This is a genomic window from Gordonia metallireducens (genome assembly GCF_021245825.1).
GTDB lineage: Bacteria > Actinomycetota > Actinomycetes > Mycobacteriales > Mycobacteriaceae > Gordonia > Gordonia namibiensis.
The window spans coordinates 57672-173014 of the sequence record NZ_JAJQJP010000030.1 but is presented as its reverse complement, the minus strand read 5'-3'; the positions used below and the strand labels follow the sequence as shown (position 1 = coordinate 173014).

Genomic DNA, 115343 nt, shown 5'->3' with positions numbered 1-115343 from the left:
CGGTGTCGAAGGTGTACCGGGCCGGACCGGCTCTGACCTGGGTGGCCTTCGCGATCTTCGGCCGACTCGACATCCAGGGCGTGGCCAACCCGGTTCTGCGCGATCTCAGCGAGCGGTTGCGCGAGACGGTCCATGTCGGCATCCTCGACGGCGCGAGTGTCAGGTTTGTCGCCGCGGTGGAGAGCCCGACTGCGGTGCGGGTGGCGTCCCGCCTGGGACGCACGATGCCGGCGCACTGCACCTCGACGGGTAAGGCGTTGCTGGCCCGGATGTCGACCGACGAACTCCATCAGCTCTACCCGGTGGAAGAGCTCGAGACGATCACACCGCATTCCATCAGCAGCCGTTCGGAACTCGAGGCGGAGTTGGCGACCATCCGGGAACAGGGATTCGCGACCAACCGGGAGGAGAGCGAGGACGACGTCGCGTCGGTCGCCGTGCCCATCGTCACTCGCGCTCCCGGCTTGCGGTTGGCCTTGAATGCCTCCGCTCCGCAACATCGACTTCGCCAGTCGCATTACCGATTGCTTGCCTCGATGCTCGTCGAAGCTGCTGCCGAGATCGGTGAGCAGCTGGGCTGAGCTCCCGAAAGGACCCCATGACCGAACTGGCAAAATTTCCGGTGACGGTCGCCGTCCGGCGCCGCGCCAAACCCGATTCCGTTGACGCGCTGATGAAGTGGGGGCGGGATCTGTGCGCGACCGCGCGCGATCATCCCGGTTTCATCGGTTCGGACCTCAGTGTTCGCGGTCAGGGCGCCACCTCTGAACTCGTGATCGGACTGAGTTTCGACACCTCGGCGAGCCTCGCTTCCTGGGAACGCAGTCAGCGGCGTGTCGAACACCTCGCGAGCAGTCACATGCTGACGGAGGGGCCTGTCATCGGGATGACGGTGGCCGATTTCGACCGAGGTATGTTCGGTGGTCGGCCGGGGCAGGTCGCGGTCGCCCCGCGTCGCTGGCAGACCGCGGTTGCGGTGTGGCTGGCTCTGTTCCCTGCGGCCGTCCTGCTGAACTCGCTCGTCATGCCACGGTTGCCGAACCTACCCGTGGCTCTGAGCACCCTGGTCAGTACTGCCCTGCTGGTTCCGTTCGTGGTGTGGGCCGGGGTGCCGACAGTGCATCGGGTTTGGGAGCGAGTCGCGAGGATTGGCTCTGCACAGTAGAGAACCGCTGGCGTACTAGGGATTCAGCCTCGAGGTTTGCAAAACGCCCTGGCCTTAATGGTTCAAACAATGTAGGTTCAACCACGTGGGGCCGTCTTGCCCCTCCTGATCGAGCTTTCGCCTCCGCACAAACTCGATCCTCCACTGCCGGTGCCATCGCACTCGAAGCCGCGAAATCACGTCACCCGTACATCCACGAGGGAGCTTTCGAATGACCCAGCCCGTATCACTGTGGGAAGCCGCTGCCCACGAAATGGAGAACTATGCGTTCGTCTCCGACCCTGAGCTGCAACCGAAGTGGGATGTCCCGGCGAAGATCGCGATCAACGTCGCGGTCGCAGGCCGGGCGGGTGTGGGCGATTCGTCTGCCTACCCCGTCGACATCGAGGAGTACATCGATTCCGCGTCGGAGGTCATCGAAGCCGGCGCGGCAGGCGTCCACATCGACTTCACCTGGGTGACCGATTCCAAGGGTCGTCGCCTGGACAAGGACCTCCCCCCGACCGAGGCCTACGGCCTGGTGCTCGATCCGTTGCGTAAGCGATTCGGTGATGACTTCGTGTCGAATCTCAACGTGCTGAACGGAAAGACCTTCGAGGAGTGCATGAGCCCGGCGGTCTCAGGTCTCGCCGAGGTAGCGCCGTGTGCGGCCGGACATCCTGAAGAGTTCGTGATCCCGGCCGTCAAGACTCTGACCGCGAACGGCGTGAGTCCGGAGATCGTCGTGCACAGCTCCGGTGAGATCGAGTTCGCGAAGCGCCGGCTTTTCGACACGGGCATCGTCACCGGGCAGACCAACTGGATCGTGCTGTACGGGCTCCCGGTCGACGTCGGACGAACTCTGATCTCGGGTGCGTGGGTCACCGACACCCGTTCCATGGCCACCCACCTCTTGCTGATGGTCGACCAGATCCGGCAGATCGACCCGAATGCGGCGATCACGGTGTGCAATGCCGGGCGCGCGAATCTCTACATCACGACGCTGGCGACGATGATGGGACTGAACATCCGCGTCGGACTGGAGGACAGCGGGTGGAAACACCCCAACAGCGACGAGACGACCACGAGCAATCTCGAATTGTTCACGCGGGCAAAGACGATCGCTGCCGAACTCGGCCGCGTTCCGGCATCGGCCGACGACTACCGAACCCAGATCGGGCTCAGCGCCCGGCGCGCGTAGTCATCCCCGAGCCATCGAATCAACCACGAGAGAGGGTATCGGAGTATGACGACGAGTAGTGAGTTCGAAGGAAAGGTGGCACTCGTCACCGGTGCGGCATCCGGAATCGGAAGGGCGTCCGCCCTGGCGTTCGCGGCCGCCGGGGCCAAGGTCGTGGTCGTCGACCTCGACGAGGAACAGGGAAACAGGACAGTGGAGCTCGCCGGCGGCGAGGGCGCTGCCTGTTTCGTCCGCGCCGACGTCTCCGACCAGCAGGATGCCGAACGGATGGTGGAGACCGCGTTGTCGAAGTTCGGGCGGCTCGACGCGGCGCACAACAACGCGGGGATCGAGATCGCCGGTAAGGCGATCGCCGATCTGCCGCGGGAGGACTGGGACAAGGTCATCAGCGTGAACCTGAGTGGCGTCTTCGCCGGCATGCGCGCTCAGATCCCAGCGATGCTCGAGTCCGGCGGTGGCGCCATCGTGAACACCGCATCGGCGCTGGGCACCGTCGCCCTCCCGAACCAGGCCGCGTACGTGGCGTCCAAGCACGGTGTTGTCGGCCTGACGAAGGCTGCGGCCATGGAGTACTCCGCGCAGGGTATCCGCGTGAATGCGTTGTGTCCCGGAGTGATCCGTACTCCGATGGTCGAAGAGATGGCTGCCCATGACGCCGGGTTCATTCCACTGATGAACCAGATGCATCCGATCGGTCGTCTGGGAACCACCGAGGAGATGGGCGCGGTGACCCTGTGGCTGTGCTCCTCGGCAGCGTCATTCGTCACGGGTCAGGCCATTCACGCCGACGGCGGTTACACGACGCACTGAGCTGGACTCGGCGCAGGCCGACCGCCGACCAGACGCACCCCCGGGACTCTCCCGGGGGTGCGTTCGTCGTTCTGCCGGTGGGTGTTTCCGTTGAGGTAACACGAAACCCTCTCTGCAACACAGAGATACGTTGCATATCCGAGTCGACGCAGCTTAGTGTCGAGACGGGATGTGACCCAAGACACGATGGGCATCCCCGCGGCGCCGCGCGTCGCGATCTGGCCGGACCCGGCCGAAGTGCCTCTGCGGGAACCTGTCCCGGCACAACTGAAGGAGACGATCGTGAGTACAACTCTGGAGCCCGACGTGACGGCAGCATCGGTGAAGCAACCAGGCGGCCGCCTCGCCGGCAAGCGGGTGCTCATCACCGGAACCGGTGGTGGGCAGGGTGAGGCCGCTCAAGCGATGTTCGTCCGCGAAGGCGCGCGCGTCGCCGGCTGCGACGTCCAGGAAGGCCGTGCGGAGGCGACCGCCGGCGCGCTGGCCGCCGAGGGGCTCGATGTGTCGGGTTCCACCGTCGACCTCACCGACCCCGCAGCGGCGACCGCGTGGGTCGAAGAGAGCGCGGAGCGGCTCGGCGGAATCGACGTGTTGTACAACAACGCGGCGGGCTTCGGCTTCGCGCCGTTCCCGGACATCACCTACGAGATGTGGAAACACGTCATCGACGTCGAACTGAACCTGGTGTTCACCGTGACGAGCCCCGCGTGGAAGCATCTCGTGGCATCCGGCGCTGGATCGATCATCAACGTCGGGTCGATTTCGGGTATCCGCGGTGTGGCTCCGCTGGGTCAGGCTGCCCACTCCGCGGCCAAGGGGGCGATCATCGCGCTGACGAAGTCGCTGGCGGCCGAAGGCGCCGAGCACGGACTCCGTGTCAACGCCATCTCGCCGGGCTTCGTCGCATCGCCCGCCACCGACACCGCGGTGGACGCACAGGGACGCGACTACATGCTGGGACTGCACCTGATCCAGCGCGCTGGAACGGGCGCGGACACGGCGGCGCTCGCCACCTATCTCGCGTCGGACGAATCGTCCTGGGTGACTGGGCAGAACATCGTCATCGACGGCGGATGGTCGGCCGGTTTCCGCTGATCCACTCCTGAATCCCGATCGCCGATGGATGAACCCGCCACCCCGAGGTGCCGGGTCCGTCCATCGGGCCGGTCGCGTCGGTACTAGTTGCCGATCGCCCGCATCGGGCCCGGGGTCCAGAGGCCGTTGTGGGTCTCGGTCGAGAGGGTCAGTTCGGCGTCCTTCTGCGGCAGGATGGGGGTGAGGCCCTGGAGTGAGCCCCAGTCCTTGGCCCAGTCGTTGCGCAGATACGACGGGTAGACGCGACCGCGCAGTTCGTTCTCGATGATGCCGAGCGGACCACCGGCGTCGCCGGACATCCAGCGCTGCGAGTTCACCCGCTCACCCTCGCGGTCGGGGGAGATCCGCCAGACGGGGGTCTCGAGGACACCGTTCTTGACCTGAGCGGGCCGCTGACACGGGAACGCCAGTCCGGCCTCCCAGTCGATGAGGACCGGCTCCTCGCTGCCCACGAGGGTGTTGAGCGACTCCATCGACGACACCCGCGGCGGGGTCACCGCGAGCCACTGATCGCGCAGCGGCGAGGCGTCCTCGGCGAGTACGCGGACCACGGAGGCGCCCGGAGGTGCCTGATCCAGCGGGAAACGCAGGTTGCGCCACTCGGGTGCGCCGCCGATGTCGAGCGGGATCATCTGACCGGCGGGGGCGACCGTGCCGTCCGGTGCGACGCGGCCGAACTGCAGCCGCACCTTCTGGCCCGGCCGGACCACGGCGAGGTCGTCGATGTACTCGACGTAGCCGGCGACCGACATCGTGATCAGCGGCTGGGCGTCGGAACGGCCCTCGGGCAGCTGGTACCAGTCGGAGGTGAGGCTTCCCGTCCCGGTCGGGGAGTTGTAGGTGCCCAGCACCGGGGTCTTCGACGGCGACAGTCCGAAGGGCAGCTTCACCGTCGAGCCGTTGACGCCGGCCTGTGCGGTGCGTCCGCCGCTGGTGTCGGTCGTCGACGACGTGGTGTCGTCGGAGCTGCTGCCATCCTCGGTCGGATCGGTCTGCGTGCGATCGACCTCGGCGGTCGACGTGCCCGCGGAGTCGTCGGACTCCTCGGTGTCCTCGGACAGATCCGACGCGACGCCGTTGGGATCGAAGCCCACCAGACCGGCGCCCGCGAGAGCTGCGCCCGGCGACGGATTGTTCTGTCCGGCAACACGTGCCGGGGCGAGGAGTCCTGCGGTCGGATCGTTCTCCACGAGCACGGCGTCGGCGAGCGCACACGGTTCGCCCTTGAGGGCGTTCACGTTCGAGCTGAGCCACGACCACGAATTGCGCTGTGTCCAGTCGGCTTTCGCGAACGAGACCAGGGTGAACACCAACATGATCGCCGAGACGATGATGATCGACGGGCTCCGCAGGCGGGAGAACAGCGTCTTCGACGACCCGGCACGGACTGCCTCGTCGACGTAATCGTCGCGGAAGTGCTGCCAGAGACCGAGCAGGGTCAGGGCGACGGCGACGGCGAGGATGCCGGTCCACAGCGGGATGCCCTTGACATCGGGAACGGCGTCGCGCCACGGGATTCCGTAGCTGCCGACATACCACCACTGGTTGCGTCCGGAGAACGCCAGCGCGAGCACGTAGGCACAGGCGGCCGCGAAGAGCGTGCGGTTCCGTCGGCGCCGCATGATGGTGCGGTCGGCACACGCGGTCGCCACCGCGGCGAGCGCACCGCCGATCCCCGCGTACACGCCCATCTGATGGGTCCACTTGGTCGGCAGGAAGGCCATCAGCACAACCGAACCCGCGACCATGGCGAGCAGACGCCAGGTGGGCGCGGTCGCGATCCCGGGCAGACGACGCCGGTTGAGCAGCATGATCACCACGAGGATGAAGCACGTGAACACGATCAGGACACCAAAGCGTCGGGCGATGCCGCCGTCCGCGGTCGGGTTCATCAGCATGTAGTAGCGCATCGGCTCTTCCCACCACTTGTTGGTGGGACCGACCTGACCGTTGACCGACACCGCTTCCAGGATCGGGGCGAGGGGCTGGTCGGCGAAGATCTCGAACATCACCGCCAGGCCGGCGGCCAGGATCGGCAGCAGCAGCGGAAGGGCGCCGTCGCGCTTGCGGCGCACCATGAAACGCTTGAGCAGCGGGCGGATACCGGCAACCAGGGCGATCGCCGCGATGACACCGGTCGGGTGGATCGTCAGTGTGAACGCCGCCGAGATGATGGCGACGGCCAGCGGGAAGAACCGGCCGGTGGCGATGGCGCGTTCGACGCAGACCCACGTGAACAGGGTGCCGAGTGCGATCAGCGGTTCGACGCGCAGCCCGTTGTTGTACGGCATCCACACGGCGAGGAAGACCAGGGCGGCGGCCCAGATCGCGGGTGTCGACTCGCGGACCGCGCGACCCAGACGCGGGATCGCGGCACGGGAGATCAACCACCAGGACGCCATCGCGAACATGAACGGCAGCAGGCGAAGCCACGGGGTGGCAGTGCTGATGTCCATCCACACCGACAGGTACTGGTAGTGCCAGCCGAACGGATCCTGCGGCACACCGAAGTAGCGGTAATAGTTGTCGAGATACCCGGCCTCGCGGGCGATCCGGCCCACCGTCACCTGGTATCCGTCGTCGGCGGTGTTGCCACCGACGAACAGCCAGATCCCCAGGATCAGCGCGACGAACCCGTCGACCGGGCGCACCCGCCACCAGCCGGCCGGGAAGATCTTGTGGTGACCGCGGGCGTCACGGGCGTCGAGAACCGCCAGGGCGGCCAGCGACAGGATGGTCGACGCCACGCCCAGGACCAGCAGCCAGAACTTGAGAGTCGTGGGGGTGGATACGAATCGGGTGTCGATGGTCGACCGGAAGGACAGTCCCTCGGTGGACACGTTCGACGGCAGTCCCGAGTAGACGCCGATGATCTGCGGACGCGCGTTCGGGTCCTCGAGATCGAACTCGTGGATCGCGCCGTCGGTCTCGGGAACCCCCTGGATCGAGCCGCGGCTGCCGTCGGTGTCGGCGTCGACGGCGATCCGGCAGTCGGGGGAGTTCTGTGCGGCCGCACGAGGAGTGTTGAGCAGCACCACATTCCGCTGGACGACCTGCAAATTGTCTGCGGTGGCCCGGATGAACAGGCCGACCTTACCGGCTTCCGCGCCGCCCTCGGGCACCGTCGACAGCAGGACGCCGCCGCTGCGCGGGAGCGAGGCACCCAGCGCACAGGGAACCGAGACCTCCATCGACACCGGCACGAACGACACGTTCGGTGCGGCGACGTTGGCGACCGAACCCTGTTGCGGCCAGACGAGTTCCGACTTCGTGTAGTCGACCGGCAGGAACGGGCTCAACAGAGCGAGCAGGATGCCGAGCGCGCCCGCCGCCATGGCGACGATGCGTGCCTTGCCCGCGTGGCGTTCGGAGAAACTCTGCTCCGGACGGGTCGGCGGTGGGTCGTCGTGCTCCGGGTCGATGGGAGCGTCAACGCGGTCAGTCATCTTCGGGCACCACCCTGATCGGGCCGGGTCGTGACCATCCCCATGTGGTCGCCGACCCGGTCATCACGTCCGCGGGCCGCGCCTGCGGCACCAGCGGGTTGAGTCGCTGCAGGTTGCCCCACTCGCGATACCAGTCGTTGTCGAGATATGTCGCCACCGTCGACGGCCGGGTCAGCGCCTCGACCGTCGTCAACAGGCCGCCGTCCTCGGTGGCCATCCAGGTCTTGGACTGCGAGTTGGCAATCCAGGACTCGGGCAGGATGCGCCAGTCCGGGACGTCGAACACGCCGTCGTGGGCGGTCATCGGCCGCTGGCACGGGAACCATGCGCCGGCGGCGAAGTCGATGAGAACCGGATCGGTCGAACCGACCACCTGCTGCAGGGTCTCCAGGACCGGGGCGCGCGGCGGCGTGATCGCGAGCCACTGGTCGGCGTCGAGGTTGTTGTCCTTGGCGACGAGGCGCATCACGGTCGCCTCGGCGGGCACACGGTCCATCGGGATGCGGAGGTTGCGCCACGGGCGGTTGGTGCGCTCGGCGTCGATCGGGACGGCAGGTGCGCCGACCTCGACGAATTGGCCGTCGACCTCGCGGCCGAACTCCACCTGCAGTTGCTGTCCGAAGATCGGGACACCGTCGCGGTCGTAGGTGAACACGGCGCCGGCGGCGGTGACGACGATCAGCGGCGAGGCTTTCCGATCCGGGAGGCGGTACCAGCCGGTGGTCAGCCGCGCCTGTCCGTCGCTGGTCTCGTGACTGCCCATGACCGGCGTGGTGGCCGGGTCGAGGCCGTACGGGAGCGCCGCGGTGCTGCCGTTGACCCCGCGCGGGCCCTCGCCGCCGGCGGTGCCGGGGTTCGAGCCGTAGACGATGAAGGTCTTGGACAGGTCCGCGGAGGTGTTCATCGCACCGGGCTTCTGGGCGCCGGCCTGCGGTGTCAGGTCGGGCTTCACGCCGTTCGGGCTGAAGCCGTGCGAGTCACCTTCCAGGGTCTTCGACGCCGATCCGCCGTCCGCCGGGGCGAGCGTGCCCTTGTTGGGGTCCGGCTCGACGAGGACCGCGTCGGCCATCGCGCACGTGTTGCCGCGCAGGGAGTCGAGGTTGGCCGAGAGCACGGTGAACGTGTCGGCCCGGCTGACGGCGGCCTTGGCGAAGACCGCGAGCTCACAGACGACGATGAGGACGGCGATGACCGCGATCGGTGCCGAGGCGACACCGATGCGCCACCCGGCCGGGGCGGCACCGCGCTCGTGGGCCAGACCGGTCTCGTCGACGTAGTCCATGCGCAGGTGCTGCCAGACGGCGAACACGAGCGCGACGACGGCCAGTGCGAGCAGCACCGTCGAGACCTGCATACCGGCGACGACCGGTGCCTTGTCGAACCAGGCGATGCCGAAGTTGTACGGCCACGGCCACGCGTTCTTGCCGGCCGCGGCGGCGGCGCACGCCACGAGCAGTCCGGCGATCAGGATCGACAGGTTGCGCAGCGTCCGGCGCGCGGCCTGGCCGATCGCGACACAGGCGACGGCGGCCAGCGCGGCGCCGAGGCCGGCGAAGATGCCGAACTGGATCGTCCACTTGGTCGGGGTGAACGACAGCAGCAGGATCGTCAGCAGGGATGCGCCCAGGACGCGCCACACCGCGCCGGGATCGACCCCGTCGATCCGCTTGCGGCGCAACATGATCGCGAGCACCAGGAACATGGACACGGCGAACAGCAGCACCGGGATACGACGTGCGAGTGCACCGTCGGTGTGGTTCACGACCAGGAAGTAGTAGCGCAGCAGCTCCTGGTACCAGGCCAGAGTGGGACCGACGGAGTAGCGGATGCGGATCGCCTCGAAGACCGTGGCGAGGGTCTGGTCGCGGAAGACGACGATGACGACGAGCGCACCGGCACCGAGGACGGGCGCGAGGAGCGGCAGCAGACCGTTCTCGCGGCGGCGGCGGACGAGGATGCGCAGCAACGGCCGGGCGCTCGCGATCAGCAGTGCCAGAGCCACGAGACCGTGCGGGGCCAGCGCCAGCGTGAGCAGCGCGGTGAGCGCGGCGAGGGCCGCGGGGAGCATCCGGCGCGTCGAGACCGTGACCTCGACCGCCCACCAGGTGAGGAGCGTGCCGAGCACGATGATGCCCTCACTGCGCAGGCCCGAACACATGGGCAGCCAGAAGGCCAGGAACACCGCTGCACCGGTCAGCATGGCCCACTGGGACCGGCGGACGGCGCCGCCCAGTCGGGGCAGCAGGACCCGGCTGAGGATGAACCAGGCCGCCAGCCCGGCGATCAGCGACGGCAGACGCATCCACAGGCCGGTGGTCGAGATCGTCGACCAGTAGGCGAGGAAGTTGTAGTACCAGTCGAACGGCGCCTCGGGGATGCCGTAGAAGCGGTAGTAGTCGGCCAGGTAGCCCGCGTCCGCAGCGTTGCGGCCCATGTTGAGGATGTAGCCGTCATCGGGCGACCCGGCACCCAGGAAGTGCCACACCACGAGCGTCAGGGTGACGCCGATGTCGGTGGGCGTGGGACGCAGCACCCTTCCCCAACGGAGCTTGCCGCCCACCCGGCGGTGGTAGCCGTGGATGCGGTCCAGGCGGCCCACTGCGATCAGCGCGACGATCGCCGCGATGACGCCGACGATCATGACCAGCCACTTGATGACCGACGGCGACGAGTCGAAGCGGTCGTCGATCTCGATCTTCACGTCGATGCCCGAATCGCGGACCTGCTCGGTGGCCAGACCGGTGAACACACCTGCGATCTGCGGGTTCGACGACGGTTCGGCCAGACCCACGTCGCCGCCGCCGGCGCTCGCGGCACCCGGCGGCAGACCGACGAACTGGGCGCCGGTCGTGGTGGTGTCGGAGAAGATACGCAGTTCGTCGCATCCAGACAGAGCCGAACGCGGAACCGAGGCCAGGGTCTTGTTGCGGACCGACACCGACACGTTCGAGCCGTCGGCGACCACGAAGAGACCGTTCTCACGTGCCTTCGTGGCGCCCGAGGGCATCGTGGACAGAACCGTCGTGGATGCATCGCCCGGCGTGGCCGCCAGCACCCGGCACGGGATGGTGATCTGCACATCGCGTGCGGTCTGCGCGACCAACGGTGCGGTGACCGACGCCGACTCCGCGCCCAGCTCCTGGCCCTGCGGCCAGGTGATCGTCGCCGTCGACGTGCTGACCGGCAGGAACGGGGTCAGCACACCGGCGGCGAGAGCGACCAGTCCGGCGACCGCGGCCACGATCGCCACGGTGCGCGAGGAACGGTCGGAGGACCGGTCTACGGGGGAATCGGCGCCGACGGTCGGCTCGTCTGATTCGGACACTCCAGGCGACTTCGGCACAGGCGCATCGTAGTCAGCGATGCTGTGACAAACCCAAATCCTGCTGCTCCCTGGAGAGGCCCGGAGCTTGCGGAGGGCTGTCGGACTCCTGCTCCCTGAGGAGGCCCGGAGCTTGCGGAGGGCCGTCGGACTCCTGCTCCCTGAGGAGGCCCGGAGCTTGCGGAGGGCCGTCTCGAAGGGTCAGGCGAACCGGGCCAGGATCGAGTGCACGGCCTGCGTGACGGTCATCCGGTCGTAGGTCTGGACGAACTCGAAGGTGCGCTCCAGGTCGGGGCCGGCGTCGTGCTGGTCGCGCGCGGAGAGCAGAGCGGCGAAGTGCGGGCCGAGCACCGCGACGTTCCACTCGTTGATCAGGTCGTCTTCGGGGGACAGCGGTGCGCGGTGCACGTTGCCGTCCCGAACATCGGGAAGCCCGACGCCGTAGACGCCGGCCAGGCCGGTCTTGGTCGACATCTCCCGCCACCGCTTGGCGGTGCGGGGGGTGAAGTGTTCGGCGAACTGGAACGTGCCCAGCACGATGGCGGCGCCCCCGATCGCGGCCTGATGCTCCAGGGCCTTGCTCATCTCGATGAGCAGACGCTTGTTGCCCATGCGCGGCTCGATGGAGGTCGACGCGATTCGATATGGGGTCGACTTCTCCGAGTCCGGGGTGGTCCACACCGGCATGTCGGGCAGCGGGACGATGGTCCGCGTCGCGAGGGTCGAGGGGTCGGACACCGGCGGGTACAGATCGCCGATACCGAAGGCCGCTCCCATGGTCTGCGCGGTGACACGCGCCGACTCGTCGTCGACGCCCTCGGCGATGACCACGGCATGGCTGCGCTCGGTGTGTGCGGCGAGAGCGTGGGCGAGCTGTGCGGCATCGGCGGTCGCCTGCTTGGCGAGGAGTTCGGCGCCGGTGACGATGATGTCCGGTTCGACGAGGGACAGCAGAGTGGCGGCGTGTTCGCTGCGGACCAGGCCGTCGACGCAGATGATCTTGCCCGCGGCGCGGGCCCGCGCAACCCTGGCGAGCGTGCGTTGGGGACTGCGTTCGACGGAGTCGGGCAGGATCACCATGACGTGGCGTTCGAGCGTCTGAGTGGTCTCGGCGTCGAGATTGTCGATCAGTTCCAGGTCGAGGTTGACCAGGAGCGGAAGGATCTTGGCCAGCGACTGTGCGCGCGGGCCGGTGGCCATCTTCCGCTTGCGCTCGTCCAGCACCGGGTGCTCTTCGACGAGCCGCGCGGCCCGTTTGAGGGCGGCGGCGGTGGCGAGGCGGGTCCCGGCCGGACCCCGGAGCTGCAGTTCGACGGCCGCCAACGCTCCGTCCGACAGCCGGCACACCGGCGCGAACTGCATGTGGAGCTCCAGATCGTTGAACAGCGTGAATGATCGTGTTTCGGCCACACGTACCTCCCCGTCAGAGCGAGGGCGCCCCGATCGATCCGGCGGACGCAATTGTCTTCACATCCTGTTCACGGCCTAAGCCTGTGCTCAGAGTAACAGTGCGTCGTCGCCCGGACGTGCGAGCGCACCCGCACCACATCGAGAGGGCAACTCTCGCAATGTGTCCGGGTGAAAGGGCGAAACCGCGGCCGCGAGTTGGTGGTGGGGGCGGTCGCGACCGCGGTTTCGGTATGGGGCCCGGGGGGATGGCCCCACACCAGGTCTGGCGGGTCAGCGTGCGGCGTCGGCAGCTTCCTTCTCGCCGCTGGCGCCGGAGTGCTTGAGTTCTCCCGTGTAGCTCTCGAGATGGGCGCGGACGAACCACTGGAACTTCTCGAGCTCGGCGGTCTGGCCGATCAGGACGTCCTCGGTGATCGGATCGAGTTCACCGATCTTCTCGATCGCGTTGCGGTGGGAGGTGATGAAGCCGTCGTAGACGAGGTCGAGGGCACCGAGGTGGGCCTGGGCGGTGTCGCGACCGATGGAGTAGTCACTCCACGAGCGGTCGGCCTCGATCGCCTTGGCTGTACCGTTCGGCGACGAGCCGAGGGTCGCGATGCGCTCGGCGAGGGTGTCGGCGTAACCGCGGACGAGTTCCACCTGCGGATCGATCATCTCGTGGACGCCGATGAAGTTTGCGCCGACCACATTCCAGTGGATGTGCTTGAGGGTGAGGTGCAGGTCGTTCAGCGCGCTGAGACGCTCCTGCAGGATCCCGGCCACCTCATCGGCCGATTCCGTGCTGAGTCCTGGTGCCGTGAATTTACTCATGACACGACGCTAGGCCTCCCGCCGCGGCGAGGGCGAGGGTTGCAACCGATGAGTGACGCAACCGAGATCGGACATCACGGTGGCGTAACGAACCAGGGTCGACGGGTTTCGACGGGAGTGTCACGGGTACCACCGCGACACTCCCATCAGCACAGGTCAGAGCCGGTCAGTAACCGCTCGATCGCATCGGCGCGGGGTCGTACAGTCCCGACCGTCGAGCCTCGCCGAGCTCGATCTCGGCGGGCGGCGCCGGGATGATCTCGGTGAACCGCTGCAGGCCACCCCAGTCACGTCCCCAGTTGTTGCGGAGGTACGTCGGGAGCAACGTGGGACGCAGCATCGCCTCGGTGATGCCCAATGGTCCGCCCGCAGTCCCCGACATCCAGGTCTGGCTGTTCTTCCGGGTGGCCTCCGCATCGGGCATGATCCGCCACTTCGGCACCTCGAGCACACCATGCCGCACCTTCATCGGCTGCTGGCAGGGGAAGACCAGACCGGGTAGCCAGTCGATGAACACTGGGTCGGTCCGGCCGACGACCTCGTCCAGTGTCGCCAGCGTGCTGACGCGCGGCGGGGTGATGGCCACCCACTCCGACGACGCCGCGGCGGTGTCCTCGACCAGGATGCGCACCACGGTCGACTGTGCCGGCGAATCGGCCAGCGGGAACCGCAGGTTGCGCCAGGTGGGGACCTCACCGATGTCGATGGGGAACATCTGGCCCGTCGGCACCACGCGGCCGTCGGCGCCGACGCGACCGAACTGTGCGACCACCTTCTGGCCGGCGTGGACGACACCGATACCGTCGACGGCCTCGACCGATCCGGCGACCGCCATGGTGAGCAGCGGGGCGTCGTCGGAGCGTTCCGGCAGCTGGTACCAGTCCGTGGTGAGTGAGGCGGTGCCCGACGGCGAGCCGTAGCTGCCCAGTACCGGTGTGGCGGCAGGGTTCAGGCCGAACGGCAGTCGGACCGTCGACCCGTTGATGCCGCGTGCGCCCTGGCCGCCCTCGGTGCCACCCTGGGCCGACGACGAGTCGGCGGACTCGTCCGCACCGGCGCCGGTCTGCGCGGTGTTCTGGGCGCTCGTCGTGGCCGAGTCGTTGCTCTCGGTCGCATCCACCGACAGCTTGTCGGGAACCCCGTTGGGCGTGAAACCGGTCGACTCCGAACCCGAGAGTGCCTGAACAACACCGGGTGCCGGCCGCCCGTTCACCGCCGCCGGCGGGAGCAGACCCGCCGTCGGATCGGCCTCGACGAGGACATCGTTGGCCAGACCGCACGAATTACCGGTCAGGGCACGGGCATTGGACTTCATCCAAGACCACGAATCCCGTTGCTCGTAGGCGCCCTTCAGGAACGAGGCGACCATGAACAGCACCATCAGGCCCGAGATCACCGGCAACGGTGGGAACTTGAGCTTCGAGTACCACCGGTCACCACCGCGGGTCCGCGTCTGCTCGTCGACGAAGTCGTCGCGGAAGTGGAACCACAGACCGGCCAGGGCCGTGACCACCGCCGCGAGGAGGATGAACCACGCGACGTTGATCCCGCCGATCGCCGGCGGGCGGTCCCACCACGGCACGCCGTAGCTGCCGACGAACCACCAGCCATTGGTCCCGGCGAAGGAGATCCCGGTGATCGCGAGCACGGCGGCCGCGAAGAAGGTGCGGTTGCGACGCGACCGCAGCACCGCGGGTGCCATCATCGCGCCCGCCGCGGCGGCGATACCGGCGGCGATGCCCGCGTAGACGCCGAAGTGGTGGGTCCACTTGGTCGGGGTGAACGCGATGAAGAACATGGTGCCGAGCGTGACCGCGATCAGTCGCCAGATCGGAGCCCGCGCAACGCCGTTCGGATGCTCGCGACGCAGCAGGCGCAACAGCACGACGAACAGGCAGAGGATCATCGCCAGCACGCCGAAACGACGCGCGAGGGTGCCGTCGGCGGTAGGCAGGATCAGGTAGTAGTAGCGGATCGGTTCCTGCCACCACTCCAGGGTCGGCCCCACATCGGAAGCGACCTTGTTGCCCGCGATCAGCGGGGCCAGGGGCTGATCGAAGAAGATCTGATAGAGCACCGCGGTGCCCGCAGCCAGGATCGGCGCGAGCATCGGCAGCAGCCCGTCGCGGCGCCGCCGGGACACGACGGTCTTCACGATCGGCCGGATGCCCGCGAGCAGCGCGGCGACCGCCATCAGGCCGCCGGGGGCGAGGGCGAGGGTGAACGCCGCGGTCACCACCGCGATCGCGTACGGCAGCAGGCGCCGCGTCGCGATCGCCCGTTCCACGCAGCACCACGTGAGCAGCGCGCCCACGGCTTCTGCCGGCTCCGGGCGCAGACCGTTGTTGAACGGCAACCAGATCGCGAGGAAGACGAACGCCGCCGACCACACCGCGGGCGTGCTGTTGCGGACGGCGCGCCCCAGACGGGGGATCACCTCGCGGCTGATGAGCCACCAGCCGAGAAGTCCGAGGAGGAAGGCGGGCAGGCGCATGAACGGCGCGGCCACGCTGATGTGCGACATCGCCGAGATGACCTGGAAATGCCAGCCGAACGGGTCCTGCGGGACGCCGAAATAGCGGAAGTAGTTGTCCGCGTAGCCGGCCTCGCTGGTGATGCGGCCGACGGTGAAGTTGTAGCCGTCGTCGGAGGTGTTGGCCCCGGCGAACCACCAGAAGGCCAGGATCGCGAACACCGCGACGTCGGGCGGGCGGATGGTCCACCAGCCGGTCGGCAGGAAACGCTTGTGGGCGCGCCCGTCCCGGCTGTCGAGGACACCGAGAGCGATGAGCGAGAGGATCGTCATCACGATGCCGATCACGATCGCCGCGAGCTTCACCGGCGTCGGCGAGGTGACGTAGCGGGTGTCGATGGTGGCGCGCAGCGACAGCCCGTCGCGGGACACGTCCGCGGGCAGGTCGCTGTAGATGCCGACGATCTGCGGCCGCATCTCGTGATCGGGGATGGCGAACTCGTTCAGACCACCGTCGGCGGCGTCGGGCGCGGGCAGCCCCTCGAAACGGCCGTCGACGCCCTCGCCGTCGGCGTGCATCACGATCCGGCAGTTCGGATTCGCCTGCGCGGCCGCACGATCGGTGTTGAGCAGCACCACGTTGCGGTCGATCATCGTCAGCGTGTCGGCAGTGGCGCGGACGAAGAGGCCGCGGGCAGAGTCGTCCTGGCCGCCCTCCGGTGTCGTCGAGAGGAGGACACCGCCCTGCGCGGGCAGGCGGGCGGCCAGCGAACACGGCACCGACATGTCCATGTCGATCGGGACGAAGGCCACCAGCGGTGCGGCCACATCCGAGACCGAATCGCCCTGCGGCCATTCGAGTTCGGCGGTGGTCTGGTTGACCGGCAGGATCGGCGTGACGATCGCGAGCAGGAAGCCCAGCAGACCCGTGACGACCGCGACGATCTTCGCGGTGCGGCGATCGCGCCCGGGGCGCTCATCGACCTTCGGGGTCGGGCTCGTGGAGTTGGGTTCACTCATCGGATTCGGGCTCCACCCTGATCGAGCCGGCGCGTGACCAGCCCCATTGCGTCGTCTGTGCGGTGTCGATCTGTGCGTTCGGTGCGTCGGGTACCAGCGGTGTCAGCTTCTCCAGGGCGCCCCATTCGCGGACCCAGTCGTCCTTGAGATAGGTCGACACGGCACGGGCCGAGGTCGTCGCCTCCGAGATGCCCAGCAGACCGCCGTCGACGCCGGCCTGCCAGGTCTTGGACTGCGAGTTGGTCAGCGGGTAGTCACCCAGGATCCGCCACTGCGGTACCTGGGCGACGCCGTTCGAGACACCCATCGGTTGCTGGCACGGGAAGTGCGAGGCCACCCCGAAGTCGATCAGGGTCGGCGCCGTCGTCCCGACGACCTCTTGCAGGGTCTGCAGCTGCGGCGCGCGCGGCGGTGTGATCCCGATGAACTGCTTGTCGCCGAGGTTGTTGTCCTGCAACGACAGTCGCATCACGGTCGCCGCCGGCGGGGCGTCCGCCATCGGCACCCGCATGTTGCGCCACGGACGGTTGAGGATCACCGGTCCGGGGTCGATGGGCAGGATGTCCGGGCCGATCTGTTCGAACTCACCGTCCGGTCCGGGCCGGCCGAACTGCACAACCATCTTCTGCCCGAAGTTGCGCACCCCGAAGGTGTCGATGGTCGAGACGGCGCCGGCGGTGCTGAACACGAGCAGCGGGGATGCGGCACGGTCGGCGGGCAGGTCGTACCAGCCCGTCGTCAGGCGGGCCTCGCCGTTGTACCCGTAGCTGCCGAGCACGGGCGTCGTGGCGGGGTCGAGTCCGAAGGGGAGCTTGGCGTTCGACCCGTTGACGGTTTCGGGACCGCGGCCCCCGGTGGTCCCGGAGCCGAGTCCGCCGGTGATGGCGAACGGGCGCGCCATGCTCGCCGAGACGTTCATCTGGCCCGGTCGCTGGCTTCCCGGTTCGGGCTGCAGGTCCCCAGGGATGCCGTTGGGGGAGAAGCCGACCGGGTTCTCGCCGCGCAGTGCCTCGGTCGCCGATGCACCGCCGGCGGGGGTGAGCATGCCCGCGTTCGGGTCGACCTCGACGAGCACCTCGTCGGCAAGTCCACAGGGGTTGCCGCGCAGGGTGTTCAGGTTCTCGGTGAGGACCGTCGGCGCCGGATACCGGGTGACGGCGGCCTTGACGAAAAGCAGCATCTCGACGACGACGAGGAGCCCGGCGATCACCGCGATCGGCGAGGACGCGAGGAACAGGCGACGACGGTCCGCGCGGGTCTCACCGGGACCGGTGTCGCTGTGTGCGAGACCGCGATTGGTGACGTAGTCGAGTCGCAGGTGCTGCCACACCGCCAGGGCGGCGGCCAGGACGGCGAGGACCAGGAACAGCGTCGACGCCCCGTAACCGGCGATGACGGGCGAGCGGTCGAACCAGGAGATGCCGTACTCATAGGCGAACGGCCACGAGTTGTAACCGGCCATCGCCGCGGCCATCGCGAACAACAGACCCGACACGAAGACGGTGAGGTTGCGGGCGGACCGTGCAGCCGACTGGGCGACGGCGAGGGTGGCGGCCGCGGAGATCGCCGCCGCGAGACCGGCGAGGACGCCGAACTGGATCGTCCACTTGGTCGGGGTGAACACGAACAACAGCAGGGTCACACCTACGGCGCCGACGAGACGCCACACCGGACCGGGGTCCACGCCGCGAATCCGGGTGCGCCGCAGCATCACCGCGACGACGACGAACAGACCGGCGAGAAGAAGGAGCAGGGGCACGCGGCGGGTCAGCGAACCGTCGTCGGTGACGACCGAGATGAAGTAGTAGCGCAGGAACTCCTGGTGCCAGGAGATCACCGGGCCGACGGTGTAGCGGAGCTTGATGGCCTCGAGGACCGTCGCGAGCGTCTGATCCCGGAAGACGATGACCAGCACGACCATCCCGGCGGCGGCGATCGGGGCGACGAGCGCCGCGGTCGAGGTCCATCTCGAACCGCCGAGCTCGTTGCGTCGTCGGAGCAGGATGTGCAGCAGCGAACGGGCGGCGACGAGCAGGATCGCGACGCCGACGACGCCGTGCGGAGCCAGCGCGAGGGTGAACCCGGCGAGTGCGGCGGCGAGCGCCGCCGGCAGGAGGCGTCGGGTGGAGATGGCGTATTCGGCTGCCCACCAGGTCAACAGGGAGCCGAGGACGATGATGCCCTCGCTGCGCAGGCCACTGCAGAACGGCAGCCAGAACGCCGTGAACGTCAGGGCGGCGGCCCAGTTGGCCCACGAACTGCGACGCACCGCCGGGCCCAGACGCGGCAGCAGCACCCGGCTGAGCACGAACCACGACACGAGGCCGGCGACGAGGGCCGGGATGTGCATCCACAGGATCGACGGCGAGATCGACGACCACGTCGAGAGGAAGCTGTAATACCAGTCGAACGGCGCCTCGGGGATGCCGTAGAAGCGGTAGTAGTTCGCCAGATAGCCGAACCCGTCGGCGGTGCGGCCCATGTTGAGGATGTAGCCGTCGTCGGGCGAACCGGCCCCGAGAAACAGCCAGACCAGCAGGATCGCCGTCACGACCAGGTCGGCGGCGCGCGGCTTCAGGGAGTGCCACCAGACGCGGGTCCGGGCCCCGATCCGGCGGTGATAGCCCTGGATACGGTCGAGGAGGGCCAGGGCGACCAGTGCCACGATCACCGAGATCACGGCGAGGACCATCACGATGATCTTCAGGACCGTCGGCGAGGACTCGTACCGGTTGTCGACGACGATCGAGACCGACATACCGGCGGCGGCCGCGGCGCGGGCCTGCTCGGGACTCAGCTCGCTGAAGATGCCGGCGACCTGCGGGCGCTTCTCGGGCGGCAAGACCGTCGAGTCGCCGAGGCCGACGAACTGGGCGCCGGGTCCGCTCGGGGCGGAGAAGATGTGCAGCTCGCGGCAACGGTCTAGATCGGCGCGGGGCGCGGTGGCCGCGACGCTGTTGCGGAAGGTGACCGTGACGGCCTGATCGGACTTCGTCACCCACAGCGACGAACCCTTCGACTTCGGCGCGCTCACCGGCATCGTCGACAGGACGACGCCGTTGCGAGCACTCGCCAGCGTGGAACACGGGATGCGGGCGTCGAGCGTCTGCGGGGTCTGCGCGATGAGTGGCGCCATCACCGACGACGTCTCGGCGGCGAGCTCCTGACCTGCGGGCCAGGTGATGTCGGCGTCGGTGGCCTTCACCGGCAGCAACGGCGTCAGAGCGCACAGCACGACGCCGAGAACACCCGCGACGATCGCGATCAGACGAGCGGTATGTGCGGAAACACGGGACGTCGGAGCTGTCACAGGCACGGTGCTTGATCGTATGCGACCGACACCCGGCCACCTAGCGCCCACCCTTCGTGGCTCGCTCCGCTCGCACCTCAGGGATCGAGGTGGGCTGCGCTCCTCAGTGCCGCAGCGGCGCCGGGCTCCACAGTCCGCTGCGGGTCTCCGTGCCGGTGTCGATGTCGGCGAGGGTGTCCACGCCGCCGTACGGTTCGTAGCGTTCCAGCGCGCCCCAGTCGCGTCCGATGTCGGCCATCAGGTACGTCGGCAGGGCGGTGGGCTGCTGCGACACGTCGATCCAGCCGAGTGGGCCGCCGCCGTAGTAGTTCTGCCATGCGGAGACCGCGGCCGCCAGATCCGACCCCGGCTTGATCCGCCACTGGGGGATCTCGGCGACACCCGCGTCGTGGGTGAACGGCCGCTGGCACGGGAAGGCCAGACCCGACGTCCAGTCCACGTGCACCGGGTCGGTGCTGCCGACGACGTCCTGCAGCGTCGTCATCTGCGGTACCCGCGGCGGGGTGAGGACGATGAAGCGGTCCTCGTTGAGGTTGTCGTCGGTGGCGACGATGCGGACCGCGGTGGTGTCCGCCGGCAGCTCGCTGGTGTTGTAGCGCAGGTTCCGCCAGGCCGGGCGTGGGCCGGGGTCGATGAGTTCGGTTTCGCCGGCGGCGGTGAGGTCGGCGTCCTTGGTGTCCGGCCCGATCGGGTCGGCGGTGTACTCGAGCATCACGTTCGGGTTGTCGTATTCGCCGGCCACCGACATGGTCAACAGTGGACGGTCGCGCCAGTCCTCCGGGAGGGCGTACCAGCCGGAGGTGAGCCGGGCCGGGACCTGGTCGAGCTTGGAGTAGCTGCCCATGACCGGGGTGGTCTTCGGGTCGAGGAAGAACGGCAGCGCGGCGCTGCTGCCGTTGACGCCGGGTTCGGCCAGTTCACCGCCGCCGGTGCCGCCGGGGTTGGAGTTCACGATCTTCGGGTCGGCCCACACGTTGCCGGACAACACACCCAACGAGCCCTCACTGGCCGTCGACGCCAGGTCCAGCGGTACACCGTCGGGGGAGAAGCCGACCGTCTTCGGCGAGGTGCCGGGTTCCGGGGCCGGTCCGCCCAGCGGGTTGCCCAGCGACCCGTCGACGGGCCGCAGCATGTCGCGGTTGGGGTCTCCCTCGACCCACACCTTGTCGGCCATGCCGCACGGCTTGCCGGCGAGCGCGGCCAGATTGGAGCGCGGCACCGAGTACGACGACGACTGGTGGATACCGGCGAACACCGCGGTGATGATCTCGAAGACGACGATGGCCATCGCGAGATAGGCGAGCGGTGCGGCGGCCATCGACGCGGTCACACGCCGGTACCAACGCCGGTCGGAGGTGTCGGCCCGCTTGGTGGGATCCCCGTCGGGGGAGTGCGGGTCGGTGCCGGTGAACGGTTCCCGGAAGTGGAACCACAGCGCGAGGAGGAGCAGTGCCAACGCGGCGTACAGGAACACGCTGCCGAGCATCACCCCGCCCACCTTGACCTGCTCGTAGGCCCAGGGCATGCCCCACGCGGAGTAGTAGTAATAGGAGTTCGGCGCGGTGAACGCCAACCCTCCGATGAACAGGACGAGCGCACAGAACAGGGTGCGGTTGCGTCGTGAGTGCATCGCCTGCTGGCTGGCGGCGACCGCGGCGATGGCGGCCAGCGCGGCGGCGATGCCGGCGAAGACGCCGAAGTGGTGCGTCCACTTGGTCGGCGTGAACATGAGGAACACCAGCGAGGCGAAGGTGATCGCGACGATGCGCCGGGTGGGTCCGATGGCGGTACCGGGGATGCGGTTCTTGCGGATCAGGACCGCCGCGGCCACCACCAGGCCGAGGATCATCGCGAGGACGGCGAAGCGTCGTGCGATGGAGCCGTCGGCGGAGAAGGCGAACAGCGCCGAGTAGCGCCCGAGCTCGTTGTACCAGTTCATCGAGGGTCCGAGCGCCGTCTTCATGCTCGATGCCTCGGAGAACGAGCGCAGGGTCAGGTTCGAGAACACCACGAAGGACACGAAACTGCCGGCGGCCAGGATCGGGGCGATCAGCGCGACGAAGGACCACCTCAGTGCGCGGCGCGACGTCGAGGCGCCGGTGATGACACGGGCTCGCTTGATCAGCGCCATGATCATCGGCCGGGCGCCGGCGATCAGTGCGGCGACGGCGAGCACACCGGTGGGGCCGGCGGCGATGCTGAACGCGCCCACCAGGCAGGCCACGGCTGCGGGCAACAGACGACCGGTGGCGATGGCGCGTTCCACCGAACACCAGGTGAGGAGGGCGCCGAGGCAGATGATCGGCTCGGGACGCAGGCCGTTGTTGAACGGGAACCAGCAGGCGAGGAAGGCGAAGGCGGCGGTCCAGGCCACCATCGGGCGGGTGACCGCGGCGCGGCCGAGCCGCGGGATAACCTCGTGACTCACGATGAGCCACACCAGGATTCCGCAGGCGAGCGCGGGGAGTCGCATCCACGGACTGGCCACCGAGACGTGGCTGAGCAGTCCGAAGACCTGGTAGTACCAACCGAACGGTGCCTCCGGTGCGCCGTACCAGCGGAAGTAGTTGGCGGTGTAGTCGGTGTCCTGCGCGACCCGCGACATCGTCAGCAGGTAGCCGTCGTCGGAGGTGTTGGGTCCGATGATGTGCCAGAGGATCAGCGCACCGATCACCACGTAGTCGCGTGCGTTGAGGCGCCACCAGCGGGCGGGGAAGATGCGGCGGTGCTTGCGGCCGTCGGATGCGTCGAGGGTTGCCAACGCCGCCAGTGACAGGAGCGTCGCGGCGACTCCGACGATGATGACGAGCCACTTGGAGATGGTCGGCGCGGTGTTGTAGCGGGAGTCGACGGTGACATGTGCGTCGAGACCGGCGATCTCCGACGCGGGCCCGGACAGGTCGGTGAAGAGGCCGGTGACCTGCGGCCGTTGGTCGGGCGAGTTCTTGAAGGCCTCTTTGTCCTCCGTGGTCCCCTCGAGTGGTTCCCCGGCATCGTCGGTCATGCCGACGAATTCGGCGGTCACCGCGTCGGAGTCGGCGCGGACGACGATCTCGCGGCAGTCCTGCGCGCGCATGTCCTGGAGGTTGGCGGAGATCAGCGGGACGTTGCGGATGACCACCTCGACGCCCTGGCGGTCGGCGGGGGCATCGGCGGCACCCGTCTTACGGATGAAGAGGCCGCGTTCGGCGGATTTCTCCGCCTGTTTCGGCGTGGTGGACAGCAGGACCGAACCGCCGGGTGGGAGGTCGTCGACGGCCGTGCACGGGATCGTGACGTCGAGGTCGACGGGCGTGTAGCCGATGAGCGGGGAGGCGACGGAACCGATCTGCCCGTTCTGGGGCCAGTTGATCTCCGCGGTCTTCTGCTCGACCGGCATCAGCGGGGTGGCGAGCGCGAGCAGGAACCCGAGCAGGCCGGTGACTATGGCGACGATCCTCGCTCGTCGAACGGTCTGCGCTGGCACAAAGAGAGATGGTAGCCGTTGCGGTGTCTCGCCCCGGTCGGCGAGGCGACACCCTGATCGATGCCGCAGGTGCGCCGGGGTCGGCGACTAAAGTGAACCCATGTCCGACTCCACATCCGATCCGGCCGGTCCCGAGCCGCTGCCGATCCTGCTGCTCAACGGGCCCAACCTGAACACCCTGGGTACCCGTGAGCCGGCGATCTACGGCTCCGAGACGCTCGACGACGTCGTCGACCTCGCCGAACGGACCGCGTCGGAACTCGGCTTCGGCCTGCGTGCGGCGCAGACCAATCACGAGGGCCAGATGATCGACTGGATTCACGAGTCGGTCGGGAAGATCAGCGGAATCGTCATCAACCCGGGCGGGTGGACCCACACGTCCGTCGCCCTCGCCGACGCCCTGGTGGTGCCCGGCGTGCCGATCTTCGAGGTGCACATCAGCAACGTGCACAAGCGTGAGGCGTTCCGCCACCACTCCTATGTCTCGCCCCTCGCTGCCGGTGTCATCGCGGGCTACGGCATCCGCGGCTACGAGTTCGCGATCCGGCGGCTCGCGGAGATCGTGGCCTGAGGATCTACTGCAACCCAGGGGTTGCAAGTCGCTCCGGATGATGCAACCATGGGGTTGCATCATCCGGAATGACCCAGGAGGCGTCATGAGTGCGACCGACCCCGAAACAACCAGTGCGGCAACAGATGAGGATCTCGACCGGATCGAGCGGGAGATCACCATCGAGGCGCCCGCCGAACGCGTGTGGCAACTCGTCAGCGAGCCTGGCTGGTACATCAACGACAACGCGATCACCGAGCACCGGATCGACCGCGACGGGGATCTGTCGACGGTTCACGATCCCGTCCACGGCGCCTTCGTCTTTCGCACGGTGGAACTCGACGAACCCCGCTACGCCGCCTTCCGATGGCTCGCCGACGCAACCGATCCCGACTCGGAGTCGACGCTGGTCGAGTTCTGGATCACCGATTCCGGTTCCGGGGTGAACCTCAAGGTCGTCGAGTCGGGATTCGCCTCGCTGTCCGGTTCGGATGCGGAACGACGCGCCAAGTTCGACGGCAACGTCGAAGGCTGGAAGATCGAGCTCGAACTCGCACGCACCCATCTGGCCGGAAGTTCCGATGCCTGAGATTGTTCCGGTCGAGGTCTTCGGTGCCCTCGCCGACGAGAGTCGCTGGCAGATCCTCGTCAGATTGGGGGCCGACCCCGCGTCGGCGTCGACCCTCGCCACCGAGTTGCCGATCAGCCGTCAGGCGATCGCCAAACATCTCAAGATCCTGACCGAGGCGGGCCTGGTCACGGCATCCCGGGCCGGACGCGAAATCCGGTACGAAGCGGTCGGTTCGGAGCTCTCACGCGTGGCCCGGCACCTGGACACCATCGCGCGTGGCTGGGATCGGCGACTGGCCGGCATCAAGAAGGCTGCCGAAGGTGGTTGACCGGCGAGCGCGTAGATGTCGCGAAACGTGGCGGTTGGCGACACGTTTCGCGACATCTGCGTTCAGGGCGTCCCGTCGCCGATGATCTCGTCGAGCGCCCGGGCCGTCTCCGCGGCGTGGGGTGCCCGGATCATCGAGATGTGGTCGCCGTTGATGTCGAGGAACTCGACCCTGCCCGAGGTGAAGTGGCCCCACAGCGCGGGATCGTCGGTGTTCGTGCGCGCCTTGACCACCGTGATCGGACCCGAGAAGGGACTGGGCCGGTGACGGCGGATCATTCTGGTGCCCAGGCGGAAGAAGACGACCCACTGCACCGGCGTCGACAACGGGACGAGTCCCGCGGTGAGCATGAGGGCGTTCAGGGCGATCTCCTGCACAACGCGCTGGACCGGTGAGCCGGTGGGCTTCTTCTCCTCGGTCCCGGTTCGATCGGGCAGGGTCTCGTCAGCCTTGGTCAATGAGAGCAACGAGTCCCGAATGCGCTCTGCGACGTTCGGCGCGTTCCCGGTGAGGCGTTGCGCCAGAACCGGGTCGATGAGCGAGTCGAGCACCGCGACCGGATGGCAGGTCTCGCCGGCCCTGGTGAGGCGTGCAGCGGCCTCGACGGCGATGAACCCGCCCAGCGAGTAGCCGCCGATCTGATACGGGCCGCGGGGTTGCACCGAGCGGATGTCGGCGATGGCACGACGCGCCGCGGCACGCACGGAATGATCTGCACGGCCGCGTTTTTCGACGCCCCTCGATTGGATGGCGTAGACCGGGCGGTCACCGGAGAGCGCGCGGACCACCGGTGTCAGGCTCGTCGCGAGGCTGCCGGCCCCGGCGATCAGGAAGATCGGGTCGCCGGCCCCCTTCCGCAACGGGATCAGCGTGGCACCGGTGGCGTTCTTGGACCGCTCCTTCGCGGCCGTCTCGATCCGCTGCGCGAACTGCGCGATTGTCGGCGCCTCGGCGAGCATGGCGGTGTTCACCTCCAACTGGAGGTGGTGCTGGACCTCGGAGAGCATCTTCGCGGCGGCGAGTGAGTCGCCGCCGAGTTCCACGAAATCGTCGTGGCGACCGAAGGACTGGGGTTCGAGACCGAGGATCTCGCTCCAGAAGCGGTGCAGCGCCATCTCGGTGAGTCCGCGCGGTCGCTCGGGCGTCGGGCGTGGAGGGGGAGGCGGCAGGGCGCCGCGGTCGACCTTGCCCCGCTCGTTGCGCGGGATCTCCGACACCACGACGATGTCACGCGGGATCATCCACGGGGTCAGTGTCTTTCCGAGTTCGTGGCGGATCTCGGCGGGCGACGGCGACCACTTCTGAGGGTCGACGGCCACGTGCGCGGTGAGCCGTCCTTCCTCCCGGTCGGCGGTGACGACGGCGTCGGTGGTCCAAGGCAGCGAGCGCAGCGCGGACTCGACCTCGAGGGGTTCGACGAGGTAGCCGCGGACCTTGATCGCGTCGTCGCCGCGACCGAGCAGTGCGAGTGCACCGTTCTCGTCGAGACGCCCGAGATCGCCGGTGCGATAACGTCTGCGGCCGTCGGGCAGCGAGGTGAAGCGGGCCGCGGTCAGCTCCGGATTCGCGTGGTACCCGGAGGCGATGTTCGCGGACTCGACGATGATCTCACCGGTTGACCCCGGTGGTAGATCCCGTCCGTCCTCGTCGACGATGCGGACGCACTTGTCCGACGCCGGGATGCCGACCGGGATCGCGCCGTCTTCGACCTCGCGTTCCGGCGGGAAGAGATTGAAAGCAAGGTTGCCGACCTCGGATGCGCCTGCCCAGCAACAGAACACGCCCCGGGGGAGGATCGTGTTCCGCGCGAGTTCGATGTCCGTGTGATGTGCGGGCTCACCGCAGGTCGACAGCAGGCGAAGGGAGTCGACGGCATCCTCGGCGTCGAGCTCGCCCAGCCATGACCGAAGCAGTGACGGCGTGCAGTGTGCGGTGGTCGCGCCTTCGGCGGACAACCAGTCCCGTAGCCCGGTGGTGGTGCGGCGCCGGACATCCCACAACAGCATCGTCGCGCCGTTGAGGAGGCTCATCGCGAGGGCGTCCAGGCCGCCGCCGAAGCTCAACGGCAGCAGCACCGCCGCGCGATCGTCGGGACCGAGTGACATGAATCGGCGGCCGTCACGCGCGTGGTTGACGGGAGTCCGCTGCGCGAGCACCACGCCCTTGGGGGTGCCGGTGGAGCCGGAGGTGAACAGGAGAACTGCCGGATCATCGGGGGCGGGTTCGACGACATGCGTTTCGCGCGACTCGTGATCGACGGCGACCGCAGGTGTGAGGAGGTGGGCCCCGGACAGGTCCAGGATGTTCGCGCGGCGTTCCTCGGGCAGGAACGGATCGACCAGGACCAGCGAACGTCCGGCGCACCAGACGGCCAGCATCGAGATCACCGAGTCGATGTCGGATTCGATCTCGACGGCCACCGGAGTGTTCGCCGGGGTGGTGCCGACGATCGCGTGGGCGAGGTCGTCCACCCGCGCGGCCGCCTGCGCGAAGGTGATCGACTGCTCCGGAGTGCGGATCGCGACCGCGTCGCCACGGCTCCGCGCGATCGCTCGCCACCGGGCGGCAGCTGTCGTCGCCGCGGGGTCGGATGATCCGGCGGTGGCAGACGGGCTGGTATCCAGGTGATTGTCGCCGATCATGTTCTCGAACTCCCCAGGTGGCGGGGGTGACCACGGTTGCGGACGACGCCTCTCCGTGCGGGACTCGGCCCCTCCTCCGGCCCCGGAAACTCAACTCAGGTAAAGCTACCCTTTGTTCGTGGCGGCGGCACCGCCGGATGGCGAGAACGTGGCGGGGGTAACAGTAGGGTGAGGGCAGATCCGTAGGCCCGGATCGCCCGACGAGAGGGAACGATGCAGTTCGACGACGTGATTCTGGGGCGGCGCAGCATCCGCGGCTTCACACCGGAGCCCGTGCCCCGGGAACTCATCGAGGAGATCCTCGCGCTCGCAATGCGCGCGCCGTCCTCGATGAACACCCAGCCGTGGAACTTCTACGTGATCACCGGTGAGCCACTCGATCGCATCCGCGCGGGCAACACCGAACGCAACCTGGCCGGCGTGCCGCACTCCCGCGAATTCCGAACCGGCGCGGAGAAGTTCACCGGCGTCCATCGTGATCGCCAGGTCGGCGTGGCGAAGCAGCTGTTCACCGCGATGGGCATCGCGCGCGAGGACATGGAGATGCGGCAGGACTGGGTCCTACGGGGATTCCGCCAGTTCGATGCCCCGGTCTGCGTCATCGTCACCTACGACCGCATCCTGGACGGCAGCGACGACACCCCCTTCGACTGCGGAGCGGTCTCCACCGCGCTCGTGAACGCCGCCTGGTCCCGAGGTCTCGGTGCCGTGATCAACAGCCAGGGCATCATGCAGTCGCCCGTCGTCCGGGAACATGCCGGGATACCGGACGACCAGGTCATCATGAAGAGCATCGCGCTGGGCTGGCCGGATGAGACGTTCCCCGCCAATTCAGTGGTCTCCGAACGCAAGACGGTCGAGGAAGCCACCACGTTCGTGGGATTCGCAGAGTAATTCAGAGCGCCAGCGCTTGACGAGCCGCGTCGGCGACGCTGCCTCGATACAGCGGCCCGTGTCCGGCAAGCAGCAGCTCGGCGTCGAGTTCGGTGAACCTTTCGACGCTGCGACGCGCGGTGGCCTCGTCGTGCTGGAACGGCGACGGAATGCATTGTGGCCCGGCGATCGCCGACACCTCGTGATCGCTGACCAGCGCATCACCGGAGACCAGGGCACGCCCGTCGCCGACCAGGTAGGAGCTGTGGCCGTCGGTGTGACCGTGGCTGGCCACGGCCATCGGTGACCCCGGCAGGTCCAGTTTCTCGGGGAAAGACTCTGCCGCAGACAGTCCGGCTCGACTCAACACCCCGAGAGGTGTGGTCTTCGCGAGCCAGGACCACAGGCGCCGGGTGCCGGCGAGTGGCGCGAGGTCGAGCGCGTTGGCCTGTTGAAGATGGTGCCGCAGGGCGTGATCGACCTCGACGGGGTCCATGTAGACCGGGAATCCGTACCGCGCCTGCAGTTTCGCGAGTCCGCCGAGGTGGTCTACGTGCGCATGGGTCAGCAGCGCACCGCGGATGTCCTCAGGACGACGGCCGATCCGGTTGATCGATTCGACGACCTGCCCGGCCTGTCCGGGGTAGCCGCCGTCGATGAGGGTGAGCTCGCCGCCCTGTTCCAACAGCACCCAGTTCACGACGTCGGTGTGGACGAAATACGTTGTCGACGAGTCACCGTCGAGGCGCGTGATCTCCATCGGCCGGGCGGTGCCGAACGTCGGACGCATCGATCACTTCCGGACGACGAGGACGAACGGGCCCACCTCGGTGACCTCGAACCGGGGGTCGTCGAAGACCGAGGGATCGAAGGTGACGGTGTAGCGCTTGACGTTCGGGTCGTTCGGGTAGACGTCCTCGGCGAGGCGGAGGGAGTACCCGTCGGAGCTGTACCGGAACAGGAAGACATCGGGTGCCTTCCACGGTGACTCGTCGAGGTGCCGGACCAACTGGTCGGCGTCCTCCGCCTTCGCCCAGCGTGCGATGGCCGCGGCGCGCTTGTCGAACTCGGCCAGCGGGTTGGCGTAGTGGGAGGTCAGCCCCTGGAAGCCCCAGTACGGGTAGATCGACAGGAACCCGAAATCGGCGGTGAGGACGACGTTCTCGGTCGGCGGTCGGCCGGTCTGCTCGCCGATGAGTTCGTCGATCTCGGCGAAATACGACTCGGCGCCGGCCGGACGTTCGTCCGCGCGCTTTCCGTAACCGTCGGTGTCGGTGTACGCCGTGGTGATCTCCGTACCGAGATGGCCGGGGATGCTCTGTGCCGCTGCGATGGCGGCGAGCACGGCCACCGCGCCCACGACGACGCGGACGTCGCCGAACCGGCCCACGGCCCAGTGACCGATGTCGACGACGCCGAAGACGCCGGCCGCGGCGAGCGCGGCCACCAGGATCGGCTCGAGCCGGAAGGACAGCAGGGTGGTGCCCAAAGCGGTCATGAGCATCGACAGCAGGCAGAAGAGGTACACCGTGATCACGGTGGCGCCCATGGCCACTGCGACGGTGCGGGTCCGGAAACGCAGGAGAATCCACAGCAGGCCGATCATCGTGATCGCACCGACCAGGTTGACCCCGAACATGGGCAGCGGGAACGTCGCCCCGCGCTCCGGAAGGTAGTGTTCGGCGGTTCCGCCGCTGGCCGGGGCGCTGGACAGACGCTTCAGCAGATACGGTGCCCAGACCAGCAGCGCGATTACTCCGGCGATGACGCCCACCGAGACGAGTCGCCCGACGACGGCGACCACGATCTCGCGGCGGTGTGCCTTGACGGTGCGGGTCGGTGTCGCCTTGTTGGACGCCGCGAGCCAACCCTGGACGAGGAAACAGCAGGCCAGGAGAACCGCGGTCAGCGCGAACAGACCGGTGTAGAGCGTGTAGGTTGCGGCCGAGATGCCGAGGAAGACACCGGCTCCGACCACCGCAGGCCAACTGGTCGCACCCTTTAGCGGTCCGACCGGACCGTCGGCGGCACGTGCCCGGCCGCGTAGCGCGTACGTGAGGACGATCATCATCGGCACACCGATGATCACGAGGATCGCGGCGTACGGCTCAGGCGAGGCGTACAGCAGCGCCAGCGTGGTCACCGCGAGTCCCAGTGCCCCCCCGCGATCGGCACCGAACATCCGGTTGAACAGGACGACGCTGACCGCCGCGGCCACCGCCATCGACACGATGGCCCACGGCTTGTAGGCCTCCCACCCGGGCTGGCCGAGCAGATTCGCGAACCGGCCGCCCCACCAGAACCAACCGGCCGGGTAGTACGGCGGCAGATCCGGGTAGGTCATGTCCGCCAGGCGCGGACTCGACGTCATGCGTGTCAGGTACTCGGTGCGGAACTCCTGATCGACGGACAGGCCGAAGAGGTAGAGACGCGTTGCGCCCAAGGGCATCCCGATGGTGACCGTCACGAACGCCGACATCGCCGCCGCCGACAGGAACGGGACGAGTACCCGCCCTTTCCCGTAGCGGTACAGCAGTGCGACGACGACGAGCACCGCGATCGCGAGGACCTGACCGGCGGTCGTCAGCGACCGGGTCACGTTCGACGAGTTGAAGGCCGGCCAGTTGACGGTCTCGATCGCCTTGAGACCGATGATCGACACCACCGCACCGACCACCACCGCCATCAGCAGGAGCAGTGCTGTCCGGCCCAGGCGTGCGGCCGTGGTCGGACCGGAGTCTGCTTCCTGAGGCGCGGTCGTGGGGTCCTGGCGGTCAGCGCTCACGGAAGTCGTCATCGCTCGCAATCGCAGTCGGCGTCGAGGGCTGCTAGACGGGCAGCTTGCGGAAGATCGGGCGCGGGATGTGGCGTAGGACCATCATGATGTAGCGGAAAGGACCGGGGACCCAGACGATCTCCTTGCCCTTGGTGGCCGCGGCGACCGCCAGGCGACCCACGTCTTCCTTCTCGACGGTCAGCGGCGCTTCCTTGACGTGCGCCGACAGTCGCGTGCGGACCTGACCCGGACGGATCACGAGGACGCGAGGACCGAAGGGGCGCAACGCCTCGCCGAGTCCGAGGTAGAAACCGTCGAGTCCGGCCTTGGTGGAGCCGTAGACGAAATTGCTGCGACGGACGCGCTCACCGGCGACCGAGCTCATCGCGATGATCTGGCCGTGGCCCTGGGCGCGCATCTTCTCACCGAGGAGCACACCGACGGAAACCGCTGCGGTGTAGTTGATCTGGGCTTCGGCGACCGCGAGACCGTGGTCCTGCCAGGCCTGCTCGTCGTCGCCCTGGATGCCGAAGGCGACGATGGCCACGTCGACGTCGCCGTCGGCGAAGGCCTTCTCGATCACGTCGCGGTGGGTGTCGGTGGCGCGGGCGTCGAAGTCGATGACGCTGACCTCGGTGGCGCCGGCCTTCTTGGCCTTCTCGACCGCGGCCTCGACGGACGGGTCACCCGGCAGGGCAGCGAGGATGACCCGGGCCGGACCCTTGCTCAGGTACTCGGCGGTGATGGCGAGCCCGATCTCCGAGCTCCCGCCCAGGACCAGGATGGACTGTGGGACGCCGACGGCGTTCATCATCGTGGGTCTTCTCGCTTTCGGTGGTCTGCGGCCGGTGGGCCGCAAAGGTGGTATGAGGGTCGGAACCGGTTGTGGGTCAGGCGAGTTCGAGTCGACGGCCCATGTCGGACATGAACACCCGGTTGGGGTCGATCCGACGCCGCGTGGCGATCCACTCGTCGATGCGCGGGTACATCGAGTGGAAGTTCGCCGCCGATGTCCGCGAGTCCTTCGCGGTGTAGAGGCGTCCGCCCATGGCCATCACCCGACGGTCGAGATCGTTGAGGAACTCGGCGAGCCCGGCCTTGACCGGGAAGTCGAGGCAGACGTTCCAGCCCTTGAACGGGAAGCTGAGCGGCGCCTTGTTGCCGTCGCCGAACAGCTTGATCACGTTGAGGAAGCTGACGTGCCCCGACGCCTGGATGTGCTCGATGAGGTTGGTGAACTCGGCCTCGTTACCGGTGGGCACGATGAACTGGTACTGGCAGAATCCGCCGCCGCGACCGTAGGCGTTGTTCCAGTCACCGAACACGTCGAGCATGTGGTAGAACTGCGCCAGATTCTTGACCTTGCCCTCGCTGGGCGGGCCGATCCGGTAGTACGCCTCGCCGACCGCCGAGAAGCTGAGCTTGTTGGCCAGCCCGCGCGGGAAGACGTCGGGGAACCGCACGAGCGGCTTGTTGTTGAACGACAGCGGGTTGTCGCGGTACTTCTCCGGCAGCTCGTCGACGCGCGCGAGGTTACCGCGCGAGAAGGTGCCGCGGCCGAGCTTCGGCGGTGCGCTGATGGTGTCGAACCAGCCCGAGGCGTACTCGTAGCCGTCCTCGAAACCGTCCTGCAGGTGCAGGTCGAGCGTCTCCTGCAGCGACCCGGTGCGCGCGGTGTCGGCGATGAAGTAGGCGCTTTCGGTGCGCTTCATCTGGATCTTCGCGCGCAGCACGATGCCGGTGAGGCCGATGCCGCCGACCGTCGCCCAGAACAGTTCGCCGTTCGGGTCGTCGCCGGAGCCGTCCGGGGTGAGCGTCAGGATGCGACCGTCGGCCACGAGGAGCTGCATCTCGACGACGTGGTTGCCGAAGCTGCCCTGGCTGTGGTGGTTCTTGCCGTGGATGTCGTGCGCGATCGCGCCACCCACGGTGACCTGACGCGTACCCGGGAGCACCGGCACCCAGAGGCCGTGCGGGAGCGCGGCCTGCATGAGGGTGTCGAGGGAGACGCCGGCGTCGAGGTCGACCGTCGCGGTCTCGGAGTCGATGGCGTAGATCCTGGTCAGCGGGGTCATGTCGATCGTGAGACCGCCGCTGTTCTGGCCGGACTCGTTGTACGAACGGCCGAGACCGCGGGCGATGACACCGCGCTTGAGGTAGTCCGGCTTGTCCGCGTTGTCGTCGGCGACGCGGGCGACCGCCTCGGCGATGACCTCGGGATACGGCGTGGACAGCACGTGACCCTCGATCGGGGTGGTGCGAGACCAACCCACCAGCTTGCGGGTCGTGATCGGCAACAACTCTTCAGTAGACATCGGTGAAGAGAGTACTCGGCCGCCGTGGGCCGACGATGAGAGACGACCTGCGACAGGCGTCGCACTTTCCCGGTGCCGTGGTGTCGGGCTACCGCAGCACGCCGAGTTCGGCGCGTCCCAGCACCGCGGCCGCCGCGTTACGGCCCGGGATACCGCTCACGCCTCCGCCGCGTCGTGCGCCGGCGCCACAGAGCAGCAGTCGTGGGTGGCGGGTCTCCACACCCCAGGTGCCGACCTCTGTCGCCGTCTCGGCCCAGGGCCATCGCAGCGACTGGTGGAAGATGTTGCCGCCGGGCAGCCCGAGCACCTCTTCGAGGTCCTGCGGCGTCTTCGTCTCGATACACGGGCGGCCGTCGAGATCGTGGGCGATGACGTTCTGGATCGGCTCGGCCAGGAGCATGTTCAGCGAGGCGAAGGTCGCGCCCACCGCGTGCTCGACGGCGCCCGGCTCGTCGAAGACGTCGGGCGGCATGTGCAGCCCGAACAGTGTGAGCGTGTGTTTGCCGTCGAGTTCGGGTCCGAGGATGGACCGGTCGGAGAGGGTGTGGCAGTAGATCTCGCACGGCGGCAGTTCCGGGACCTCACCGCGCGCGGCCTGCCGCCAGGCCTCGTGGAGCTGGCTCGCGGTCTCGTTGATGTGGAAGGTGCCTGCGAACGCCGCCTCCGGTGACACCGATTCGTCGCGCAACCGGGGGAGACGGTCGAGGAGGAGGTTGATCTTCAGCTGCGAACCCCGGGGGTGCGCCTCGCATGCGATCGGCTCGTCGAGCAGCGTGTTGAGGACCTGTGGAGCGCAGGCGGCGTAGAGCATCGAACCGCGGACGGTGCGTGTGCCGTGGGCGCGGTCGGAGTATTCGACGGTTCCGTCGGCGGGGTCGACGCCGGACACGGTGACCCCCGTGCAGATCTCGGCGCCCGCCGACGTCGCGGCCTGGTACAGCGCGCCCGAGACCGCCCCCATGCCGCCGACCGGGACGTCCCAGTCGCCGGTCCCGCCGCCGATCACGTGGTAGAGGAAGCAGATGTTCTGCCGCAGCGACGGGTCGTCGAGGTCGGCGAACGTGCCGATCAGGCCGTCGGTGGCGGCGATACCGCGCAGCAGGTCGTGATCGAAGTACTGGCCGAGCAGCGTGCCGAGCGGCAGCGTGGTGAGCGCCTCCCACAGCTCGGCGTCGGAGGTGTCGGTGCCGACCGCGAGTTCGTGCATGTCGGCGGCGGTGCGCAGGGGCTCGGTGAGGGTCGGGAAGACGCGCCGGGCGATGGTGCCGACGCGGCGGTAGAACGACTGCCACGCAGTGAAGGCGGCGTTGGAGTAGCCGACGGCGTCGGCCCCGACGCGATCGGCGCGGATCACCCGGCGGAAGGATTCCGCGGTCGCGTCGTCGTCCTGGGTGTCGATGAGGATGCCGCGCGTCGGGTCCGACGGCAGCGGTGTGTACGACGAGTAGCGGCGTCGGATCATCGAGATGTCGAGGTCGAGGTCGGCGATGATCTCGCGGGGCATCAGCGAGACCAGATACGAGAACCGCGACAGCTGGGCCGCGAGACCGGCGAAGGGCATCGCCGAGACGGTCGCCCCGCCGACGTGATCTGCCTTCTCCAGGACGAGGACCCGGCGACCGGCGCGCGCGAGATAGGCGGCAGCGGTCAGTCCGTTGTGTCCGGCGCCGATGATGACGTCGTCATAAGAAGCAACTGCGGTGCCCGTCGATCCTGTGCCCATCGAATAAAGGGTCTCAGATCGACGGACACCGCAGAGGCGTCCTGCAATTCTCGGGTCAGCGCAGGATGCGGGCCACGAACGGGGTGGAATCCTTCATCGAGGCCAGAACCGCACTGGAGTGGTCGTCCTCGGGGTAGACGAACAGCTCGACGGGCTGGTTGTTGGCCTTCATCTGTGCGTAGAGCGACAGCGCCGACGGTGCCGGCACATCGACGTCACGCAGGCCCTGGCCCAGGAAGATCGGGCGGTCGTAACCCTTGTACGGCGTCGCCATGTACTTGTGCAGCGCCGGGCTCAGACCCGGGATCGACATCAGCGGTGCGCGGAACCAGGTCCGCACGTCGTCACCGGCGAGGGACTTCTTGAGGATCGGGTAGCAGGTGGTGCGACCCTCGGCCAGGCGTGCGATGCCCTTCGGCGTCATGACCTTGGTGATGTTCATGTCCGGACGGGTGTCGTTGAACCCGGCCAGGATGTAGGCGGTGTAGGCGTTCAGGCCGCCCGGCAGGTTCACCGGCGGGACGACCGGTCCCAGGTTCTGGTACAGGTACTCGAGGTTGGCCGGGATGCCGGTGGCGACGACGCCGCGGTAGTCCAGACCCGATCCACGGCTGAACTCGGTGGCGTAACGAGCACCGTTCAGCGCGGCTGCCGCGCCCTGCGACTGACCGATGATCGCCCAGCGCTTGGCGAACGGCAGATCCATCTGATGCGACGCGACGACGATGTCGACGATCGCGTGCGCCGCGGTGACGCCGTTCAGGTAGGCCATCAGGCCCGGGGTGCCCAGACCGACGTAGTCGGCGGCGACGACGGCGTAACCCTGCTGGAGCCAGTGGCCCAGGTACTTCTGGTCGCGCTCACTGCGCGGGAACGCCGACGGCGTGCAGTCGTCGTTCATGCCGACGGTGCCGTGCGCCCACGAGATGATCGGCCAGCCACCGGCCGGGGCCTTGCCCTTGGGCAGGAACACCGCACCGGTGCCCGTCGCCATCTTGCCGTGCTGGTTCAGCGACGAGTACTGGATGCGGTACGCGTCACCGGCCGCGGGGAGGTTGAGCTCGTCGGCGAGCGGAACCTTGGCGATGAGGGTCCCCGCCTTGGCCGGGATCGGGCCGGAGTACTCGGTGACATCCAGACCGGACCAGTTCGGGATGCCGACGGAGACCGCGTCATCCGCGTGTGCCGGCGCGGTCGATCCGAGTGCGAGCAGAACCATGCCGAGGCCGGTGATGACGGAGACGAGTGTTCGCGTGGTGCGCGACACCGGTGATCTGGACGTGAGGGCAGACATGTTCAGAACAGTAAAGGCACTTATGCGCCTCGTACACCTCGGGGCGGCGACTATTCGTGCCGTACCCGAGCGGTTTCCGTGCCGCTGCCGGTTTCCAGTTTGGTCTCGGCGGAGCGAACGGGGGTCACCGCCGACCTATCCTTGACGTGTGGACATCCCCTCGGTCGAGCTCAGCAACGGTCAGTCGATTCCTCTCGTGGGACTCGGGACCTACAACATGCTCGGCCGGCCGTGCATCGGCGCGGTCAGCGCCGCACTCAAGGCGGGATACCGACTCCTCGACACCGCTCCCCGATACAGCAACGAGCTCAGTGTCGGCATGGGCGTGCACGGTTCGGGCATCGCTCGTGACGAGGTCATCATCCAGACCAAGCTCAGCGGCGGTGACCAGGGGTTCGACGAGGCGATCAACGCGGCCAAGGAGAGTGCGCGGCGGCTTGGTGTCGGTTACATCGACGTCTACCTGATCCATTGGCCGTGCCCGAGTCTCGGACGCACGGTCGACTCGTGGAAGGCGTTGCTCACCCTGGCCGACGAGGGTTACGTGCGTACGCCCGGAGTCTCCAACTTCAAACAGCACCAGCTCCAGACGCTCTTCGACGAGACCGGACGCTGGCCGGTGCTCAACCAGATCCAGTGCTCACCGGCACTGCCGCGGACCGAGCTGCGCGAATTCATGGCGGAGAAGGGGATTCACGCGCAGGCGTGGCATCCGACCGGCCGCAAGGAAGGCGTCCTGGGCGACCCGGTGATCCTGCGGATCGCCCGTGAGAACGGGAAGTCGCCGACGCAGATCGCGCTGCGGTGGGCGGTGCAGCAGGGCATCAGCGTGGTGCCGAAGTCCTCGCACGCCGGCCGCCAGCTCGAGAACGCCGACCTCTTCGACTTCGTCCTCGACGACGCGGACCTCGCCGACCTCGCCTCCCTGGACCGCGGCGAACGAGCCGCCCGCGACTCGGACGTCGACGAGGAGTTCTAGGTCCCGCTCGTTGAGTAGGCGAGGAGCTTGCGACGAGCCGTATCTCCTGTTCGTTGAGTAGATCCCGGAGCTTGCGGAGGGGTCGTATCCCCTGTTCGTTGAGTAGACCCCGGAGCTTGCGGACGAGCCGTATCCCCTGATCGTTGAGTAGACCCCGGAGCTTGCGGAGGGGTCGTATCGAAACGAGCTAGGGTGTCAGCGTGTCTCGACCTGACTCCGGTAACCACGATCCCGCAGGTGAAGTGCCGCCTCCGCATCATCACGAGGACTTCGCGACGCGGCATGCGCCGATGCCGATCGAGTTGCCCTTCGACGACGAAGAGGCGTCGACCGATGTCGACCTGAAGACCCAGCTGATCCGCTTCATCGTCACCGGTGCCGGGTCGGCGGTCCTCGACTTCGGGCTGACGCTGTTCATGCAGTACATCGTCGGAACCCCGGACTGGGTCGCCAAGGCACTCGGCTTCATCCTCGGTACCACCGTCGCGTACCTGATCAACCGCCGCTGGACCTTCCGCGCGGAGCCGAGCGCCGCCCGCTTCATCGCGGTCGTGCTTCTCTATCTGGTCACGTTCGCGGTCAACGTGGGTCTGTACAGCTGGCTGTCGTCGTTGTGGGAGAAGACCGCCCTCTACTCGGCGATCGCCTTCGTCATCGCGCAGGGCACCGCGACCATCATCAACTTCGCGGTCCAGCGGGCGGTCATCTTCAAGATCCGCTGATCGCTTCGCCGCTCGTTCGGGGAGGGTTCCGTGCCGTTGAGGCGGCGCTGCGCGGGTAGCTCACGCCCGCTGCGGAACCTCCGGGGGAATGGCTGCGAGGAGACTGCGGGTGTAATCGGTTTCGGGATCGTGCAGAATCCGCGACGCCGGACCGGTCTCGATGACCCTGCCGTTCTGCATCACCGCGACGGTGTCGCTGATCTGCTCGACGACGGCGAGGTCGTGCGCGATGAACAGGAAGGTCAGCTCCTTCTCGCGCTGCAGACCGCGCAGCAGGTCGAGGACGCCGGCCTGCACCGACACGTCGAGAGATGCCGTCGACTCGTCGAGGATGAGGATCTCCGGTTCGGAGGCCAACGCACGCGCGATGCAGACGCGCTGCCGCTGTCCGCCGGACAGCTCGTGCGGATAGCGGCCGAGGAAGGACGCGTCGAGGCTGACGTCGTCGAGCAATCGCTGCGCACGACTCCGCATCTCGTCGCGTCCGGACGTCAGTCCGTGTGCGCGGAGCGGCTCGGCGATCGACGCGGCGACCGTCATCCGCGGATCGAGTGACGCAGTCGGGTCCTGGAACACCATCGCGACCCGGCGTCGGAGCAGCGCCTCGTCGGCACCGCGGACGCCCACCGCCTCGACCTCGCGCCCGTCGACAGAGACGGTGACCCTGCCCGTCACCGTCGTTCCCTGGCCGGAGGTGATCAGTCCGGTCACAACGCCTGCGACCGTGGACTTCCCCGACCCCGACTCGCCGACGATGCCGAGGGTCCGGCCGCGTGCCACCTCGAGATCCACCCCGTCGATCGCATGCACCACGTGCCGACCCGTCGGTCCGCGCACCACGTACTCGACGCCGAGCCCGCGTACCTGCAGCACCGGCTTCTCGGCGACGTCCTTCGCCGGTCCCACGCCGGCGTCCCGGTCCTCGACCTTGCTCAACAGCGGCCGCGAGTCGAGGAGCTTCTGGCTGTACTCGTCCTGCGGGTCGTCGAAGAGTGCTGCCACCTCCCGGCTTTCGACGATGCGACCCGAACGCATGACCATCACGCGGTCCGCGATCCGGCCGATCACCCCGAGATCGTGACTGATCCAGATCACCGCCATCCCGCGTTTGCGCTGTAGGTCGGCGACGAGGTCGATGATCTGTGCCTGTGTGGTCACGTCGAGGGCGGTGGTCGCCTCGTCGGCGATGAGCAGCTCGGGGTCGCAGGCGAGGGCGATGGCGATCATCACGCGCTGGCGCTGGCCGCCCGACAGCTGGTGCGGGTATGCGCGCAAACGGCTTTCGGGATCGGGCAGGTTCACGTCGCGCAGCAGTTGGAGCGCGCGGTCGTGTGCCTGGGCGCGGTTGAGGCCGAGGTGTCGGCGGGGTCCCTCGGTGAGTTGCTGTTCGATGGTGAGCAACGGATTGAGGCTCGACGACGGGTCCTGGAAGACGAACCCGACCTTCGTCCCGTGGAGGGCACGCAGCGTCGACGGTGTGGCACCGACGATCTCGGTCTCGCCGAGTCGAGCAGATCCTCGGACGTAGGCGCTGGGGGCGTCGAACAGGCCGGTCGCCGACAGCACGCTCAGCGATTTCCCCGATCCGCTCTCGCCGACGATGCCGAGGGTCTCGCCGCGTGCGACCGTGAAACTGATGCCGTGCACGATCTCTCGTGGCCCGACCCCGACGATGAGGTCCTCCACATCGAGCACCGTGTCCTCGGCGACGGCGCGTGCCGGCTTCGGCTTCGCCGTCGCAACGGTCGCGGACCCGCGGTCGTGTCCGCGGTTGCGCAGCAGTGTGCGCTGTCGCGGATCGAGCACGTCGCGCACCCCGTCGCCGATCAGGTTGAACGCGAACACGGTGAACAGGATCGCGAGGCCCGGGAAGACGCCCATCCACCAGGCGGTGGTGATGAAGCCCTGGGCATCGAAGAGCATCCGGCCCCACGACGGGTCGGGCGGCTGCACACCGAGCCCCAGGAAGGACAGTGCCGCCTCCGACAGGATGGCGAACGCGAGGGAGATCGAGGTCTGCACGATGACCGGTCCCGAGATGTTCGGCAGCACATGGCTGAACAGGATGCGGGAGGTGCGCACGCCCATCGTCCGGGCCGACTGCACGTACTGGGTCTGCCGCACCCGCAGGGTGTCGGCGCGGGCGACGCGGGCGAAGATCGGGATGTAGACGACGCCGATGGCGATCATCGCCGACGTGACACCGGGTCCCAGGACCGCGACGATCGCCAGTGCCAAGAGGAGCACGGGGAACGAGAACACCACGTCGACGATGCGCATGAGGGCGGTGTCGAGCACCCCACCGGCGAATCCCGCGACCATGCCCAGGATCACGCCGACGGTCAGCGAGATCGCCACGGCGATCACCGCGACCCGCAGGCTCACCGACGCCGCGAGCACGACCCGGGAGAAGACGTCGCGGCCGAGGTCGTCGGTGCCGAACAGATGCGACCAGCTCGGTGCCTGCAGTGCGTTCGGCACGTCGATCGCGTTGGCGCCGTAGGGCGCGATGAGCGGTCCGAGGATCGCGGCGAGGACGACGACCGCGATGATGACCAGTCCCGCGACCGACGCCCGGTTGCGGAGCAGCAGTCGCCAGGCCGAGTCCGTGGCCGCGGGGGTTTCGGGTGCGGTGGGGGTCATGACAACCGGATCCTCGGGTCGATGACGGCGTAGAGGATGTCCACGACGAGGTTCACGAGCAGGAAGATCACCGCGATCAGCAGGATGGCGCCCTGCAGCACCGGGTAGTCGCGGGCCGCGACCGAGTCGTAGACCAGCAGTCCCAGACCCGGCCAGGCGAACACGACCTCCACGACGATGACGCCACCGAGCAGTCCGGCGAACTGGATGCCGGAGATGGTGAGAACGGGAACCAGTGCGTTGCGCCCCACGTGGTCGAGCATGATCTTCTTCTTGCTCAAACCCTTTGACTCGGCCGTCGTGACGAACGGCGTGTTCACCACTTCGAGCACGGACGACCGCACGTACCGCGTCATGATCGCGCCGGTCACGACCCCGACCGTCACCGCGGGCAGGACGAGATGCTCGAACCAGCCGAGCGGGCCGTCGGCGAACGGCTGGTACCCCGCCGACGGCAGCCAGCCGAGCGCGGTCGAGAAGAGACCGATCAGCAGGATGCCCATCCAGAAGTCCGGGACCGAGATGCCGAACTGGCTGATGACGCGAATGACGTTGTCGGCCATGCGACCTTCGCGGAGAGCCGCCCACGACCCCAGCGGGATCGCGATGAGCAGGGCCACCACGATGGCGGCTAAGGCGAGCGTGATGGTGGCGGGCAGGCGGTCGAACAGCATGGTCGTGACCGGTTCGCTGTTGCGGAAGCTCACCCCGAGGTCGCCGGTGAAAGCGTTGCCGACATAGGCGAACAATTGGCTCGCCAGTGGCTGGTCCAGGCCGGAGGCACTGCGCAGCGCCTCATACGATTCCGGCGTGTACCGCGTGCCGAGCGCGATGCGGACCGGGTCGCCGGGCACGATCTGGATGAGGAAGAAGACCGCGACGATCACGCCGAGCAGCACGGCGACGGTGTAGGCGAGCCGGATGAGGATGAAGCGCAGCAGCGGTGAACGGAGCGCGGTCACGTCAGCTCCTCTCCAGCCGGGCGGACCGGAACCGGACGGCTTTGTCGGACCGGACCGTGTACCCGTGGAGTTCCTTCGAAAACGCCTGCGTGGCAGACGGGTTGTAGAGGTACAGGTAACTCACGTCGTCGGCTATCCGACCGGCGGCGTCGGCGTAGATGCCCTTGCGGGTCTCGACGTCGAGTTCGGTGCGACCCCGGTCGAGCAGCGCATCGACCTGTGGGTTGGAGTACTTCTGCGAGTTCGACGTCCCCTTCGAATGATGCTGGGCGTAGTAGAAGTCGTCGGGATCGATGTTGCCGAGCCAACCGAGCAGGAGGGCGTCGAAGTCGCCGGCGGCCTGACGGTCGAGCCAGGCGCCGAAATCGAGTTGTTCGATCTTGACGTCGATCCCGACGTCGGCGAGATTCGACGCGATGACCTGCGCCGCGGTCACGGTCTCGGGATACTCGGTGGTGACCATGAGCCGCATGTCCATCGACGTGATACCGGCCTCGCGCAGCAGGCTTTTCGCTTTGTCGACGGCCTGGGCGCGGTCGAGGCCCGCGGTGTAGCGGTCGTAAGGAGCGAACCACGGGCTGGTCGGGGGGATCGCGAGCTCGTTGGGTGTGGCGGTGCCGTATCCGACGACCTGCGCGATCGACGGGCGGTCGATGGCGTAGGCGACGGCCTGGCGTACCCGGGTTTCCTCGAACGGCTTGGCGTCGAAGTTCATCGTGACGTACCAGTAGTCGTTCGCCGTGACGGTGCCGACCTCGAGCGTGTCGTCCCGGGACAGGATGCTCAGCTGCTGTGCGGGAATCGCGTCCGTCCAATCGATCTCACGGGAGCGCAGCGCCGACACCGCAGTCGTGCCCTGCGAGATGAAGCTGTAGTTCACGCCGTCGATGGCCGGCGGGCCACCCCAGTAGTCGGGGTTGGACTTCAGCACGATCGAGGCGCCGGGGGAGCGGGAGACGAACGAGAACGGGCCGGTGCCCACGGGTTTCGTGGCGATCTCGCCGGATTCGACGTTGCGCCGGTTGACGATCGCCAACCCTTTGAAGCCGCCGATGTTGGTCAGCAGGTTCGGGGTGGGCTCGCGGACGGTGAACTGCACGCGCCGGTCGTCGAGCGCGGTGATCGATTCGATGGCCTCGAGCTTCCACGCGTTCGACAGTTCCTCGTCGAGGATGCGTCGGAACGAGAACTCCACGTCGGCGGCGGTGAGGGGGTCGCCGTTGTGGAAGGTCACCCCGGGGCGCAGCAGGAACGTCCACTGCCGGGCGTCGGGGCTGACCTCCCAGCTCTCGGCGAGAGCCGGCTGCATCTGCAGGTTCTCGTCGGGTTCGACGAGGGTGTCGAAGACGTTCTCGAGGACCTCGAACGTGAAATACGAACTGGACTTCTGGGGATCGAGCTGGTCGGGTTCGCCGGCGATGGCCACGCGCAACGTGTTCGGCGACGTCGACGACCCGCCGCACGCGGCGAGTGCCGAGGCACCGAGAAGCGCCGTACCGGTGACCCCCGCGGCCCTGAAGAAGGTACGCCTGCTCAGGCGAGATCGACCCCTCACCCGACCGGCCCCTGCCCCGACCACGAGGCCGACCCACCGGGTGAATCGGTCATCGCTGTCCTCCCACCCGGTGATCGCTCACACCTGGGGTCTGCATCGTCCGTGTTCTGCAGTCTGCCCCAGGTGTGGGACCCGTGCAACCGTGCCGGTTCGGCGGTGGTGGGATCAGGTTCGGTGGCGAATTCGGTTGACAGTCAACCGGATCAGCCGTTGACCTTCGCGATCACGTTGTCCGCGTACCAGTTCAGATGATCGATCTTCTTCTGCAGTGGCTCGGTGTCGTCGCCCTTCACGTAGGGCAGACGGAAGCCGACGATCACGTCGGTGATCCCCTTGTCCTCCAGTCGCTTACATCCGTCGACCGTGTAGGCGTCCGTCGAGATCACATGGATCTCGAAGGGGTCGTTCGTCTTGCCCTCGGCCTTGCGGATCTCGTTGATCCGATCGAGGAGGGTGTCGAGTTCTTCGTGCGTGCCACCGCCGTGCATCCAACCGTCGCCACGGATCACCGCCCGTTTCAGCGCGGCATCGGCGTGACCGCCGACGAGCAGCGGGATCGGCTCGGTGGGAGCGGGCGTCATCTTGATCTTCGGGATGTCGTAGAACTCGCCGTGGAACTCGAAGTACTCGCCTGTGGTGAGGCCACGGATGATGTCCATGCACTCGTCCATCCGCTTGCCGCGCCGGCGGAAGTCGACACCCATGAAGTCGTAGTCCTCGGGCCACGGGCTCGTGCCGACGCCGAGTGCGAGGCGGTTACCGGTGAGGTAGGCGACCGAGCTGGCCTGCTTGGCGACCAGCGCCGGCGGGCGAACAGGGAGTTTGAGCACGAACGGGGTGAAGCGAATGGTCGAGGTGACCGCTCCCAGCGCCGCGGCCTGGATGAAGGTCTCGATGAACGCCTTGCCGTCGAGGAACTCGCGGTTGCCGTCGGGCGTGTACGGATACTTGGCGTCCGATTGCTCGGGGTAGGCGAGCGAGTCGGGGATGGTGAAGCCGGCGTACCCCGCTTTCTCCGCGGCCTGCGCGAGCGGCGCGTAGTACGACGGGTCGGTCATGGCCTCGGCGAAAGTGAACCGCATCTTGCTCCTCAAGGACGTCCAGACGGAACTCTCCCCACAGTAGAACACGTTCTAGTTTGCGCGGGAAGAGTCCGGCATCGACGCAGGTGGAGGCTAGCGTGGCAACCCGGAAAGCGGGTTGTTCTCCCGTGCGCCCGGCCCCGGTCGCACGCGGACGTCCGCCAGCTCGACCTGCTCACCGCAGGCCGAGCAGTGAGGTTCGACGGTCATCGTGTTGCCGCAAGAGTGCAACGACTCCACCGGTGCGCCGTCGTCGGTGGTCCACTTGTCGCCCCACTGGCGTAGCGCGGTGACGACCGTCCACAGATCGCGACCCTTGTCGGTGAGGCGGTAGTCGTAGCGGACCGGGTTGTCCTGGTAGGGCTCCTTGGTCATCACCCCGTGCTCGACGAGGGTGTCCAGGCGCTGGGTCAGGACGTTGCGGGCGATGCCGAGTCGCGTCGAGAACTCGTCGAACCTCGTCACGCCGAACAGGGCGTCGCGAACGATGAGCAGGGTCCACCACTCGCCGACGATCTCCAGGCTCTGGGCGACGGAGCAGTTCATGTCGGTGAAGGAAGCGCGACGCATGACCTCGACCATAGTGGGTTGCGTGAAGCAACTCAACCTGATTGCATGAGTTTCATGAAACAACTCAGCAGGCAGCGAGACGCTGTCAACGGTCTGGCGGAAGAATTCGGGGCATTGCCGGTTGGTTCCGGGAGGTGGGCGGCCACCATCGACCAGAGCTGGTGGGGCTGGTCGGGTCCATTCGGTGGGGCGATCGTCGCGCTCGCCGTACACGTCGCGGCCGATGCCGTGCCAGGGGCGTCGGTTCGCGCGGTGGACCTGCGGTTCGTCGGCAAACCGGCCGGCGGCGAACTCATTTTGACGCCATCGGTCCGGGAGGTCGGTCGGCACACGCGGATCATCGACGTAGCCGTCACGCAGGGAGCCGGGGAGATCGCGATCGCCTCGGTGACGGCGGGGCGGGTCGGCGACGCCGCTCACGATGACATCGTCGACATCGCGGCGGCCGTGCCGGGTCCGGAGGGGCTCGCACAGTTCGACATCCCGCCGGAGATCGTTCCCATGGGCGGTCACCTCGACCTCCGCCCGGTCGACGGCCCACTGCCGCTGACCGGCTCCGCCGACTCGTGGATGCGTGCGTGGATCTCCACGCGCACCCCCATGGCACTCGACGCGGCCTACCTCGGCCTGCTGGCCGACTGTCTACCTCCGGCCGTCTTCCCCACGCTGACCGCACCGCTGGCCATCCCCACCGTCGCCTTCTCGATGCACATCACCGCACCGCTCGACGATCCCGAACCCGCGCCGATCCTCGTGCACACCCGCAACATCTCCACGTCGGGCGGCTGGTCCGTCGACGACACCACCCTCCGTGACCGCAACGGTCGGCTCCTCGCCTCCGCCCGGCAGAGCCGCCGCGTCGTGGGGTGGTCGGCCCGATGACCTCCACACGCACCGAAATCGATTCGCCTGCAGGGCCGCCGACTTCGGCCCGACCCGGGTTCACGCTTCTCATCTTGTCCGGCGCCGCGTTCATGGCCAGCCTGGACGTGTTCATCGTCAACGTCGCGTTCGACGACATGAGCGCCGACTTCGGCGGTGCCGGCCTGTCCGCGATGTCGTGGATTCTCAACGCGTACGCGATTCTCTATGCGGCATTGCTCGTTCCGGCAGGTCGGATCGTCGACCGTTATGGACGCAAGGGTGGATTCCTCCTGGGTCTCGCACTCTTCACCGTCGCCAGTGCAGCCTGTGCTGCAGCACAGGGAGTCTGGTGGCTGGTCGCGTTCCGCGGGCTGCAGGCCGTGGGTGCAGCGATCCTGACGCCGGCAAGCCTCGGGCTCGTGGTGTCGACGCTGCCACCGGAGCGTCGTGCGCGTGGTGTGAAGATCTGGGCGGCCACCGGAGCGCTCGCCGCCGCTTTCGGTCCCGCCGTGGGCGGCATGTTGGTCGAGGCGTCGTGGCGGTGGGTGTTCCTGGTGAACATACCGGTGGGCATCGCCGCCCTCGTCGCGGGAGCACTCGTTCTCGTCCGCTCCCGAAACGACTCTGTGACAGCGTTTCCCGATGCTCTTGGCGCCGGCCTGCTCGTCGTGTCGGTGGGTGCGTTGACTCTTGGCCTGGTGCAGGGCAGTGAGTGGGGATGGGCGGACTCCCGCATCGTCGGCGCGTGGATTGTGGCGCTGGTGGCGTTCGCGGGATTCGTCGTCAGTTCCCGACGCCATGCCGAACCCGTCATCGACCCGGCGCTGCTGCGGGTCCGGACCTTCTCCTACGCCAATGTGGCGATGTTGCTCTTCTCGATCCCGTTCGCCGGTGCCCTACTAGCCAATGTTCTCTGGTTGCAACAGGTCTGGGGATTTTCGGCGATCACCACCGGGCTGGCCGTGTCCACCGGGCCTCTCATGGTCCCGATCTTCGCCGCGGTTGCCGACCGCCTGAGTACGCGGGTTCCGGTCGGAGTGCTGGTGGCGGTGGGGTGCGTCCTCTTCGCCGTCGGCGTCGCGATGGTCGCGCTGTCGGTCGACGCCAGCCCGGACTTCGCGACCGAGATGCTGCCCGGCTGGCTCATCAGCGGTATCGGTGTCGGCTTCGCGATGCCGTCCATCCTGTCCTCGGCGACGGCAGATCTACCCGCCCATCAGGCGGCGACCGGCAGTGCGGTGGTCAGCATGAGCCGACAGATCGGCATGTCATTGGGAGTCAGCCTGTTCGTCGCCATCGTCGGGACCGCGGTGCTCTACGACGACGTCCGCGAGGCCTTCGTGTCGGCGTGGTGGGTCCTCGCCGCCATCGGGGTGGTCGGCGGCGTCGCCGCGCTCGGTATGACCCCGCGCGCCGGTCGCTGAAAAGAGTTGCGGCAGTTGGTTCCGAAATACGGAACCAACTGCCGCAAGAATTCTTGCCGTCTCAGGGTCTCGTGAACCGCTCCCGGCGACCCAACCCGCGCAGCCGCACCCACTCGGCGAACGCCTTCGGATCACGTTGCTGCACAAGGAAGAACCAGCCGAAGCGGGCGTACTCCTGGGGGAGCAGCTTGCGCATCCCGGGCTGGCTCATGAGGTAGCCGCGGTTGCGGTAGGTGAAGTAGCGCTTGGTGTCGTTGTCCGGGTATTGGGTGTGCATGCGGCCACCCAGGATCGGGCGGAACTCCGCGGAACCGTCCGGATGCAGGTAGCCGGCGCGCAGGCAGGTACCGAACTTCACGCCGGAACGCACCAGGCGTCGGTGCACCTCGACCTCGTCGCCGCGGAAGAACAGCCGCAGGTCGGGGACGCCGACCTGCTCGAGGCACTCCGCAGAGAACAGCGCGCCGTTGAACAGCGACGCGATGCCGGGCAGCAGGTCATCAGACTGCGCTTCACCGTCGGCAAACAGCTCAGAACGCTTACGACGCCACACGAGTCCCCGCCGCAGCGGGAAGGCAAGGGTGTCCGGGTCGTCGAGGTTGGCGACCACCGGCGACACCTCGTCGAGGTCGTGACGCTTCGCGCAGTCGAGCAGCGTCGACAGCACCGACGATCCGTCGGGCCGGCCGTCGTCGTCGGCGCACCACACCCAGTCGGCGCCGAGTGCGAGCGCATGCAGCATGCCCAGTGCGAAGCCGCCCGCGCCGCCGAGGTTGCGCTGCGACCCCAGGTACGTGGTGGGAACGGGCTGGGCGGCGACGAGTTCGGCGACCTCGGGTTCGTCGGCATTGTCGACGACGATGAGGTGGTCGACGGGCCGGTCCTGACCGGACACCACGGCGAGGGATTCGGCGAGCAGTTCGACGCGACGGTGGGTCACCACCACCGCGATCACCTTCTCGGGCCGGGCCTGTGCCACTAGGACGTACCCTCCGAGTCGGCCTCGACCTGGGCGATCACCTTGCGGACGTGGGCTGCGGCGCCCGGGCCCTCATAGGCCTCGACGACCTCTTCGATGCCGCCGTCCATGCGGATCTGGCCGTGGTCGATCCACAGCGCGCGATCGCAGAGCTGGGCCAGGAACTCGTTGGAGTGGCTGGCGAAGACCAGGATTCCGGAACGCTCGACGAGCGCCTGCAGACGGCCGCGAGCCTTCTTCATGAAGTCCGCGTCGACCGCGCCGATGCCCTCGTCGAGGATCAGGACCTCCGGATCGATCGACGTGACCACGCCGAGCGCGATACGCACGCGCATACCGGTGGAGTAGGTCCGCAGCGGCATCTGGAGGTAGTCGCCGAGTTCGGTGAACTCCGCGATGTCGTCGATCTTCTTCAGCATCTCCTTGCGGGTCATGCCGAGGAACATGCCGCGGATGATGATGTTCTCGTAGCCCGAGATCTCGGGGTCCATGCCGACACCGAGGTCGAAGACCGGGGCCACGCGTCCCTGCACCCGGCACGCACCACGGGTGGGCTCGTAGATACCCGACAACAGTCGCAGCAGCGTCGACTTGCCGGCGCCGTTGTGGCCGACGAGACCGATGCGATCGCCGTGCTTGAGGTGCAGGTTGATGTCCTTGAGCGCCTCGACGACCACGACATTCGACGCGTTGGAGCCGATGACGCCGCCGGCGGCGCCGAGGACGGACTTCTTCAGCGAACGCGTCTTGGCGTCGAAGATCGGGAAGTCGACGCAGGCATCCCACGTGTCGACGCGGACCCGGTTGTCGAGGTTGCTGTTCTTGGCCATCAGTCTCGTCCCTACACCCAGTACGCCACGCGGGCGCGGTAGTTGCGCATCACCAGCATGCCCAGAACCCACCCGACGGCGGTGCATCCGAGGACGACGGCCCAGTGGTAGAACTCCACCGGCTCGCCGAGCAGCGGTCCGCGCGCGATCTCGAGGTAGTGGAACATCGGGTTCAGCTCGACCAGCTTCAGCCGCGACGAGGTCTCACCGGTCGCGCTGCTCAGGCTCGACGTCGTCCAGATGATGGGCGTCATGAAGAACACCAGCTGCACCGCGGTGGTGAGGAGCTGACCGATGTCGCGGAAGCGGGTCGACAGGATGCCGAAGACGATCGTCACCCACACCGCGTTCAGCACGTACAGGCCGATCGCGGGGACGACGAGCAGAACCGTCCAGTTCAGCGGTGGTGTGAAGATCGCGAAGATGATCACGATGATCACCACGTTGTGGGCGAAGATGATCAGCGACCGCCAGACGACCCGGTAGACGTGCACGCTGACCGGGGCCGGGAGCTGTTTGATCAGGCCCTCGTTCTTCGCGAACACCTCCGCGCCGTCGAGGATCGAGGTCTGGATGAAGTTCCAGAAGATGAAGCCCAACGCGACGTAGGGCAGGAACACCTTGATGTCCATGCCGAACAGCTCGCCGTACAGCAGGCCCATCGCGGTCGCGGTGACGCCGGTGGCGATGGTGATCCACAGTGGACCCAGGACCGACCGGCGATACCGCTGCCTGATGTCCTGCCAACCCAGGTGGAACCACAGCTCGCGGCTGGCGAGACCGTCGCGGAGGTCCTTGACCGCACGCGCGAAGGTGCGTGACTCAGAACTCTCGGGACGCGCGGGTATCGCGTCGTCGTCTACTACCGCTGACACGAGGAGTCAGCGTACCCGCGCCGGGAGTCAGAGGTACTGGCCGGTGCTGTGCCCCGGACCGCCGCCGGCTCCCGGCATGCCCGGGGGCAGCGCACCCTGACGCATCTGTTCGAGCTGGGCGCGGGCGGCCATCTGCTGGGCGAACAGCGCTGTCTGGATGCCGTGGAAGAGACCTTCCAGCCAGCCGACGAGCTGGGCCTGGGCGATGCGGAGCTCGGCATCGGACGGCGTCTGCTCATCGGAGAACGGCAGTGCCAGCCGCTCGAGTTCTTCGCGCAGCTCGGGGGCGAGACCCTCTTCGAGTTCGCGGATCGACGACTCGTGGATCTCGCGCAGCCGGTTACGCGACGCCTCGTCGAGAGGTGCGGCGCGCACCTCCTCGAGGAGCTGCTTGATCATCGTGCCGATGCGCATGACCTTCGCGGGCTGTTCGACCATGTCGGCGACGCTCGTCGACTCCGACGACTCGTCGTCGGCCTTCGAACCGTCGGCGCCGGCGCCCACCACGATCACGTTGTCGGAGTCGCCCGCGCCGAAGGGGCTGCCGGGCATCGAACCGGGTCCTGGAGTGCCATCGATTGCCATGGTTCCCATTGTGCCCATTCGCGCCGACCGAGACCTCGTCGGGCGCGCAGATCGTTCGCGTGCCGGCGCCGACCGGAGGAGGTGAACGGCGGGAGCAGAGGCGTCTATCCTCGTGCCATGGCTTTCGACGTCGCCTATGTGCGTGGATTGATTCCATCGCTCGGCGACGGGTGGATTCACCTCGACCCGCAAGCGGGTATGCAGGTCCCGGATTCGGTCGCCACGGCGGTGACCACCAGCTTCCGTCATCTGGCGGCGGCTCCCGGAGGCGTGTACCCGTCGGCCCGTGCGTCCGCGGACGTCACCGACAGCGCCCGACGCGCGATCGCCGATCTCGTGGGTGGCGACGCCGCGGGAGTGGTCCTCGGTCCCTCGCGCTACGCGCTGCTGGCCTGCCTGGCCGAGGCGCTCTCCCCGCACGCGTTCCTGCGCGGCGACGTGGTGGTGACCCGACAGGACGACGAGCCGAACATCGTCCCGTGGGTCCGCGCGGCCGAACGGTATGCCGGCCGTATCCGGTGGGCCGAGGTCGACGTCGAGAGCGGCGCGCTGCCCGCGTGGCAGTTCGGTGACCTCATCACCCCCGAGACCGAGGTCGTCGCGGTGACCCTCGCCTCGTCGACGACCGGCGCCATCACCGACATCAGCGAGATCACCCCGCTGGTCCGCGAGGCGGGCGCACTGTTCGTCGTCGACGCCACCAATGCCGCGCCCTACCTGTCGCTCGACATCCACGAACTCGGGGCCGACGTCCTCGTGGTCTCCGCCGAACGCTGGGGCGGTCCGCGCATGTCGGCGATGGTGTTCCGCGAGCCCCAGGTCATCGACCGTCTGCGGCTGATGTCGATGGATCCGGCCGCCAAGGGCCCGGCACGACTCGAGCCGGAACCACACCCGGGGTCGATGCTTGCCGGAGTGGTGGCCTCCGTCGAGCACATCGCCGGGCTGGACGAGGACGGCATCGGCAAACGCCGTCGGCGTCTGGTCACGTCACTCGACGGTGTCTACGAGTACCTGCAGCGTCTCACCTATTACCTGGTGACGACGCTGACCCAGCTCAACCACGTCAACGTGGTCGGCACCGAGGAGAACCGGGTGCCGCTGGTGAGCTTCACCGTCGACGGAGTCAGCGCCGACAAGGTGGTCCGCAGGCTCGCCGACAACGGCGTGTGCGCGCTCGCCGACGTGCCCAACCGAGCGCTGGTCCGGATGGGCGCCCCCGACTTCGGCGGTGCCGTCACCGTGGGCCTCGCGCCCTATTCGACGCCGTACGAGGTCGACCACCTGGTACGGACCCTCGGTTCGCTCGCCTAGGCCCGTCTGCAGCGTTTCTGCACGTAATTCACTATCGCGCGCACAAAATTAACCACCGTGTATGTTGGCAACCTGTGTCGGGAAAACAGGAAGATCCAGCATCAGGTCCTCCACGGTCGCTCACCTCAGCGGAGGCCGAGAGCTGGCTCAATCTCGTCGACGGCGGGTGGGCCCTCTTCGCATGCGTCAACGACGAGTTCGTGAAGCGCGGAATGGCGTTGTCCGACCTGCGCATCCTCGAGGCGATCTCACAATCGCCGAAGCTGGGGGTCAGCGAGGTCGCCGACACCGTGCACATGCGGGTGAGCACGGTGTCGCGCATGATCGCGCGGCTCAGCGACGTCGGCGACGTCGAACGCCTCGAGTCCAAAGCGGACGGGCGGCACCGACTCGTCCGCCTCACCGAACAAGGCCACCGAACGCTCGCCACCCACGTCTCGCTCCGCGACCGCGTCATCCGCAGGTTCGTCGTCGACGCGATGAGCCCCGACGAGTTCGCCTGCCTCGGGACCGCATTCCGCAAGATCAGGGAGGCGGTCGACGCCGCCGAGGAGCCCTCTTCCTAGGGCACTCGACCGTCAGCCCCCTTCGCCCACCCAACCACCGGTCGACGTCAACCCGACCGGCAGACTTCGATCGACGTCTGCCGGTCGAGTTGAGGTTCGGCGGTCGGGCTCCGAGGTGAGGGTCAAGGCGACAAGCCGCGAAGGGCCCGCTCAGTCGATCGTCAGCAAGACCTTTCCGATCGCGTCGCCGCTGTTGAGGTGGTCGTGCGCGGCGGCGGCGTCGGCGAGCGGGAAGGTGCGGTCGACGACCGGCACGACCTTGCCGGATTCGATCAGCGGCCAGGTGCGGCCGACCGTCGCGGCGACCACCTCGGCCTTGCCGCCGGGTCCGTGGACGGGACGCGCACGCAGCGTCGTACCCATCACCGACAGCCGCTTGGCGAGCAGCAGGCCGATGGGGAGTTCGGCTTTCGTGCCGCCCTGCATACCGATGATGACCAGACGGCCGTCGGTGCTCAGGGCCTTGATGTTCGATGTCAGGTACTTGGCGCCGATGATGTCGAGGATGACGTCGGCGCCGCCGTTCTCCTTCAGGACCGCGGCGAAATCGTCACGCGTGTAGTCGATCAGGATCTCGGCACCGTACTCGCGGCAGCGTTCGAGCTTGGCCTGGGTGCGGGCGGTGACCGCGACCCGGGCGCCCATTGCATGCGCGAGCTGCGTCGCGTGGGTGCCGATGCCGCTGGACCCGCCGTGGATCAGGAGGAGTTCGCCGGTGGTCAGTCCCGCGGTGTCGAAGATGTTCGAGGACACGGTGCAGGCGACCTCGGGCAGCGCCGCCGCCGACACCAGGTCGACCCCGCGCGGGACCTGCATCACCTGCTCGGCGGGGACGGCCACCTTCTCCGCATAGCCCCCACCGGCCAGCAGGGCGCACACCTCGTCGCCCACCGCCCAGCCCGAGACCTGGTCACCGAGTGCGGAGATCCGCCCGGACACCTCGAGGCCGAGTGTCTCCGAAGCACCGGGCGGCGGCGGATAGTTCCCGGCGCGCTGGAGGATGTCGGCGCGGTTGACCCCGGCCGCGACCACGTCGATCACCACCTCACCGGCAGCCGGCGACGGGTCGGGCACGTCCTGCACGGACAGGTTCTCGGATTCGACGACGATGGCTTTCACCCTGTCGATGGTTCCACACCGACGGTCGGGCCGGTGTCGGGTCGGCGGCCGGGTCGAACCGGTGTCGCCTCGACGTCGGTAGGCGGACAATGGGCCCATGTCCACTGCGTTCTGGATCATCATCACCGTGGTTGCCATCTGCACGGTCGCCGGCGGGTTGCTGCGGATGCAGGCCTGGCTGCGGAAGCCGGCTCCACCCGAGGTGATCGAGGCGGCGCGGCGCGAGCGCGAGGCCGAGGACGACGACTGACCGGCCCGAGGTGCCCACGACCAGATGAGTGCCGGCGCGATGGGGTGGTGACGGCCGATGTCTGTGTTTCACGTACTCTTGCTGGTCAGGGAAGCGTGGCAGAGCGGCCGAATGCACTCGCCTTGAAAGCGAGCGTGGGTAAAACCACCGGGGGTTCAAATCCCTCCGCTTCCGCCAGGATCGTCGTGTCGGGCCCTCGCGAATGTGTACGTGAGGCACGACACGACCTGCTGCGTCCTAAGATCTTCGCCGTGCAGTTCTCGCGGTTCGTCGCCATCGGCGACAGTCAGACAGAGGGTCTGGGAGACCCGCACCCGGAGTACGAATTCCGCGGCTGGGCCGATCGGCTCGCCGAGCGTATGGCGGCGCTGAACCCGGATCTGCAGTACGCCAACCTGGCCATCCGCGGGAAGCGGACGCGGCAGGTCCTCGAGGATCAGCTGGAGCCGGCGCTCGCCCTCGAACCCGATCTCATCGCGGCACCGCTCGGTATGAACGACGTGATCGGCCGCTCCGACCTCGCCCAGGTCCGCGCCGATCTGGACACGATCTATCGCCGACTCGCGGAATCGGATGCCACGGTGATCGTCTCGACCTTCCCGAACATCGTCCGCACCATCCCGTTCGCCGGCCGCAAAGAACACCGGTTGCTGGAGCTGAACGAGATGAATCGCGAGTTCGCCGCGACCTACGGGTTCCTTCTGGTCGACCTCCACGCCGCGCCGGTGCTGACGGACCCACGGTCGTGGTCGTCGGACCGCCTGCACGCCTCGCCGTTCGGACACGAGCGGTTCGCCGACGCCGCAGCGCATGCTCTCGGTCTGCCCGACGCCACCGACGACTGGGGCAATCCGCTGCCACCTGCGCCGGTTCCGCATCCGGTGGCGGCCCTCGTTCGCGACACCCGGTGGGCGGTCGAGTTCTTCACGCCGTGGCTGATCCGCAAGCTCCGCGGGGTCTCCCTCGGCGACGGCCGCGAGCCCAAGAGGCCGTCACTGACCCCGATCGTCCTGCGCGACCACTGAGCCCTGCAACGGGCTCCGACGTGGTTGGTGCGCCACGGTCATTGCGGCAGTGCAACACTCAGATGCCGGGCGAAGAAGCGGCCGGCGTCCTCGCCCGCGTGCGGCGGGACCCCGGTGTGCCCGCCCATGTTCGCCTGCAGGGTCTTCTCCTCGGATGCGAGGGCGTCGAACAGTTCGAGGGCTCGTTGCCGGTCGTTCCAGGCATCGTCCCACTGCAGCAGGACGTGCACCGGGACGTCGACCTCGCGGGCCTCCTGCAATGTGGCGCGCGGCAGGTAGCTGCCGGCGAAGAGTCCGAGGGCGGCGATACGCGGCTCGACCAGGGCAAGGCGTACGCCGATCGCGGTCACACCACCCGAGTAACCGACCGGGCCGTCGACGTCGGGGAGAGTGAGCAGCGCGTCGATGGTCGCCTGCAGCTCTGGCACCGCCCTGTCGACGAGCGGGAGCACGAGCCGGTCGATGATGTCCTCGGTGACCGGTTGTCCGGCCGCCAGTGCAGTGCGGAGTTCGGTGCGGGCGTGATCGACGTCGGGTAGCGGGTCCCGGTGACCGCTGCCGGGAAGTTCGATCGTGGCGGTCGCGAAACCGCTGGTCGCGGCGCTGCGCGCCCTGGCCTCGAGTCGGGGGTGCATGCTCTGCAACCCGCCCGGGTGGCCGGCGAGGATGAGTGGAGCAGGTGTTGTGGGAGGCGTCCACAGCGTGCCGGGGATGCCGTCGATGACGAAGTCGCGTTCGAGGACGCCGTCGTCGAGGCGTCGTTCGGTGGTGAAATGCGCGGGGGAGAATGGCATGGTTCTGTCCTCGGGAGTGTTCGTATGCGGCGCTCCCGGACGACCTATCGCCCGACCGTGACCCCTGCGAGGAGCACCCACGTCGAATCGTTCACGGGTACCACCTCCTCGTTCTCGGCACAGTCTCCGGCCAGCATAACCCCGCGCACCCGTGGTTGGTGTCGGCCCGCGCGTGCCACTAACTTGAACGCGAGTGAGAGGTGTTCCATGAGTATCGACGGATTCACCGTTGCGTCGTTCAACGTCAACGGGATTCGGGCGGCGCGTCGACGCGGTTTCGACGATTGGCTGGCGCAGCGCAATCCCGATGTGGTGGGTCTGCAGGAGTTGCGGTGCGGAATCGACGACGTCGGAGAGTTCGCCGGCTACACCGCTGCCGTCGACGTCGGCACCATCCCAGGCCGGAACGGCGTCGCGATCCTGACCCGCAGCGCACCCGCCGCGGTGCGTACCTGGCTGACGCATCCCCCGAAAGCACGCGGCCTGAACGCCTTCGCGCTCGAAGGACGGTACGTCGAGGTCGACCTGGCGGACCGGCCGCTCACCGTCGCCAACATCTATCTACCCAAGGGTGGTCTGCCCGCGGAGCTGCAGCGTCCGGGGTCGATGCGGGAGAAGCCCGACGGCGGCGCCAAACATGCACGCAAGCAACGGTTCCTGGGGGCGTTCGCCCGTGAGCTGCAGCGCAACCGGCTCGAGGCACGACGTGCGGGGCGGGAGTTCCTGCTGCTCGGCGACCTCAACGTCGCCCATCTCGAACACGACGTCACCAACTGGCGTGCGGCGCGCAAGATGGAAGGCTTTCTGCCCGAGGAACGGGAATGGTTCGGGCAGATCACCGGACCGCGCCGCCTCGTCGACGTGGTACGCGCCCTCCACGGCGACCGTCCGGGGCCGCTGACCTGGTGGAGCTGGGCAGGGGAGTCCTTCGTCAAGGACGTCGGCTGGCGCATCGACCACCATCTCGCGACGCCCGGGCTCGCACGTCGGGCGCGGTGGGTCGAGGTCGACAAGGAAGCCGCACCCGAGATGCGGCTCTCCGACCATGCGCCTCTGGTCGTGGAGTACGCCGAGGTCGACGACGTGCAGCCGGCGTCCTCGGGCGGTCTGGCCCCCGCAGGTCCTCAGCTCGGCTGATAATCTCCCGCCGGTGACGAGCTCTGCACCGACCACCCGCGACGGCCTGGGCGCGCGCCTCCTGTTCACCCTGGCGCTCCTGTCGGCGACCGCGCCGATCGCAACCGACCTGTACCTGCCGTCGTTCATCGAGGTCCAGGACTCGCTGCACACCGACGCCACGCATGTACAGCTGACGCTGACCGCGTTCCTGATCGGTGTGGGTGTCGGCCAGGTCATCTGGGGGCCGATCTCGGACCGGTTCGGTCGACGACTCCCGCTCGTCATCGGCTCGGCCGGTGCGGTCATCGCCGGTGTGGTTGTGGTTGCGGCGCCGAACATCGAGGTGCTGATCGGTGCCCGATTCGTGCAGGCGCTCGCGGCGGCATCGGGAATGGTGATCGCCCGCGCGGTGATCGCCGACCTCCTCCGCGGCTTCGCCGGTGCCCGGTCGATGACGCTGATGATGAGCATCCAGAGTCTCGCGCCGGTCGTCGCACCGCTCGTGGGAGGCGTTCTGGCGGGCCATGTTCCGTGGCGCGGCATCCTCGCGGTGATCTTGGCGACCGCAGTGCTGCAGCTGATCGGCGCGGTCACCTCGGTGCCGGAGACCCTGCCGCAGGCGAGTCGCGCACCACGACTTCGGTTCGGGGACCTGCTCGGTCGGTTGAGGCGCCCGGCATTCATGGCCTATGTGCTGACGCAGGCCTTCGCGTTCGGGGCACTGATGGCGTATATCTCGAGCTCGTCGTTCGTCTACCAGAACGTCATCGGGACGTCGGAGCTGGTGTACGGCTGCGCCTTTGCGGCCAACGCCCTCGGAATGATGGGCGGCGGACTGATCTCGTCGAGGCTGGCGCGTCGGCAGATCCACCCCGCGACGACCATCAAGTGCAGCCTGCCCGTACTGGTCCTCGCCGCATTCGGGGTGCTCGGCGCAGCGGTGTCGCCGGTGCCGGCCCTGCTCGTCGTCCCGCTGTTCGTGCTCGCCACGGCGATCGGCTTCATCTTCGGCAATGCGGCCGCTCTTGCGATGGAACACACCCACGACGCCGCCGGCGCCGGCAGTGCCATGCTCGGCGGGATCATGTTCCTCGTCGGCGGAGCGCTGTCCCCGCTCGGCGGCCTCGCCGGTGACGACACCGCGGTCCCGATGGCCTGCATCATGATCGCCTCGTCGATCCTAGCGGCCGTCTGCTTCACGATCGCCCGGCGGTACGTCGTCCGCAACCCGGAATCCGAGGCAGCGTTCGCGAACGCTTGAGCCGAGCCGGAGGGATCACACGACGGTGAGCACCGCCTGCAGATACTCCCACTCCATGTGGCCGTCGGTGATGTACCGGTCGGCGAGCTCGGCGATGGCGGTGTCGAGTGCGGCGACCCGGGTCGGGTCGTCGGCGATGTTGCGGAAGGTCACGATCGTCGGGCCGTAGTGCGCCTTGAAGAAGTCCCGGAACGCGGCGCCGTCGGGGAACTCATCGATCCTCACGGTAGTGGTGGTGAATCGGTGATCGGTCACGCGGCCGTCGAACAGGGATCGCACGTGGTCGGTGCTGCCCCAGAGCGGGCCGGGCTGGGCACCGGGAGGCGGTGGCGGTGCGTATGGCTTCATGACACCGAACAACTCGCCGATGAAACCGGTTGGTGTCCAGTTGATCAGGCCGATCCGTCCGCCGGGTCGGACGACGCGGACGAGTTCATCGGCGCACTTCTGGTGGTTCGGCGCGAACATGACGCCGACGCAGGAGGTCGCGATGTCGAAGTCGTCCTCATCGAACGGGAGATCCTCGGCATCAGCGGTGCGCCAGGTGATGCCGAGATCCTTGTGCCGTGCCTCGCCGGTCTCCAACAGCTCGGGCGTCAGATCAGTGGCGACGACGTGACCGCCGGCCCGGGCCGCGGGAACCGCGACGTTGCCGGCACCGGCCGCGACGTCGAGGACCTTCTCGCCGGTCTGGATGTGCAAGGCGTCGACGAGGCGCCTGCCCAGAGGCGCGATCAGATCGGCGACGGCGGGGTAGTCACCCGCCGCCCACAGCTTGCGGTGCTTGGCCTTGATCTCGGCGTCGAACGGGGTGGGGTGGATTGTGGTCATGGTGAATCCTCGTGCTCGTGGTGTCTTCGGACATCTCGAGCTTCCGCCGTCCCGGCCACTTCTCTCCAGACCAACATCTGTACCGGAGCCGGTTCACATTCTGTACTGGTCAACGGGGTGCGGTGGGTGTGTACTTGGAGTCGACGACGTGAGGGAGGATTGCGATGACGTCGTACGGACAGTTCTGCCCCGTTGCGAAGGCGATGGAGTTGCTCGACGAACGCTGGACGATTCTGATCATTCGCGAAATGCTTCTGGGGAGTAGGCATTTCAACGAACTTCGACGCGGGGTGCCGAAGATGTCACCGGCGCTCCTGACCAAGCGATTACGCAGTCTGGAACGCGCCGGGGTGGTCCACAGATCGGAGGTCGGTGGTCGTTCGGTGTACACCCTGACGGCCATGGGGCAAGAACTCATGCCGGTGGTGGATGCGCTGAGCAAGTGGGGAATTCGCTGGGTCGGTGAGCTCGGCGACGCCGACCTCGATCCTCACCTGCTGATGTGGGACATGCGACGGACCATCCCGATCGACCGGTGGCCGCGTCGACGGACCATGGTGCAGTTCGTCTTTCGCGATGTGATCGGCAAGTCGCGATCCTGGTGGCTGGTCGTGTCGGCCGGCGACGCCCAGGTATGCGACTTCGACCCGGGGTACGAGGTGGACGCAACGGTCGAAACGGACCTGCGGACTCTCACCGAGATCTGGCGCGGAGACACCGACTGGCGCTGTGCGCTCACCGAGAGCCGTGTCGACATCCACGCGCCCGCCGACGTCGTCCGCGAGATCCCGTCATGGATCGGGCAGGGTCTCTCGGCGGCCATCCCGCGTCCCGCGTGAATCAGCGCAGTCCGACCGACCGCATCAGGATCGGCCAGGAGACAGCCAGCTCGTCCTTCCAGTAGCCCCACTTGTGGGTGCCGCTGGGTCGCAGGTTGGAGGTGTACGGGATGCCGAGGCGCTTCAGGCGATTGCTCATCTGCCCGGTGCAGGTCCAGCTGCCGAACTCGCCGATCATGCCCTGGAGGGTCTCGTCGATCGGGTCGGCGAGCAGGTTGTTGTACTTCCCGGGTAGTCCGTTGCCCGACGACATGTAGATGGTTTTGCCGCGCAGCTTCTCCGCGTTGACGTAGGGATCGTGGGCGCTCCACTCGGGGTCGCCCATCGGGCCCCACATGTTGTCCGCGTTACCGCCGCCGCGGCTCACGTCCCACCGGGTGAGCAGCTGGTTCTGGGGGCTTGAGATGTTGGCGCAGTCGCTGTAACCGGCCACCCCGCTGTAGAGCGCCGGGCGGCGTGTGGCGAGTGTGAGGGCCGCGACCCCGCCCATCGACGCCCCGGCGATGGCGTTGCGACCGTTGCCGCCGAATTCCCCGTCGATCAGCGGGGGTAGCTCCTCGGTCAGGAACGTCTCGTACATGTACTTCTTGCCGACGCCGGGATCGACTGCGCGCCAGTCGGTGTAGTAACTGTGCGGATCGCCGACCGGCGTCACGACGTTGAGCTTCTCGCCGGCGGCCAACTGCTGCAAATTCGTCATCGCGTACCAGCCGGACTCCTCGTCGTGCGCTTCGGCACCGTCGAGCAAGTACAGCGTCGGTCGCTTGGCGTCCCCGGCCGCAGGCTGGACGTCGACGGTGATCTCGCGACCCATCGACGGTGACCAGATCTGCAGGCGCTCACGGCCGTCGAAGGCGGCCGAGGAGACGATGCGAGCGGTGTTGTCGTCGGCGACGGCGGACGGGACTCCCGGGGTGAGTACGAGCGCGACGAGCAACGCTCCGACCGCGGCGAGTACTCCGATCACCGTGCGGTGTCGTCGCATGCGGCAGCCCCTGTCGTCGGTCGGTCGATCCGTCGAGTATGGGTCAGATGTGACAGAAGAGGCAGATGTTGTGACCGGATCGCAACGACGGGCACAGGATGGGCCCCGCCGCAGCCACAGCTAGGCGATGTCGCGCCGCAGCGTCGTGTACCGGCCGATCACCGCGAACACGGCGATGTAGGCGAGCATCACGAGAGCGCCGGCCCACTGCGGGAGCAGATCGCCGGCACCTTCACCCATGCTGGCGTAGAAACTCGTGCCGACCAGGGCGTCGGCCGCGGAGCCGGGCAGGAACTTCGACACCGACGCGGTGGCGTCGAACGCTGCCAGGGCGAGTCGGGCGATCGGTTCGACGAGCTGGGTGAACGCCAGCAGGATGACGATTGCGGCCACCTGATTGGAGACCACCGCGCCGAAGGCGACGCCAAGCGCCGTCCACAACACCATCACGAGCATCGACAGGACGATGACCTCGATGGTCGACGCGTCGCCGAGGTACGCGCCGTCGCCGACCAGGGCGAGGAGCGGGGCTGCCGTGGCCACGACCGCCAGTGTGCCGAGGATGCCGTACAGCGCGCCGATCGGGATGCCCGCGATCAGCTTCGCCAGCAACAGGACTCCGCGTCGTGGCTCCACCAGGAGGCTGGCGGTGATGGTCTTGTGGCGGAACTCGCCCGTCATCGCCAGACTGCCGATGACGAGCGCGAAGACGTAACCGATCGGTGAGGTCAGCGCGTAGATCGAACGGGCGAGGTCGCCGCCGGAGAGCAGCACCGGCTGGTTCATCGCGCTCTCGGAGTTCAGTGAGAAGGCGAGCACCGCACCGATGAAGGCCAGATACCCGACCATCGCGACGAGCAGCACCCACCACATGCGAGTGGAGACGAACTTGCGGTACTCCGCGACCAGCGCCGCCCTCATCGCACAGCTCCCATCGACGGCGTGGCCGAACCGGTCAGTTGCAGGAACACGGTCTCGAGATCGGCTCCGGCGTCGGAGAGTTCGTGCAACTCGATACCGGCACCGAAGGCCGCGGAGCCGACGGTGGCGGTGTCGACGCCGTGGACGCGGAAACCTCCGGGGGCGTCCTCGATCTGCCAGTTGCGCTCGCGCGCCAGTGCCACGAACGACGCGGGGCTCGGGGTGCGGACCCCGACCGCGTGAACGGCCAGGCCCTCGAAGTCGGCCAGCGTCGACGCGCGGATCAGCCGACCGTTCCCGATGACCACCACGTCGTCGACGGTGCTACGCACCTCGGCGAGAACATGACTCGACAACAGCACCGTCCGGCCCTCGCGGGCCAGCGACCGCAGCAGCCCGCGCAACCACACGATGCCCTGCGGATCGAGGCCGTTTGCCGGCTCATCGAGGATGATGACGCGCGGATCACCGAGGAGCGCGGTCGCCAGACCCAGGCGCTGGCGCATGCCCATCGAGTAACCGCCGACGCGGCGATCCGCGGCCGCGGTCAGCCCGACGTAGTCGAGGACCTCTTTGCACCGTGCCGTCGAGACACCGACCTGTGGTGCGAGCGCCGTCAGGTGGCCGAGCCCCGTGCGGCCCGGGTGAAAGCTCGACGCCTCCAGAGCCGCCCCGACCTCTCGTGCGGGCCGACGGATCTGGCGGTACGGGCGGTCGCCGATGAGTGCGCGTCCTGCCGTCGGCTCGACGAGCCCCAGCAGCATGCGCAGTGTGGTGGTCTTGCCCGAACCGTTCGGGCCGAGGAAACCGGTCACGCGCCCCGGCGCGACCGTGAAGGACAGATCGTCGACCGCGGTGACCGCGCCGAAGCGCTTGGTCAGCCCATCGATCGTGATGGCGGGGGAGTTCAACGTCGTGTCACAACCAATCGCGGCGTCGGAAGGAGAGGTAAAGACCCAGCACGACAACAACTATCAAACAGATGCTCATGATGAAACCGGAGTTGGCGAGATACCCCGGGAACGGCACGTTCTGTCCGTAGAAACCGGTGATCGCGGTCGGTACCGCGATGATCGCGGCCCAGGCGGTCAGTTTCTTCATCACGGTGTTCAGCCGCGCGTCGGCGAGTGTCAGGCTCGTCTCGAAGACAGTGGTGATCATGTCCCGCAACGACTCCGTCCACTCGGTCGCGCGCAGGGCGTGGTCGTAGAGATCGGAGAAGTGGGGGTCGAGTTCGGGCGGCGCGTGGTTCTCGAGACGACGCCGCTGGATGCCGGCGATCACCTCACGCATCGGGAGGACCACCCGTCGCAGCACGACGAGGTCCTTGCGCAGATCGTAGGTGCGGCGCTGGAGCTCCCGGCCCGGGACGCGCTCGTCGAAGAGCAGCGCCTCGAGGTCCTCGATCTCGTCGTCGAGCCGCTGCACAGCGTCGAAATGCCCATCGACGACGACATCGAGTAGGCCGTGGACGAGCGCGCCCATGCCGTATTGCATCGCGCCGCTCTCCGCCCAGCGGCGGACGACCTCGTCCATGTCGAAGTCCGGCGTCGGGCGCACGGTGATCAGGACGTTCCGTTTGATGAAGATCGAGATCCGGTGGAGGTCGAACATCCGGGCGCGGCCGTTCGCCGACGGTCCGAAGTTCGTCGTGGGCTGGTCCTCCGCGACATCGTCGGCCTCGGTCTGACCGGCCTCGCCGTCGTGCAGGGCGATCGCGTAGACCATGACGAACGTGTGGCCGGAGTACATCACCGTCTTCACGCGTTCGGCCGCCGCCACGGTGTCCTCCACCGCGAAGGGATCGAGGTCGAGTTCGGAAGCGACCCTCGACAGGGTCTCGTGGGTCGGGCACTCGAGGTCGGCCCAGATGAGGGTGTCGGGATCGTCGGCATCGAGACAGTCCGAGATCGCGTCGATGTCGAAGCCGTCCACGGCTTCGCCGCCGCGCCACAGCTGGCCGCGTACCCGCTCGTTCGCGTGCTGTCCGGTGTCGGCCTCGGCGGAATCGGTCATGCCCACATCGTGTCAGCCCGGCCACTCGCGTGAGCCCAGGTGAGGAGATCACGGTCACCCAGGGGTGTCCGGAACCGCGGGTAGCATCGGAACCGGTGTATGCGGAAACGGGGGCGCTCCGATTCTCCCAGGTAAGGCGGCAGTGGCATGGTCGAGTACGGCTCGAGAGGGCAGGGGCGGATGCCTGCGCGCAGCAGCGAGCAGATCCGGGAGTGGTGCGACCGGTCGGCACTGCCGGGTGAGCGCCGCGAGCTGTCCGACACCGCCGCGCTGCTCGTCGCTGCCGGTTACCTGACTCCCGGGGGCCGCGCGATCGTGGTGCGGAGGATCTCGACGGGCCGACCGATGCCGACGGTCCCCGCCGGTTTCGGTGACCTGCGCCGCCTGCAGCGCGCGATCGTCCAGCTCGAACACCAGCTGTCCAACCCGGTCGTCCCGAGTGTCGTGGGCGCGGTCATGCGCAACCGGCTGAACGGTCTCCAGCGACGCCGCGACGACGCACGCAAGCACATCGTGACCGCCAAGGGCGTCCTCGCCTCCGGAACGCGAGCGATCCGCCGCGAGCGTCGCGAGAACATCTACCTCGAGATCGAGGAACGCGAACGGCTCTTCTCCGGCCTGCTGTGCACGCCGACCCCCAACGTCAACTCCTCGGGCTACGTCCGACGCGCGGGCACCGCGGCCATCGACCGCATCGCCGGCGTCGTCGGGCAGGTCGCCGCGAAGTCGGGCAACCCGCAGGCCGGGCAGTGGGCCGATCAGCTCCTGACCAACGGTCGCGACTCGGCGCAGGCAGGCGCCCCGCGGTCGGCGACCTTCGTCGACGGCTACGAGACCCTGCTGTTCATCGCGGGCCACTACTACGACCGCATCGTCGGCAATCCCGCGTGGCGTTCGGATCACTTCGAGGTGCAGCGCACCCAGGTCAACCTGCATGCCGAGCTGGCCGAGATCGCCGCCGACGTGATCGCCCTCCGGGCGGTCCGCATCGACCTCGACCGCGCAAAGCGCAACGGCGGATTCGATCGCACCTTCGCGGCCCAGATAGACCAGCGGGAGACGACGCTCCGCCCGGTGTGGAGCGAACTCATCGATCGCGTCCAGGCACTCGGCGAGGTCGCGCACGTCGTCGAGTCGGCGGCCGTCGAACTCCAGGTGCTCGCCGAGTACAACAAGGCGATGACCCTGGACGACCGCATCGACGCGCTGATCGCGCGTTCGGGTGACCGGGAGATCTCCGTCGACAACGCCAAGCGCCTCAGCGAGCAGGTGCGCAGCGGTGAAGAGCAGCTTCGGATCTACCGGGATGTGTTGCAGGGCAACATCGCCCGGATCTCGCCGGCCGTGCCGCGAGAGCTACCGGCCCGCTACGAGCCGTCGTGACCAGGCCCTGAGGTAGTCCTTCTCGCCGGGGCTCAGGCGTCGCAGCGTGTGTTTCTCCACGTCGACGACGGCCATCTGGGTGCTCGCCACGCAGGCCGGGCGGCTCGCCGGGTCGGCGTGCGCACCCCGGATCTCGTAGCCGATGGTGAAGTCCACTGAGCGGAAGTTCTTGATCCACATGCCGATTCGCAGCGGCGAGTCGTCGTGTCGGAGTTGGGCCTGGTACCGGATGTCGACGTGGACGATCATCGCGCTGGTGATCAGCGGCGCGTACTCCTCGCCGGCACTGAGGAGCCAGGCGATGCGCGCCTCTTCCATGAGCGTGACCATGCGCGCGTGGTTGATGTGGCCGAAGGCGTCCATGTCCGACCACCGGACCCCGACCTCGGCGACGAACGCGTATCCGTCGTCGGCGAGCCCGCCGTCCTCGACATCGGTCTTCGCTGCGTTCATCGTCGACTTTCGCTCGGGGACAAAGAATGTGTGGCCCTTGGTATCGGATCGGCCACTTTCGGCACGTCTCGCCGTGCCGACCGGCAGGTAGTCTGACAGTCTAGATGTCCGCCACGTGTCCGGGATGTTCGGCGCGGAGCAGTTGTATGGCGAACGGTGACTTCCGGTGCGGTCGGGGTTCTGCCGGGTAGGGAGTTTGACGTGATATCGAGGCGTTTGATCGCGGGTCTCGCCAGTCTGGTGATGACGGCTGCGCTGACCCCCGTGGTGGCCCAGGCGGCACCGCGCACGACCGAGCCGAAACCTGTCGCGCGTATCGCGAAGACCGTGAAGTTGAGTGCGCAGCGCACCGACGTCTGGGTGTACTCCCCGGCCATGAAGGACCGCATCCGCGTCTCCGTCCTGACCCCGCCGGGTGCAACGGGCCCGCGATCGACGGTCTACATGCTCGACGGCGCCGGCAACTACAAGGACGTCAGCGACTGGATCACCAAGGGTCGTGCCGGGCGGTTCTTCGCCGACAAGAACGTGAACGTGGTGCTCCCCGCCGGAGCGTCGGGCACCTTCTACACCGACTGGAAGCGCAAGGACGCGAAGCTCGGCAAGCCGATGTGGGAAACGTTCCTGACCAAGGAGCTGCCCCCGCTCGTCGACCAACGGTTCAACGGCAACGGGCGCAACGCGATCATCGGACTGTCCATGGGCGGACAGGCGGCGTTCGCACTCACCGTCCGGAACCCGGCCATGTACACCGGCGTCGCGTCACTCAGCGGCTGTCCGCCGGTGTCGGGGCCGTTCAACGAGGCGTATGTGCGCTCGACGGTCGGCCGTGACGGCGGCGACGCGACCAACATGTGGGGCCCGTTCGGCTCCACCGGATGGCGGGCCCACGACCCGAGCCACCACCTGGACAAACTCCGCGGGAAAAACATCTTCCTCTCCGCCGGGTCGGGCGCCATCGGACCGCTCGATCTGCAACGCCGGATCGAACCCGAAGAGGGCACCAGGGACGTCGTGACGGCCTCGTCGTCGGCTCTGGAGCTGGGTGCCTACCGCTGCTCGCTCGAGTTCGCGGTGACCCTGCGGGCCGCCCGCATCCCGTACACCGACGGTTTCCGCCTCATCGGCACCCACACGTGGGCGTACTGGGAGCGCGACCTCGCGGTCGCGTGGCCGACGATCGCGCGGGGTCTCTAGCTAGGCCCGCCGTCCGCCCCAGTTCTCGGCGAACGCGAGGAAGACGTCACCCTCGACGGCGTTGGTGACCGTCACGCGCACACCGTCACCGTCGAACGGGCGGATCACCACACCGGCGTCGACGCCGGCCCGCGCGAACTCCATCGCAGCGTCGCCCAGATCGAGCCACACGAAGTTGGCCTGTGAATCGGGTACCCGGTAGCCGGCGGCACGCAGCCGCTCGGTCACGCGGGCGCGTTCGGCGACCACGGCGTCGGTCCGGGCGACGAGCTCGTCCGCGGCCTCGAGGCTCGCGAGCGCGGCCGCCTGGGCGACGCTGCTCACCGAGAACGGCACATGGACCTTGCCGAGTGCGGTGATCACCTCGGGGTCGGCGATCGCATAACCGACGCGGAGACCGGCGAGGCCGTACGCCTTGGAGAAGGTGCGCAAGATCACGAGGTTCGGGAATTCGCGACGCAGTTCGAGCGCGTCGTAGGCCTGGCTCTCCGGCAGGCGCAGGTACTCGAAGTACGCCTCGTCGAGCACGACGAGGATGTCCGACGGCACCTTCTGCAGGAAGGCGCGGAGGTCGGCTGCTTCGACGACGGTGCCGGTCGGGTTGTTCGGGTTGCACACGAAGATGAGCCGGGTCCGGTCGGTGACGGCGGCGGCCATCGCGTCTAGGTCGTGGGTCAGGTCGCCGGTGAGCGGCACCTGTACCGGCGTCGCCCCCGCGACCCGCGTGGCCAGCGGGTAGGTCTCGAACGAACGCCAGCCGAAGACGACCTCGTCGCCGGGGCCGCTGGTTATGTTGATCAGGTTCTGGCAGAGGATGACCGATCCGCAGCCCACCTGGACCTCGTCCTCGGTGACGCCGAGTTTCTTGGCGAGCGCCGCGGTGAGTTCGACGATCCCGCTGTCGGGGTAGCGGTTGACTCCGGCCGCGGCTGCGGCGATGGCGTCGACGACGCTCGGTAGCGGACCCTCGGTGACCTCGTTGCTCGCGAGCTTCACGGCCCCGCGAAACGTCTTGCCCGGAACGTAGACGGGAAGGGTGTCGAGATCGGGGCGGATTCGCAGGCTCACCAGACCAATGTAGGCCGACCCGTCAGAGGGGCAAAAACCGGCTCTGACCAAACGGTTTGCTTGTGGACGCGGCGGGTGTGTAATCTTTCGTCCGGCAGTTCGAAAGGACTCCGCCAAGGAGGCGTGCCAGAGCGGCCGAATGGGACTCACTGCTAATGAGTTGTCTCGCTAAAACGGGACCGGAGGTTCAAATCCTCTCGCCTCCGCCACCGCAGTCGGCCGACGGCGGTACAACTGAATAACACGCGCCCGTAGCTCAACGGATAGAGCATCTGACTACGGATCAGAAGGTTTGGGGTTCGAATCCCTACGGGCGCACAGAGAGAAACCCGCCACCGGTGACCGGTGGCGGGTTTCTTCGTTCATGACCGAGGTGATCTACGTCTCTGTGGTGAGTACCACCAATTCGTTCGTCGCCCGCGTCATCGCCACATATCGGTCCACGGCTCCTTCGATGCCCTCACCGAAGGACTCCGGATCGACCAGCACCACAAGATCGAACTCGAGTCCCTTGGCGAGGGTCGGGGTCAACGACCGGACCCGCTCGTTCCCGGCGTATCCCGGGTCGCCGATCACACAGACCGTGCCGTGGTCGTGCTCGGACAGCCAGCGGTCGACGACGGCCGCGAGCTCGGATCGTCGTCCGTACCGTACGGGCAGACCGGTGCGGCGTACCGAGGTCGGGACGTTGGCGTCGGGCAGCGCGGCACGGATGACCGGTTCCGCGGCGGCCATGATCTCCTCGGGCGTCCGGTAGTTGATGGTCAGACTCGACAGGGCGACGTCGTCGAACCCGACTCGCCGCAACCGATCCGACCATGACTCGGTGAACCCGTGGCGCGCCTGAGCACGGTCGCCGACCACCGTGAAGCTCTTCGACGGGCAGCGGCTGAGCAGCATCTGCCACTGCGCGTCGGTCAGCTCCTGTGCCTCGTCGACGACGATGTGCGCGAACGGTCCGGCCAGCGGGTCCGGCGTGCCCGTGTCGGCCACGACGCCGTCGTCGAGCGCGTTGCGCAGGTCCTCGCCGCGGAGCATCGTCATCAGGCCCTCACCGTCGTCGTGCACGCCGGCGGCGATCAGGTCGTCGACCACCTGACTCATGCGCTCGTGCTCGGTCTCCACGGCCGCGCGACTGCGCCGTCTGCGCAGGGCGGCTTCGGGGTCCCCGACCCTACGTCGTGCGGCGTCGAGCAGGGGGAGGTCGGCGTCGGTCCAGGCGTCGGGGACGTCGCGCTGCAGGGCACGCACCTCGTCCGGCGACAGCCATGGTGCAGACCGGCGCAGGTAGGCGGGCACCGACCACAGGTCGCCGACGATGTCCGCAGGCTGCAGAACCGGCCACGCGCGATGGAACGTCGACGTGAGCTCCTGGTTGGTGGCCAGCGCCCGCCTCAGTGCGTGGAAGGGAACCTCGTTGTCGTGCTTGGCGGCGATGATCGAGACGAGTTCCTCCCACACCTCGTCGCGGCCGTCGTTGTGCGGCGTCCCCGGCTCGGGCACGTCGAAGGCCTCGGCCCAGCCCGCTGCCGTGAGAGTGACCTCGGCCCAGGGGGTTTCGACGACGAGCGGCGTCGTGGGTGGTTGTTCGTAGAAGGCGACCGCCGGCTCGACGGCCGTGACCATCCGCGCAGACGACTTCAACTGTGCCACGCGGTCATCGGATTCCGTTGTCGCCGAATCGCCTTCGACGACGAGGTCGGACAGGGTGCAGGTCTGCACGCTCTCCTCGCCGAGGCTCGGCAGTACATCGGCGACGTAGGCGAGGTACGGGCGGTGCGGACCGACGACGAGAAGTCCTCCACGGTTGCCGGCGAGGCGGGGGTCGGCGTAGACGAGATAGGCCGCCCGGTGCAGGGCCACGACCGTCTTGCCCGTGCCGGGGCCGCCGTCGACGACCAGCGCCCCGTGCGAACCGGCGCGGATGATCGCGTCCTGGTCGGCGGCGATCGTGCCCAGCACGTCCCGCATCCGCGGCGAACGAACTGCGCCGAGATCCGCGATGAACGCCGACTGGTCGTCGAGTGCGGCGTGACGGTCGAGGACCGCAGGGTCGTCGACGAAGACCTCATCCCAGTAGTCGGTGATGCGACCGCGCGTCCACCGGTAGCGGCGTCGACTGACGAGCCCCGCGGGATCGCGCAGGGTGGCGGCGAAGAACGGTGCCGCCACCGGTGTGCGCCAGTCGACGAGCAGGGTCTCGCCGGTGGAGTCCGTCAGGCCGAGTCGGCCGATGTAGAGCACCTCACCGTCGGTGCCGACGATGCGACCCAGACACGCCTCGAGGCTGAAACGCTGCAGGGCGCGTACGCGGGAGAGGGTTTCGTGGATCTCGAGATCACGGTCGAGGGCCCGGCGACCGCCGCCGCCCTCGGACCGGCGGAGCGCCTCGATCCGGCCGGTCGCGTCGGCGATGCTCTCGGCGAGACTCGTGGCGATCGTGGCGAAGTGGCGCTCGTCGTCGGCGATGAGAGCGGGGTCGGCTTTGGCGGACAGTCTGGGCGGGAGGTCGAAGGCGGTGCTGGGTTCAGGGGCGAGCGGCGTGGACGGCACGGACAAAGAGGCTCCGATGATGCGATGTGGATGGGACTTCCGGCAGGTGGGAAGGCGATTCTGCACCCTGCAGGGGGTCTTGCGGCAAGGCCCCGTCCAGCGCTTATGGTGAAGAGGGAAGAACATTCGGACACCTGGTGCGTTCTGGATTCAGACGCGCCGACCGTATCTGTTGCACGGTGTTTCCAGATGTGTGAAGGTGTCATCAGTTCACTCGTTGAACGATTTCGGTGGGGCCTGTCAGGGGGCTGCCGCCCCCGGGTATGGGGGTAGGGGCGGCAGCGCGGCGTCGGTCGACGTGGATTCCGCAGTGACACCAAGCCTCAAGTGCCGCCTTCGATCTGATCCGGTCAACCGGTTTGCTATGTGCTGAGCCTCGCGTGACCTGTTTTTCCGGACCGCGCGGGGTCACCGGAACCACGACCCGCCGTAAGGTCGAAGACAGACGACACTTCGACCGGAGGCCGACGATGGGACAGCCGTACAGCGGGCCGAACCGCGACGCCCGCGACCCGCGGGATCGTGGCGACGACCCGTACACGCAGACACCCGTGTCGCCGCAGCTGTATCCGCCGCTCGGTTACGCCCCGGACGGCACCGCCCTGTTCACCCCCGGCCAGCCGACGAACACCGAACTCCGGATCGCCGAGCAGGCCGAGCGCGAACAGGCCCGCGCCGCCGCCGAGTCGGCACCCGGGGCGGACGACGAGGCCCGCATCCCGAAGGTGTCCACCACGTCGCTCATCGTCTGCCTCGGACTCGTCGTGCTGGTCGCAGTGGCGATAGTCGGGTTCAGCGGCATGTTCCGGAACGAGCCCACCGAGCCGCCGCTCGCCGACCCGCCCACCACGATCGACACGGTCCCGCTTCCGCGCACGTTCGAACCGCCGCGGTTGACCCCCGAGGGGCCCGGCCGGTCGGCGCCCGGCGGACCCGACCAGCGCGTCAACCCGCAGGACAAGCCGGTGACCTACGAGGTCGCCATCGACGGTCAGGCGACCATCCTCTACGTCGACTCGATGGGCCTGCGGTCGGAGTTCGCGCCGTCGAATCCGTGGAGTGTCGAGTTCACCGGCGGCGACAATCCGTTGCGCCTGCTCGTGATCGCCGGGACGGGGAGCGGTGCCAAGTGTTCGATCACTGTCGACGGTGAGGTGGTCGTCGAGGACACCGTGACGGCGTCGTCGGCCCGCCGCACCGCCTCCTGTATTGCCTGACCGGCCGTGACGGGCGTCTCCGTGGTCGTCCACCTGATGGAGTGACCAGCACGTCCGATGTGTGATCGGCCCGTCGGCTCGCTACCGTAGTCGTGTGAGTTCCCCGCAGACAGCCCCCGACAGTGGGCAGTCCTCCGCCTCCACGGACGAGTTCAAGACAGTGCTGACGTGGCGTGGTGAGGACACCGATCGGCTCGAACAGGTGCGCTTGGTCGTCTCCGGCTCGCGCGTGAAGGCCTACGGCCGGATCATCGCCGCCGAGACCGACGACCACGAGGCCTTCTCGGCGTCGTACGAGTTGCAGACCACGGAGTCCGGCGTCACCAAACGCCTCACCGTGCACCTCATCTGCGAAGCGGGGGAGACCCAATTCGGCATCACCCGCGACAACGAGGGCACTTGGCTCATCCGGCGTCCCGACGGCGAGATCATCCAGTCGGACTTCGACGGTGCCGAGGACGTCGACCTCGCCCTGTCGCCGATGTTCAACGCGCTCCCGCTGCGCCGCAAGGCGCTGACCGCGGCAGACGGGGCCGTCGACGTCCCGGTCGTGTACATGTACCTGCCGAGCGGCGAGGTCAAGGCGGCGACGATGTCCTACACCGCCACCGCGACCGGCATCGACCTCGTGTCGCCGCTCGCGACCACCACGATCACCCTCGACGAGAACGGTTTCGTCGCCGACTACCCGGGACTCGCCCGCAGGGTCTGACTAACCCACCCAGACCCGGCCCTGGTGGGCCTGGCGGCGGAGTTCCTCCTGCCAGCCCGGCTCGCCGATGGTCACCCCGCTGATCGGTTCCGGCTCGCCCTCGTGCAGTCGTTCGTATGCGACGCGTGCGCGATGCCCGTCGTCGATCAGGATCTCCGTGGTCCCGTGGTCGCGCAGCTCGTCGCGCGCGGCGATCAGCCGGTCGATGGTCTCGCTGAGCACGTTCAGGACGGCGACGCCGTTGGCCTCGATCATCGCCCGCTGCAGCGCGGGGGCGGTTCCGGCGACTCGGGTCCCGTCGCGGAAACTGCCGGCCGCCAGACGCAGGGCGAGGTCGCTCTCGCCGGCGCCGACCGCGGCGGTCGCGGCCGCCGTGAGATGCGGCATGTGCGAGATCGCGGCAACGGCACGATCATGGGCGTCGGGCGCCACCGGCACCACCTGCGAGCCCGCCAGCCGGGCGATCGACGCGACGGCCAGCCAGTCGTCGGCGTTGCTGTGGTCGGTCGTGGTGACCGCCCACATCGCTCCGCGGAACAGTGTCGGATCGGTCGCCGACCAGCCGGATCGGCTCGTCCCGGCCATCGGATGACCGCCGACGTAGCGCGCACCGGGATGCGCACGGGCGATCACCTTCTCGACTTCCTGCTTGACGCTGATGACGTCGGTGAGCAACGCGCCGGGCGCATGTTCGGCGATGGCCGCGACGATCGGTTCGATCGTCGTGACCGGCGTCGCCAGCACCACAACGGCATCCGTCTCGGCCGCCCGGCGCAGGGTGGCGACGAGGTCCGTCGACGCCTGGTAACCGTCGGCGGTCGCTGCGTCGACGGTCGCCGACGATCGGTTGTAGCCGAACGTTTCGTGGCCGGCGTCGTGCAGGACGCGCAGCAGCGAGCCACCGATCAGACCCAGACCCAACACGCACACCGGCGTCGTGGGCGCAGAACGCGAGGACGACGAGTCAGCAGTCACGCTGACAACGTTCCCATACCTTGATCGATGCCCGTCCCGGGACTTGGGACTGCCGGTGATAGCGGCTACGGTTTCTCCATGGCCGGTGCCGGATTTGGGAAGTCGGGGTCGAACGCGCAAGACGTGGACGACGACATCGACGGTTTCGCCGTTGCGGTGGTCCGTGACGAGAGCGGATGGAAGGTCTCCGCGCTCAAGCCGTCGGCGCTCACCGATCTCGAGGACGCCGAAAGACAACTTCGTGAGCTCCGTTCCGCCGGTGCGGTCTTCGGCCTGCTCGACGTCGACGACGAGTTCTTCATCGTCATCCGTCCCGCGCCGGCGGGTGCTCGTATGCTGCTCTCCGATGCGACCGCGGCGATCGACTACGACGTCGCGGCCGACGTCCTCGACGCCCTGAACCTCGACGTCCCGGACATCGACCCGGACGAGCTCGACACCATCGACCCGTGGGAGGAAGGCGACCTCGCCGTCCTCGCCGACCTGGGCCTGCCCGACGCGGTGATGAGCATCATCGTCGGCGACACCGACCTCTACGCCGACGAGCAGCTCGGCATGATCGCCGCCCGACTCGGCTTCGCCGACGAGCTGGGCAAGGTTCTCGACTCTCTCGGACACTGACCGGCGCCCGATGAGCGCGCCCGCCTGGGAGAGCATGGTCCGCGCGGCACTCGACGCCGCATCGTTGTCGGGAACCGACGACGTCCCGATCGGTGCCGTGGTCTTCGACCCCGAGGGTGTCGAGCTCGCGCGCGCGGCAAATCGCCGCGAAGCTGACGGTGACCCGACCGCACACGCCGAGGTGCTCGCCCTCCGTGCTGCCGCTCAGGCGTTCGGTGACGGCTGGCGACTCCCCGGGTGCACGATCGCGGTGACCGTCGAGCCGTGCACGATGTGCGCCGGCGCGATCACGCTCTCCCGCGTCGACGCGCTCGTCTTCGGGGCGTGGGAGCCCAAGACCGGCGCGGTCGGATCCCTGTGGGACGTCGTACGCGACCCGCGCCTCACACATCGCCCCCAGGTGAAGGGCGGCGTCCTCGAGGACGAGTGCCGGGCGCTGATGGTCGACTTCTTCGCGGCCAAACGCGAGCGCTGAGGCCGACTGCCGAATCGGGCACAAAAAGATCGGGGAGATATCAGGGTCGCGACCGATGGTCGGTGTCGTGCTGCTCTGGCAGATTGGACAGGTAGTCCCATCAGATCTCGAGGAGTAGCCATGTCCGACCCGGCCGACAAGGTCACCGCAGCCTTCGACACCGCCAAGTCCAAGATCAACGAACTGGCCGAGAGCGGCAAGGTGCAGGAAGCACTGGGCACCGCCCGCGACAAGATCGACGAGTTCGTCGAGAGCAAGCAGGTCCAGGATGCGCTCGGCACCGCCAAGGACAAGCTGAGCGAACTCGCCGAGAACGAGAAGGTCCAGGACGCCGTGACCACGGCCAAGGACAAGATCACCGAGGTCGCCCAGAAGTTCGGCAACCGCTGATCGCCCTCTGACCTGCAATTTCTGCAGGTCGGTGAGCGTCTGTGGCACCGTGGAAACCAGGAGTCAGCTCCTGACGACCCCTGCGTCGAGCCACTGGCGCGACGGTCGCCGAGTTCTTCCACCTCGGCCGGCACCGGGCCGCGCCGAACCTCACCGAGGAGGCTTCATGGGAACCACTGACGACGCCAAGAACAAAGCCGAAGAGCTGAAGGGCCGTGGCAAGGAAGCTGCCGGCAGCCTCACCGACGATCAGGATCTGAAGAACGAGGGCAAGGGCGACAAGGCCCAGGCCCAGGGCAAGCAGAAGATCAGCGAGGCCGCCGACGCCGTCAAGGGCAAGGTCGACGACGTCAAGGACAAGCTCACCGGCCACTGAGGTGCCCGCTGCACCCGGTTTTATGGCTCTGACCAGCTGATTTAAGACTCACAGCCCTGCTGCGGTACAGTCTTTCGCGGTGGCGTGTCCGAGCGGCCGAAGGTGCAGCACTCGAAATGCTGTGTGCGGTAACCCCGTACCGAGGGTTCAAATCCCTCCGCCACCGCCAGAGATGGCCCCTTATCTTCGCAGGTAGGGGGCCATTTCGCTGCCTAGACCGAGGTAGCTGTGTCCTCGTCTGCCCACACTTTGCCCACACTCTGAGGCGAGTACCGCTGATTCAGGGTGACTGCGACGGCGTCGAGATCGTCGTCGAACAGGTCCGCGTACACGTCGAGAGTGACCTTCGCGGAGGTGTGGCCGAGCATCCGTGCGAGCGCGAGAACGTTGACGCCGGCCGACACCGCCAGGCTCGCTGTGGTGTGCCGGAGGTCGTGCGGGGTGATGGTCTGTACCTTGGCGCGCTTCACGGCACCGGCGAACCATCCGCGGGTCGACTTCGGCCGTGCGAGGTATCCGCCACCCGGGCCGGGGAACACGAGGTCGTCGAGTTCCTTCCCTCGGCACTGCGCCGCGAGCTCGTCCAGAACGAATTGGGGGACCGGGACCGATCGTGTCTTGCGTGACTTCGTGCGTCCGACGGCATGCTCCACACCGAGCTGCACCGCGTTGTCGTGGACCGTCAGCCGGCGACGGAGGAACTCGACGTCGCGGACACGCAGAGCGACGAGCTCGCCCCACCGCAGACCGCAGTACGCGAGCACTAGTACGAGGACCCGGTGGTTGCCGGATTCGGTCGCGAGTCGGTCGACATCGGCGGCCGACAGGTAGACGTGACGCTTGCGGTCCTTCTTCGGCAGGTTCTCGACCCCGCGCGCAGGGTTGGCTGCGAGACGCCGGGACTTCACTGCGTCGTCGAGGATGCCGGCCAGCACGCCGTACGCCCGCAGGATCGTCGTCGCGCCGGCACCCTTACGGATCACCGTGCCGTCGCGGTCGGTGAGGCTGCGGCCCATCTCAGCGATCCACCGCTCGACCTCGCCGAGCTCGATGTCGGCGACGCGGCGGCGTCCCCACCTCGGTTCGACGTGGATGCGCCACGCCGAATCGAGAGTTCGGTAGTTCGACGGCGCGACGTCAGATTCCTTGCGGCGTAGCCAATCCGGTGCGAGCTCGGCGACCGTGATGCGTCCGAGGGCTGGGGCGATGTAGTTTCCGGAAAGCTTCTGTACTTCGACGGTCGCCGCGAACGCCTCCGCCTCACGCTTTGTCGTGAACCCGCGCTTATCGGTCTGGCGATGGTCCGGGGTTCTGTATCGAACCCGGTAACGCCGGCCGGACTTTGTCGAGTAGCTCTCAATTGTCGCCATCGCGACTGTCTTCTTTCGATACTCGATTCAGCGAGCTCATCATCGACTCCACCATTTCGGTCAACTTCGCCAACTCTCCCGGGTCGACTTCGGATGCGACTGCCGTCTCCCGCGCCTGATCTTCCTCGAAGGCCCATCGAGGAAAGTTACTGCGACGGAACTCATTACGCTGTCCGGGAGTGATCGTGCTTTCGGCGTCTAATGCGTAGTTCGCGCGGAGCCACTCCCACACCTGTCGCGCTGAATGGACGCCGGTTCCTGTTAGCTCGACAGGGGTGTCGTCCGAGGTGTCCGGCGGAGGCGCGAGGAGCGTGATTGGACTGACCGCCAGGGCCGCTGACAGGGCTACCAGATCGTCCACATCAATTCGCCGAGCGCCGCGCTCAATCTCGCTGATTGTGTTGTGGGCCATGGGTCTATCAGCGGGCATCCGTGCTGACAGGTCGCGAAGCGTGAGCCCGAGTCGCTTCCGGACCCGCGCAATGTTCTCACGAACCATGTGCCCCGTGGGGCCGAGCTCAACTCGCCTTGTCGCCATCTTGCAGATTCTAGGGCGGTACTTGCATAAGGGAAAGTCGTCGGGTATCACTGTGCATAACCCGAACATAAGACAGCATCATTTGAACGGAAGGAATGTCTTGCCCACTACCGACAACGCACTAGGGTCTGGGGCTGTCGGACTAGCGACACCCGACGAAGTCGCCGAGTATCTGCACACCACGCCAGCGTCGCTGGCGCAGGACCGGTATCACCACCGCGGGGCGCCGTACATCAAGCATGGACGGAAAGTTCTGTACAGGTGGACCGATGTCTATGCCTACCTGGAGGCCAATACCGTCAATCCCCAGGGCGTGGCCTGATGCGGTACGTCGATCTCGACGCGCACGCGGACGCCGGACTCGGTCTTGATGAGTTCGAAGGTCCGGCACGGTTCACCCGCCCATCGGAGCGGATCATCCCGCGTCCGGTGAACGGTGCGCAGATACCTGGAGACGGCCGCCCGAGCGGCGCCGACGTCATCCGGGCCGAAGCGCTGGCCTCCCTCGAGGGGCGCATCGCTCACGCGTGGTCGGTGTGGGAGGGCCTGACCGAGGGGCAGTCCCGCGACAACCTTGCCCGGTTCATCCATGACCTCGAGGACCGCGCCGATGCGCTCACAGAAGACCTCGACCGAGGAAACACAACGCCCCCGAAGACCAGTCCCGCCAAGAACCGGGTCGTCGAGGGCGAATCCACCACTCAGAAGGAGAAGTAGATGGCCACCACGATAGACCACCCGGCCGACACAACGCGAGGCCCTGTCGATCCAGCGACCGACATGCTGCGTGCGTTACTCGGCGATGTGCAACCCCGTTGCCTCGATGACCTGCTCGACCTGGCCGGCCTCGTCGGAGAGGTCGACGGCGGCCACCTCACCGCCCAGACGATCGGGGGGTTGCAATGAGCGCAATCCCTCTGCCCAAGTCCACACACGCGTCGTCGGTCCTCATATGCGAGGAGTGCGGCGCCGAGGCGCAGATCCTCGGTAGTCTCGACGGCCCGGACGCCACCGAGACCGTCGAGATGTGGAACCGGGAGCATGCCCAGTGTGGTGCCGATCCGGTGGCGTCGGCGTGGCAGTCCCTCGTCCAGCGCGGCGACGCCGAGTGCCTCATCGATTACGAGGACGACCTGGCGAAGCTGTCACGGATTCCGCGGCCGTCGTGGGCACCCGTCGAGCGGGATTCGATACGGGGGGCGATCCGGTCCTCGGCGTACCGGTCGCGACCAGTTGCTGTTCCTCTGACCCACCATGGCACGGAGGAATGCGACAACGGCCGGCTGATGTCTCGTTTCGAGGTCGCAGCGAAGCGGCTCGGGCAAGGAGAAAACCTCGTCGGCGTCACACTCAGCGTTGTCGTCGACAGCGAGTGGAGAAACGTCGGTGTGAACCTCACCCTCGACGAGGTTCACCGTCTCATCGAGGCCCTGGCCGCGGCCTGTGATTTGGCGGTGACGGAGTGAATGAGTCTGGCCACGTCGTGATCACCGACGACAACGGCACCGTGAAATCAGTGATCGACATCCCCCAGCTCAAGAACGACGCGCTTCGGCTGATGTACGAAATGGCCTCGACCGCAGGCGATGACGATGCCACCGGCGAGGTTGCCAAGCGATGGGCAGCGTCGAACGAACCCGAGTACTACGCGTATCTGACCGCGCTCGCACTGTCATTGATGACCAGTCTGGTTCTTGCTCCAGCTCTCGACTGCTGCGAGGCCGCCGGCGCTCGAATGCGCGACGCCGTCAAGGACGCAGCGGCAAGTGCAGAGGCGTCCCACGGGGGTGATCGCGATGCGTGACTGCGGCGGCAACGAGTGCACCGCACTGGTCCCACCATCGGGAGGTGATGCCGCACAGCCTCATTGAGAGGCCCTTCGTTTTGGGTGGCGCGGGCGTACGGCTCGCGCTTGGGCTCCTGGTCAAAAATCTCTACCCACTACCCAAAAGGGCCCCGACCTCGGCGGCGTTCGAGGTCGGGGCCCGGAAGGACATCCCACTATGTCTGCCAAACAGTCTACCGATACCTCTGCCGGGTATCCCGATGGATTCATCGACCCCGGTGACAAACTCCTCCTCGCCGCACTCCGCGGCGGCACCTACGTCCTTGCAGTCAGCTGCCGCGTGTGCGGGGCCCCGCTGACTGCCCGCCGTTCCAAGACCTTGGGAATTGGGCCGGCATGTCGGCGAAAGGAAGCGGCAGCGTGAGCGTCATTCCGATTCTGTCGAGCGTCTCTGAAATCCGGGCTTGGCATGCCGGCCTCCACGGAGAACACGGACTCATCTTCACCGCACCGTCATCCAGCCGAGAAGTGTCCTGGACCGCAACCCACGAGCGTCTCGATCCGGTCATACGGCGAGCAGCCCGGCACGGCGCGTTCCCGGCATTCGGAACCCACGACTGGCTCGATCTCACCGACGGAGACCCGCGGCTGGTCGGGTCGGTCTACCTCGCGGCGAGCATGTACGCGCTCCACCTGGAAAGTCGATCGCAGGCGACTGCGGAGGCTTCCCGTGAAGTGTCCACCGCTCAACCGTGGGCGGCACGCTTCCGTACCGAGCGCCAGCGGCAAGCGTGGCTCGAGGCGAACTCCTGGGCCAAGCGGGTGGTCGCGTGAGCGACGAGCTGACCCGCACAATCCAACTCCGCTGTGCAGCAGACATCCACGACGACGTGCCGACCTGGGCGTGGGAATACGGCGGGCGGGGACGCATCGCACTCGGAACCGCCGCGCTGTTCGCGGGCCGTCCCGGCGCTGGGAAATCGACGAGCGCGCGCTGGCTCGCATCCCAGGTGACGGTAGGAACCCTCGACGGGTGTTGGCTCGGCAAGCCGAGCAACATCGCCTACATCGCCCGCGAGGAGGCCGTTGAGTACATCGTCAAGCCGAGCTTCCGGGCGCACGGCGCCGACCTCGGCCGCGTGTTCTTCCCCGAGGTGGTCGAGACGTACGGAGACGAGGAACAGACGTCAGCGGTGACTACGCACGACATCCACGAACTCACCGAGCAGCTCATCGCTGCGCAAGTGCGGCTCGTAGTCGTCGACCCACTGATGTCGATGCTGGGCGCCAAGGCGGATGTCAACCGCAACAACGAGGTCCGAGCGATCCTCGACCCGTGGCGCAAGCTCGCCGAAGTCATCGACGGCGTGGTGCTCGGTGTCGCGCACCTGAACAAGAGCGGCAACGGTGACGTCGTCGCCGGCATCAATGGCTCCTCGGCGTTCGGCGAGATCGCCCGGGCGGTGTTCGGGTTCGCGAAGGACCCCAATTCCGACGACGGGGAACGCATCCTGTCGCAGGAGAAGAACAGCCTGGGAGACGAGAGCCTCGCGCTGCGGTATCGCATCGAGTCCACGACCGTGCAGACCGCGTCGGGCAAGTCCGCAGACGTCGCCCGGTTCGTGATACTCGGCGACTCGGACAAGAGCGTCGGCGATGTCCTGCGTGAAGCAAGCCGAGGTGCGGCCGAGAGGTCCAATCAACCGATCGACGCCTGGTTGCTCGAACTCCTCGAGACCGGGCCGGCCTGGCACGAGGACATCGCCGAGGAGGCCGCCGGGAACGGCTGGAGCAAGGACCAGCTGCGCCGCGCGAAGGACCGAATCAACGCCGACGCAACCGTCATCCGAGCCGTGAAGTCAGGCGGCCGGGGCGCCCCGTGGTTCTGGCTACGCGCCGACCTCGTCGGGTCCGTCTTGGCAACCGGAGGTCTGTACCCCTCAGAGCCGCCACCTTTGCCAGATTTGCCAAGTAAGCAGGTCAGTGGTTCGGACGCAGGATCTGTGACCTGGAATGATGGCAAACTCGGCAAAGACGGCGGCTCTACAGGTGACGGCCTGTCGGCTGCCGAGTCAGACGCGCTACAGCTCGCTGTGTGCAGTGTGTGCGGTCGTCCGTGCAAGCCGACGGTGAAGGCTCACGTCGAGTGCCTGACGAGCCGGGAGTCGGCATGAGAGGCCAGACGCGACGTGAGGCCGGGCCGGTCGCTCTGCTCACCGAGATCCTCCGCGGAACCGCCTCGTTGAGTGGCGCGGCATGTGTCGGATCTGCGGAACTGTTCGACCCGCGTGACCCGCACGAAGATGCGATCGGAGGCTATCGGCGACACTTCGCCGCGGCCCAGGTCTGCCGTCGGTGCCCGGTCATCGACGCGTGCCGCGAGTGGGCCGATGGCGATCGGAAGCAAGCGCAGTCGGTCACCGCCGGCCGCGTCCCGAAACCACCCGGGCGTCCGCGTCGATCGGAGAAGGGAGGGAGCGCGGCATGAGCAATTTCACGAAGACGGACGGAGCCAGGGCTCTCGGCCCAGTCGTGATGATCGAAGGGGAGGAAGCGCTGCGGCTCCTCAAGTTCGCGGTCAAGGCGGGCGTTGCGAAGCACGCCTACAACGGGATGCGGAACTCTGTACTCGACGTCATGTTCGCTGCTGCCACACAGGCTCTCGACGCAATGTCCGAATCAGGACATGTGGACGGTCAGGGTCCTCCTGACGAGACAGACTGTGATCCAACGGAACTGATCGATGCGAACGTCGCGGCGGAAATCCTCGGATTGTCACCGCGCCAGGTGCGCCGCTTGGGCCGGACGCTCGGCGGGAAACAACTTCCCAACGGGTACTGGACCTTCCACCGCGGAACGGTCGACGACTACGTCAGGGAGCGGAAACGTGAACGAAGCAGGAGCGCACCGACATAGCGTGCTCCTGTCGACGTTCGCGGTCGGCGCTCCGGCGACGAGCAGAAGTCCGGGACAGGCCCTCAGCGATTGCTGGGGGCTTTTCTCGGGCCCGCAGTCGGGCGGGGAAGGGAGCGCATCATCGCTACGGAGATAGGCGTTGCTTACCTGAGCATCATTCCCGAGACGAGCCGTATCGCACCCGGGATCCGCAACGCACTGAATGGTGCCGAGCGGGGCGCTGGGGATACGGGCCGTCGCATGGGTCACACCATGTCGACGGCGTTGGGCACTGCGCTCGGTATCGGTGTGTCGAAGGCTGCGGGCGCCGCGTCCCGGGTGATGCAGGATGCGTTCAAGGCTGGCTATGACCGGATCACCACGCTCGAGAAGGCTGACATCCAGTTCCGCAACATGGGGCTGTCGGCCGGCCAGACGAAGAAGCAGCTCGGCGATCTGAACAACATCGTGACCGGCACATCGACGTCGCTGTCGGATGCGGCTGCGGCGGCAGCGATGCTCGGCGGTGCTGGCGTACAGGCCGGCGACGACATGAACAACGCGGTCAAGGCGCTGGTGAACATCTCGTCGGCCTCCGGTGCGTCGGCGAAGGACATCGGCCTCGTCATGATGCAGATCAAGGCGTCGGGCAAGCTGATGGGCTCGGAGGCGCTGCAGCTCGCCCAGCGCGGCGTGCCGATCTACGACCTCATTGCGAAGTCGATCGGTAAGACGACTGCCGAGGTCCGCACCCTCGGCGAAGAGGGCAAGATCTCGTTCGACCAGGTTGTGAAGGCCATCAACGATGGCACAGGAAACCTCGCGAAGGAGATGGGCGAGACCCTTCCCGCGAAGCTCGCCAACTTCCGGACTGCGATGGGCCGCCTGTCGGCCGCCGGCATGGAACCGTTCCTGCTTCGCGCGAAGGGTGGCGTCGTCGGCCTGACCGACGCCGTGAACACCCTGACGCCGAAAATGAAGGACTTCGCGCTCGCCGCCGACGCGAAGATCTTCGAAGACTGGGTGCCGCAGCTCAAGAACCTTTATGCCACCCTCGAGGGTTCGGGCGCACTTGACCAGGCTGCCGAGACGTTCGGGGCGCTCTGGGATTCACTGATGGGGCTCGGGCCCGCTGCGCGAACGATCGGCGCAGCGCTTGCTGAGGCATCTGCGGCGCTTGGCGTCGGCGGCTGGCAACTCTTCCTTGCGACGGTGCAGACCGCGTCGGGCGTCCTACAGGGACTCGCCCCGGTTTTGGAGACTGTCGGCAATCTGATGGAGGCGCACCCCGGCTACGTGACCGCGGCCCTGGCCGCGTGGATGGCGTTCCGCACGGTGCCCGCAATCCTCGGCCGAGTTACGTCGGCGCTTGGGCCGATGCACACCGGGATCACCCGTGTCGGAACAGCTTTCGGCGGCGTTCGCCCGGCGATCAGCGGCTTCACGGATGCCTACCGGACCTCGCTCGCCTACGTGCGTCAGGCGAATCCGCAGATCTCGACCGCAGGTGCGCACATCCGCGTGCTAGGCGCCAACGCGGGCATGGCCGCATCGGGTGGGCTCAGCGCGCTGCGGGGCGCGGCTGGTGGCCTCTCTGCGGCACTGGGCGGGCCTCTGAATATCGCGCTCATGGCCGCGGGGGCATACCTACTCATGGGTGCGCAGGCACACGCGGATGCCACACAGAAGGCGAAAGCGCAGGAGCAGGCAGTAAAGGATCTCGCGACGGCGCAGCGCGACATGGGCGGCGCATTCCGCGAGACTCGCGGCCAGATCAACGACGACACCTGGTCTCGTGCCGCCGAGCAGGTCGAGGCGTACCAGAAGACTCTGGCGACTACTGCCGATCGGCATAAGTCGACCTGGGACCAGCTGAAGGAAGTCGGCGGCATCTACAAGTGGGCGACCGGCGCTAGCCGCTCACTGAACGAGAACGCCGAGCGTGCGATGGCCGCAGAAAAGGCGATCAAGGATCTCGGTCTCACCAACGAAGAAGTCGCGCGCCAGCTTTACGGTACCGACGGACAGTGGAAGCTGCTCGCCGACCGCCTCGTCGCCACCGGCGAGGGCGGCACCATGGCGGCCGGTCAGATGCAGAAGATGCGTGATGAGTTCATGCGTCAGCGCGAGTCTGCCGCCCGCGTGGCACCCGGCGTCTCCGAACTCGGAGACGCGATGCGCATCCTGGGCGACAAGACCTCGTCGGCTGCAGAGAAGACCCGCGCACTGAAGTCGGCTCTCGATGCACTGAACCCTGCCCGCACCGAAGGTGAGGCGATCGCCAAGCACAACGAGGTGATGCGTCAGGTCGCCGAGTCGACGAGGGAAGCGATCAACCAGAGCGAAGGCTTCGGTTCTGCGCTCATCAGCCAGAAGCTCGGCATCGACACCGCGACGAAGAACGGTGCAGCGCTGCGCCAGTCGCTCGTCGACATCGTGGATGCGACCACCGACGCCGCGGCATCGGGTGCGGATATGACCGAGCGCAACCGCGAGAACCAGGCTGCACTGCAGCAACTCGCGAAGCAGTACGGTCTGTCTGCCGAGGAAATCCGTTTGGCCGCTGACCGTCTCGGCCTCGACGACGTCGAAGTCACGATGGCACTGAAGGGCGCCCCAGAGGCGATCCAGCAGCTGGCGGCAATATCGGCGAAGTGGAACGACGTTCCAGGCCAGAAGACCATGACCATCGACAGTTCGGCGGTCACGCAGGAGACGCAGGGCATCCTGGAACGCCTCGGCGCGACGGTCGAGCGGATCCCCAACACCAACCAAGTGAAGATCACCGCCGACGACGCGGACGCTCGGGCGAAGATCCTGCTCGTAACGCAGAACGTTGCTGTGCTGAACGCACTGACCGCAAACCCGAAGATAGACCTGGACAAGTACTCGTTCGACCTCCGCAACGCGGAGGCTCGGGCCGCGCTCGAAGGCCTGGACCGTACTTCGGTCTCTCCCGCCGCCGGCCTCGTCATCGACCAGCTCCTGCAGGGCAAAGCCGTGTCGATGGATCAGCTCAACATCCTGTCGCAGACCACGGCGAACCCCAAGGTCGACATGGAGATCGCCGCGATCATGAAGAAGCTCGGCTTGATCAACACCGAGCTGGACCGGACCGCACGAGAGCGACAGGCGTACATTAACGTGCAGACTCGGGGTCTCAACCTCGGCGATCGCACGCCGGATGGTCATGTGTGGCGCGGTCCAGGCCTCGCGACGAACTCAGAGGGGTCGATCCGCCGGTATGCGAACGGCGGCTTCCGCGACCTCGAGCAATACGCGAACGGGAAGCTGCCGAATCAGGCCGTGATCGAACGTGCTCGACCGAACAGCCTCATCCAGTGGGCTGAACCGGAAACCGGTGGCGAGGCATTTATCCCGCTCAGTGAGGGGAAGCGCGGCCGCTCGACCGACATCCTCGCGACCGTCGCGAAGATGTTCGGATTCGACCTCATCCCTGCGGGGAAGATGCCGAACAGCATCTCGGGAATCTTCGGGGAGATGGCTGGCGGGGCAGTGTCGCGGCTCATGGCGAAGGGTGGGCGCAAGTTCGCCGATGGTGGCATCACCGGTGACGCGCTGAAGCGCCTCGCTGAAGGCGCTGGCGCATCGCAGCCGCTGACGGGCGCCCCGTATGTCTGGGGTGGCGTGAACTGGGGTGACTGCTCGGGCGCGATGAGCGCATTCGCGCGCGCCGCAGCAGGTCTCGATCCGTTCGGCGGTCGATTCTCCACCGCCACGATGGGCGCGCAGATTCAGCAGATGGGCGGCCAGCTCGGCCGCGGCGGATCGGGCGACATGCGTTTCGGGTGGCGCAATGGCGGCGCGGGCGGCGGCCACACGGCCGGAACCCTGCCCGACGGCACCAACGTCGAAATGGGCGGCGGCAACGGTGGCGGCATGATGGGCGGTTCGGCGGCCGGTGCCGACGATCCGTCGTTCACCGATCACGCCTACTTCCGTGTGGGCTCGGCATGGAGCGACCCCGGCTCTGATCCCGGCGGCTGGGTGCAGCGTCCGGACGGCACCTGGGAGCAGGTCGGCTCGGGCAACTACGGCGCCGGGAGTGGCAGCACCTCAGGCGGCAGCACCGAGAGGTCGATCTCCGGCCTGTTCGGTGACGCGGTCAAGGCCGGCGTTGTCGGCCAGCTGCAGGACATCTTCTCGGTCTTCGGCATCAGTGATACCCCGGGTGTGGTCGGTGCTTACTCCGAGTACATGAACATGCGGAACCAGAGCGGCAACAGCTCGGGCCCGACGGTGCCGAAGGAGGAGCGCGACCGGGCGAAGGCGGAACTCGATGCGGCGAAGCAGTCCCTGAAGGAGGACTACGAGTCGGCCAAACTCGCCCGCAAGCAGGACTTCGAGCAGAAGAAGCAGGAGCTCGAGAACGAGCACACGCTGAAGAAGATCGACCGGGCGACCTATGAGCGGAAGCTGAACGAGCTCAAGCACAAGCAGGAGCAGGACGACCTTGCGAAGAAGCAGGAGTACGACTCCCGTGTGGCTGAGGCGACGTCGCGTTACAACTCGGCGATCGGCAAGACGCCGAAGCCGGGCGAGCCGGGCTCCGATCCGTCGGCGACGCTGGGGCTGAAGCAGAAGTACGAGGACGAAAAGCTCGCGCGGAAGCAGAAGTACGACGCGGAGCGGGAAGCGCGTCGGGCCCGGTATGAGGCCGATAAGAAGGCGCTTGATGCCGAGAAGAAGAACGGTCTCGACAAGGCGATTCACAAGCGCCGCAGCGAGGAGCTGAAGGCGCAGCTCGACTCCGATCTGCGCGGGATGCAGACTCGCTACGAGTCGAACGAGCTCGCGAAGAAGCAGGAGTACGAGCGGGCCGCCAAGTCGGTTCCGAGTGCGCCGCAGCAGCGTCCGGGCGTCACTGACCCGGGCACGACGAAGCCGCGGCCGGGTGAAGACATGGGCGGCGTCGGTGGTCCCGGTGTCGCGCCGACGGGCAACGCGATCAAGGATGCGTTCCGGTCGGGTCTGCGCGAGGCGTGGCGTCAGGGTCCACCGTGGGATGCCACCAACTGGATCGTGAACAAGGAGTCGACCTGGAATCCCGAGGCGCGCAACGGGAAGTACTACGGCGCCGGCCAGTACAGCCCGGAGGCGTGGGCCGCGGCAGGCAAGACGCCGGGGCCAGATCCGCGCACCCAGGGCGAGGTCTTCGACCACTACGTCGGCGAGCGCTACGGCGACCCGCTGAAGGCGAAGGCGCACCACGAGGCGAACAACTGGTACGACCAGGGCGGCATCGGCAACGGCATCGGCGACATGCAGAAGCGCATCCTCGAGCCGGAACGTGTTCTGTCCCCGCGGCAGACGCAGGCGTTCGAGGAGATGGTTCGCCGGGACTTCCAGGGCGGCGCAGGCAATGTCGGCGAAGTCGTCGCTGAACTCCGCCAGGTCGTCACCATGCTCGCGAAAATGGGCCCCGGCGTCCAAATCAACAACCCCACATTCGCCAGCGAGTCGCGAATGGTCAAGGAGCAGCGCGACTTCGTCTCGCGGCAGCTGATGAGGACGGGCGGGTGATGAGCGTCCTGCAGTCGATCCGCGAGGACATCGCAGCAGAGCTCCGAGCTGCGCGCTACTGGGGTCAGACCCAACGACTCCTAGACGGGATGGGCACCGACGACCTGGTCGACACGGCCCGCAACCTCCTCGCCTCTGCCAACCCCACTGAACGCAGAGCACTGCAACACGAGCTCGGGCCCTACCTCGTAGCCCGGGGCATCCCAACCACAGTCAGCGACAACCTGTCGCCGACGCCACCTCGATAGCCAGCAGCAACCCTGGAAGGAATACACCATGTCTCTCGCCTACCTCGAGTCCCAGATCACCGACGTCCGCAACCGCGCAGACAACGTCCGAACCAACTACGAGAACGCTGTCCGACAGGTCAAGGACAACACCTCGCTGTCCGACTTGGGCAAACGTGAAGCGCTGCAACATCACTACGAGACCGCCAAGGAAAGCCTGAGCAAGCTGCGACAGCAGGAGGTCGACCTCGTCGAGGACCGTAAGCAGAAGCTCTCGAAGGAGCTGTTCGGGCTGACCGGCACCACCAGCAGCGACCCCAACCAGATCATCGCCTACCGAGACGCACAGGACAGAGCGGCCCGCATCGAAAGCGGTGATGACGCCCGACGACTCCTCGGCACCGCGAAGCTCTCCGACGACAAGAGCCTCGTCTCCGCCATCCTCGCCCGAGCCGTCAGCGAAGGCTGGACCGACATCATGACCGAGCACCTCAAGGACAAGCCGGCAGCCGAGGAGAAGCTCCGCGACCTGCAGAAGCTCCAGGAGTACAACACCTTCGCCTCCGCCGGCTTCACCTACATGGTCAGCAACCTGTTCAGCGGCGTCTGAAGCTTGGTCGAGGGGCGGAAGGGGGTGGGGGGTGCCACCCTCCCGCCCCGAGTTTCGCTCCTCACGGCATTGGCTGTCCCCTCCCCGAAACCCTGAATCGAATCGACCTTTGGAGGTCCTGATGACGCAGCCGGCAGGCGTTCAGCCACCTGACCTGCCCTCACCGCCGCCGGGCCTAGGCGATGCCGGCCGAGCTTTGTGGGCGCGGACGATCGAGGAGTACGAGGATCTGTCGGCACACGAGGAGCAGCTGCTACTCGAGGCGTGCCGGACCGCGGACGCTCTCGACCGGTTGCAGCGGACGCTCGACCGGGATGGGGTACTGAACGAGTCGTCACAGGGAACGCGTGTACATCCCGCACTGCCTGAGCTTCGCCAGCAGCGTGTGACGTTCGCCCGCCTGATTGCAGCCCTGGGTTTGCCTACCGGCGAGCAGGACGAGTCTTCGCCGAAGCCGCAACGGCGCTCAGCGCGAGGGACGTACGGGATCAAAGGCGTGGTTCCCTAGAATGAGGCGCCGGTCGCACTGGCAACGAGGGCGGACAACGCACGGAGCACTACCGCCAGATGAGCTGCGGTTGTTTCGCGTCTGGTGCGATCGCAGAGGCTACGAGGGGTGGGAGTGCACGGGGCCCGAGCCGGGCGACGGTAGCTATCCAGACGTCTTCGAGGTGTGGTGCGAGGAGAGAAGGATGTGGGCAGAGGAGCACGGCTACTGGCCTGGTGACCCTGGGGACTGCGGAGATGACCGCCGCGGGGATGACCCTCACGTGCTTGTGGTTCGGCTCGCGGAAGAGCTTGACGAGGCGATCAACGGCGATACTCCTGACGCCCCATGGTCAGCAATCGAACAGTTCCTCTGAGTGACCGAGTGCCTCCGCTTAGCCGGGTCACTAGCATCTGTCGAATGGACTGCAGAACTCCCCGGTGTCGGCAGATCTGATGCCCCGTAGACGAATAAGCGAGGTCGAGGCGGAGCTTCGGAGACATCTCAAATCCGACCGGGAGTTCATAGCTTCCCTAATGCGCGAGGTTCGCGACCTTCGCGAGGCGGCTTGGCCCCGTCCCGTCGAACCTACAGCTGACGGCAGGCGTGTCTATAGCGAACCGCCCGAGTTCTCGACGATCCGATTCTTCAAGGACCGATTCCGCTTCGTCTCAGTCCGGGTCGACGACACTTGGTATACGAGTTCGCAGCTGGACAGGTACACAACCGACGTCACAGAGCTGGACTATCAACCCGTTTTCCAGCTTGAGACGTGGGACCGGATCTGTGAGGTGGCTGACCGAATCGAGCTGGCGACGGAGTGGCGTGCCCTCGACTAAGTGCGTCCGCTGACCGGAGGAATTCTGCGCTGGGAACCGCGTAGCCCAGGTCGTCCGAACTACAGTCACCCCGGTGAAGGACAAGCGATGCAGCTGACCACGAGTCGCCTGATAACGATCCTTGCCGCCGCCGGGGCGGTGGTCATGCTGATCGTGTGCGTACCGCTGATGGTGTCGACAATGCGCGCACCGGGCGCGGACTGTGGGACGGTCTTCTCGTCGTCTGACTCTTGGACCTACTCATCGAGTTTCGACTCGAGCGATACCTCCTCGTACTACGAGGGCGCGAGATCACAGGCGGACATTCGAGCGGGTGCCGAGGCTGCGATCGGTGACTGGTACGCCGACATGAGCCGCGGCGCCGCTGCGTACGAGTACTGCGAAGACAGACACTCGGATCGACGGATTCTGCTGATCTCACTCGGCTCGGTCGCCGTCGCGCTGGCGGCCGCCGCCGGCGCCGTGTGGTGGGTGGGCCGGAGTCGAGCGTCAGCATGATCGGACGTCCCTGTCGATGAACTTTGTGAGTCCGAACTGTGGCCACTGAAGCCGCGCTACGTCAAGCACCACCTGTCCCGCGAGGGCGGCAAGTTCCAAGGACTCGGTACCCGCATCGGCCGGAAGTGGCTGCTGTCCGACGAGGATGTGCAAGCCATCAAGGACCGGCTGCACGAGAAGCAGGTTGAGGACAGCGCGCCTCCGAATCCGTCTGGCCTTTCTCCGCGCTCGCGGCTTGCGCGCGAGCTACGTGCTACGCAGCAGTGAAGCGTACTTCAAGTCCCGAATCGTGGGTGGCACTCGACTCGAGCGGGCCTGACGAGGTCCGGCACGCTTACGCGCGGCGGGAGGACTGGAGTGTCGCCCATGGACGAACACCGCCAAGTCCAGCGCGACTTCCAAGCCATACGGAACTGAGCCACTTGGGGGAAGGGCCCCCGCGTCGACCCAACTCGCCCCATGGCATTGGCGGCACCCCATACGAGGTACCCCTACCCCGCGTGGGTCGAAAGGACATGAATTGTCAGTGCCCTGCATGATCTGGGGTGAGTGTGCAGGTTGACACGCGGTAGCCTGGGGTAACCAGGGAACTACTTGTCGTAGTCTGCGGTTATACCTAACGAACCCGCTGGAGTATCGACGACTGAACGGAAGGAGACGTGCGATGACTGGTAAGCCAACTGCGCTGGATGTCGCTCAGTACGTCTACAACCGGCTTGGATGGGTCGATGCTTGGAGGCTGGAGAAGTTGACATACTTCTCCCAAGTTTGGCACCTCGCCTGGGATGGTCGACCGATATTCGATGACCAGTTCGAAGCTTGGCCAGACGGACCTGTGGTTCGCGATCTGCATCGCGTCAACAAGTACGACCGCCAAGGTGGTGTCTGGGGTACGGCGTTGCCGGGCGCCGATCCGGCCAGGCTGAGCGACACAGCGCGGGCAAGCATCGATCGGGTGCTGGACTTCTATGGCAAGCTGCCCAAATCGGAGTTGATCGCGCTGACGCACGAGGATGCGCCGTGGCGAGTTGCACGGGGTGGTCTCGCTGATGATTCGTACTCGTCGGAGGCTCTGTCAGTGACTGAGATGCGGCGTTGCTACACCGCAAAGGTAATTGCCGGCAAGGAAGACATCCCGACGGCTCCGCCGACCAGTGCTGTTGGGGTGTCGGGTCCGGGATACGCGGCCGCTGTAGCGCGACAAACGTCTCGATGGGCTGGTGCGCTGGACTTACTCGCTGATCGGTGAGCTACTACTGTCTCGAGCCTGACGACGTCGTCGGCACGAATCTGAGCATCGTGGGTCAGCACTTGCACGCAGTCACTGGGCGATCCGATCTGGAAGGTGCACTTGGACGTCCGCTGCACACATGGGGCGGAAACCTGCTCTATCCCACTCTGCTGCAGCGGGCGGGTGTCCTACTCCACGGTCTCGTGCATGCTCACGCCTTCTTTGAGGGAAACAAGCGGACAGCTTGGGTTTCCACTGTCATCTATATGGAGGCGTTTGGAGCGTGTCTCGGCGCTCATCTGACGGACTTAGAAGTTGCAGATTTCGTCGAGGGTGTGGCTAACCACAGCTTCGATGAGGCGGGGGTTGCGATGTGGCTTGCAGGTCACCTGGACTAGGACTGTGCCCACATTCTGCCCACAATTGCCCACGATCTGGGCTGACTAACAGTGCTGTCGGCTGAGCTGTATTCCCTGGTTGGAGGTGTTTCCGGGGCCTGGCCAGGTGGGTCGATTAGGGTTCAAATCCCTCCGCCACCGCCAGAGATGACCCCCCGTCCTCACGGATGGGGGGTCATTTCTCTTCGGGGACCCCGTCGCGGAGAAATCTGAGGGCATCCTCGGTCTCGGCGACCCGGTCCGCGCCGAGTGCCGCCTCCCACCGCACGCGAATGCGGTCGAAGGCCGCGCTTCCGACTCTGATGGCCTCGCGTCCGCGGGCGGTGATGCGCAAACTCTTGCGCCGGGCGTCGTCGGCGTCCGCGGCGCGTTCGACGTAACCCAACCCTTCCAGCGCGGTGATCGTCTTCGCTGCGGCCTGTCGCGAGACGCCCAGACGCCGGGCGAGGGATGCCGCGTTGCCCGCTCCGTCGTCGATGGCCTCCATGGCGAGTTCGTTGGTCACGGTGAGGCCCGGGTGTCCGGCGTCGGCCAGTTCTTCGACGACCTCGCGCGTCATCGCATCGAAGGTCTCGAGCAGCAAGCGGGCGAACTGGGCCCCGCGGGAAACATCCACGACCGGAGGTTACCGACCGCCTCGGCTATTGACAACCAGGTTGACAGAAATCTACCGTATTGACAACCAGGTTGACAGAACGAGGGAATGGTCATGAGTGTGGAAGCGCGTAGTACAACCAGGGCGACGATCCCCGAGGTGGAACACCACGTCGCGTACGTGAACGGGACGTCGCTGCACTATGTCTCGGCGGGGAGCGGTGGTTCGCCCATCCTGCTCGTCCACGGATTCCCGGAGTCGTGGTGGACATTCCACCGATTGATCCCATTGTTGGCGAAGAACCACCAGGTGTTCGCCGTCGATCTGCGCGGTTTCGGTGACTCTGCGGTCGCGGGCGAAGGCTTCGGTGGTGCCATGGCGGCGGATGATCTACATCAGCTCATCCGGTACCTCGCTGTTGGTCCCATGCATGTTCTGGCGCAGGACATCTCGGGCGGCTCGGTCTATCGGCTCGCCTCCGCGCATCCCGAACTCGTGCGGAGCCTGATCGGGGTGGAGATGGGGCTCGCCGGGTTCGGTCTCGAAGGGTTCGCCGATGTCGTCCACGGGGGATCGTGGCACATCGGTGCGTTGGCCGCACCGGGGATCGCCGATCTGCTGTTCGCCGGGCGGGAACGGAAAGTCCTCGGCGACTGGGCGTTTCCGACGATGACGCGTGTCGAGGGGGCGGTCGACGAAGCCGATCTCGACGAGTTCGTGCGGGTGTTCGCGCGAGAAGGTGGCTGGCGAGGAGCGGCGGGCCTGTATCGATCCATGCTCTCCGAGGGTGATGAGTTCCGGGCCAAGGCGGTGGTGTCGTTGACCATGCCGATGCTCGCGGTGGGAACCTACGGTGGCCCGTTCACCGCTCGGACACTGGCTCAGATCTCGGCCGGGCCCGTCTCCGCGATCGAGTTCGACGGCGTCGGGCATCATGTCGCGCTCGAGGCGCCGGGTCGCCTGGCAGGGGCGGTCGGCGGCTTCTTGGCTGACGTGGACGGCTGACGCGTCGACGAGTGGGCGGCGATCGCGCGGGCGCCGCTTTGTGCTCCGAGCACAAACGACCCTCCCAAGTCTGGCCTCCCGGACCGTTTCAGATCACTTTGCGGTTGCTTAGTGTTCTGGATCACACACCGGAGGACGAACGTAGATCTGCTTGGGGAGGGCCTACCCGTGACCAGTTCCTATTTCGCCTGGGACCTGACAAGACGCGGCGACGCACCGTGCGTACGCGACGACGTGACCGCACTCGACTACGCGGCATTCGCCGAACGTGTCGACGCCGCGGCCGAGCAGTTCGCCGCTCGAGGTGTCGGACGGGGTGACGTGGTGGCGACCTTCCTGCCGAACCGCGTCGAACTACTGATCACGTTGATGGCGGCCTGGCGACTCGGGGCGGCCGCCACGCCCGTCAATCCCGCCTTCACGCCCGACGAGGCCGAATACCAGCTCGCGGACTCGGGCGCACGGCTCGTCATCGGAGTGACCGCGGGCGGCACCGATCCCGATCGTGACTTCCTTCCCGTCGACGACCTCGCCACCTCGTCGAATCCGCGCTGGCGGGCCCCGGCCGCGCCGAGCTTCGACGACGACGCCCTGCTCATCTACACGTCCGGCTCGACCGGTCGGCCCAAGGGTGTGCGCCTCTGCCACGGGAACCTGCACCACATGGGATCGTCGATGGCGCAGCACTTCTCGCTCACCAATTGGGACCATGCCCTTCTCGTCCTGCCGCTGTTCCACGTCAACGCCATCTGTGTGAGCTTCCTGGCCCCGATGCTCGTCGGCGGGCAATTGAGCATCACCGGCAAGTTCTCGCCCGGCCGATTCTTCGACGACGTCGCGCGACTGAAGCCGACGTACTTCTCCGCGGTTCCGACCATCTACGCACTCCTCGTCTCGCAGCCCGGCCTCACCCCGGACGCCACCGCGTCGCTGCGATTCGCGGTCTGCGGCGCTGCCCCGATCTCCAAGGAACTGCTCGACCGCGTCGAACAGGCCTTCGGCATCCCGATTGTGGAGGGTTACGGGCTCACCGAGGGCACCTGCGCGTCCGCCTGCAACCCGGTCGACGGTGTGCGCAAACTCGGCTCGGTCGGGCCTGCGCTCCCGGGCCAGCACATCGTCATCGTCGACGCCACGGGCGCCGAGGTGCCGACCGGTGAGATCGGGGAGGTGGTCATCAGCGGACCGAATGTCATGCGCGGCTACCTGAATTGCCCCGACGCCACCGCGTCGACCGTCGTCGACGGCCGGCTGCACACCGGCGACGTCGGCCGCCTCGATTCCGACGGCTACCTGACCCTCGTCGACCGGATCAAGGACATGATCATCCGCGGCGGCGAGAACATCTACCCGAAGGAGATCGAGAACGCGCTCGCCACCCACCCCGACGTCCTCGAATGCGCCGTCGTCGGCGCCCCCGACGAGCTCTACGGCGAGCTGCCGGTCGCCTTCGTGGTCACCTACCCGGACCGCAGCCCGTCCGCCGAGGAACTCGCCGCCCACATCGCCGACCGGCTCGCGAAGGTCAAGCAGCCCAGCGTGATCCACGTCGTCGAGGCACTGCCGCGCAATCCCGTCGGCAAGATCGACAAACCGACCCTGCGCAACGAGTTGCGCAGCCCGGCAACCATCTGAACGACCCCGAACGATCCACCAACTCGCAGCCGTCGGGCTGCCGAGGCGATACCCCACGCGCCGCGGACCCCCGCGACGCCCGAATCCGGTGCCGGCCACCGCAAGAAGGAGTGCACAGCAATGGGACTCACCCAACCCGATTTCCCGCAAGTGGACCCGGAGACATTCCTCCAGAGACCGTTCTTCGACCGCATCCGCACACTCGGCGCCCATTGGGCCGATTACGGATTCGGCACACCGAAGATGGTGCACATCATCTATCTGGCGAAGGTCTTCGTCTTCTACGTCGGCGTGGGGATCACCATCGCGACCCTCACGTCCGGGCTCAACCCACTGCACATCACCGAGTGGTGGAACCAGCCCATCGTCTACCAGAAGGCGATCCTGTGGACGGTGCTGGTGGAGATCCTCGGCATCGGCGGCTCCTGGGGTCCGCTGGCCGGCCACTTCAAGCCGATGACCGGCGGCCTCCTCTACTGGTTGCGCCCCAAAACGATTCGGCTCCCACCGTGGCCCGACAAGGTGCCCTTCACCAGGGGTGATTCCCGCACCCCCTTCGACGTCGCGATCTATGCGCTCATCCTGACGAATCTCGTTGTGGCGATCGCACTTCCGGGTGTCACCTCGAACTCGCTCGACGCCGCGATGGCCGACAACCAGGGCCTGGTCAACCCGACCCTGATGTACCCGCTGATCGCCCTGATCGTCGTGATGGGACTACGGGACAAGGTCATTTTCCTGGCCGGACGATCCGAGCAGTATCTGCCCGCCATGATCTTCTTCGGAATCCTGCCGTTCGTGGACATGATCCTCGCGCTCAAGCTGCTGATCGTGACCGTCTGGGTCGGTGCCGGCATCTCCAAGATGGGCCACCACTTCTCGATGGTGATCCCGCCGATGCTGTCGAACACCCCGTGGCTGCCGAGCAAGACCGTCAAGCGTTCGCACTACCGCAACTTCCCTGAGGACATGCGGCCGTCGAAGCTGGCCGGCGGTGTCGGACATGTGCTGGGCACCATCGTCGAGATCGTCACGCCCCTGGTGCTGCTGTTCTCCACCAACAAGACCCTCACCGTGGCCGCGGTCGTGCTGATGGTGTGCTTCCACCTCTTCATCCTGTCGACGTTCCCGCTGGCCGTCCCCCTCGAATGGAACATGCTGTTCGCCTACGCGTCGGTGTGCCTGTTCCTCGGGTTCCCGGCTTGGGACGGTTACGCCCTCACCGACACATCGACCCCGTGGGGCCTGGTGCTGATCGTCGCGGCGCTCTGCTTCTTCCCGGTCCTGGGCAACCTGCGGCCCGACCTCGTCTCCTTCCTGCCGTCGATGCGTCAGTACGCCGGCAACTGGGCGTCGGCGACCTGGGCGTTCGCGCCGGGCGCCGAGGAGAAACTCGACAAGCACGTCGTGCGGCCGGCCAAGAACACCCGCACGCAGCTGCTCGAGTCGTACCCGCCCGAGGTCGCCGATGTGGTGATGCACCAGTTGCTCGCCTGGCGGTCGCTGCACAGCCAGGGACGCGCGCTGTACTCGCTGATGATGCGTCACCTCGGTTCCGACATCGACACCTACACCCTGCGGGAGGCAGAGTTCTCCTGTAACTCGCTGGTGGCCTTCAACTTCGGCGACGGACACCTCCACGACGAGAAGCTGATCGCCGCCCTGCAGCGACGCTGCAACTTCGCGCCGGGTGAGTTCACCGTCGCGTGGATCGAGTCGCAGCCGATCCACAAGGGCACGCAGAGCTACAAGGTGATCGACGCCGCGCTGGGTGTCATCGAGACCGGCACCTACCGGGTCGTCGACGCGATCAACGAACAGCCCTGGCTGCCGAACGGGCCGATCCCGTTCGAGGTCGAGTGGACGCTCGACGTTGACGCCCGTCGCGCGGTCACCGATCCTGAGGTGGTGCGTGAACCGCAGATGCGCCGCAACGACCGCGGCAGGTCGCCCGTACCGGCGACAGACCAGGTGCAGCAGTGACCACTGCTGTCGTGGTCGGCGGCGGGCCCAACGGGCTCGCCGCCGCCCTGCACCTGGCCCGCAACGGGGTGCAGGTGACGGTACTGGAAGCCGCCGACACGGTCGGGGGTGGCGCACGGTCCGGCGAACTGACCGTCCCGGGCGTCATCCACGACCACTGTTCGGCGTTCCATCCGCTCGGAGTGGGGTCGCCGTTCTGGGCCGAGGTCGGGCTCGAGAAGTACGGGCTGGTGTGGAAGTGGCCGGAGATCGACTGCGCCCACCCGCTCGATTCCGGTGACGCCGCGCTGCTGTACCAGTCGATCACCGAGACCGCCGCCGGCCTCGGTTCCGACGGCAGCCGCTGGCAGTCGCTGTTCGGCGACCTGGCCGAACACTTCGACGACCTCGGCGAGGACCTGCTCCGGCCGATCGTCAACGTCCCCGGGCACCCGATCCGCCTGGCGGCCTTCGGTCCTCGCGCGGTGCTGCCGGCGACCGTGCTCGCGCGGTGGTTCCGAACCGACCGGGCGCGTGCGCTCTACGGCGGCATCGCCGCGCATCTGTTCTCCCGTCTCGACCGGCCGTTGACGGCTTCACTCGGTCTGATGATCGCCGCAAGCGGGCATCGATACGGGTGGCCGGTTGCCGAGGGCGGTTCCGGCGCCATCATCGCGGCGGTGTCGGCGGCGCTGCTCGACGCCGGCGGCAAGATCGAGACCGGAGTCCGGGTCAGCTCCCGTGCGGACATCCCGCCAGCCGACCTCGTCCTGCTGGATCTGTCGCCCGCACAAGTGCTCTCGATCTACGGTGACGCCATGCCTGCGCGAGTTCGCCGTTCTTACCGGCGGTACCGCGTCGGGTCGTCGGCTTTCAAGGTCGATTTCGCCATCGACGGCGACATCCCGTGGACCAATCCGGATTGCGTGCGGGCCGGAACCGTCCACCTCGGCGGCGATTTCGACGAGGTTGCGTACACGGAGAAGCAGCGCGCCGCGGGGGTCATGCCGTCCCGGCCGTTCGTCCTGCTCGGTCAGCAGTATGTCGCCGATCCCAGTAGGAGCGCGGGCGGCATCAACCCGATCTACGCCTACGCGCACGTCCCACGGGGCTTCGACGGCGACGCCACCGATCAGATCGTGGCGCAGATCGAGAGATTCGCGCCGGGCTTCCGCGACCGCATCGTCGACACGACGAGCATGGGGACCGAGGCGCTGCACCAGGGCAACGCCAACTTCGCGGCCGGCGACATCATCGGCGGCGCGAACGACGGCCTGCAGATGGTCCTGCGACCCCGCCTCGCGGTCGATCCGTACTCGACAGGCGTTCCGGGCGTGTACATCTGCTCCCAGGCGAGCCCGCCGGGCGCCGGTGTGCACGGGCTGTGCGGCTACCACGCCGCCGAGTCGGCGCTACGGCACAACCGTAAGAGCTTGGTGCGGTGACCGGTTCGGGTTCCTTCCGGTCGATGTCGACGGCCGCCGGTGACGCCGCCCGCGACCGGCTGGCCGGGGTACCCGCCGCCGCCGGTTCCGAGCTCCTCGAACATGCGGCGCTGGTGGCGAAGATGTTGCGGGAGAGCGAACCCGAGATCGTCGCCGAACTGAGCTCGATGATGACGGGCATCGATCAGCTCGACACCGACCCGAAACTCGTCGAGCTCCTCGAGGCCAGCGTCCACGGTAACGTGTCGACGATCATTCACGTACTCGCCAACGACATTCCCATCGAGCATCTCCAACCCGCCACTGCAGCAGTGGAATACGCGCTTCGGCTGGCGCAGCGTGACGTGCCGTCGAACTCACTCGTCCGGGCGTACCACATGGGACAGAACAGCATGATGCACCGCTGTTACCGGCTGGTCGAGGAACTCGACCTCGATGCCGAGGCCTCCATGGCGCTCATCCGGCACATCTCAGATGTCGTCTTCGGCTACATCGACTGGATAACGCTCTACGTGTTCGAGGCCTACGAGGACGAGCGCCGCCGGTGGCTCGGCGTCGAGGGCAACGTGCAGTCGGCCGCCATCCACACGTTCCTCGACAGCCTCGACGCCGACGACCGCGACTTCGAGAGCGAGACCGGATACCGCCTGGAACGGCGGCATCTCGCGCTGATCGTGTGGTCGGCCGACGACGATCCGCGCGAGCTGGGCGCGCTCACCCGCGCGGCGCGAGACCTGGCCGTACAGATCGGTGGCGGAGGGGACCCGATCGTCACCGCGATCGACCGGTCGACCGTCTGGGCCTGGATTCCCTTGGCAGTTCGCGGCGACGACGACAGCGTTGCGCAGGCAACGGTGCCGCCGGGGGTCAGGGTCGCCTGGGGCCTCCCGGCGTCGGGTGCGCGTGGTTTCCGGCGCACACACGAGCAGGCCCGCGCCGCCTATTCGGTCGCCACGACGCCGGGGAGTTCGGCCGGACAGGTCGTCGGCTTCGGCGACCGGGGTGTCGCCGTCGTGTCATTACTTGCCCGCGAACTGGATTCGACGCGTGCCTGGGTCCACGAAGTACTGGGCGGACTCGCCGAGGACACCCCGAACGCGGCGATGCTGCGCGAGACGCTGTCGGTGTACTTCGCCACGAAGGAAAGTCACCTCCACACCGCCGAACGCCTGAACCTGCACCGGAACACGGTGAAGTACCGCGTCGGGAAGGCGCTGGCCGAGGTGCCGCGCGACCGCGACCGCCTCGACCTCGCCCTGGCCCTCAAGGTCTGCGAGTTCCTCGGCCCGACGGTGCTCGACCGCTGACCGTCAGTCACACGCGGTGGCTGCGGACGCCTCGCGCAGCGGCGCGATCTCCTTCTCGATGCGTTCGGTGATCGCCACCCGCCGGTCGAGCGCGTCCTGGCCTACGGGAAGATGCAGCGGCAGTGGACCGTCCGACGACACGATCCGGTGGATGAACGCGGCGCCCTTGACCGGATCGCCGAGCTGCGAGTGGTTGGTCTCCGCGGCCCAGTCGAGTGTCGCGTGAGCGGGGGTGCCGTCATACGCCGCAATCTGATTCGCCGGGAGTTGTAGCGAACTGGCGTCGAGGAAGTCGGTGCGGAACACACCGGGTTCGACGACGGTGCTCTGGATGCCGAACGGCGCGAGCTCGCCGGCGAGGGATTCGCTGATGCCCGCGACCGCGAACTTGGTGGCCGAATAGAGTCCGACGCCCGGCTCGCCCTCGAAGCCTCCGCGCGATCCGATGTGCACGAGTTTGCCGCGACCGGCGGCCCGCATCAGCGGCACGACCGCACGAGTGGTGTTGAGGAGTCCGAAGACGTTGACGTCGAACACCGACCGCGCCTCGGCGTCGGTGACCTCCTCCACCGCACCGAGCAGACCGCGTCCGGCGTTGTTGACCAGGACGTCGATGGTTCCGAACCGCTCCACCGTCAGGGCGACGGCGGTGGCGACCTGGTCGGGATCGGTGACGTCGAGCGGTACCGGTAGGACATCGGCGTCGGCTCGGACGTCCTCGGGGATGGAGTCGGTGCGGCGCGCGCAGACCGCGACTCGGTCGCCGGCCTGCAGTGCGGCCCGAGCCATCTCGAGGCCCAGTCCGCGGCCGGCTCCGGTGATCATCCAGACAGACATGTTCGTGCTCACTTTCGTTGGGATGGTGGTGAATCGCCGTCGAGGCGATGACATCCATGGTTGCGATGCCGCGAGCACCGGTGAAGAGAGAGTTCTTCCTGGGACAAACTGGGCCACCCACATCCTTTGACGCACGTCGGCCGAATCCCCAGGATGGAGACATGGCCGATCAGCTGGAACCGTCGCTCGCCGATTTCCTCCGCGCTGCCCGCGGCCGATTGACGCCCGAGACCGCCGGAATATCCGACACCGGGAGGCGCCGGGTCAACGGTCTGCGACGCGAGGAGCTGGCGATGCTCGCCGGGGTGAGCGTCGACTACTACACGCGACTGGAGCAGGGGCGGAGCAAGAGTGCGTCCCTGGAAGTGCTCGACGCCCTGGCCGACGCCCTTCAGCTCGACGACAGCGAACGCTCACATCTGCACACGATCGCCCGCCGCGAACCGGCCCGACGACGTGCGGACAGGCCACAGCGTCTTCACGAGTCGACACGGGAACTGCTCGTGACCTTCGACGCGGCGCTACAACCTGCGTTCGTGCTCGGACGTCGGCTGGATGTGCTGGGACACAACCGGCTTGCCGGTCTGCTCGTCGCCGACTTCGAGAACATGCCTGCAGCACAACGGAATCAGGCACGCTTCGTCTTTCTCGACCCGCACGCACGCGACCTGTACGCCGACTGGGGCGGCGTCGCCGCAGACACCGCCGCCATGCTTCGCATGGACGCGGGCAAGCACCCCGACGATCCGAAACTCGGTGCCCTGGTGGGTGAACTGTCGATCCACAGCCCAGAGTTCGTCAAGCTGTGGGCACGCAACCGCGTGCATGAACGCAGTGTCGGCACCAAGCGTTATCACCACCCGCTGGTGGGCGACCTGACTGTCGCCTACCAGGCCCTGACCCCGGGTGACGATCCCGAACAGACGATTTTCGTCTACCGGACCGAGGCCGGCTCGTCGTCGAGAAACGCGCTGCAGCTGCTGTCGCGCATCGGCGACGAGCCGTCGACCCGGTCTGAGACGGAGCGAGTCGCTCCGCGCGATCTCGACGCGGATGCCTGACCGGCTCTCTCGCGGCGGGGATCAGCCGATCGTGGTCCTGCGTGTCGGCGAGCCGGTTCGCTGTGCCGCGCCGACGGGAGACAGTGCCACGGCGATGGTGCCGGTCACCACCAGGTGTGACGGGATCTCGGTATGGAGGGTGCGGCGGTGCCGGGACAGGTCGACCACGGTGATGTCGACCATCGACCCGGTCGAACCGGCCCCGGGGAACGCGACGTCGAGAATCGACGAGTGCAGTGGAAGAGCGGCGTCGATGGAGACGACCGCGCGCCCGTGGGAGATGACCACCGACGTCATCCGGGTGACCAGCGTCGGATACCACTCCGACGCCGCGCACGAGGACTGGCACACGGGCAGTCCCTCGGTATCGAGGTAGAAGGCGACCTTGCGTCGCAGGGATTCCTCACGCAGTGACACCTCGCCCGCCAGGATGTCGTCATCGGCTGTGCAGAGCTGGGCTCCCCAGGTGGTTGCATCGAAGATTCTGGTCACGATGACCCCTCTCGGCGAAGGACTGTGTTCTCCCAGTGTGACCGAATCCGGATTGTTCTGCACGTCGACGCGGCGGAAATATGTTGCCGGACTGAATATTTGATGATCGTGACGTACTGGAGCGCACGCGCTGGACCGGGCGCCGGCTCGACGCGCACGACGATCGGGTGCTGGGTCCGCGATCTCGACGTGTGCCTTCGATCATGGCGCACCATCCCCGTCTGTGCACCTCGGACACGCCGGTCCCGGTCGTTCGCGTGACTGCTGATACCGGTTAACCGGTAACCCCGACCACCGGCCACCCTCCGGTCGGGTTGGCGGTCAGCATCGACGACATCTGCCCCACATCGGACGAGTCTTGTATCCACCGAACACGGACTCACCAGAACGAATCCGGTACCCGCAGTGAAACTGCGCGAGAGGGGATTTCATCATGGACGACACATCGATCGACACGAGCGTTGCGCCGACCGGGCCGGGGTGCGTCGAATGCGAAGCCGCCGGGTCGTGGTGGTTCCATCTTCGGCGGTGCGCCGAGTGTGGTCACATCGGATGCTGCGACGATTCGCTCAGCCGTCACGCCCGCAAGCATGCTGCCGAGAGCGGGCACACGGTGATGCAGAGCTATGAGCCAGGGGAGAACTGGTTCTACAGCTTCAAGACCCGTCAGGTGTTCGACGGTCCGACGATGGTCGAACCGACGTCCCACCCGCCGGCGCAAGGCGTCCCCGGACCGACAGCGCGGGTGCCGAGCGACTGGGTCCGGCAGCTCGACCGCGCGCACGCACGCTGACTCTGAAACATCCTTCGCCACTGCAATTCACGAACCACGGAGCCCCTCATGGCCACCATGAACTCACACGCCACCGACCCCGTCAGCGTCTACGGACGCAGCCAGAGTTGGCACGCGTTCGAACTACGCGACTTCCTCAGCAGGAGCGTCGTTCATTTCCGATGGATCGCGATCGACACCGACGTCGACTGCGCACGACACTTCGGTCTGCCGCTGGACGAGACGGACCTTCCGATCGTCGATCTGTGCGACGGTTCGCGGTTGCATTCCCCGACGGCCGCCGAACTGGCGGACCGACTCGGGTGGGTCCAGGAACCGAAACTGCAGGAGTACGACGTCGCGATCTACGGCGCCGGGCCGGCAGGTCTGTCCGCGGCGGTGTACGCCGCCTCCGAGGGACTGACTGTGGCCGTTCTGGAGCGCGAGGCGGTTGGCGGGCAAGCGGGCTACAGCAGCCTCATCGAGAACTATCTCGGCTTCCCGAAGGGTATCCCGGGCGGCGAATTGACCGAACGCGCGCGCCAACAGGCTGTCTCGTTCGGTGCCGAGCTGCTCCTCATGCGCGACGGATTGCAGACCCGATTCGCCGACGATCGGGTGTACACGACGCTGAACGACGGGACGACCGTCGTCTCACGCGCAGCAGTGTGCACGACCGGTGTCGAGTGGCGACGCCTCGGAATTCCCGACGAGGACCGCTATATGGGCTGCGGCCTGTTCTACGGGGCGGGGACCAGCGAGGCGCCGACCTGCTCCGACCTCGAGGTGTTCGTCGTCGGTGGCGGCAATTCCGCCGGTCAGGCGGTGATGAACCTGTCGGCGTACGCCAAGCGCGTCACCATGCTTGTCCGTGGGCCCTCCCTGTCGGCGACGCTGTCCGCCTATCTCGAAGAACGGGTCGTGCGACAGCCGAATGTCGAGATCAGGACGAACACCCGGGTGGTCGGACTCGACGGAGCAGACGGGCTGACGTCCATCCGTCTCGAGGACACCGGAACCGGCGACGTCGAGGACGCCGACACGGAACGACTGTTCGTGTGTATCGGCGGAGACCCCGCAACCGAATGGGCAGCCGGGACCCCGCTGGTGCGCGACGACCACGGCTTCCTGATCACCGGACCTGATCTCGTGCGCACCCACCACGAGGCGCACTGGCCGCTCGAGCGTGCTCCCTACTACATGGAGACCTCGGTTCCCGGATTCTTCGCGGCCGGGGACGTGCGCCGGAACTCGGTCAAACGTGTCGCGTCGGCCGTCGGAGAAGGGGCGATGGCGGTCACCTTCGTCCACAGCTACCTGGCGTCGAGCTAGCTGTGCACGCCGGTGTGGGTTCCGTCGGCACGCCACGTCACCGTCGTGGGGACCTCGTCGTCCCATGGTTGGCGGGTGACGAGGTCTGCGACCCGCACGTAGCCGCGTTCGAAGACGCCGGTCGCCGGGTCGATCAGGCGGTACTCCTGGATCTGACGATGAATCGGCTGGGCGTCGAGCAGAACGATCCGAACCTCGCCCGGCTCGAAACGGCAACGCCGTTGCAAAGATTCGATCAGCTGCTCGTTCGAGAGGTGACCGTCGCCGAAGTTCCAGCCCATCGCGGTGCTGCAGATGCGCTCACCGTCTGTCAGGACGTACTCCTCCTCGGGGGTGCCGGACATGGCCCGGTGCGCCAGTGTGAAAAGCGCCCGACCGTGACTGTTGAAGGAGCGGAACGCATATCCCATGTAGAGCGGGATCTGGGCGGCTTCGGGACTGCCGTAGAAGCGTTCGAGCTGGGCGGCCGGCATCGAGGCGATGGCGACGATGCCCGCTTCGATCTTCGCCGACGCCGACGGTTTGATGCACCACAGCCCGGTGTCCCAGTTGCCTGCGTAGTACCGCATGCCCGGCAGGAACGACACCTTGCGCGGCATCAGGTTCCCGACGACGACGGTCGTCGCCGAGACCACGAACAGCAGGATGGGCCACGGGGATTCGAGATCGGTGAGGCCGACGCCCGGGTGTCCGACGAAGATCGCCAGGATGCCGAACATCATGAAGACGTTCCACTCCAGCGGGACGCCCATCGGGATCGACGACAAGATGCCGAAGTGGAAGACGAGCATGACCGCGGCGGCGATCCCGCCGACCCATCCGCCGTGCGAGAAGAACAGCACGATGGGGACGAGTCCCTCGACGGCGGTGGAGAAGTGGGCGATCCAGCGTGAGCGTCGTCCGGGACGCAGGTCGTCGGGGAAGTTCTCGAAGAACTTGCGTTTGATCTTCGGCGACCGCCAGATCGGGTTGTTCGACATCATCGTCGCGATGACGAAGGGGAAGTGCTTGTTCAACTTCGACGTCGCCGCGCCCAGCCAGATGCACAGGAACAGAAGTTTGGCGCCGATGATCATGTCGACGCCACTGAACAGGAACGTCACCGTGAGCGCCCCGTACACCTCGCCGCGCGCCGCGAGGAAGACCGTCTTGTCGCGGAGTCCGATCGCGGCGAGGAGCGCGAGGATCGTCCAGATCTGCCACAGCGGCAGCACGCCGACAGTCGTGTCGAGAGCGGGGACCGCGCCGGCCCCGGGGCTGAAGAGCGCGATCAGCACGACGACGATCAGCGCGCCGTAGAGCGCGACGTCGACCGGGGTTCGGGTGTCGCCCGCGGTCAACGGGATGCGCGGCCACGGCGGCTGGCGGATGGTCTTGGGGCGCAACCAGTAGAGGATCGAACCGAAGGGTGGGAAGAAGCGGTTGTTCAGCGGACCGAACCCGCAGCCGAATCCCACGACCTCGAACAGCATCGTGTACAGAACGATCTTCTGGAAGACGATCGGCTCGTCGTACCAGTCGGTGACCGCGAAGAAGCCGTCGATGCCGGGCGTCGAGATGACGATCGCCCAGCCGATCAGGATGTAGGCGAGGATCTTTCCGACGTAGAACAGGTGCAAGGCGACCGGCGTCCCGAATCCGACCTCGGCCCAGTGTCGCGCCATCGGTCGGATCTTCTCCGCGCGCGTGCCCTGGCTCCAGGTCGGGAAATCGATGTCCGGCGTGGTCTGCTTCAGGAATCCCATCGTCGCTGAACGTAACAAACCAAGCGATTGCTTGGGGTCGGATCGAACCTGGTCGAGCGAGTTCGGCGTCGTACGAGCGCTCGGGTCACCGATGTGTGGCGTCGTACCTTTCGCGGCTCGCGTGTACCTCGTCCATGTGGGCCTCGGCCCAGGTCTTGATCGATGCCATGACCCCGTGCAGGGAGAGTCCGAGGTCGGTGAGTTCGTAGGTGACCGTGACCGGGACCGTGGGAGTCACGGTGCGCGTGAGGAGTCCATCGCGTTCCATCGAGCGCAGCGTCTGCGTCAGCATCTTCTGGCTGACCCCGGCCAGGCGTTGTGCCAGTTGGGAATAGCGCATGGTCTGCGGGCCACCGGGACAGTCGTTGCCCGGGGCGGGGCCATCGCTGCCGAGTGCGGCGAGGATGAGCGCGACCCACTTGTTGGAGATGCGGTCGAGGAGCTGGCGGCTCGGGCACTGCGCGAGGAATGCGTCGTACTGTGCGCGGGCCTCGGCGCGTTTGTCGGCCGCGGTCTGTGTCGGCATGGCGGCACCCTTTCGTTCCGGTGAGTAACGCACTTTGAAGTGCGTACTTTCCATTGGAGAGTTGCTCTCTCATGGTGGTTCATAGGAGCGCCACACACAAGAAGGAGCACACCATGAACACATATCGAGACACTTTTCGTGCCGCCGTCGTGACCGCACCGTCGGGACCCGATTCGATCGAGATCGTCGACGTCCCGGTGCGGCGACCCGCGGACGGCGAGGTGCGCGTCGCGGTCGCCGCTGCGTCGATCAATCCGGTCGACCTCGCGGTCTCGTCGGGGTTCTTCCACTCGGTGGGGGTGATCAACGGCGACGCGGCCGTCGGATTGGGCATGGACTTCGCAGGCACGGTGCTCGAGTCCGGTGCCGGCGTCGACCTCGCCCCGGGAACCAGGGTGGCCGGTGTCCTGCCCGGCTTCGACCATCCGACCGGCGCCTACGCGGACGAGGTCGTGGTCCCGGTCGATGCGGTGGCGGGCGTACCGGAATCCCTGGATCTCGTCGCGGCATCGACCGTGGCCATCAACGCCCTTGCCGCCGAGCAGATCCTCGACCTGCTCGACGAGCCCGGACCCGGCAGCGACCGACTACTCGTGACCGGGGCGGCCGGAGTGGTCGGTGGATACCTGCTGGTCCTGGCCCGGCGTCGAGGATGGGACGTCACCGGACTGGCCCGACCGGCCGACGAGGGGTTCGTCCGCGGCCTCGGCGCCGGCTTCCTCGACCGGCCACAGGGCGGCTGGCCCGCGGTCGCCGACGCCGCGGCGATGCAGGAGGCCGCACTCGCGCTGGTGCGTGACGGTGGCCGGTTGGTCGGGGTGATGCCCGGTCGAGCGCCGGCCGCCGAACGTGGGATCACCGTCGACGTGGTGGACTCTCACGCCGACGGTCGGCTCGGACGACTGCTCGAACTCGCCGCGGCGGGCGACCTGCCGATCCGGGTCGAGGGGACCCTGCCCCTCGATCAGGCTGCCGATGCTCAGAAGGCCGCGGCGAAGCCGGGCCGGCGGGGTCGGTGGGTGATCACGCCGTGACGACGTGCGGTACGGGCGGGTCGAAGCTGGGGTTGTCGGGGAGGGGTGACTCGCCCTTCGAGTCCCCGATCTCCTTCACCGTCTTCAGGCCGGAGAGCTTCGAGTCACCGCGCCGCGCGAGCGAGTCGTCGTACCACTCGAACCACGGGTAGCCGTACTGGAGATACTCCTCGATCGTGGGAGGAGCGTGGTGCGGAGCGGTGCCGGTCAGTCCCTTCCAGTCGGCGCTGTTGACGATGCGCAGGACGGCCTCGCCGGTGGTGCCGGTGTCCCAGTTGGTGCGCGGTTCGATCGGCGTCGCGATCGACTGCGTGATCGATCCGCCGGCGCCCATGCCCATCGCACCGGTGGCCCCGGGCGCTTCTGCACACAAAACCATCATGTCGGGATCGTCGAGAGTCGGCTCTTCGCGTCGAGTGGCGATCCGCTCGTTCCAGACCGACCCGCGGAGCGGCGTGACCTGGATGCGTAGTCTTCCGTCGTCGGCTCCGGTGAGCTGCTCCGCGGCCGTGTAACCGCCACCGAGAGGCATCGCGACGAACTGCCGGACGGTCTTCTCGTCCACGCGGAAGCCGTCGAGCCAAGGCTGTTCGGGGACCTCGAAGTAGTCCTAGCCCTGGAAGTCGACAGCGTCGGAGAAGTCGTCTCCGGTGACCGCGTTGATGCCGCCGACGGAGATCCGGACCAGGAACGGGTAGTCCTCGGGCGAGGAGAAGCTGAACCACGCGGCCTCGGCCTGCCACATCGGGAGCAGGACGTCGGAACCGGCCCAGGTGCGCGACCTGTGGGCCACCGATTCCGCATTCATCAGCGGAAACGAGCCGATGCTCGGTGGCAGCCCGTAGGTGGTCTCGTCGTCGGGAACGCGGAGGGTGCGATGCACGCGGATGTGCAACCGGGCGTCGGGGTGGACGTCGGGGAAGGCGAATTCCAACCGGTTCCGGGTGACGGTGGGGGACATGTGCGGCCTCCGGCTGGTGCTGATGTGTGTCGTCGACGGTAGAGGTCGGGTCCGACAATCCCCGGCGTCCACGGACCTGCGTTCGAACCGGCGACGGGACCGGCGTCGAGTGGTTCACTGGAAGCATGGTGTTCGTCGCGGTGGCCGTCTTCGTGGTGGTGGTTGCGGTTGCGCTCGTCCTGCTGATGTCCACGGCGATCGGCGCCTTCTCGGCGATGTTCAGCGAGATGAGAGCCGACTCCGCCCGGCGACGCGCCCGCCGCGGTGATTCACCGGTATCGGTGGCGGACCCCGCCGCGTCGAACTCGGCCGATCCACTCGGGGAGCTCGCCGACGACATGCGGTTGGCACAGGCCCGACGCTGGGCGTTGTGCCAGTCCGTGCAGAGCCGTCTCCCCGACGAGACGAACGAGACGTCCGGACACGTCGCCCGCGCCCTCGACATCTGGGGTGGCGGTGACCTCGACCGGCTCAGAGGCGACCGCGTCGGACAGATCGTCTGGACGACGGCGATGATCGCCGACAGCGTGGCCCGTCACCCGGCCTGGAAACTGGACTTCTTCGACCATCATGCCGTCCGCGTCGATCTCGACGGCGAGGTCACCTCGATCGCCACCGCCGCTGCCGGCCTGCGCGACCAGCTCGACATTCTCGGTGATTCCCCCAAGGGTCACCTCGGCGTCGACGACGAGGTGGTCGCCACCTTCACGGAGAAGTCGCGTGTGCTGTCCGGGCGACTCGACGGCCTCGTCGCACGCCTGGAGGCGTTCGCCGACTACGAGCAGATCGTCGCCCGCATCCAGCAACGCCAGGAGAAGCAGGCCTGGCTCGACCGGGTCAGTGCGATAGACGAATTCGAGCACGTCGTCGGCGTCGAGTGGGACCGTGCCGAGAGCGACCGCGTCCGCAACATGGCCGACGAATCCGAGGTCCTCGCCTCGATCTACCTGGATGAGATCGCCCCACTGGCGAAGTCGCTCAAGCGAAGTGATGCGGCCTGAGGCTCGTCACGAAGGGGCGATGACCACCTGGAACAAGACTTCCTTCCGGACCTCGAAGCCCAGCTGCTCGTAGAGGCGGATCGCGTTCACGTTGGTGGCCTCCGCGTGCAGGACCGGCGTTGCACCCCGGTCCCGAATGCCCTGTGCGAGTGCGAGAACCAGCCGTGACGCGAGGCCCTCGCCGCGGTGATCGGGATCGGTGCACACGGCGCTGATCTCGGTGTGCCCCCCAAGGGCGAGTCGTTCACCGCCCATTGCGATCAGGCGGCCGTTGCGTCGAATCCCGAGGTAGGTGCCCATCTCTATGGTGCGATTACGAAACGGCCCGGGACGGGTGCGGCGAACGAGGTCGGTCATCTCCGGGACGTCGTCGGCGGCCAGTCGGATGCCGGCGTCGTCGGGTCTCGCGAGCACTCCGGCGTCGACCATCTGCACCCCGGGCAGGTGCATCTTCGATTGCCAGCCGACAGGCGGTGTGTCTGCGACGACCGGTAGGAACAGCGCACCTCCCGGACCGACCAATCGTGCGGCGTCGGCCCAGTCCTCGGCGGTCGGGTCGTCGGGGAGGGCGGCCATCGGGCACACGTCGGGGTGGTACCGCAGGGCGGTGCCGACGCTCTGGGCGAACCGCGCATGCGGGCCGGTCAGGGCAGCGCGGGCCGGGTTGTCGAGCGGTGTGGCGCCGGAACGTTCTGTCCCGCCTGCGGATTCATCGACGCCTCCGGCCACACGGCGACGATACCCGGTGGTGCGGTGCGATACGGGTCGAGTAGTCGCGCACGCGGGAATCGGGCTGCGCAGGACACTCAGACGGTGCCGGCCTTACGATCGGGCGATCAACAGCGCTGGTCGCGGCGTTCCGCGGAACGCCCCCCGGCGGAAGTTCGGGCGAGAAGGAGCCGCGCGTGGCGACGAGTGAGCGTGCCCCCGACGTCGACGCCGACCGTGCGGCGACGCGCAATCTCACCTTGATGCTCGTGCTGACGTTCGCGACCGGCGTGGTCGACGCGGGCGGTTTCCTCGGCTTCGACACCGTGTTCCTCGGCAACATGACAGGCAACGTCCTGATCCTCGGGATGGGTGCAGCCGGCGCCGACGGCCTGCCGGTCCTCGCGCTATCCCTGGCACTGGTCGCGTTCATCGTCGGCGCCGGGATCGCGAGCCTGTTCCTGGGATCCGGCCGTCGCGGATGGAGTCCGCGATTGACCGCCGTGCTGGCGGTATCGGCGTCGCTGGTCGCCGGCACCTCGGTCCTCGTCTGGCTGCAACCGGCCGAGCACATGGCGGCGATGTTCGCCATCGTGATGACGGCGAGCGCAATGGGCATGCAGGCCGCAGCCGCGCGCAACATCGGGGTCGCGGACGTGACCACCGTCGTCGTCACGTCGACGATCACCGCCTGGGCGATCGACATGTTCGCCCGTCCCAGCCGGGCCACGATCCTGAACCGCCGGCTCGCGGCGATCGTCACGATCCTGGTGGGTGCCCTGGTCGGTGCGCTGCTGGTGAAGGTCGCGCTCTGGTCGGTCTTCGCCTTGGCCGCGATCGTCAGCGCCGTCGTGGTGGTGTGCGGGCATGTACTTGCGGCGGCGGGTGGCGGTTCGGAGGCGCCCGTCTGATCACGTTGCGTTTTGTCGCGGAAAGCGGCACAAATCGCAACGTGGTCCGGAACCGCACAAAGGAAACGGTCGGCGAACGCGCTATTGCGCACTCGCCGACCGTCTTTCAGGTCCCGGCCGAACGGTCGCCGAGCCCGAGGTTCGCAGAGATCAGCGCAGCACGATGTCGACCGGCACTGCGCTGCCGAGGGTGTGGCCGACGGGAGAGCTGGCCTGGACCTTCGCATGCAGTTCGTCGAGCTTCTCGCGCGGGGCGTCGGAGTCGATGGTGACGTTCGCGGTGATCGAGCTGAAGCCGGCGTGACCTTCGGCGAGCCCGAGGAAGACGCGAAGATCGAGGTCGCCCTTGAGATCGATGCGGAGGTCCTTGAGTTCGATGCCGGCCACCGTGGCGTTGGCTGCGTAACCGACCGCGAGGCAGTTGCCGAGCGCACCGAGGAGTTGTTCGACGGGGTTGGGTGCGGTGTCGCCACCGCCGAGCGCGGCCGGCTCGTCGGACCCTATCGGCGAGAAGTTCCGGACACGGGCCTCGGACGCGAACGCACCGTTCCACTGAACATGTGCAGCCCAGGTCGTCTGCGCCTTGGAGTCGTCGGCCTGGATGGCTTCGACGAGCTGACCGACAGCTGCGATGTCGACGTCATTGAGGCGGGTGGCGGTCTCGGTCATGGTGCTCCTTCGGGCGAACGATGCAGTGGCATCGAACGTAACGAGCAACGGAGGGCGAGACAGCGTTCAGCACCACGCTGATCCGAACTGTCGGAAATCAGGACGCCGCGTGATCGATCACGGCTATGGGATACCGCGAGGCGTGATGGGCGGCGCGGGTCACCGAGGTGGTCCAGACCGGGAAGATGGTTCCGGCGCGGGGGCGGGTGATGACCAGCAGAGACGCCTGCGGCACCGCCTCGGCGAGGGATCGATGTGGATCGCCGTTGACGAGCTGGATGTTGACGGGGAGCGCGGGATACTGCTGTCGCCACGGCTTCAGGAGGGCGTCGGCCCGCGCGTACACATCCGAGATGTGTTCTGGCGCGGCATCGTCGGGAATGGCGCAGATGATGGTCACCGATTGACCGATCTCATGGGCAAGCGCGAACGCGGTATTGATGGCGTGTCCCGAGGGCGCGTCGACGTCGACGGCGGCGACCACCGGGCCGTCGAAGCTCAGGTTGCCGAAAGGCACTGTGACCACCGGGCATTTCGACCGTGCGGTGAGGGTCGCGCTGACGCTTCCGGCGGTGAGTCGTTCCAGCCAGCTCGCCCGATGATGCCCCAGCACCAGGAGGTCGACGTGTTCGGACACCTGTAGTAGCAGCGGAACCGGTAGCTCGGGCTTGACCAGGGTGTCCACGTGCAGGTCCGGATGGTGGGCGCGGAGAGCCTCGGCGACTGCGTCGGCTCGGGTCAGCGCGGCGTCGCGGATGTTCTCGATGTCGAACTCGGCGAGGCTCTGGGCGGCACCCGCGGGTGCGTATCCGCTGACGAGCAGCAGTCGCCCGCCGCGTCGGAGAGCGGCCGCCGCACCCCATCGTGCGGCGGCCTCCGCCTCCGGGCTGTGGTCGAGCCCGACCGCGACCGTGCTCATCGCGGCTGGGTGTCCTCGGTCGAGGCGAGTGCCGCGGCGGCGGCCTCGGCCCGCCGTTCCTCATCGCTGCTCATCGTCTTCAGCGCGACCTCCTTGATGAAGCAGATGGCGACGAGGCTGAGCGCCGCCATGACACCGGCGACCAGGAAGATCCTCGCCGTGCCATCACCGTAGGCGCCGCGGACGATGTCGGCGATCGGACCGGGCAACTCGTTGAGGTTCGCCAGCCCGGCCTGCGAGCCGCCGGTCTGTGCCGCGTCGATGCCGACCGCGCTCAGGCCCTTGGCGATGAGATCGGTGACGTGGTTGGACAGGATCGCACCCAGCACCGACACGCCCGAGGCGCCGCCGAGCGAACGGAAGAACGTGACCGTCGAGGTGGCCGCACCCAGATTGGCGGGGCTGACGTTGTTCTGGACCGCGAGCACCAGGTTCTGCATGGTCATCCCCATGCCGACACCGAGGACGAACAGGTATCCACCCAGGATCACCATGTTGGTGTGTGCGTCGATCGTGGCGAGCAGTCCGAAGCCGACGGTCATCAACGCCGCACCGGCGACCAGGTAGGCCTTCCACCGTCCGAAGCGGGTGATCATCTGGCCGGAGATCGTGGCCGACACCATCGAGCCGAGGATCATCGGCAGCGTCAGCAGGCCGGCCGCGGTCGGCGAGTAGCCGCGCGCGATCTGGAAGTACTGACCCAGGAACACCGCACCACCGAAGAGCGCGACACCGACCGCGATGCTCGCCAGCGTTGCCAGCGTCGTCGTGCGGTCACGGAACAGGTGCAGCGGGATGATCGGGCTGCTCACGCGCGACTCGACGAACACCGCAGCGGCCAGCAGAACCAGTCCCAGCGCGACGAGGCCGTAGGACGTCCCCGACGCCCAGTCGAAGCTCTTGCCGGCGAGGGTCACCCAGATCAGCAGGGTGCTGACGCCGGAGGCGATGAGGAGTGCGCCGCCGTAGTCGATGCTGACCTTCTTGCGGACCACGGGGAGGTTCAGGGTGCGCTGGATGACCATCAGGGCGACGACGGCGAGGGGCACACAGACGTAGAAGGTCCAGCGCCAGCCGAGCCAGCTGGTGTCGACGATCAGTCCGCCGATCAGCGGACCCGCGACGGTGGCGAGCGACATCACCGCGGCCATCGGCCCCTGGTAGCGGCCACGTTCGCGGGGGCTGAACATGGTTGCGACCACGATGACGACCAGCGCCTGCAGGCCGCCCAGGCCGAGACCCTGGATGACGCGGTAGCCGATCAGCATGTCGACGGACTGTGAGGTACCGGCCAGGATCGACCCGATGGTGAAGAGTGCCAGTGACATCTGCACCAGAAGTTTCTTGCTGACAAGGTCCGAGAACTTACCCCAGATCGGCGTGGTGGCGGTCGACGCCAGCAGGGTTGCGGTGACCACCCACGTGTACTGGTCCTGCGTGCCGTGCAGATCGGTGATGATCGTGGGCAGGGCATTGGACACGATGGTCGACGACAGGAACGCGACGAACATACCCAGCAGGAGGCCGACGAGCGCCTCGATCCGCTGGCGGTGTGTCATCGGGATGTCTTCGACGTCCGCCGGCCCGGTGGCGGGTGCGCTCATACTTCGATACCTCCGCGAGACGCGTCCTCGTACTGACCGGAGGTCGCGCACGGGACGGCACATTGTTGAATGCTGCAACTAGGACAGATGTGAAAGTTGTAACACGCAACTATCGAAGATTGTTCCGGCTGTGGCCGACGCCTCAGTCGCGGACGGGTCGAAACCGTCTCGTGACGTGTCGCCGTGTGATTCCGGACGGTGTCGTCGGCGCGCGATAGCCTTCGCCAGACAGGCATCGACGACGCGAGGTTTGACCCATGACGGACACCCTGGGTGCGGCTGACAGAAGGCGGTATCCGTCATGCCTGCGGTGATCCCCGAGAACCCGCGGTTCGCGGCGGCCGGCGAAGAAGTCGTCTTCGACGCGCTGAACGCACAACTCCTGGACGAGGATCTGATCGTCGTCGGGCAGCGGGTCACCGACCACTCGAAGGATCACGAGATCGACTTCGTCGTCGCGATCGAAGGGTCCGGGGTCGTGTGTGTCGAGGTCAAGGGCGGCGAGGTGTGGCACGACGGCGAATCGTGGTGGCAGGAGCGCGTCGGGCAGGGCCCGAAGCGGATCGACCCGGTCGCACAGGTCAGGGACGGCTGCTACGCGCTGCGTGATTTCGTCGAACACGATCCCCGATGGACGCAGGGGCGCGTGCGATGGGATCACGTGGTGGTCTTCCCGCATTCGGAGGTCGATTCGAGCTTCGCACTTCCCGAGTGCCCGCGATGGAAGGTCGTCGACCGCACCCAGCTCCACAAGCTCATGCCGCTCATCCGGAATGTCCTGCTGCAGAAGGACGTCGACTGGCCGGGAATCGACGCCGACGGGATCATCCAGCTGCGGATCGCGCTCAGCGGCAGGGGGTTACCGCAACGCGATGTGGTCGCCCGTGCTCTGGAGAACGAGAGCGTCGCCGACACGCTCACCTCCCACCAGGCGGTGATCCTCCGTGCGATCCACCAGCTCAGTCGCGTCGAGGTGCGCGGCGGTGCGGGCAGCGGCAAGACCTTCCTCGCCGTCGAGCAGGCACGACGCCTCGCCAAGGACGGTCAGCGGGTTGCCTTCGTCTGTTACTCGCATGGGCTGGCGTCGTTCCTCCGGCGACTCACCGAGACGTGGCCACGCAAGGAACGGCCCGCGTATGTCGGCGAGTTCCATGAACTGGGCATCGAATGGGGCGCGCCCACCGGTCCCGACGAGCAGGAACGAACCCAAGCGGCGCAGGACTTCTGGGAACACGAGCTTCCGCAGCAGATGTACGAGCTCGCGCAGGGGCTCGCGCCGGGAAAGCGCTT

General features: G+C 67.2%; 102 protein-coding genes and 4 tRNA genes (2 of these 106 cut by a window edge). 59 read left to right on the top strand and 47 right to left on the bottom strand.

From position 1 onward, the window contains the following. The 5 genes from LQD00_RS12190 to LQD00_RS12170 form a co-directional block, all read left to right on the top strand. Positions 1 to 581 carry the 3' portion of an IclR family transcriptional regulator gene (locus LQD00_RS12190; protein WP_406567016.1) on the top strand. The gene continues 232 nt to the left of window position 1, outside the view, so only the last 581 of its 813 coding nucleotides appear in the window; the start codon falls outside the window, past its left edge; its stop codon occupies positions 579 to 581. A 17-nt stretch (positions 582 to 598) separates the two neighbouring features. Further along, positions 599 to 1165 carry a hypothetical protein gene (locus LQD00_RS12185; protein ID WP_232717481.1) on the top strand — a complete coding sequence of 189 codons (567 nt, stop codon included), beginning with the start codon at positions 599 to 601 and terminating at the stop codon, positions 1163 to 1165. Between the two features lie 211 nt (positions 1166 to 1376). Beyond that, complete coding sequence (locus tag LQD00_RS12180) at positions 1377 to 2345, top strand: 3-keto-5-aminohexanoate cleavage protein (protein WP_232717480.1); 969 nt, start codon at positions 1377 to 1379, stop codon at positions 2343 to 2345. A gap of 45 nt (positions 2346 to 2390) precedes the next feature. After that, complete coding sequence (locus LQD00_RS12175) at positions 2391 to 3155, top strand: SDR family oxidoreductase (protein WP_232717479.1); 765 nt, start codon at positions 2391 to 2393, stop codon at positions 3153 to 3155. 282 nt (positions 3156 to 3437) lie between these two features. After that, the gene (locus LQD00_RS12170; RefSeq protein WP_232717478.1) at positions 3438 to 4250 is read left to right on the top strand and encodes an SDR family NAD(P)-dependent oxidoreductase; all 813 of its coding nucleotides are present in this window, start codon (positions 3438 to 3440) and stop codon (positions 4248 to 4250) included. A gap of 83 nt (positions 4251 to 4333) precedes the next feature. Here the strand turns inward: LQD00_RS12170 and LQD00_RS12165 are convergent, their stop codons facing one another. From LQD00_RS12165 to LQD00_RS12135, 7 genes are all read right to left on the bottom strand, one after another. Beyond that, positions 4334 to 7696 carry an arabinosyltransferase domain-containing protein gene (locus LQD00_RS12165; protein ID WP_232717477.1) on the bottom strand — a complete coding sequence of 1121 codons (3363 nt, stop codon included), beginning with the start codon at positions 7694 to 7696 and terminating at the stop codon, positions 4334 to 4336. Next, complete coding sequence (locus LQD00_RS12160) at positions 7689 to 11039, bottom strand: arabinosyltransferase domain-containing protein (RefSeq protein ID WP_406567015.1); 3351 nt, start codon at positions 11037 to 11039, stop codon at positions 7689 to 7691. Before LQD00_RS12160 ends, LQD00_RS12165 begins: the two co-directional genes overlap by 8 nt. A 180-nt stretch (positions 11040 to 11219) precedes the next feature. Next, positions 11220 to 12428, bottom strand: coding sequence for a DICT sensory domain-containing protein (locus LQD00_RS12155; protein ID WP_232717476.1), 1209 nt, complete (start codon positions 12426 to 12428; stop codon positions 11220 to 11222). 270 nt (positions 12429 to 12698) lie between these two features. Continuing rightward, a complete protein-coding gene (locus LQD00_RS12150; protein ID WP_040536276.1) occupies positions 12699 to 13238 on the bottom strand; it encodes a Dps family protein in 540 nt (179 codons plus the stop codon). Positions 13239 to 13404: 166 nt separating this feature from the next. Further along, positions 13405 to 16731: an arabinosyltransferase domain-containing protein gene (locus LQD00_RS12145; protein ID WP_232717475.1), complete on the bottom strand. Its 3327-nt coding sequence runs from the start codon at positions 16729 to 16731 to the stop codon at positions 13405 to 13407. Next, a complete protein-coding gene (locus tag LQD00_RS12140; RefSeq protein WP_406567014.1) occupies positions 16724 to 20047 on the bottom strand; it encodes an arabinosyltransferase domain-containing protein in 3324 nt (1107 codons plus the stop codon). Before LQD00_RS12140 ends, LQD00_RS12145 begins: the two co-directional genes overlap by 8 nt. 97 nt (positions 20048 to 20144) lie before the next feature. Continuing rightward, positions 20145 to 23507 carry an arabinosyltransferase domain-containing protein gene (locus LQD00_RS12135; RefSeq protein ID WP_232717474.1) on the bottom strand — a complete coding sequence of 1121 codons (3363 nt, stop codon included), beginning with the start codon at positions 23505 to 23507 and terminating at the stop codon, positions 20145 to 20147. A 100-nt stretch (positions 23508 to 23607) separates the two neighbouring features. Here LQD00_RS12135 and aroQ point away from each other — a divergent pair, with 100 nt between their 5' ends. The 3 genes from aroQ (at position 23608) to LQD00_RS12120 (ending at position 24956) form a co-directional block, all read left to right on the top strand. Further along, a complete protein-coding gene (gene aroQ / locus LQD00_RS12130; protein ID WP_232717473.1) occupies positions 23608 to 24078 on the top strand; it encodes a type II 3-dehydroquinate dehydratase in 471 nt (156 codons plus the stop codon). 85 nt (positions 24079 to 24163) lie between these two features. Next, positions 24164 to 24646, top strand: coding sequence for an SRPBCC domain-containing protein (locus LQD00_RS12125; RefSeq protein ID WP_232717472.1), 483 nt, complete (start codon positions 24164 to 24166; stop codon positions 24644 to 24646). Beyond that, positions 24639 to 24956 (top strand): ArsR/SmtB family transcription factor, encoded by a 318-nt coding sequence (locus LQD00_RS12120; protein WP_232717471.1) that lies wholly within the window; start codon positions 24639 to 24641, stop codon positions 24954 to 24956. Before LQD00_RS12125 ends, LQD00_RS12120 begins: the two co-directional genes overlap by 8 nt. A gap of 62 nt (positions 24957 to 25018) precedes the next feature. Here LQD00_RS12120 and LQD00_RS12115 read toward each other — a convergent pair whose 3' ends face one another. Continuing rightward, positions 25019 to 27598, bottom strand: coding sequence for an alpha/beta fold hydrolase (locus LQD00_RS12115; RefSeq protein ID WP_232717470.1), 2580 nt, complete (start codon positions 27596 to 27598; stop codon positions 25019 to 25021). Between the two features lie 213 nt (positions 27599 to 27811). Here LQD00_RS12115 and LQD00_RS12110 point away from each other — a divergent pair, with 213 nt between their 5' ends. Next, the gene (locus LQD00_RS12110; protein WP_232717469.1) at positions 27812 to 28492 is read left to right on the top strand and encodes a nitroreductase; all 681 of its coding nucleotides are present in this window, start codon (positions 27812 to 27814) and stop codon (positions 28490 to 28492) included. 1 nt (position 28493) lies between these two features. Here LQD00_RS12110 and LQD00_RS12105 read toward each other — a convergent pair whose 3' ends face one another. From LQD00_RS12105 to LQD00_RS12080, 6 genes are all read right to left on the bottom strand, one after another. After that, positions 28494 to 29261 carry an MBL fold metallo-hydrolase gene (locus LQD00_RS12105; protein WP_232717468.1) on the bottom strand — a complete coding sequence of 256 codons (768 nt, stop codon included), beginning with the start codon at positions 29259 to 29261 and terminating at the stop codon, positions 28494 to 28496. A gap of 3 nt (positions 29262 to 29264) precedes the next feature. Continuing rightward, positions 29265 to 31268, bottom strand: coding sequence for a galactan 5-O-arabinofuranosyltransferase (locus tag LQD00_RS12100; RefSeq protein ID WP_406567013.1), 2004 nt, complete (start codon positions 31266 to 31268; stop codon positions 29265 to 29267). Between the two features lie 31 nt (positions 31269 to 31299). Further along, entirely contained in the window at positions 31300 to 32061 is a 762-nt protein-coding gene (locus LQD00_RS12095) for a decaprenylphospho-beta-D-erythro-pentofuranosid-2-ulose 2-reductase (protein WP_005199206.1), read from the bottom strand. A 76-nt stretch (positions 32062 to 32137) separates the two neighbouring features. Then, positions 32138 to 33562 (bottom strand): FAD-binding oxidoreductase, encoded by a 1425-nt coding sequence (locus LQD00_RS12090; protein ID WP_232717466.1) that lies wholly within the window; start codon positions 33560 to 33562, stop codon positions 32138 to 32140. 88 nt (positions 33563 to 33650) lie between these two features. Continuing rightward, entirely contained in the window at positions 33651 to 35285 is a 1635-nt protein-coding gene (locus LQD00_RS12085; protein WP_232717465.1) for a phytoene desaturase family protein, read from the bottom strand. Between the two features lie 55 nt (positions 35286 to 35340). Beyond that, the gene (locus tag LQD00_RS12080) at positions 35341 to 36579 is read right to left on the bottom strand and encodes an alpha/beta hydrolase family protein (RefSeq protein WP_232717464.1); all 1239 of its coding nucleotides are present in this window, start codon (positions 36577 to 36579) and stop codon (positions 35341 to 35343) included. Between the two features lie 148 nt (positions 36580 to 36727). On the opposite strand from LQD00_RS12080, the gene LQD00_RS12075 reads away from it, so the two are divergent. Further along, a complete protein-coding gene (locus tag LQD00_RS12075; RefSeq protein WP_232717463.1) occupies positions 36728 to 37558 on the top strand; it encodes an aldo/keto reductase in 831 nt (276 codons plus the stop codon). Positions 37559 to 37758: 200 nt separating this feature from the next. Next, a complete protein-coding gene (locus tag LQD00_RS12070) occupies positions 37759 to 38280 on the top strand; it encodes a GtrA family protein (RefSeq protein WP_232717462.1) in 522 nt (173 codons plus the stop codon). Between the two features lie 60 nt (positions 38281 to 38340). Here the strand turns inward: LQD00_RS12070 and LQD00_RS12065 are convergent, their stop codons facing one another. The 5 genes from LQD00_RS12065 to LQD00_RS12045 all read right to left on the bottom strand — a co-directional run bounded on the left by LQD00_RS12065 (position 38341) and on the right by LQD00_RS12045 (position 45092). Beyond that, entirely contained in the window at positions 38341 to 40923 is a 2583-nt protein-coding gene (locus LQD00_RS12065; RefSeq protein WP_232717461.1) for an ABC transporter ATP-binding protein/permease, read from the bottom strand. Further along, positions 40920 to 41885: an ABC transporter permease gene (locus tag LQD00_RS12060; RefSeq protein ID WP_232717460.1), complete on the bottom strand. Its 966-nt coding sequence runs from the start codon at positions 41883 to 41885 to the stop codon at positions 40920 to 40922. The genes LQD00_RS12065 and LQD00_RS12060 overlap by 4 nt, the downstream gene beginning before the upstream one ends. Position 41886: 1 nt before the next feature. Beyond that, complete coding sequence (locus LQD00_RS12055) at positions 41887 to 43440, bottom strand: ABC transporter substrate-binding protein (RefSeq protein ID WP_232717458.1); 1554 nt, start codon at positions 43438 to 43440, stop codon at positions 41887 to 41889. 203 nt (positions 43441 to 43643) lie between these two features. Beyond that, positions 43644 to 44522: a TIGR03619 family F420-dependent LLM class oxidoreductase gene (locus LQD00_RS12050; protein ID WP_232717456.1), complete on the bottom strand. Its 879-nt coding sequence runs from the start codon at positions 44520 to 44522 to the stop codon at positions 43644 to 43646. 93 nt (positions 44523 to 44615) lie between these two features. Next, positions 44616 to 45092, bottom strand: coding sequence for a winged helix-turn-helix transcriptional regulator (locus LQD00_RS12045; protein WP_232717454.1), 477 nt, complete (start codon positions 45090 to 45092; stop codon positions 44616 to 44618). A 54-nt stretch (positions 45093 to 45146) separates the two neighbouring features. On the opposite strand from LQD00_RS12045, the gene LQD00_RS12040 reads away from it, so the two are divergent. Beyond that, on the top strand, positions 45147 to 45974 hold the full coding sequence (locus tag LQD00_RS12040) for an acyl-CoA thioesterase (protein WP_232717538.1): 828 nt from the start codon (positions 45147 to 45149) through the stop codon (positions 45972 to 45974). After that, entirely contained in the window at positions 45971 to 47380 is a 1410-nt protein-coding gene (locus LQD00_RS12035; protein WP_232717452.1) for a DHA2 family efflux MFS transporter permease subunit, read from the top strand. The genes LQD00_RS12040 and LQD00_RS12035 overlap by 4 nt, the downstream gene beginning before the upstream one ends. Positions 47381 to 47441: 61 nt before the next feature. On the opposite strand, the gene glfT1 is transcribed toward LQD00_RS12035, so the two are convergent. From glfT1 to LQD00_RS12015, 4 genes are read right to left on the bottom strand one after another with little or no spacing between them, the layout of a single operon-like run. Beyond that, positions 47442 to 48359 carry a galactofuranosyltransferase GlfT1 gene (gene glfT1 / locus LQD00_RS12030; protein ID WP_232717450.1) on the bottom strand — a complete coding sequence of 306 codons (918 nt, stop codon included), beginning with the start codon at positions 48357 to 48359 and terminating at the stop codon, positions 47442 to 47444. Next, the gene (gene wzt, locus LQD00_RS12025; RefSeq protein ID WP_232717448.1) at positions 48359 to 49189 is read right to left on the bottom strand and encodes a galactan export ABC transporter ATP-binding subunit Wzt/RfbE; all 831 of its coding nucleotides are present in this window, start codon (positions 49187 to 49189) and stop codon (positions 48359 to 48361) included. Before wzt ends, glfT1 begins: the two co-directional genes overlap by 1 nt. Before the next feature lie 11 nt (positions 49190 to 49200). Further along, positions 49201 to 50064, bottom strand: a complete 864-nt coding sequence (gene wzm, locus LQD00_RS12020; RefSeq protein WP_232717446.1) for a galactan export ABC transporter permease subunit Wzm/RfbD — start codon at positions 50062 to 50064, stop codon at positions 49201 to 49203. Positions 50065 to 50091: 27 nt separating this feature from the next. Next, positions 50092 to 50649, bottom strand: a complete 558-nt coding sequence (locus LQD00_RS12015; RefSeq protein ID WP_232717444.1) for a bacterial proteasome activator family protein — start codon at positions 50647 to 50649, stop codon at positions 50092 to 50094. Between the two features lie 117 nt (positions 50650 to 50766). Between LQD00_RS12015 and LQD00_RS12010 the strand changes: the two genes are divergently transcribed. Both LQD00_RS12010 and LQD00_RS12005 read left to right on the top strand, forming a co-directional pair. After that, a complete protein-coding gene (locus LQD00_RS12010) occupies positions 50767 to 51963 on the top strand; it encodes a cysteine desulfurase-like protein (RefSeq protein ID WP_232717443.1) in 1197 nt (398 codons plus the stop codon). Between the two features lie 74 nt (positions 51964 to 52037). Then, on the top strand, positions 52038 to 52529 hold the full coding sequence (locus tag LQD00_RS12005; protein ID WP_232717442.1) for a MarR family winged helix-turn-helix transcriptional regulator: 492 nt from the start codon (positions 52038 to 52040) through the stop codon (positions 52527 to 52529). A gap of 150 nt (positions 52530 to 52679) precedes the next feature. Here LQD00_RS12005 and LQD00_RS12000 read toward each other — a convergent pair whose 3' ends face one another. After that, positions 52680 to 53648, bottom strand: coding sequence for an NAD(P)H-quinone oxidoreductase (locus LQD00_RS12000; protein WP_232717440.1), 969 nt, complete (start codon positions 53646 to 53648; stop codon positions 52680 to 52682). Positions 53649 to 53745: 97 nt separating this feature from the next. On the opposite strand from LQD00_RS12000, the gene LQD00_RS11995 reads away from it, so the two are divergent. From LQD00_RS11995 to LQD00_RS11985, 3 genes are all read left to right on the top strand, one after another. After that, entirely contained in the window at positions 53746 to 53898 is a 153-nt protein-coding gene (locus LQD00_RS11995) for a hypothetical protein (RefSeq protein WP_006867125.1), read from the top strand. Between the two features lie 89 nt (positions 53899 to 53987). Further along, positions 53988 to 54075: transfer RNA gene (locus tag LQD00_RS11990), tRNA-Ser, on the top strand. A 74-nt stretch (positions 54076 to 54149) separates the two neighbouring features. Continuing rightward, positions 54150 to 54923, top strand: coding sequence for an SGNH/GDSL hydrolase family protein (locus LQD00_RS11985; RefSeq protein ID WP_232717438.1), 774 nt, complete (start codon positions 54150 to 54152; stop codon positions 54921 to 54923). A 38-nt stretch (positions 54924 to 54961) separates the two neighbouring features. Here the strand turns inward: LQD00_RS11985 and LQD00_RS11980 are convergent, their stop codons facing one another. Next, entirely contained in the window at positions 54962 to 55717 is a 756-nt protein-coding gene (locus LQD00_RS11980) for a dienelactone hydrolase family protein (protein WP_232717436.1), read from the bottom strand. 207 nt (positions 55718 to 55924) lie between these two features. Here LQD00_RS11980 and LQD00_RS11975 point away from each other — a divergent pair, with 207 nt between their 5' ends. Together LQD00_RS11975 and LQD00_RS11970 are read left to right on the top strand one after the other, a co-directional pair. Beyond that, complete coding sequence (locus tag LQD00_RS11975) at positions 55925 to 56854, top strand: exodeoxyribonuclease III (protein ID WP_232717434.1); 930 nt, start codon at positions 55925 to 55927, stop codon at positions 56852 to 56854. A gap of 13 nt (positions 56855 to 56867) precedes the next feature. Then, positions 56868 to 58097 carry a multidrug effflux MFS transporter gene (locus tag LQD00_RS11970; protein WP_232717432.1) on the top strand — a complete coding sequence of 410 codons (1230 nt, stop codon included), beginning with the start codon at positions 56868 to 56870 and terminating at the stop codon, positions 58095 to 58097. 15 nt (positions 58098 to 58112) lie between these two features. On the opposite strand, the gene LQD00_RS11965 is transcribed toward LQD00_RS11970, so the two are convergent. Continuing rightward, positions 58113 to 58928: a class I SAM-dependent methyltransferase gene (locus LQD00_RS11965; RefSeq protein WP_232717431.1), complete on the bottom strand. Its 816-nt coding sequence runs from the start codon at positions 58926 to 58928 to the stop codon at positions 58113 to 58115. A gap of 164 nt (positions 58929 to 59092) precedes the next feature. On the opposite strand from LQD00_RS11965, the gene LQD00_RS11960 reads away from it, so the two are divergent. Then, a complete protein-coding gene (locus LQD00_RS11960) occupies positions 59093 to 59767 on the top strand; it encodes a winged helix-turn-helix transcriptional regulator (RefSeq protein WP_232717430.1) in 675 nt (224 codons plus the stop codon). Between the two features lies 1 nt (position 59768). Here LQD00_RS11960 and LQD00_RS11955 read toward each other — a convergent pair whose 3' ends face one another. From LQD00_RS11955 to LQD00_RS11940, 4 genes are all read right to left on the bottom strand, one after another. Further along, positions 59769 to 60752: an alpha/beta hydrolase gene (locus LQD00_RS11955; RefSeq protein ID WP_232717428.1), complete on the bottom strand. Its 984-nt coding sequence runs from the start codon at positions 60750 to 60752 to the stop codon at positions 59769 to 59771. A gap of 120 nt (positions 60753 to 60872) precedes the next feature. After that, positions 60873 to 61673, bottom strand: a complete 801-nt coding sequence (locus tag LQD00_RS11950) for an ABC transporter permease subunit (protein WP_232717427.1) — start codon at positions 61671 to 61673, stop codon at positions 60873 to 60875. Next, on the bottom strand, positions 61670 to 62584 hold the full coding sequence (locus tag LQD00_RS11945; RefSeq protein ID WP_232717425.1) for an ABC transporter ATP-binding protein: 915 nt from the start codon (positions 62582 to 62584) through the stop codon (positions 61670 to 61672). Before LQD00_RS11945 ends, LQD00_RS11950 begins: the two co-directional genes overlap by 4 nt. A 7-nt stretch (positions 62585 to 62591) precedes the next feature. Beyond that, positions 62592 to 63689 (bottom strand): magnesium transporter CorA family protein, encoded by a 1098-nt coding sequence (locus LQD00_RS11940; protein WP_232717424.1) that lies wholly within the window; start codon positions 63687 to 63689, stop codon positions 62592 to 62594. Between the two features lie 147 nt (positions 63690 to 63836). Here LQD00_RS11940 and LQD00_RS11935 point away from each other — a divergent pair, with 147 nt between their 5' ends. Beyond that, positions 63837 to 65072, top strand: coding sequence for a hypothetical protein (locus tag LQD00_RS11935; protein ID WP_232717422.1), 1236 nt, complete (start codon positions 63837 to 63839; stop codon positions 65070 to 65072). On the opposite strand, the gene LQD00_RS11930 is transcribed toward LQD00_RS11935, so the two are convergent. After that, positions 65046 to 65525 carry an acyl-CoA thioesterase gene (locus LQD00_RS11930; protein WP_232717421.1) on the bottom strand — a complete coding sequence of 160 codons (480 nt, stop codon included), beginning with the start codon at positions 65523 to 65525 and terminating at the stop codon, positions 65046 to 65048. The two genes, LQD00_RS11935 and LQD00_RS11930, sit on opposite strands and share 27 nt — an antisense overlap. 204 nt (positions 65526 to 65729) lie before the next feature. On the opposite strand from LQD00_RS11930, the gene LQD00_RS11925 reads away from it, so the two are divergent. Further along, on the top strand, positions 65730 to 66722 hold the full coding sequence (locus LQD00_RS11925) for an alpha/beta hydrolase (RefSeq protein ID WP_232717537.1): 993 nt from the start codon (positions 65730 to 65732) through the stop codon (positions 66720 to 66722). Here LQD00_RS11925 and hisC read toward each other — a convergent pair whose 3' ends face one another. Beyond that, a complete protein-coding gene (gene hisC, locus LQD00_RS11920; RefSeq protein WP_232717419.1) occupies positions 66723 to 67790 on the bottom strand; it encodes a histidinol-phosphate transaminase in 1068 nt (355 codons plus the stop codon). Between the two features lie 117 nt (positions 67791 to 67907). Here hisC and LQD00_RS11915 point away from each other — a divergent pair. Together LQD00_RS11915 and LQD00_RS11910 are read left to right on the top strand one after the other, a co-directional pair. Next, positions 67908 to 67999: transfer RNA gene (locus tag LQD00_RS11915), tRNA-Ser, on the top strand. Positions 68000 to 68035: 36 nt separating this feature from the next. Further along, positions 68036 to 68108, top strand: a tRNA-Arg gene (locus tag LQD00_RS11910). 60 nt (positions 68109 to 68168) lie between these two features. On the opposite strand, the gene helR is transcribed toward LQD00_RS11910, so the two are convergent. Next, complete coding sequence (helR, locus tag LQD00_RS11905; RefSeq protein WP_232717417.1) at positions 68169 to 70349, bottom strand: RNA polymerase recycling motor ATPase HelR; 2181 nt, start codon at positions 70347 to 70349, stop codon at positions 68169 to 68171. A gap of 464 nt (positions 70350 to 70813) precedes the next feature. Between helR and LQD00_RS11900 the strand changes: the two genes are divergently transcribed. Both LQD00_RS11900 and LQD00_RS11895 read left to right on the top strand, forming a co-directional pair. Then, complete coding sequence (locus LQD00_RS11900) at positions 70814 to 71560, top strand: hypothetical protein (protein WP_232717416.1); 747 nt, start codon at positions 70814 to 70816, stop codon at positions 71558 to 71560. A gap of 61 nt (positions 71561 to 71621) precedes the next feature. Then, a complete protein-coding gene (locus LQD00_RS11895; RefSeq protein ID WP_232717415.1) occupies positions 71622 to 72272 on the top strand; it encodes a putative glycolipid-binding domain-containing protein in 651 nt (216 codons plus the stop codon). Here LQD00_RS11895 and LQD00_RS11890 read toward each other — a convergent pair whose 3' ends face one another. Next, positions 72273 to 73247, bottom strand: a complete 975-nt coding sequence (locus LQD00_RS11890; protein WP_232717413.1) for a prephenate dehydrogenase — start codon at positions 73245 to 73247, stop codon at positions 72273 to 72275. 78 nt (positions 73248 to 73325) lie between these two features. Between LQD00_RS11890 and LQD00_RS11885 the strand changes: the two genes are divergently transcribed. The 5 genes from LQD00_RS11885 (at position 73326) to LQD00_RS11865 (ending at position 75278) form a co-directional block, all read left to right on the top strand. Further along, positions 73326 to 73868: a tRNA adenosine deaminase-associated protein gene (locus LQD00_RS11885; protein WP_232717411.1), complete on the top strand. Its 543-nt coding sequence runs from the start codon at positions 73326 to 73328 to the stop codon at positions 73866 to 73868. Between the two features lie 10 nt (positions 73869 to 73878). After that, positions 73879 to 74343, top strand: coding sequence for a nucleoside deaminase (locus tag LQD00_RS11880; RefSeq protein WP_232717409.1), 465 nt, complete (start codon positions 73879 to 73881; stop codon positions 74341 to 74343). Positions 74344 to 74463: 120 nt separating this feature from the next. Further along, positions 74464 to 74733, top strand: a complete 270-nt coding sequence (locus LQD00_RS11875; protein ID WP_232717408.1) for a hypothetical protein — start codon at positions 74464 to 74466, stop codon at positions 74731 to 74733. Between the two features lie 166 nt (positions 74734 to 74899). Next, complete coding sequence (locus tag LQD00_RS11870; RefSeq protein WP_006867147.1) at positions 74900 to 75109, top strand: CsbD family protein; 210 nt, start codon at positions 74900 to 74902, stop codon at positions 75107 to 75109. Between the two features lie 78 nt (positions 75110 to 75187). Further along, positions 75188 to 75278 (top strand) — tRNA-Ser (locus LQD00_RS11865). A gap of 43 nt (positions 75279 to 75321) precedes the next feature. On the opposite strand, the gene LQD00_RS11860 is transcribed toward LQD00_RS11865, so the two are convergent. Both LQD00_RS11860 and LQD00_RS11855 read right to left on the bottom strand, forming a co-directional pair. Further along, complete coding sequence (locus LQD00_RS11860) at positions 75322 to 76479, bottom strand: tyrosine-type recombinase/integrase (RefSeq protein ID WP_232717407.1); 1158 nt, start codon at positions 76477 to 76479, stop codon at positions 75322 to 75324. After that, entirely contained in the window at positions 76466 to 76978 is a 513-nt protein-coding gene (locus LQD00_RS11855; protein ID WP_269784932.1) for a helix-turn-helix domain-containing protein, read from the bottom strand. The genes LQD00_RS11860 and LQD00_RS11855 overlap by 14 nt, the downstream gene beginning before the upstream one ends. A 360-nt stretch (positions 76979 to 77338) precedes the next feature. Here LQD00_RS11855 and LQD00_RS11845 point away from each other — a divergent pair, with 360 nt between their 5' ends. From LQD00_RS11845 to LQD00_RS22890, 15 genes are all read left to right on the top strand, one after another. After that, positions 77339 to 77734 carry a hypothetical protein gene (locus tag LQD00_RS11845; RefSeq protein ID WP_232717404.1) on the top strand — a complete coding sequence of 132 codons (396 nt, stop codon included), beginning with the start codon at positions 77339 to 77341 and terminating at the stop codon, positions 77732 to 77734. Between the two features lie 185 nt (positions 77735 to 77919). Further along, the gene (locus LQD00_RS11840; RefSeq protein ID WP_232717402.1) at positions 77920 to 78483 is read left to right on the top strand and encodes a hypothetical protein; all 564 of its coding nucleotides are present in this window, start codon (positions 77920 to 77922) and stop codon (positions 78481 to 78483) included. Positions 78484 to 78500: 17 nt separating this feature from the next. Next, on the top strand, positions 78501 to 78821 hold the full coding sequence (locus LQD00_RS11835) for a hypothetical protein (RefSeq protein ID WP_232717401.1): 321 nt from the start codon (positions 78501 to 78503) through the stop codon (positions 78819 to 78821). Positions 78822 to 79020: 199 nt separating this feature from the next. Further along, positions 79021 to 79227 (top strand): DUF6011 domain-containing protein, encoded by a 207-nt coding sequence (locus LQD00_RS22895; RefSeq protein ID WP_406567011.1) that lies wholly within the window; start codon positions 79021 to 79023, stop codon positions 79225 to 79227. Then, complete coding sequence (locus tag LQD00_RS11830; protein WP_232717399.1) at positions 79224 to 79637, top strand: DUF2742 domain-containing protein; 414 nt, start codon at positions 79224 to 79226, stop codon at positions 79635 to 79637. Before LQD00_RS22895 ends, LQD00_RS11830 begins: the two co-directional genes overlap by 4 nt. Beyond that, positions 79634 to 80977: an AAA family ATPase gene (locus LQD00_RS11825; protein WP_232717398.1), complete on the top strand. Its 1344-nt coding sequence runs from the start codon at positions 79634 to 79636 to the stop codon at positions 80975 to 80977. The genes LQD00_RS11830 and LQD00_RS11825 overlap by 4 nt, the downstream gene beginning before the upstream one ends. Beyond that, positions 80974 to 81291, top strand: coding sequence for a WhiB family transcriptional regulator (locus LQD00_RS11820; RefSeq protein WP_232717397.1), 318 nt, complete (start codon positions 80974 to 80976; stop codon positions 81289 to 81291). Before LQD00_RS11825 ends, LQD00_RS11820 begins: the two co-directional genes overlap by 4 nt. Beyond that, positions 81288 to 81719 carry a hypothetical protein gene (locus LQD00_RS11815; protein ID WP_232717395.1) on the top strand — a complete coding sequence of 144 codons (432 nt, stop codon included), beginning with the start codon at positions 81288 to 81290 and terminating at the stop codon, positions 81717 to 81719. The genes LQD00_RS11820 and LQD00_RS11815 overlap by 4 nt, the downstream gene beginning before the upstream one ends. A gap of 240 nt (positions 81720 to 81959) precedes the next feature. Further along, complete coding sequence (locus LQD00_RS11810; RefSeq protein ID WP_232717393.1) at positions 81960 to 87242, top strand: aggregation-promoting factor C-terminal-like domain-containing protein; 5283 nt, start codon at positions 81960 to 81962, stop codon at positions 87240 to 87242. Beyond that, positions 87242 to 87490: a hypothetical protein gene (locus tag LQD00_RS11805; RefSeq protein ID WP_232717392.1), complete on the top strand. Its 249-nt coding sequence runs from the start codon at positions 87242 to 87244 to the stop codon at positions 87488 to 87490. Before LQD00_RS11810 ends, LQD00_RS11805 begins: the two co-directional genes overlap by 1 nt. Positions 87491 to 87518: 28 nt before the next feature. After that, complete coding sequence (locus LQD00_RS11800) at positions 87519 to 88079, top strand: hypothetical protein (protein WP_232717391.1); 561 nt, start codon at positions 87519 to 87521, stop codon at positions 88077 to 88079. 927 nt (positions 88080 to 89006) lie between these two features. After that, positions 89007 to 89405, top strand: coding sequence for a hypothetical protein (locus LQD00_RS11795; RefSeq protein ID WP_232717389.1), 399 nt, complete (start codon positions 89007 to 89009; stop codon positions 89403 to 89405). 87 nt (positions 89406 to 89492) lie between these two features. After that, on the top strand, positions 89493 to 89903 hold the full coding sequence (locus tag LQD00_RS11790; RefSeq protein ID WP_232717387.1) for a hypothetical protein: 411 nt from the start codon (positions 89493 to 89495) through the stop codon (positions 89901 to 89903). A 664-nt stretch (positions 89904 to 90567) separates the two neighbouring features. Continuing rightward, positions 90568 to 91152, top strand: coding sequence for a Panacea domain-containing protein (locus tag LQD00_RS11785; RefSeq protein ID WP_232717385.1), 585 nt, complete (start codon positions 90568 to 90570; stop codon positions 91150 to 91152). Next, the gene (locus tag LQD00_RS22890; RefSeq protein ID WP_406567009.1) at positions 91149 to 91532 is read left to right on the top strand and encodes a type II toxin-antitoxin system death-on-curing family toxin; all 384 of its coding nucleotides are present in this window, start codon (positions 91149 to 91151) and stop codon (positions 91530 to 91532) included. The genes LQD00_RS11785 and LQD00_RS22890 overlap by 4 nt, the downstream gene beginning before the upstream one ends. Positions 91533 to 91707: 175 nt before the next feature. Here LQD00_RS22890 and LQD00_RS11780 read toward each other — a convergent pair whose 3' ends face one another. Beyond that, positions 91708 to 92148: a MarR family winged helix-turn-helix transcriptional regulator gene (locus LQD00_RS11780; RefSeq protein ID WP_232717384.1), complete on the bottom strand. Its 441-nt coding sequence runs from the start codon at positions 92146 to 92148 to the stop codon at positions 91708 to 91710. Positions 92149 to 92241: 93 nt separating this feature from the next. On the opposite strand from LQD00_RS11780, the gene LQD00_RS11775 reads away from it, so the two are divergent. The 5 genes from LQD00_RS11775 (at position 92242) to LQD00_RS11755 (ending at position 99481) form a co-directional block, all read left to right on the top strand. Next, positions 92242 to 93132 (top strand): alpha/beta fold hydrolase, encoded by an 891-nt coding sequence (locus LQD00_RS11775; RefSeq protein WP_232717383.1) that lies wholly within the window; start codon positions 92242 to 92244, stop codon positions 93130 to 93132. A 168-nt stretch (positions 93133 to 93300) separates the two neighbouring features. After that, the gene (locus LQD00_RS11770; RefSeq protein ID WP_232717381.1) at positions 93301 to 94767 is read left to right on the top strand and encodes a class I adenylate-forming enzyme family protein; all 1467 of its coding nucleotides are present in this window, start codon (positions 93301 to 93303) and stop codon (positions 94765 to 94767) included. Between the two features lie 120 nt (positions 94768 to 94887). Beyond that, positions 94888 to 96750: a DUF3556 domain-containing protein gene (locus LQD00_RS11765; RefSeq protein WP_232717379.1), complete on the top strand. Its 1863-nt coding sequence runs from the start codon at positions 94888 to 94890 to the stop codon at positions 96748 to 96750. Continuing rightward, on the top strand, positions 96747 to 98174 hold the full coding sequence (locus LQD00_RS11760; protein ID WP_232717378.1) for a phytoene desaturase family protein: 1428 nt from the start codon (positions 96747 to 96749) through the stop codon (positions 98172 to 98174). The genes LQD00_RS11765 and LQD00_RS11760 overlap by 4 nt, the downstream gene beginning before the upstream one ends. A 23-nt stretch (positions 98175 to 98197) precedes the next feature. Continuing rightward, the gene (locus LQD00_RS11755; RefSeq protein WP_232717535.1) at positions 98198 to 99481 is read left to right on the top strand and encodes a PucR family transcriptional regulator; all 1284 of its coding nucleotides are present in this window, start codon (positions 98198 to 98200) and stop codon (positions 99479 to 99481) included. Between the two features lie 3 nt (positions 99482 to 99484). Here the strand turns inward: LQD00_RS11755 and LQD00_RS11750 are convergent, their stop codons facing one another. Next, positions 99485 to 100318, bottom strand: a complete 834-nt coding sequence (locus LQD00_RS11750) for an SDR family oxidoreductase (protein WP_006358904.1) — start codon at positions 100316 to 100318, stop codon at positions 99485 to 99487. A 161-nt stretch (positions 100319 to 100479) separates the two neighbouring features. Between LQD00_RS11750 and LQD00_RS11745 the strand changes: the two genes are divergently transcribed. Next, the gene (locus LQD00_RS11745; protein WP_232717377.1) at positions 100480 to 101379 is read left to right on the top strand and encodes a helix-turn-helix transcriptional regulator; all 900 of its coding nucleotides are present in this window, start codon (positions 100480 to 100482) and stop codon (positions 101377 to 101379) included. Positions 101380 to 101400: 21 nt separating this feature from the next. On the opposite strand, the gene LQD00_RS11740 is transcribed toward LQD00_RS11745, so the two are convergent. Beyond that, the gene (locus LQD00_RS11740; protein ID WP_232717375.1) at positions 101401 to 101871 is read right to left on the bottom strand and encodes a hypothetical protein; all 471 of its coding nucleotides are present in this window, start codon (positions 101869 to 101871) and stop codon (positions 101401 to 101403) included. Positions 101872 to 102304: 433 nt separating this feature from the next. Between LQD00_RS11740 and LQD00_RS11735 the strand changes: the two genes are divergently transcribed. Further along, a complete protein-coding gene (locus LQD00_RS11735; protein ID WP_232717374.1) occupies positions 102305 to 102664 on the top strand; it encodes a UBP-type zinc finger domain-containing protein in 360 nt (119 codons plus the stop codon). 48 nt (positions 102665 to 102712) lie between these two features. Further along, positions 102713 to 103975, top strand: coding sequence for an NAD(P)/FAD-dependent oxidoreductase (locus LQD00_RS11730; RefSeq protein ID WP_232717372.1), 1263 nt, complete (start codon positions 102713 to 102715; stop codon positions 103973 to 103975). Here LQD00_RS11730 and LQD00_RS11725 read toward each other — a convergent pair. Beyond that, positions 103972 to 105720 carry a DUF3556 domain-containing protein gene (locus tag LQD00_RS11725; protein ID WP_232717370.1) on the bottom strand — a complete coding sequence of 583 codons (1749 nt, stop codon included), beginning with the start codon at positions 105718 to 105720 and terminating at the stop codon, positions 103972 to 103974. The two genes, LQD00_RS11730 and LQD00_RS11725, sit on opposite strands and share 4 nt — an antisense overlap. An 85-nt stretch (positions 105721 to 105805) precedes the next feature. Continuing rightward, a complete protein-coding gene (locus LQD00_RS11720; protein ID WP_232717368.1) occupies positions 105806 to 106246 on the bottom strand; it encodes a winged helix-turn-helix transcriptional regulator in 441 nt (146 codons plus the stop codon). Between the two features lie 113 nt (positions 106247 to 106359). On the opposite strand from LQD00_RS11720, the gene LQD00_RS11715 reads away from it, so the two are divergent. Next, positions 106360 to 107280, top strand: coding sequence for an alcohol dehydrogenase catalytic domain-containing protein (locus LQD00_RS11715; RefSeq protein ID WP_232717367.1), 921 nt, complete (start codon positions 106360 to 106362; stop codon positions 107278 to 107280). Here LQD00_RS11715 and LQD00_RS11710 read toward each other — a convergent pair. Both LQD00_RS11710 and LQD00_RS11705 read right to left on the bottom strand, forming a co-directional pair. Then, the gene (locus LQD00_RS11710; protein WP_232717366.1) at positions 107270 to 107845 is read right to left on the bottom strand and encodes a hypothetical protein; all 576 of its coding nucleotides are present in this window, start codon (positions 107843 to 107845) and stop codon (positions 107270 to 107272) included. The two genes, LQD00_RS11715 and LQD00_RS11710, sit on opposite strands and share 11 nt — an antisense overlap. 45 nt (positions 107846 to 107890) lie before the next feature. Continuing rightward, the gene (locus tag LQD00_RS11705; RefSeq protein WP_232717365.1) at positions 107891 to 108241 is read right to left on the bottom strand and encodes a hypothetical protein; all 351 of its coding nucleotides are present in this window, start codon (positions 108239 to 108241) and stop codon (positions 107891 to 107893) included. Between the two features lie 125 nt (positions 108242 to 108366). On the opposite strand from LQD00_RS11705, the gene LQD00_RS11700 reads away from it, so the two are divergent. Next, positions 108367 to 109242: a hypothetical protein gene (locus LQD00_RS11700; protein ID WP_232717363.1), complete on the top strand. Its 876-nt coding sequence runs from the start codon at positions 108367 to 108369 to the stop codon at positions 109240 to 109242. Positions 109243 to 109248: 6 nt separating this feature from the next. Here LQD00_RS11700 and LQD00_RS11695 read toward each other — a convergent pair whose 3' ends face one another. After that, positions 109249 to 109971: a GNAT family N-acetyltransferase gene (locus tag LQD00_RS11695; RefSeq protein WP_232717362.1), complete on the bottom strand. Its 723-nt coding sequence runs from the start codon at positions 109969 to 109971 to the stop codon at positions 109249 to 109251. Positions 109972 to 110147: 176 nt separating this feature from the next. Here LQD00_RS11695 and LQD00_RS11690 point away from each other — a divergent pair, with 176 nt between their 5' ends. Continuing rightward, positions 110148 to 110861, top strand: a complete 714-nt coding sequence (locus tag LQD00_RS11690; RefSeq protein ID WP_232717361.1) for a YoaK family protein — start codon at positions 110148 to 110150, stop codon at positions 110859 to 110861. A 150-nt stretch (positions 110862 to 111011) separates the two neighbouring features. Here LQD00_RS11690 and LQD00_RS11685 read toward each other — a convergent pair whose 3' ends face one another. The 3 genes from LQD00_RS11685 to LQD00_RS11675 form a co-directional block, all read right to left on the bottom strand. Further along, a complete protein-coding gene (locus LQD00_RS11685; protein ID WP_006867178.1) occupies positions 111012 to 111530 on the bottom strand; it encodes an OsmC family protein in 519 nt (172 codons plus the stop codon). Between the two features lie 97 nt (positions 111531 to 111627). Further along, positions 111628 to 112449: a universal stress protein gene (locus LQD00_RS11680; protein WP_232717360.1), complete on the bottom strand. Its 822-nt coding sequence runs from the start codon at positions 112447 to 112449 to the stop codon at positions 111628 to 111630. After that, the gene (locus tag LQD00_RS11675) at positions 112446 to 114053 is read right to left on the bottom strand and encodes an MDR family MFS transporter (protein ID WP_232717359.1); all 1608 of its coding nucleotides are present in this window, start codon (positions 114051 to 114053) and stop codon (positions 112446 to 112448) included. Before LQD00_RS11675 ends, LQD00_RS11680 begins: the two co-directional genes overlap by 4 nt. Before the next feature lie 301 nt (positions 114054 to 114354). Here LQD00_RS11675 and LQD00_RS11670 point away from each other — a divergent pair, with 301 nt between their 5' ends. Beyond that, positions 114355 to 115343: the 5' portion of a nuclease-related domain-containing DEAD/DEAH box helicase gene (locus LQD00_RS11670; RefSeq protein ID WP_232717357.1), read on the top strand. Its footprint extends 682 nt past the window's final position; 989 of the gene's 1671 nt are visible here — the first part of the coding sequence; its start codon is at positions 114355 to 114357; its stop codon lies off the right edge, out of view.

Coding starts and splice junctions, on each gene's coding strand:
- LQD00_RS12185 (WP_232717481.1), top strand. CDS start 599: ATGACCGAACTGGCAAAATTTCCGGTGACGGTCGCCGTCCGGCGCCGC.
- LQD00_RS12180 (WP_232717480.1), top strand. CDS start 1,377: ATGACCCAGCCCGTATCACTGTGGGAAGCCGCTGCCCACGAAATGGAG.
- LQD00_RS12175 (WP_232717479.1), top strand. CDS start 2,391: ATGACGACGAGTAGTGAGTTCGAAGGAAAGGTGGCACTCGTCACCGGT.
- LQD00_RS12165 (WP_232717477.1), bottom strand. CDS start 7,696: ATGACTGACCGCGTTGACGCTCCCATCGACCCGGAGCACGACGACCCA.
- LQD00_RS12150 (WP_040536276.1), bottom strand. CDS start 13,238: ATGAGTAAATTCACGGCACCAGGACTCAGCACGGAATCGGCCGATGAG.
- LQD00_RS12145 (WP_232717475.1), bottom strand. CDS start 16,731: ATGAGTGAACCCAACTCCACGAGCCCGACCCCGAAGGTCGATGAGCGC.
- aroQ (WP_232717473.1), top strand. CDS start 23,608: ATGTCCGACTCCACATCCGATCCGGCCGGTCCCGAGCCGCTGCCGATC.
- LQD00_RS12125 (WP_232717472.1), top strand. CDS start 24,164: ATGAGTGCGACCGACCCCGAAACAACCAGTGCGGCAACAGATGAGGAT.
- LQD00_RS12120 (WP_232717471.1), top strand. CDS start 24,639: ATGCCTGAGATTGTTCCGGTCGAGGTCTTCGGTGCCCTCGCCGACGAG.
- LQD00_RS12115 (WP_232717470.1), bottom strand. CDS start 27,598: ATGATCGGCGACAATCACCTGGATACCAGCCCGTCTGCCACCGCCGGA.
- LQD00_RS12110 (WP_232717469.1), top strand. CDS start 27,812: ATGCAGTTCGACGACGTGATTCTGGGGCGGCGCAGCATCCGCGGCTTC.
- LQD00_RS12105 (WP_232717468.1), bottom strand. CDS start 29,261: ATGCGTCCGACGTTCGGCACCGCCCGGCCGATGGAGATCACGCGCCTC.
- LQD00_RS12100 (WP_406567013.1), bottom strand. CDS start 31,268: ATGACGACTTCCGTGAGCGCTGACCGCCAGGACCCCACGACCGCGCCT.
- LQD00_RS12095 (WP_005199206.1), bottom strand. CDS start 32,061: ATGATGAACGCCGTCGGCGTCCCACAGTCCATCCTGGTCCTGGGCGGG.
- LQD00_RS12090 (WP_232717466.1), bottom strand. CDS start 33,562: ATGTCTACTGAAGAGTTGTTGCCGATCACGACCCGCAAGCTGGTGGGT.
- LQD00_RS12085 (WP_232717465.1), bottom strand. CDS start 35,285: ATGGGCACAGGATCGACGGGCACCGCAGTTGCTTCTTATGACGACGTC.
- LQD00_RS12080 (WP_232717464.1), bottom strand. CDS start 36,579: ATGTCTGCCCTCACGTCCAGATCACCGGTGTCGCGCACCACGCGAACA.
- LQD00_RS12065 (WP_232717461.1), bottom strand. CDS start 40,923: ATGACCCCCACCGCACCCGAAACCCCCGCGGCCACGGACTCGGCCTGG.
- LQD00_RS12050 (WP_232717456.1), bottom strand. CDS start 44,522: ATGCGGTTCACTTTCGCCGAGGCCATGACCGACCCGTCGTACTACGCG.
- LQD00_RS12045 (WP_232717454.1), bottom strand. CDS start 45,092: ATGCGTCGCGCTTCCTTCACCGACATGAACTGCTCCGTCGCCCAGAGC.
- LQD00_RS12040 (WP_232717538.1), top strand. CDS start 45,147: ATGAAACAACTCAGCAGGCAGCGAGACGCTGTCAACGGTCTGGCGGAA.
- LQD00_RS12035 (WP_232717452.1), top strand. CDS start 45,971: ATGACCTCCACACGCACCGAAATCGATTCGCCTGCAGGGCCGCCGACT.
- wzt (WP_232717448.1), bottom strand. CDS start 49,189: ATGGCCAAGAACAGCAACCTCGACAACCGGGTCCGCGTCGACACGTGG.
- LQD00_RS12015 (WP_232717444.1), bottom strand. CDS start 50,649: ATGGCAATCGATGGCACTCCAGGACCCGGTTCGATGCCCGGCAGCCCC.
- LQD00_RS12010 (WP_232717443.1), top strand. CDS start 50,767: ATGGCTTTCGACGTCGCCTATGTGCGTGGATTGATTCCATCGCTCGGC.
- LQD00_RS11995 (WP_006867125.1), top strand. CDS start 53,746: ATGTCCACTGCGTTCTGGATCATCATCACCGTGGTTGCCATCTGCACG.
- LQD00_RS11980 (WP_232717436.1), bottom strand. CDS start 55,717: ATGCCATTCTCCCCCGCGCATTTCACCACCGAACGACGCCTCGACGAC.
- LQD00_RS11975 (WP_232717434.1), top strand. CDS start 55,925: ATGAGTATCGACGGATTCACCGTTGCGTCGTTCAACGTCAACGGGATT.
- LQD00_RS11965 (WP_232717431.1), bottom strand. CDS start 58,928: ATGACCACAATCCACCCCACCCCGTTCGACGCCGAGATCAAGGCCAAG.
- LQD00_RS11960 (WP_232717430.1), top strand. CDS start 59,093: ATGACGTCGTACGGACAGTTCTGCCCCGTTGCGAAGGCGATGGAGTTG.
- LQD00_RS11955 (WP_232717428.1), bottom strand. CDS start 60,752: ATGCGACGACACCGCACGGTGATCGGAGTACTCGCCGCGGTCGGAGCG.
- LQD00_RS11950 (WP_232717427.1), bottom strand. CDS start 61,673: ATGAGGGCGGCGCTGGTCGCGGAGTACCGCAAGTTCGTCTCCACTCGC.
- LQD00_RS11940 (WP_232717424.1), bottom strand. CDS start 63,689: ATGACCGATTCCGCCGAGGCCGACACCGGACAGCACGCGAACGAGCGG.
- LQD00_RS11935 (WP_232717422.1), top strand. CDS start 63,837: ATGGTCGAGTACGGCTCGAGAGGGCAGGGGCGGATGCCTGCGCGCAGC.
- LQD00_RS11930 (WP_232717421.1), bottom strand. CDS start 65,525: ATGAACGCAGCGAAGACCGATGTCGAGGACGGCGGGCTCGCCGACGAC.
- LQD00_RS11900 (WP_232717416.1), top strand. CDS start 70,814: ATGGGACAGCCGTACAGCGGGCCGAACCGCGACGCCCGCGACCCGCGG.
- LQD00_RS11885 (WP_232717411.1), top strand. CDS start 73,326: ATGGCCGGTGCCGGATTTGGGAAGTCGGGGTCGAACGCGCAAGACGTG.
- LQD00_RS11880 (WP_232717409.1), top strand. CDS start 73,879: ATGAGCGCGCCCGCCTGGGAGAGCATGGTCCGCGCGGCACTCGACGCC.
- LQD00_RS11875 (WP_232717408.1), top strand. CDS start 74,464: ATGTCCGACCCGGCCGACAAGGTCACCGCAGCCTTCGACACCGCCAAG.
- LQD00_RS11870 (WP_006867147.1), top strand. CDS start 74,900: ATGGGAACCACTGACGACGCCAAGAACAAAGCCGAAGAGCTGAAGGGC.
- LQD00_RS11860 (WP_232717407.1), bottom strand. CDS start 76,479: ATGGCGACAATTGAGAGCTACTCGACAAAGTCCGGCCGGCGTTACCGG.
- LQD00_RS11855 (WP_269784932.1), bottom strand. CDS start 76,978: ATGGTTCGTGAGAACATTGCGCGGGTCCGGAAGCGACTCGGGCTCACG.
- LQD00_RS11845 (WP_232717404.1), top strand. CDS start 77,339: ATGCGGTACGTCGATCTCGACGCGCACGCGGACGCCGGACTCGGTCTT.
- LQD00_RS11840 (WP_232717402.1), top strand. CDS start 77,920: ATGAGCGCAATCCCTCTGCCCAAGTCCACACACGCGTCGTCGGTCCTC.
- LQD00_RS22895 (WP_406567011.1), top strand. CDS start 79,021: ATGTCTGCCAAACAGTCTACCGATACCTCTGCCGGGTATCCCGATGGA.
- LQD00_RS11820 (WP_232717397.1), top strand. CDS start 80,974: ATGAGAGGCCAGACGCGACGTGAGGCCGGGCCGGTCGCTCTGCTCACC.
- LQD00_RS11815 (WP_232717395.1), top strand. CDS start 81,288: ATGAGCAATTTCACGAAGACGGACGGAGCCAGGGCTCTCGGCCCAGTC.
- LQD00_RS11810 (WP_232717393.1), top strand. CDS start 81,960: ATGGGTCACACCATGTCGACGGCGTTGGGCACTGCGCTCGGTATCGGT.
- LQD00_RS11805 (WP_232717392.1), top strand. CDS start 87,242: ATGAGCGTCCTGCAGTCGATCCGCGAGGACATCGCAGCAGAGCTCCGA.
- LQD00_RS11800 (WP_232717391.1), top strand. CDS start 87,519: ATGTCTCTCGCCTACCTCGAGTCCCAGATCACCGACGTCCGCAACCGC.
- LQD00_RS11790 (WP_232717387.1), top strand. CDS start 89,493: ATGCAGCTGACCACGAGTCGCCTGATAACGATCCTTGCCGCCGCCGGG.
- LQD00_RS11785 (WP_232717385.1), top strand. CDS start 90,568: ATGACTGGTAAGCCAACTGCGCTGGATGTCGCTCAGTACGTCTACAAC.
- LQD00_RS11775 (WP_232717383.1), top strand. CDS start 92,242: ATGAGTGTGGAAGCGCGTAGTACAACCAGGGCGACGATCCCCGAGGTG.
- LQD00_RS11765 (WP_232717379.1), top strand. CDS start 94,888: ATGGGACTCACCCAACCCGATTTCCCGCAAGTGGACCCGGAGACATTC.
- LQD00_RS11755 (WP_232717535.1), top strand. CDS start 98,198: ATGTCGACGGCCGCCGGTGACGCCGCCCGCGACCGGCTGGCCGGGGTA.
- LQD00_RS11750 (WP_006358904.1), bottom strand. CDS start 100,318: ATGTCTGTCTGGATGATCACCGGAGCCGGCCGCGGACTGGGCCTCGAG.
- LQD00_RS11745 (WP_232717377.1), top strand. CDS start 100,480: ATGGCCGATCAGCTGGAACCGTCGCTCGCCGATTTCCTCCGCGCTGCC.
- LQD00_RS11735 (WP_232717374.1), top strand. CDS start 102,305: ATGGACGACACATCGATCGACACGAGCGTTGCGCCGACCGGGCCGGGG.
- LQD00_RS11730 (WP_232717372.1), top strand. CDS start 102,713: ATGGCCACCATGAACTCACACGCCACCGACCCCGTCAGCGTCTACGGA.
- LQD00_RS11725 (WP_232717370.1), bottom strand. CDS start 105,720: ATGGGATTCCTGAAGCAGACCACGCCGGACATCGATTTCCCGACCTGG.
- LQD00_RS11720 (WP_232717368.1), bottom strand. CDS start 106,246: ATGCCGACACAGACCGCGGCCGACAAACGCGCCGAGGCCCGCGCACAG.
- LQD00_RS11715 (WP_232717367.1), top strand. CDS start 106,360: ATGAACACATATCGAGACACTTTTCGTGCCGCCGTCGTGACCGCACCG.
- LQD00_RS11705 (WP_232717365.1), bottom strand. CDS start 108,241: ATGTCCCCCACCGTCACCCGGAACCGGTTGGAATTCGCCTTCCCCGAC.
- LQD00_RS11700 (WP_232717363.1), top strand. CDS start 108,367: ATGGTGTTCGTCGCGGTGGCCGTCTTCGTGGTGGTGGTTGCGGTTGCG.
- LQD00_RS11685 (WP_006867178.1), bottom strand. CDS start 111,530: ATGACCGAGACCGCCACCCGCCTCAATGACGTCGACATCGCAGCTGTC.
- LQD00_RS11680 (WP_232717360.1), bottom strand. CDS start 112,449: ATGAGCACGGTCGCGGTCGGGCTCGACCACAGCCCGGAGGCGGAGGCC.
- LQD00_RS11675 (WP_232717359.1), bottom strand. CDS start 114,053: ATGAGCGCACCCGCCACCGGGCCGGCGGACGTCGAAGACATCCCGATG.